Genomic DNA, 115,343 nt, shown 5'->3' on the forward strand with positions numbered 1-115,343 from the left:
GTTTTGCGATCCTGCCCAAAAGTCGGCTCGTCCAAAATCAGCACACGCGGAGCCGCAGCAAGCGACGCCGCCACAGTCAGACGACGCTTTTCACCTCCCGAAAGCGTGTACGGATTCGCCTTCGCGTAACGAGCCAGACGGAATCGCTTCAGCAACTCCTGAGCCTTCGCGCGCGCCTCATCCGCCGAAACACCCGTGCGAAGCGGCCCCAACATAACCTCATCCAACACCGAACCACACGCAAACTGATGCTCCGGATTCTGAAAAACGTACGAAATGCGCTTCGCCAAATCAGGCGACTTCCACTTCATTGGATCCGTACCATTCGCGCCTTGAGCAAGAGCATCACTCGCCACAACCTCGCCGCTTACTGCCGGCAAAAGACCAGCCAAAGTGAGCGAAAGCGTTGATTTTCCAGCACCGTTCGCGCCGACCAAAGCCGTAATCTGTCCGGCTTTAAACTCAAGATTGATGTGACGCGCAATCGGCTCGCTATTATGGCTGATTGCGAGGTCCTTCGTGAAAAGTAGCACTTCTCCGTAGCCTTCTGCTGGATCGCAGTTTTCGTAATATTTTTCAGAAGATTCTGCATTTGCGGAAGAATTACTTACGGAAGATTCATTTGCAGAAGATTTTACGTTTTTCTTGTAGCGTTCCGGAAGCCAAATACCCAGATCCTCAAAGTCCAAATCGGTGCGATTAAACACCTCGTCTGGCGTGCCGTCCGCCACAATCACTGTGCGCGAAGAAGCCACGCGCGCAATATCGTCATCGTGAACGGTTTCGTTGTTCGCAGCTTTTCCGTTCGCAGCTTCATCATTCTCAAGCCCAAGCACAACCACGCGGTCAATCATGTCAATCCACGGCTCCGCGTGATGCTCCACAAGCACCATCGTGGCGTGCGTCAAATCCAAAACCGCGCGCACAGCACCAACAATCTGCTGCGTGCCATCCGGATCCAAATTCGCAGTCGGCTCGTCCAAAAGCAGCACACTCGGCTGCATAGCGAGCGCGCCAGCAAGCGCCAAACGCTGCATCTGACCGCCGCTTAAATGCGAAGTTGAGCGATGCAATTGCAAGCCATCCAACCCAACTTCTTTAAGACTTTTGCGCACGCGATCCCAAATTTCGTTGCGCGGAACGTTCATATTTTCCGGACCAAACGCAACGTTATCCCCCAAACGCTGGAAAATCGCCTGTGCATCCGGATCTTGCAAAACCAAACCAACGCGACCGCGCGCACGTCGAACCGGCACGCCGTCAACCAAAACACAACCCTCGCTCACACCACCATCGGCATCTTCGACGAGAGTGGTTTGCTGGGATTTTGCGCTATTTTTCGCCACAAAATCATTGCCAATAAGACCTGCCGCGCCGCTTAAAATCGTGGATTTACCGATGCCTGATGCACCAAGCAGCAACACGCGCTGCCCCGCCTTAATCGTGAGGTCCAACCCGCGCACAGCAAAAGCGCGACGGGAAGCATGACGATAACCCCAATTCTCAAAACGAAGTTCAGCGTTACTTGCGTTAGAAGCGTTATCACTAGCTCTACTTGCGTCACTAGCGTTGCTGATACTCTTGCGATCACTTAAATCTGTTGGAAGGAAAGTTTCAGATTCTTGCGATTGAGTAGCATCAGGCATAGTAAATCCTTTATGGCAATGATAGATTTTAGTTATTTCTTAATACGTTATTCGCTATTTTTCGCGTATTTCGCGACCGGACGCAAACTGATCCAACGCGCCGGTCTTAGCGATTCCCACATACAAGAACCACATTAAAACACCAGCAAACACAATTCCGGAAACCACTGTGCTGGCGAAGTATGGAAGACCATACTTGCCGAATACGCTAACAGCCTGTAACTTACCGAGGAAGGTGTAACCCCAGCAACCAATGCCAGTCAATGCGCCGGAAAGAATCATTGTGTTCAAATTCCACTTCTTGTAAGCGAAAATAATGAACGCAATTTCAGCAAACAGACCCTGAACCACTGCAATAGCGAAGGTTTCAGCACCACCCCACTGATTGCCCATCAAAGCTTCGAGCACGCCAGCTACGACTTCAGCGTAAATAGCAGCACCCGGCTTACGCACGATTACTGCGGCCAAAGGAGCAGCGAAGAGCCAAAGACCGTTAATAAGACCTGCAAAACCTGGAAGAATGCTGTTTAGCGCAGTCCATGGAACCTCACTAAAAATGGCAACAACCCAATAAATAAAAGCAGAAACAACGCCAATTACGGAAGCAACTGCGATGTCTGCAACACGCCACTGCATGTTGGACTGATAATTTTCTTCTGACATAAAAATGTGCCTTTCTTGTTACGTGTTGCAATGCGTTACATTGTGCGCAATGCAATATTTTGCGTTACATGTGTACACTACGATGTTGTGCGTCAAACGCGTTACATCGTGATGCGTTACATGCAATACTTTGCGTTACAAAGAAACCTTGCAACACCTCTCCAGGCACGGGAAAAACAGACCTCCGTGCGCCGGTATTACCCGGATTCACGTTCAAGCGGTTTTCTCTCAGCTCTGAATGTTCACGCTTGCATAAGCGAGATAACACAGAGCACCCGTGTCGATTGACGATTGTACGGCACTGCGTCGACGCCAACCCTCCAAACGCGCGCGCTGTGCTGCGCTCAAGCAGGTCGTCGCATCAATAAAAATGTGCGCAAGCGACGAACAAACGCCACTTACGCACGCAACAATAAGGCTAAAACACTAAAATTTACTTAATTTACTTACCGCGCATTGCACGACGGCTGATGCGCTGAGGACGCGTTGGATCGATGCCCTTCGGAATGCCAAATCCACTCTTGCTTTGCAACGTGCGCAAACGCTCATTCAAAATCGCAAGCTCTGTCTTAGTAAGGAAGAATCGGCGGTTCGGATGAATTTTATCGAACAACGCAAACTTGTGCTTCACAGGCTGTAGCGTCTTCGAGCGCAACACCTTTCCGCGCAATTCTTTAAGCTTCACCTGATTTTCGCCATTACCAACAGCAATACGGTATACAGGTATATTAGATCCGGCAGTAACGCTTTTAATAGCGTGCTCCTGTCGATCCATAGCATGCATTAAACGCTCGTAATTACCCTCACCAACGAGGAAAATTCCGTTAAAACCAGTGCCTCGCCAAAGCGCATCCTTCGTGCGCGCGTCCACCCACACAGGCTGCTGCGGAAAAGTAAAACCGCCCTTATTAATCGCAGAAATAATGCCAGCAGCCGCACCCGGGCGACCTTCCAACTTTGCGTAACCAACTTTATCTGCGCGCTTCGTAAGTACAACAGTAAACAGCAGCAAACCAAGCATCGCCGCTGTAATAAGCATCATAATCCACATCAAAATGGACCAACGAGATACAATTCCAAGAATTACAGCAACCAAAATCGGTGCAGCAAACGCGCAAGACAACCACAAAGGCAGCTGCTTATCGTCAGAATGCGTGTACTTATAAATACGTATAATCTGCGAGAACATGCCCTGCTTTTTCTTAGGCTTCTTCATACCTTGCGTCGCGCCCTGAGACGCGCCTTGCGATTTGCTTTGTGCTTTATCTTGTGCCATGCGTTTACCCCATGATATTCGCGTTATTTTGAGTATCTCAAATAATAATAGTAGCTTGTGCAAATATTAATAAATTTGCACTTACTTGTGCACTTACTTTTACACTTACTTCGGCCAGTTACCACGCTTTGCGCTACTCGGCTTAGGCAAACGCCAGCGACGAAGCTGCATAGCGCGGCTGAATGCATACATGCCGGAACGCGATTTGCGCGACACAGCCACATCACCAAAACGACGAATCAGCTCCTTACGCAACTTACGCCACATAACAAACATGTCAATTACAGATGCAAACAAATACGCGTACAAGAACACTGCAAAAACAAAATAAACAATCACAAATTTAGATAGCGCAAACAAGCAAATCATAATCAGCACTGCAACTGGTATGAAAAACTCGCCAATATTAATTCGAGCATCCACGTAATCGCGAATATACACACGCCACGGAAGCTGCTCAATTTTTGGCATATGCGCCAAATCGCCAGTGCGCATTGCGTTGTATTGCAAATTCTCAGATTCGCGAAGACGAGCGCGTGCGCGTTTTGCACTTTCCTTGCGATCTGCCGGCACTAGTGGACGAAGCTTTTGCGCCTGAGCAGCGTTGCGCTTAGGAGTTGGCGCGTTTTTTTCGCGAGATTTCGTCGCTACGGACGATTCTGCATCCGCTACTTTCTTTTGCAACGAAGGAGTAGACGCGCCCTCATTATTGGCAGTTTTCTTTGCAAATGGATTCCATGTCATGTTTGCAGATTACTCAACAGACTAGACGCATGCAGACGCGGCGGAAACGGCAGAAAATTTACAGTAACGTAAAATTTCGGTCGAGAATCGCCACAAAAACGGCAGAAACTTTACGCGCATGTAAAGAAAAAGGGGTACATATCAAAAAACGGCAGAAACTTTACAGCGTTGCAAAGTTTATGCCGCCTTCGCGCAAAATTAGCCAGAATTACTCGCCCAATCGATCCAAAAGCAGCGCTTCCGTCACAATATTTCCGCGCAAACCAGAAAGCGAAATCGACTCGTTCGGGCTGTGTGCATTAGACTTAGGGTCTTCCGGACCCGTCACCAGCACCTGCGCCTTCGGGAAGATGCGCTGAAGCTCAGGAATAAACGGAATCGAGCCGCCCTCGCCCTTGTTTACCGGCTCCACGCCGAAAGCATCGCGCATAGAAGCGAGCGCATCCTTCGTTGCAACAGCATCCGGATCCATTGCCCAACCCATGCCGTTATCAATCGGCTCTGCAGTAACTTCCGCACCAAAAGGCGCGTGAGATACCAAGAAGTCACACAACGCTTTTTGCGCTTCTTCCGGACGCTGCGAAGGCGCGGTACGAAGCGAAAGACGCAACTTAGTTTCGTGCGCAATCACATTAAAACTGCCCTCAACAGGATGTGCGTCCATGCCGATTACCGTCAGGCTTGGCTTAGTCCACATGCGCGCGGCGAGAGAACCGGTGCCTGCAAGCTTATAAGAATCGACCACGGAAGCGTCGGCGCGCACTTGTGCTTCGTCCAAATCGCGCTGCAAACCGCCAACCGGTTCCTGTGCTTCAATTCCAGGAACTGCCAAGTCGCCAGCTTCGTTGTAAAGCGAGGCAATAAGCATGGAAGCGAGCGTGTAAGCGTCCAAAATCGGACCGCCAAACTGTCCAGAATGCACTTGATGACCAAGTACTTTAACCCTTACATCCACGTCGGTATTTCCACGCAAACTCGTTGTAAGACTTGGGATTTCGGCGGACCAATTGCCGGAGTCGGCAACGATAATTACGTCGGATTCGAACTCGTCTTTATGCGATTCAATGAACGGGATGAAGCTTGGCGAGCCCATTTCTTCTTCGCCTTCGATGAAAACCTTAATATTTACGCGCAAATCGTCGCTTAGTGCGCGCAAAGCTCCGTAGTGAATTGCGATTCCGCCGCCGTCGTCAGCTGAGCCGCGTCCGTAGAGGCGACCGTCGCGCTCTGTGCCTTCAAATGGGTTTGTGTTCCACTCGGATGGGTCCGGAACAGGCTGCACATCGTGATGCGCGTACAGCAAAACCGTTGGCGCACTTGGGTTTACGATACGAGAGCCGACCACTTCAAAAGCCCCCGGAGTGCCGTCCGGATTCGTGGACTGCTCAACGCGCGCGTCAATACCAACCTCACGCAATACCCCAGCCACGTATTGCGCGGACTTTTGCATATGCTCGCCGGCAATACCCTTAGCAGAAACCGCAGCCAGCGAAATCTTCTTATTCAACACGGAAACTACATCATTCCAGGCGTTTTGCACGCGAGCGCGCACGTCTTCGACAGCCAAACCTGCCATAAATCCTCCCAACTAAAAGTAACAGAGCGGTAATTGATACCTGTAAAACTATACCTACAAATTTAAACTATGTCCGCAAACACGAGGAAACGCTCGCACTATAAGTGCTCGCTTATAGCGCGAACGTTACCTCACATTTGGAGCGCTTACTTTAGTTAACCCTCTCAATGCGAGCAGCAACCCAATCAACTATGTAAGGCGCGCACTGCTCAACCTGATCCATCGCAACTTCGAACTCGCGAGGACCTCCGTACCACGGATCAGCCAAGTCAAGCAACATCTCGCGACCAGGCTGCGGTTTAGGGAGCGACGGATCAAACGCGCGATACATATGCACAAGTTCGCGCTTTTGCGGCGGCAACAAACGCAAAAGCGAGCGCATATGCGAAGCCGTCATAGGCAAAAACAGGTTCGTTTCCGCAATCTCATCCGCTTCAATTCGATGCGCAAAATGCGAAGCAGGAAGCCCATATCCGCGCTTAGTTAATTCCCTTTGCGCGCGACGGTCAATCGGATTTCCGTACTCTTCGTCGCTTACACCACTGGAACGCACGGCAACAACGTCACCCAATCCCCTCAATTGAAACTCGTTGCGCAACACAATTTCCGCCATTGGCGAGCGACAAATATTACCTGTGCAAACCGTCATAACAGTGTATGGGCGACGCGCGTCGACCTTGATTTTGCTTGATTCTTCAGTCATATTTCCTCGTTTATTTTGCTGTCTCGTTTACTTTGCGATTTCTCGTTTACTGAGCAGGCTCATATACCATAAACCGGTATCGTGCAGGATTGCTTTCGCTACCAACTTTCAGCGGCGCTTCCTCAAACTCGCCTTCGCGCGCAACATGCCATTTTCCTGCATCAACTAATGCATGAATATTCGGAGCAAATGTGTCCGCTGCAACTTTCGCTTCAATTTGCGTTACGTAAGCTGCGTCTGCGTGATAATTCGCAAGCATTTCGCGCAAAATCGCAGCTCCGCCAATAACCCAGATTGCTCGTCCGTCTAAAGGCGAGTCTTGAGATACGCTTTCCTGACTTTCCAGCACTTCCCTATTTTCCAGCCATTCGCGCGCATAATCTAAAGCCGCATCAATGCTAGTAAAACTACGCGCTCTATCCGCCACAAAATCAGGATTATGCGTAACAACAATATTTTCGCGCCCCGGAAGCGGACGGAATTTCGGCGGCGTCGCATCCCATGTACCGCGACCCATAATCACAGGGCAACCGATAGTCATCGCCTTAAAATAGCGCAAATCCGGCGAAAGTCGCCACGGCATGCCTCCGTTTACGCCCATCGCGCCGGGCCTGCCGTCCAAACCAAAAGCCTCGCCCCAAATCAGTCGCACAGGGAAATTATGTGACACGCTGTTTGCCATATACGCACCTCACACGCTAAATCAAGCAAAATAATTCGCAATTATCACACAGCAACCGGCGCTTTAATCGTCGGATGATGCTTGTAATCAATCACCTTAAAATCGCTGTAATCGTAGTCAAAAATCGAATCCGCCTTACGAATTTCAAGCTGCGGATACGGGTATGGCTCGCGCGAAAGCTGCTCAAGCACCTGCTCAACGTGATTGTCGTAAATATGGCAGTCGCCGCCCGTCCACACGAACTCACCCGGCTCCAAACCTGCCTGCTGAGCCATCATCATCGTCAAAAGCGAGTAGGACGCAATGTTAAACGGCACGCCGAGGAACATATCGCAAGAACGCTGGTAAAGCTGGCACGAAAGCTTGCCGTCGGCAACGTAGAACTGGAAAAGCGAGTGGCATGGTGGCAACGCCATATGCTCAACTTCCGCAGGATTCCAAGCGCTAACAATCATGCGGCGAGAATCTGGGTGATTCTTCATAAGATCCAGAACGTTTGCGATTTGGTCGATTGTGCGGTTTGGATTTTCCGCTGTCGGAGCCGGCCAACTCCTCCACTGCACGCCGTAAACAGGGCCCAAATCGCCGTTTTCGTCCGCCCACTCGTCCCAAATATGAACGCCGTTTTCTTGCAACCAACGCACATTACTCGAGCCTTTAAGGAACCAAAGCAGCTCGTACGCAAGTCCTTTGAAAAACACGGTTTTCGTGGTAATCAGCGGGAAGTATTTGCTAATATCGAAGCGAATTTGCTGACCAAAAAGTGAGATTGTGCCAGTGCCGGTGCGATCTGATTTTAAAGTGCCTTCCGTAAGGATTTTTCGCACTAAATCCTCGTAAGGAGTTGGGATGCTGGAAAGCGGTTTTTGTGGTACGCGCGCGCGAATTGCGGCAAGTTCTTCTTCTGTTAAAGCCATGCTGCCATGTTAACAAAGTGCTAATAAATTTAAAGAATCGCGCTCGTAAAACCATATGCCTACCGCGCAAAACGCTAACTTCTGCAATTGAACGCAAAGTTACAATCCTTACGATAACATGAACAAATACGACTACAGCAAAGGAGCAAAAATGTCTAGAAGATTATGGGTAGAGCGCAACGAGGACGGCACTTGGGAAGCACACAGCGACGACGGTGTGAGCTTGAAGTTTGGTCACGGCGAAGGCATGTTCAACCCGGTTGAATTAATGCAAATCGCTTTAGCCGGCTGCACCGCGCTTAGCAGCCAGTACGCGGCTGAGCAGGCGGTTGGCGAAGGTGCCGGCGCGCGAGTTGTGGTAAACGGCACGTACGACGCGGAAGAAGGCACGTACTTGCGTTTTCAAGAAGACGTCACTCTTGACGCAACTTGCGCAAAACCTGCACTCAGCCAGGAAGATGCGGCCGCGCTTAAAGAGCGCATGGAACGTCATATTTCCAGGGGTTGCACGGTTAAGCATACGCTCGAAAATGGGGCGAAAGTAAGCGTAAACGTTACGGTTCGACGCTAGGATAAGCCAAAAGTCGCGAAAAATCACACTAAACTTGCACTAAACTTGCACTAAAATTCACCACGTGTGGCACAATTGAGTACACAAGATATTTGCGCAATAATGACGCTACGCATGCATGTATGCAACCGGAGGAAACTTTGAAAATCGCTATTTTTACAGAAACGTATCCACCGTACATAAATGGCGTCGCAACACAGTCTTACATGCTCAAAAAGATGTATGAAGAGCTCGGGCATGAAGTGCTAGTAGTCACGGTCGGCTCCGAAAAACAGCGCAAAACCAAGCTTGAAGATGGAGTTGTTTACGTTCCAGGCATATTGCTTAAAAAGCTTTACAAATACCGCGTTGCCCTTCCGATTGGTCACATGCGAAAGCAGCTGCCGCTTAAATTTAAGCCGGACGTTATTCATATTCAAAACGAATTTGGTATTGGCGAAATCGGCTTGGAAGTAGCAAAAAAAGAGCATATTCCCGTTATTTATACGCTTCACACGGAATACGATAAATTCCTGTTTTACATTGGCTTAAAGCATTTTACTGAGTTCTCTCGCAATATTTCGGCGAAATATTTTATGCGATTCTCGAAAAATGCCACAATTATTACGAGCATGTCTCCTAAAGCACAGGCATATATTGACCGTCAGAAGGTTGATAAAAAAGTGATTGTGCTGAATAACGCTGTGGAATATAAAAAGTTCCTACCAACACCTGAACGACTTGCATTCCGCAAAGCTTTCCGCGAAAAATATGGCGTTTCTGACTCTACTAAGCTGTTTGTTTTCGTTGGTAGAATCGGTGCTGAAAAAAATATTTCAGAATTAATTGACAACTTTATGTATTGCGATTTTCCTCGCGAAAAAGCGCGCTTATTTGTTATTGGCGGCGGTCCTGATTTGGAATCGTTGCGCAAGCGCGTGGCAGATAATGGTTTTGACGACAGAATTTGCTTGCTTGGGCCTATTGCTCACACGGAAATTCCAAAGTATTTGCACGCAATGGACTACTACACAACCGCATCACTTTCCGAAATGCACTCACTTTCGATGTTAGAAGCAATGGCTTCCGGTCTGTTTGCGCTTGTAAAGCATGATGTACCGAATGAGAAGCAGATTATCAGCGGTCAAAACGGGTATCAGTGGGATACTAAGGAAGATTTTAAAACTGTTTTTAGTAAAGTTTTGAATATGAGCGAGACTGAGCAGGCTCAGCTTAAGGCGAACGTGCTCGAGTATTCGAAAAATAACGATTTTAAGAGCCAAGCACTTGAGCTGCTTAAGATTTACAAGCGCGCAATCGAGATGAACAAAGAGAAGCTCGCTGAAAAGAAAGCTAAGCGAGATGCCAGACGCGCGCGTTTTATGCTGAAAAAGCGCGAGAATACTGAAGCGGAGTCGCAAGAGCCGCAAAAGCCGCAAGACTAGATGACCTGCGCGCTCCAAATGTGGGATAAAATCCCCGGCAAATGTGGTCAGCTTCGGCAAAACCAACAACAAACGCCAGTAAAAACTCCGGCAAATGTTTCACTACGCCGGTCTTCAGACACGCGCGCAGCGCGACGACCTGCTTTCGCGCTGCGATTTTAGCGCGCGAAGGCAATTCGGAGCGGAAACTCGCTTAAGTTGGAAGTCCAGTGGACTTCCAACGCGAGTTTCGCGCGCGAGCGTAATCAGCGCGAGCGCAATCTGCACGAATGTCTCAAAACAAGCAAAATGAGACCCTAACGCAGTACGCAATCTGCACTAATGTCCGAAAACAACCAAACAGAGACAATAACGCAGTAACTCATCTGCACCAGTGTCTCAAAATGGGCAAAATGAGACACGCGCGCAGAAAGCAAGTCAACGCTAGTAATTCAGTGCTCAAGCAGGTCGTCAGCGCACACAAAACACAACCTAGTTTCTAAAGCATAACCACACAAATCTGTCCTGCCTTCGTCAATCGAGACGAAGGCAGACCTCGCTTGCGTTGAAAGCACACCGTGCTTTCAACCCTAAGCAAGCTCGGCGCTCCGAGTTGCTTTCGCGCGCGCTGTGCTGCGCTCAAGCAGGTCGTCGCAGCAACGCGAGCGTTATCCCAAGCAGTCGTTGCATTATCGCAGCGGATCGATTGTTTGTTCAATCTCCTTAGCAGCTTCTTTACCAGCCTTCGGCACATCAACCTCATGCACTCCGGAAATATCGTCAATAGACGCTTCAGAATGCTGCTTTTGCGCTGCCGCAACCTGAGCTGCACTAAATTCCACATACTTGCGCGGCACAACGTACACAGGCCTCGAAGAATGCTGCAACAATCCCTGGCTAATCGAGCCAAGCAGCAAACCGGTAAAGCCACCGCGACCGCGAGAACCAACAACCACAAGATCATGATTCAAACTAGCTTGAGTCAAAGCTTCAACAGCAGAACCAGGCACAACAGTTCGATGAATTTGCAAATCCGGCAAACGCTGCAAAATTGGCTTCACGCGCTCCTCAAGATCCTCCATGTACGAGCCCATAACAGCGGTATCGCCCTCAGCACCTTGCACTCTTGGCACTGCAGAAATAACATCAAGCTCAGCATGCCAGCTATCCGCCAAATCAGCCGCAATTTCAAGAGCTTTAAGCCCCCACTTCGACTCGTCAGAGCCAACAGCCACACGCGTAATCGTATTATTCAAATGAATACGCTGACCGTCATCGTCAGTGTAAGGCACAACCACAATTGGGCAATACGCATAAGCTGGAAGCGAAGAACTAGTTGTGCCGAGCAAACGCTCTGCCAAGCCACCTTTGCCGCGATTGCCAATCACAATAAGCTGATAGTTACGAGAAAGCTCCACGAAAACCGAAGAAGGATCGCCCGTAACAATTAGCGTAGTCGCGTCAACACCCTGCTCAAGAGCAACAGCTTTTGCTTTAGATAGAATTTCTTGTGCATCGTGATGAGCTGCATTATCGTCACCAATCGCAGTGTAAGTGGCATCAAAAGAAACAGCAGCATAACTCGGCAACGAATAAGCGCAAACAATTTGCAATTGCAACCCAGCATGCTTTGCGTAATTTGCAGCCCACCAAACCGCTTTATAGCTCGCGTGCGAGCCGTCAACTCCAACCAATACAGCTTTTTCTGGGATCATTGCCAACCTCCTCATACTTGCACTTGCGACAGCAGCGTCACTCGCGCACAACTTGTAAATACTATTGTAGCGTAATTTTAGATTGAGTGTTGGCCAGTTTTGCGATATATGACTACAGAAACTCTACAGAAGCTATAGAAACTACAGAACGCGACGAATAGAGTATCCGCCTGGGAACACGCAGCGGATAGGATCGTACTTAGTGCCAGCAAGCTGCGAATTAATTACCATGCCGTTACCAACATAAATAGAAGCATGCTGCGCATTCGCGATAATATCTCCAGGCTGCGCTTGAGCCAAACTTGGGATTGGGGTTCCAACAGTTGCCTGCGCTCCAGAAGTACGAGGCAAAGAAACACCAACACTAGCAAAAACATACTGCACAAAACCGGAGCAATCCCATCCAGCAGGAGTATTGCCACCACTACGATACGGAACTTTGCCTAAGAATTGAGTAGCAAAATTCAAAAGAGAGACAACAGACTTACCGTCAGGAGGAACTACAGAAGCAAGAGGAACCTGCTCAGCACCACTGCGGAAACCAGAACGGCTTGCAGCGGCATTTCCAGCAAAAGCACGGCGTGCCGTTTCAGCAGCTTGTTCGCTAGGAGTCTTAGTTTGAGGTACATTCAAGCTTTCTATACCACCCCAATGGGAATTTGCGTCGACATCAGTAGAAGTAGATTCAGTTAAAATATCGCGACGCACATTCGTCACCTTTGGAAATGCGCGCGTAGAAGTGACAGCTGAGTCGGAAAGCTCATGCGAAGATTCTGCCATGGCGAATGGCACCATAACAGTAAGCATTGAAGCTGCAGCGGCAGCTGATACAAAAACTGAGAAAATTCTACTTTGTTTTAGCATACTTTCCGTAGTGTATCATCTGGGTATTACATACGAGAAAAATAGCAACGCCAGTAATAAGCAAACTAATTTTAGCAAACCAGCTCTAGTAACGAAACTTCAGTAATGCAGCTTTAGTAATGAATAAACTGATATTGAGAAACTTCCTTAGCGTCAAACTTGCGCGAGAAAGTTCGTCCTTGGTAAGAAGCGCCACATTCAGAAGTTTCAATAGAACCGTCTGAATTAATTTTTTCAACAACTGCAACGTGCCCATAGAATGGATCAGAACCAGCCTGACCCGAGCGGAACACCATGATATCGCCAACATGACGAGCGGAATTATCTACCCAATAGCCAAGACTGCGCGCAGAATCAGCCCACATATTTCCGTTGCCAAAATGCGAGCCAACAGGCAAACCTAACTGATGGCGGCGAATATACACCCACCACGTGCACTGGCTGAACTCATACGCGTTACCGGTATCCCCAGTTGCGTGATTTGGATTAAAGCCCTTCGGCAAAACGTCAAAGTCTTTATCTATCAACAAAGCAACCTTAGGATTATTCGCAGCAGAACGCGACATTTCCGCAATATTAAAGCCTGAATCAGAACCTAAATTCCACGAATCAGACTTCGAAGATATAGTAGAAAAAGTGCCAGGTTGTACTGAATTAGCAACCTTACTGGCTAAGTTTTTATGCTTCGAATCCGAGCGGGCAGAACTATTTTCATTCGCGCTATTTGCAGCATCAGCAGAATCCGCATTATGCAATTTCTTAGCAGCATTCTCAATAGAGTCAACAGTGTTATTAATAGTCGCCATAGGATCAAGAGACTCACGCTGGCTAGAACGCGAAACTGTTGAAGATGCGTCGCCAACTGCAGTCATAGACGGCTCAAATTCGGAAGCGCGAGAAGCAAAACTATTAACCTTAGTTAAAGCCATAGTAGCTGCAACAGTACCAACCATTGCAACAAGAGAAGCCGAAAGTATTACATTGCGACGACGTTCATTAGCAAGCTTAGACAACCTAAGCGCGCGCCTGCTTTGAGGAACAAGCTCCTGTAAACGCTCAGAAACAGCTTCTGGAAGCTCTACAACAGCACCATTGCTAGTAGCAACCGCAGCCAAACGCTCACTAACACGATTAGTCTGAACAGAACGCATACCGCGCACACTATGCGCACCATGCGCACCATGCTGAGCTACAAACAGCGAAAGCGGCGAATCACCACGCCTCTTTGCTTTTGTGGCACCATGTGCAGCATGTCTCATACTAATCACTTTCTTATGTTAAACGTGGAACGCAGCGCACAAACGCTACACCCCCAACTGACTTTCCTTCAATCTTCTATGTGAAAGGTTACAACGTGGTTAGGATGTAAGAAACGCACACAACCTAAATCCGCCAATTTTCGCGCTTAAGCTGCACTTGTCACACTTAGACTTCGGTAAGTTGTATGGTTGGAAGTATGAAATTCGCACCTATAGTTAATCCTGATGCACGAAAAGCAGCGCCGAAACCGCTGCAAGTTGATTTGCGAAAGGTTTTTTCTATAGGAACGATCGCGTGGTTAGTCGCAACAATAATTGCGCTTATTGTTGCATTATTGCATATTACAACTTGGTTTCCTGTGTTGTTTTGCGCATCGGGAACAATTATTGGCGTTCTGCTATTAATTTGGGAACATTTTGACCGCTGGGATTATAGGCGTTTAGGAAAATAGTTTATTGCTGATTTGCTAACTTACCGCTAACTTTCCTACTTGCTGAATTATTTACTACTTATTTATTTACAATTGGTAGCGCAAAACTTACGGTAGTACCCTGCCCTGGCATGCTCCAAAGAGTAATATTTCCGTGGTGTGTAAGTGCCACATGCTTAGCAATTGCAAGCCCTAAACCTACGCCATCCTGGCTTTGACTATTTTGATTATTCGCACGATAGAATCGTTCAAAAATTCGCGACTGATCTTGCAAATCAATGCCAACTCCGCGATCTACAACACGAATCACAGCGTATTGACCATCTGTTGAAAGTGACACAGATAGCGAAACTGTAGAATTTTTTGGAGAATACGTAATTGCATTCTCAACTAATTTCCGCACTGCAGCTTGAATTTGCGAAATTTCACCGCGCACGCATAGGTGCGAATCGACTTTTGACACGACGCGTACGCAACAATCCTTAGCAAACGCAGCAACTTGATTTTGCACATACGACAAAACATCATTCAAAGAAAATACTTGCGCAGAATCTAAATCAATAGGATTTTGAGCGCGAACCAGCCATAACAAATCTTCAAGCATGTGCTCAAGTTTCTTGGAAGATTTACCGGCAATTTGCGCAATATCTTTAATTTTTTGCGCAGATACCTGTTCGTTTTGCAAAACTTTCGTAAGCTGAGTTAAGTTGCGAGTAGATCGCATTAACTGCTCAGAAACGTTGGAAATAAAGTCGTCGCGAGTTTGCGCAAAACGGTGAGCTGCACTCGTATCCTCAATAATTACAACTACAATACCGCCTCCAATGCTTCCAGCCGTAACAGTAAGCCAATTAGGGCGCGAAACAGTGGTTGACTCTTGAGGATTTGCGGTTATTGACACATAACGCTCAGGGGTCGAAGTAACCAAAGAGAAGCGCTCGAATCCGCCAGAAGCGCGTACGGAATTAACAGCTTGAAGAACGCGAGGCTGACATAGCGAATCATCGCTAACAACACCTAGCAAATAAGCTTCAGAACTTGCGCGAATTACGTCATTGTTGGCATCAATGACAACAGTTGGCATGTCGAGCATTGCCAAAACTTGGGACGCGTCGTCGCTGATGTCGTCGCTTGCGTTGTCGCTGATGTCGTCGGTTATGTCGTCGCTTTCGTCATACTTTGCGCCATACCTTGCGCCACGAATATAATTAAACGCTCGCTTAAAAAGACGCAAAACTGTAGAAAACCAATCAGACATCAACACACACAACGAAAGCACAACGCACAACGCAAGCACGCCGAAAGCAACAAATACAACGATCACAACCGCAGAAGAACCTTGAGGCATACTCCTATAATCTCATATTTTGCGCGCTTTTGTAACTATGCAACTAAAAAGCGGCAGAAACTTTACACGGCTGTAAAGTTTCGGTCGCTTCGTTACCAGCGTCGTCTATAATTACATAGGATGCCTGACTTATAGCGACGTGCAAACTAGGCGTTCAAATAAACTCACAGCACTGAGAAAGGACGCACCATGCGAGTAATTTTCAACGAAGAAATGAAGGCGATTGCTTCAAACATCGAACGCATGGCAGAACTTGTAGCAAAAGCTATGAACGATGCTGGAAGCGCGCTTTTAAACGCGGATTTGGAAGCTGCTCAAACTGTTATCGATAAAGACGCAAACTTAGACGCTTTAGAAGCAAACACTATTGACCAATGCTTGACTTTGCTTGCTCGTCAAAACCCTGTGGCAACGGACTTGCGCGAAGTTGTAGCTACAATGCGATTAGCTGCAACGTTTGAACGCATGGGCGATTTAACAAGTCATATCGCTCAAATTACTAGACGAACCTGGCCTGAATCTGCTATTGCACAAGAAGGACGCGAAACTATTGTTGCAATGGTTGATTTCTTGCGCGAACTGTCAGGTCACTTAACGACCATGGTTGCAAATCGCGATGTGCAAATGGCGGAAACTATTATTGCTGGCGACGATGCACTCGACAAATTGCACGAGAAGATTTTTGAGCTGGTAGAAGGCGAAAATTGGAAGGGTACACGCAGGCAGTTAATTGATGTCGTTCTACTTAGCCGCTTTATTGAGCGAATTGGAGACCATTGCGTTGCCGTCGCAAGGCAAATTGTGTTTATTGTTTCCGGATTCGATCCGTCCAAGAAACCAGAGCCAGATAAAGACACTGTTGTAGCGTAACGCGGTTACAGCAAAACACGCTACGCAATTTCAAGTTGCCCAAAGTGCGCATGAAAATAAAAGTAAACAAAAAGTAGGTTTGCAAATTAATTGCAAACCTACTTTTATTTTAAAAGCTAACTTAAGCGCTTCAAAAAGCCAGCTTAATCAGAATCTCACTTCTGACCCTGAGCAGCCACGGCAGCAGCACCAGCAGCAGCAGCTTCTGGATCCAAATACTCACCGCGAGGCTTGATTGGCTTGAAGTTTTCATCCAACTCGTAAAGCAGAGGAATAGCGGTTGGAATGTTCACCTTGGAAATCTCTTCCTCGCTCAAGTTATCGAGCATCTTAACGATTGCGCGCAAGCTATTGCCGTGAGCAGCAATCATTACAGTCTTGCCGGACTTAAGCTCTGGAATAATATCCGACTCCCAGTAAGGAGTTACGCGAGTCACGACGTTTGCCAAAGCTTCAGTTTCTGGAACTGGATCGCCTGCGTAACGAGGATCATTCGTCTGAGAATACTCATCGTTCGGATCAATCTCAGGAGGTGGAGTTGCGTAAGAACGACGCCAAATCATGAACTTCTCATCGCCATATTCCTGACGAATCTCAGACTTGTTCTTACCTTGCAAAGCACCATAATGACGCTCGTTTAAACGCCAGCTACGACGAACTGGAATCCAAAGGCGGTCGGCTGCATCAAGCGCGTAATTCGCGGTATTGATAGCACGACGAAGCAAAGAAGTGAACACGATGTCTGGAAGAACATTCTTCTCTTTAAGAAGCTCGCCACCATGCTTAGCTTCCTCAACACCCTGCTCAGTCAGCGGTACATCAACCCAACCAGTGAACTGATTGGTCTTATTCCATGCGCTCTGACCATGTCGGAGCAATACTAATTTATATGTCATAGTTACCTAGTCTATTCGTTTCGTACGACTACTTACAAAAAGTAAACAAACACGAAAAATTTAATCAAAAAAGTCGCCGAACACTAAAATAGCATTCAACGACTTTTAAGATTAATTCAACTGATTATAACTAATACAACTAGCGATAATCACAACTAGCGAAGAGGCTTCACGAGTGGGAAGGTAATCGTCTCGCGAATAGTTGCGCCCGTAAGAGCGATCAGCAAGCGATCAATACCCATTCCCATGCCGCCAGCAGGAGGCATACCGACGCCGAGAGCCTCAATGAAGTCCTCGTCAATATCCATTGCCTCAACGTCTCCAGCCAAAGCATCCTTAGCTTGAGCAACAAAACGCTCGCGCTGCACAACAGGATCGTTAAGCTCGGAGTAGCCGGTTGCAAGCTCAAATCCACGCACATACAAATCCCACTTTTCAACCATTCCTGGCTTTGTGCGGTGACCCTTAACAAGAGGGCTGGTCTCCACTGGGAAGTCGCGCACAAACGTTGGCTCGTAAAGCTTATCCTCGTAGAAGTGCTCCCACAAGTGCTCAACCAACTTGCCGTGATTTTCCACGTCATCGCGCTCAACGCCAAGCTTGTCTGCAATCGCACCCAAATGCTCAACAGAAGTTTCCGGAGTAATCTCCTCGCCCAAAGCCTCAGAAAGCGAGCCGTACATGGTAATCTGCTTCCATTCGCCACCAAAATCGTATTCTTCGCCGTTGAGCAAAGTCACCTTAGTAGATCCGAATGCGTCTAGTGCAGCCTTCTGAATCAGCTCTTTAGTAAGAGCAGCAATCGTATCGTAAGTGCCGTAAGCCTGGTAAGCCTCAAGCATCGTAAACTCTGGAGCGTGAGTTGCGTCCACGCCTTCGTTTCTAAAATCGCGGTTGATTTCAAACACGCGCTCAATGCCACCAACCAAGCAGCGCTTCAAGAAAAGCTCCGGAGCAATGCGCAAATAAAGATCAATGTCGAAAGCGTTCATGTGAGTTGTGAATGGACGAGCAGCAGCACCGCCGTGAACCGTTTGCAACATTGGAGTTTCGACTTCCAAGAAGTCATGACTGTCGAAAGTACGGCGAAGAGAAGCCACAGCGCGCGAACGCCTGCGAACCATATCGCGAATCTTCTCGTCCGCAATCATGCCAATATAAGGCTTGCGCGTACGAGTGTCGTCGCTTAATTCCTTATGCAAAGCCGGAAGCGGCTGCAAAGCCTTAGCCGCAATCGCCCACTCGGTTGCAAATACAGAAAGCTCGCCAGTCTTAGAAGAAATCACGCGACCACGAACGTACAAGTGGTCACCCAAATCCACCATCTGCTTAAAACTTTTAATGGACTCCTCACCAATTTCCTTCTTGGAAACCATCGCCTGAATCGTAGTACCGTCACCGGCAGAAAGCTTAACAAAGCACAAGCCGCCAGCGTTACGCAAGAAAAGCACGCGACCTGCAATACCAACCTCGGTATCGGTTTCTTCGCCAGCGTCAAGCTTGCCATCGAAATCAGCACGCACCTTTTCGATTGTGTCAGTAACGTTAAGATGCACAGGATAAGGCTGCACACCCTCCTTAAGCATCATTGCACGCTTAGCAACGCGCATCTGTACCTGCTCAGGATGAGCTTGTGGCCCAAATTCTTTATTGCTTGGGTCGATTGCTTCATCCAAGGTTGCGCCTTCGTTTACGCGCTTGGCGATTGCCTCGTCTTGAGCGAGTAACATTTCGGCATGTTCAACAGTGTCAATTTCATTGACGGTATCTGTTGCTTCGTTTTCTGCTGCATTTTTAGCGGCAGATTCTGCGGCACTTTGCGCGGCAGACATTGCAGTATTGGTGTCAGTCATAAACGCTAATTGTAGCCAGTAGGTAATACAGGTTTTATACGCGACTTGCAGTGATAATTTGCGATATGTTTACAAAGAAATTCCGCAGCCTGTAGCAATATGCTTACGCGGGACTTACTTTGCGTGACTTGCTTTGCGCGACTTGCACACGCTTTACAATAATTTGTATTAGCCAACCTGTAACATTACGGACGTTGTTGGAACTTTTATGCGCATATGCTTTCGCTAGTTTCAGCATCGGGCTGTAGCGCAGTTTGGTAGCGCGCTTCGTTCGGGACGAAGAGGCCGCGGGTTCAAATCCCGCCAGCCCGACTTTTGATTTCTAGAATCACCCTCCACCCACGCACACGCAATTCCGACATTTCCTATACGCGGCTGTAAAATTTCTGCCGAATTAAGGCGCGTAGGCGATATTTCCTTTACACGTGCGTAAAGTTTCTGCCGCAATTTGGCGTGAAAGCGGCAGTTTCTTTACATGGCTGTAAAATTGAAGTCGATTGATTGTGAACAAGCGCAATAGCAAGGGGGCTTTGATGGAGGACGCTGCGCAATTTTATAACGAGCTTGACGAAATGTTCGCGAATCACGCGAGCGCAGACGCGATTGAAACGTATCTTTTGCGAAAACTTACCGAAGCCAATCCCCTGCAACTGTCTATTCTCAACGAACTCATGGGCTTTTACCGTTCGCGCGGAGAGCACACAAAAAATCAGCCAATCATCAATCGCGCTCTAAATCTTGCAAACAAAATGCAGCTAGCTGGCACGGAAGCTGGCACAACTACGCTAATTAACGCCGCCACAAGCCTTCGCGCGGCAGGCAGCTACGATCGCGCCGAAAAAATTTACACTCAAGCTCTTAACGAATCCACCGAAACGCTCGGCACTAAAAACCGCAAGCTTGCCGCGCTTCACAACAATCTTTCGATGCTTTACAGCGAAACCGGTCGCACGCATGATGCAATTGAGGAGCTTAATCAGGCGCTTGAAATTTTGCAAAATACGAGCACGGATCCTGAGCGCGACATCGATATTGCCGCCACGCACACGAATCTTGCGCTTGCGATGCTGCAGGAGTGTACGAAGGAGCATACGAAGGAGTGCTCGAAGGAGTGCTCGCATCCCAACACCAGCACAAACAGCAAATCCGCAACTCTTGAATCCGCTTTTGAACACGCTTCGACCAGCGTTCGCATGTATATTGTGGGGAATAACGAAAATCAGCCGCACTACGCTTCTGCATTGGCAGGTTTTGCGCAAGTACAGTGCGCGCGCGGCGAGTACGCTCAAGCGGAGGAGAGTTACAGTAAGGCACTTGATTTGATTGCGAGATGCTACGGAAAAGATAGCGAATCTTACGCGATTACGGCAGAAAATTTGCGGCAGACGCGCGAGTTGGCAGAAAAAGTTACGAAAATATCCGAAAAAGTATCTGCAAAATTATCTACAAAAATTCAAGAATCATCAAGCCAACAAACAGAAAACCAACACGCAGCAACCCAGAACGAAGCAAACCATAACATAAAAACCGGCATGCAATTAGCGCAATCATATTGGCAAACTTACGGAAAAGCCCTACTAGCCGATCCAAAATTTGCAAAATACAAAAATCGAATTGCAGCCGGATTAGTTGGTCACGGATCGGAATGTTACGGTTTTGACGACGAGATTTCGCGAGACCACGATTTTGGACCAGGATTCTGCTTATGGCTTACCGACAAAGATTACGCGGAAATCGGCGCGGATTTGCAGACTGCTTACGACGCACTTCCGCGAAAATACGCCGGTTTTGGCTCTCGCAACGAAACACCGCGAGCAAAATCATGCGAAAGCAGCAAGCGAGTCGGAGTGTTCAGCATAAGCGAATTTTTTGAAAATATAACCGGCTTCCCCACTGCTCCAAGCCAAAACGAGCCGCACTTATGGCTATCGCTAAGCGAGTCAACGCTTGCAGCAGCGACGAATGGCAAAATTTTCGCGGACCCTCTTGGAGAGTTCTCAAAGGCGCACCAAAGTTTCAAACTCATACCGGACGACGTGCGAATCTCACTAATCTCGCGCAGACTTGGCATGATTTCACAAGCCGGCCAATACAATTTCCCACGCATGATTGCGCGCAAAGACGCATCCGCAGCATGGCTTTCTATCAACGAATTCGTGCGCGCAACTGCTTCCCTCGTTTTTCTGCTCAACAATCCCGTAACCGCAGGCTACTTGCCTTACTACAAGTGGCAGTTTGCGGCATTGCGCAAGCTCAGCAATCGCATGGCTTCTAGGCTTCCGGAAGTGTGCGGAAAACTTGAGTCAGTAATGCGACTTTCTTCCGTTGCTTGCTTTGGCGGCGACGGCTCCGGCGGCGACGGTTTTGGCGAAGGCGGCAAAGGAGCGGGAATTGCGCAAAAGCAAGTTACGCAAATAATTGACAATATTTGCGAAGATATTGTGCGAGAGTTGCAATACGAGGGCTTAAGCGATTGCGGCGAAACTTTTTTGGAATGGCAGCGGCCGTACGTTGAAGCGCATATTAATTCGCGCGCTGCGTGCTTAAGGAGCTTATGATGTGCGATTTATTAGCAAATACGGAAGTGCAAAATCAGAAAGCGCAAAATCAGAAATCAGAAAAACTTGCGGAAGAAATCACCAAACTCGAGTGGGATCAGTTCCAGCTTACAGAAAACGAAGGCGGACGCGCGAATTGCCAAGGAAACTGGCCAACTTTTCACATTATGCGCATGAGTCAGTTTTTGGCGTGGCCGCTTGATTTGCAGGAGTCTTATAAACAGGATCTTGAGCGCGTGAATAGCGATGGACGCAATTTGATTACGGAAAAGTATGCGCGAATGATGGAATCGACTGCGCCGGAAATTTTTGAGCGCACGATTAAGCCTTATATTAAGCCGATTTTGGAGCCTAGAAAAAGCGCGCAGGAGCAGATTATTTTAACTCAAGTTGAGTGGGCTGCAGATTTTCGCAATCGCTACCCGCATTTAGGTCTTGCGATGCGCGTGCTTAAAACTAGCGAAGATACGGCAGAGAATACGTCTTTTGAAACGTATTTGCGAGGCGAATTAAGCACGTATTCTGACGCAACTTTCGCTAAATACCAGCGTTTTGTACATAACTTGCGTGCGGAAAATCTCAATCTTACGCAAATGATTATTGCGAATACCGTGCACATGTATGGCTACGATTCGCTCGAAGCGGCCGAGCGCGCGCAGATTAGAAATGCAGCTTAAGAATAAAGCAGCGACACTGCAGAAGCTGCGCGAGAGTCACTTTCAAGAAAAAGCGCGGAAGCAGCGGAAAGACCGGTTTGTTGCAAAAACGTGCGGTAAAGCATTACGTCAGGTTTGCGCAAATGCGTTTCGTAAGATGCACAAACGCCGTTAAGCTCGCTGAGTATTGGGCAAGTTTTGCGCGCGAAGTTTAACCAATCGCAAGAAGCGTTACCAAGTGCCCACACGCGCACTCCGCTCGCAATCAACTCACGCGCCACAGCCGAAGCATCCGCGCGCTCGCCAGCAAAACCGAGCTCGAAACGCTCAAAATACAAGCGATATAGCCACGTAACTGCCGGACCGTGATGCTCATCAAACGAATCCAACGCGCGACTCCGACTCCACCCAGCCTCGCGCAATGACTCGTGAAACTCAAATCCCCACTCAGGCTCGAAACTAAAGAGCACTTCCCCAATAAAATCCGGATAATCTGCATCCAGAGTGCGGCGCGCATCCCAATCCACAAGCAATTGCAAGTCGAAAACAACGTCAGTTATTCTGCACAAAGCATACTCGCGGATACTATTTTCGCGCACATCACTTATTTCGCGAATATCACAGATACCGCTTGCACTAACTGCCTTTATTTCAGCGCCCATAATTCCCACTTGTGCAATACGTTGCTCTCAAAACAAAACAGCAAAACAGAAACAACACACAAACCAAATACTCACACAGTTGGCGGAATACCAGTACTCATTGACGCATCGCCAACTACGCCAGAACCGTACATTCCTGCAGCAAAATTCGCTTGCAAACTGTTGAGATTGTAGCCAAGCGCCTCAAGCTGCGCGCGACCGTCCTCATTAATGTTTTCAACGCTCCAACGCGGCTTCCACGTCCAATCAATACGAAACTCTTCCACCAAGCCTGCGAGCGCATTCGCACACTCATCCTCAATCAATTCAGTTAACGGACATGCAGGCGTAGTAAGCGTCATAGTAATAATTGCGCGCCCAAGCTCATCAATTTCAATACCATAAACCAAGCCTAAATCAACCACGTCAATGCCAAGCTCAGGATCCACAACATCGTGTAAAGCGTCTAAAATATCATCTTCTGTAACTCGGCCAATGTCATTCGCGCTTAAATTCGCAGGATGCGTTTCATACATCACCTCAGATGCCGATTGATTTTCTGCCATAATATTCCTTGCTTTTACGTTACATAAAGATTTTATAGTTCTTTCATAGCCTTTGCAATGCTGTCTTTTAAGCCTTCCCACGCCAAAAGCGCGCACTTAATTCGCATTGGGTAGCGCGATACGCCTTGCAAAACCATTGCATCTTCCAGCGCATCTTCGTCCTCTTCGCTTTGCAAACCTTCTCCGCGAGATTCCATAAGTTTGTGGAAAAGCGCGTCTAATTGTAAGGCTTCGTCAACTGATTTTCCTTCGACTAGATCAACCATCATTGAAAGGCTTGCTTGCGAAATCGAGCAGCCGTGACCATCCCACTTAATACTTGATACTATTGGTGTTTCGTCATTATTTGCGCTGCGCGAAAGCTCCACGCGCATGGTAACTTCGTCGCCGCAAGTTGGATTGAATTGGTGCGATTGACCTAAAGCAGAGTTTTCATCAGATGCAACAGCGCAACTTTCGTGAGTATTATTTAGGGTGATTTCGGCAGATTTTGTATTTTTTGCAGATTCAGTAGATTCTTGAGTTTCTTCCTGCAATTCCGCTTGTGCAAGCGCGTCCGTAGTTTCGAAATGAGTTTTGCCATGCGGATTTCGCGCAGCATCCAAAATTACTTCTTGGTACATGCTTTCTAAGCCGTCACCAGCCGCATCACCTGTACCAAAACCCATATCAAACATACGCTCTCCTTACCTACTCGCTAATTCGCTAACTCGCCAATTCGCTTTGCTAACACGCTAACTCTCCAACTCGCTCGCTAACAATATTATGCGCCAAAGTAGGCGCGAACGTGTGAGACTGCTTCAACAAACGCGCGAGCCTCGTCAACTGTGTTGTAAACGCCAACAGAAGCGCGATTCGAAGCATACACGCCAAAATGACGGTGAATCGGCTGAGCACAATGGTGTCCGACGCGAATCGCAATGCCCTGCGCGTCCAAAAACTGTCCAACATCGTGCGGATGCACACCTTCAACTTCAAAAGCAACCGTGCCAATTCGATTCTCTAAATCAGCCGGCCCCAAAATGCGAACTCCCGGAACGTCTTGCAATTTTAGCAATTCTGCAGCAATTTCCCGCTCATGCTCTGCAACTTTATTCATGCCCACCGCGCGCAACCAATCCGCTGCAACGCCAGCCGCAACCATTTGCGCAACCGGCTGAGTTCCAGCCTCAAAACGGTAAGGCGCATCCATGTATTGCGCCGGCTTGTTAAGCCACGCAAGCTCTACCATTGAGCCGCCAAAATTGGCAGGTGGAAGCGCGTTCAAAAGCTCGCGGCGACCATACAAGAATCCAACTCCTGTAGGACCATACATTTTATGCGCACTAAATGCCGCAAAATCAACGTTTAAAGTGTGAAAATCAACCGGAATATGAGGCACTGACTGGCATGCGTCGAGCACAAAAATCGCACCAACTTCGTGAGCGCGCTTGCAAATCGACGAAACATCCGTAATCGCGCCAGTAACGTTGCTAATATGCGTAACTGCAACGATTTTCGTGCGCTCGTCAATAATTGTTCGCAAATAATCCGCGTCCGTGCGCACGCGGCCGTCCTCTGTTACGTCAATCCAACGAAGCTCCGCTCCAGTGCGAAGAGCCAGCTCTTGAAATGGTAGCAAAACAGAGTGATGATCTGCGCGAGATACGACTATTACATCGCCTTCTCGAAGCACAAAATTTTGGCGGAAATCAGCAGAATCATCGCTGTCTTTTTTGCAAATTCTCGCCTTCGCACTAGCGTTACCGATAGCAGTTGCGAGAAGATTAAGCGCGCCGGTCGCGCCCGGAGTAACAATAATTTCCTCGCTGCCAGCGTCTGCGCACGCTCCAACAAGCCGCGCAACTTTCGCACGCGCTTGTTCAAACGCAACCGTCGAAAGTGCCGCCAACTCGTGTGCTCCCCTGTGCACACCAGCGTTAATTGTTTCGTAAAACTCTTTTTCGGCGTCGATTACAACTTGCGGCTTTTGCGAAGTTGCTGCAGAATCCAAGTAAATCAAGGGTTTTCCGTGCACAGTGTCGTAAAGCGAAGTGCCGTGAACCGTGCGACTTAAAATCGGAAACTGCGAGCGCAAATCGCTAAATTCTCGCATAATATTTTCTTCAGTCACTGTAGTCATATTCTAAGCCGTTAGTTAAAACTTTTATTTTATAAACCGCGCTTAAGCCAGCGCCGACTCTGTTGCACCTTCCGGCAAATACTTGTCGTAGCCTTCTTCTTCCAGCTCGTCCGCAAGTTCCGGTCCTGCCGTCTTTACAAAGTGACCTTGCGCAAAAACGTGCACAATATCCGGCTTAATATACTTGAGGATTCGCGTGTAATGCGTGACCATCATAATGCCCAAACCGGTGTTCTCTTTGGCGCGATTCACGCCTTCAGACACAATTCGAAGCGCGTCAACGTCTAGACCAGAATCAGTTTCATCCAAAATTGCAAACTTTGGTTTCAAAAGCTCTAATTGCAAAACTTCCGCACGCTTCTTTTCGCCGCCGGAGAAGCCTTCGTTTACAGAACGCGACGCAAATTTTGGATCCATTCGAAGCTTTTTCATAGCCTCGCTAAGTTCTTTCACCCAGCTTCTTAAAGATGGAGCTTTGCCTTCGACTTCAGTTTTTGCAGTACGAAGGAAGTTCGTCATAGATACGCCCGGTACCTCTACTGGATATTGCATTGCGAGGAATAATCCAGCTTTTGCGCGCTCATCAGGAGTCATTTTCAAAATATCTTCGCCGTCGAGAAGAACTTGACCCGAATCGACTTCATACTTTGGGTGTCCTGCCAAAGTGTAGGCAAGAGTAGACTTTCCAGATCCGTTAGGACCCATGATTGCGTGAGTTTCGCCAGAATTAACTGTAAGATTTACGCCTTTTAAGATTTGCTTGCGACCTTCTTTTGTTTCTACAGAAGCGTACAAATCCTTAATTTCCAAAGTTGACATGTTTTTCTCCTATTCTTCCGTTCTTGCAAGACGGCGCTCAATCGCCTTCATTAAGTGATCAACAATTTCCGGAACGCCAATTTCTTCAATAAGCTCGTTAAAGAATCCACGCACAACAAGCTTTCTGGCTTCAACCTCACTAACTCCGCGAGACTGCAGGTAGAAAAGCTCTTCGTCGTCAAATCGTCCAACTGAACTTGCATGACCCGCGCCAATAATATTGCCGTTTTCAATTTCCAAATTTGGCTCAGAATCGGCGATTGCGCCAGGAGTGAGCACCAAATTACGGTTCAACTCGTACGAATCTGTGCCAGGAGCTTCCGGCTTAATAAGCGCGTTTCCAACCCAAGTTGAATGCGCTCCCTTCCCTTCCAAGGCACCCTTGTACACTACTCTGGACTTGCATTCCGGATAATTGTGCACAACCATCGTGCGGTGCTCAACATGCTCGCCTGGATCCACAAAATACATGCCGAGCATGTTCAAATCACCCTGTTCGCCGCCAAAATCCTGATCCATGCGAATGCGCACAACATCTCCGCCAAGAGTGACCATCGTGTGGCGAAGCGAAGCTCCCTCACCAACGTGAATACGCTGATTTCCAACGTGTTTACTGCCCGAATCCCACTCTTGAATAAAGGTAGTAGAAACGTGCGCGTGCTTTCCGAGGATGATTTCCACACCTTCAGCAAGTTTTGCGCAGCCGGTATGTTCGATAATAATGTCAGCATTCGAGCGAGAATCCGCTTCGATTACTAAGTGCAATGCGTCAAGCGTATTAACATTATCACCCTGAATTTTCAGTACGATTGGCTTTTTGATTTCGCCAGATACGTGAAGCACGTATGCAGATTTCGCTGTATTCCACGCGACTGCAGCTACGCGATCAGACGGCTTCATATCGGTATGAGGAGCCTCGTTTTTCGGCTTTACTTGCAAACTTACGGAACCGTCGCTACCAACGTAAGAATCATCCAATGCAGCTCCACCAACGCCTTCAAGAGTTACTTGAATACTATTAGATGATTCAAAACGCTCGAAAAACTCGGAAATTCGCTCAACTGGAGTATATCGCCAATCTTCCTGCTTTCTAGTTGGAATCGCAAAATCTTCCACATTAAACGAGCGCACGGATTTATCTGCGCTAGAAGGCATTGCTGCAGGAACCGCATACGGATCATTAGGGTCTGCTATAGGAATATTAATTTCTTTTTCCGTCATTTTATTGCCTAAATTCTCTTTTAAATCTTCGCTCATCAGCCCACGGATCCTTCCATTTGCAACTCAACTAAGCGATTCAACTCAAGCGCGTACTCCATTGGCAGCTCGCGGCTAATCGGCTCCACGAAGCCGCGAACAATCATGCCCATAGCCTCTTTTTCTTCAAGCCCTCGACTCATCAAATAGAAAAGTTGATCCTCCGAAACCTTGGAAACAGTGGCCTCGTGAGCCATTGAAACGTCATCTTCGCGCACGTCAACATGCGGATAAGTATCGGACCTGGAAAAATCGTCAACAAGCAAAGCATCGCACACAACAGACGAACTAGAGCCCTTCGCACCCTTAATAATCTTCACAAGACCGCGGTAAGCTGAACGTCCGCCGCCGCGCGAAATCGACTTAGCAACAATCGTAGAACTCGTGTGAGGAGCTAAATGAATCATCTTCGCACCAGTATCTTGATATTGTCCGCGGCCAGCAAAGCTCAAAGACATAGTCTCTGCTTTTGCGTAAGGCTCGGCAAGAATACAAGCAGGATACTTCATAGTAGCTTTGGAGCCGATGTTTCCGTCAACCCACTCCATTGTGCCGCCCTCGCGCACGTAAGCTCGCTGAGTTACCAAGTTATACACGTTATTTGACCAGTTTTGCACTGTTGTGTAACGCACACGCGCATGCTTTTCCACAACAATTTCAACGTTTGCAGCGTGAAGCGAATCCGTGGAATAAATTGGAGCCGTGCAACCTTCAACGTAATGCACATAAGAGCCTTCGTCCGCAATAATAAGCGTTCGCTCAAACTGACCCATGTTCGGCGTATTAATTCTAAAGTAAGCTTGAAGCGGAATATCCACGTGCACGCCTTTTGGAACATACACGAACGAGCCGCCACTCCAAGCCGCGGTGTTAAGAGCTGCAAACTTGTTGTCGTCAACAGGGATCACGGTTGCGAAATACTTTTTTACAAGCTCCGGATACTTTTGCACTGCCGTATCCGTGTCAACAAAAATCACGCCTTGAGCTGCCAAGTCTTCGCGAATCGAATTGTAAATAACTTCCGACTCGTACTGTGCTGCAACGCCTGAAACTAAGCGCTTTTTCTCCGCTTCCGGAATGCCTAAGCGATCGTAAGTTTTGCGAATATCTTCCGGCAAATCGTCCCAAGTTTTTGCTTGATCGTGAACCGGGCGCACGTAGTATTTAAAATCGTCAGCGTCAAAACCGCTTAAATCCACGCCCCAATCCGGCATTGGCTTTTGCAAAAACGCGCGGTAGCCTTGCAAGCGAAGATCTAGCATCCACTCCGGCTCGTTTTTATCGGCAGAAATTGCGCGAACAACCGACTCGTCAATACCTTTTTTTGCAGCCTCGCCTGCAGCGTCCGAATCGTGCCAGCCGTAATTGTAATCACCAAATTCAGCAACAATTTGCTCGTCTTGGCGGATTTTCTCTTCGTTTACGCGAGCGCGATCTGCCACATACTGGCTCATTTCAACGTCTGCAGCTTTATTTTTTGCTAGATTACCATCGCTTGCTGCAACGCTTGTATCGCCAGTAACGCCAGTATCATTCATATTGCCAGTATCGTTCATAAAGCCTGTAACACCTCCATACTTAACGCACACCTGCGCGCGGTACGTATCAATTGGCAAAAGCTGCTCCCCAAGCGCTACTTTTGCACTCTCCCCACTCAATTATCACCTATCTAAGGTTACCTCGTAATGCGATTTCTTGGTATAGCCGTGTTACGCGCAAAACGTAATGTTTATCACAATCTAATAAAACAAAAACGGCAGAAACTTTACGCGCGTGTAAAGAAAAGATCGGTTGCGAATGAAAAAGCGGCAAAACTTAGGAAAACCCAGTCTTACCGCTTATTTCTATTTACTTAATTCTTACTTAATTCTTACTTAAGCCTTACTTATCAGCTTTACTACTAGCAACAGCTTCCTGATGTTCCAGTGCTGCCGCAACCAATCCAGCAAACAGTGGATGAGGCTTAGTTGGACGAGACTTAAACTCTGGATGAGCTTGAGTTGCTACGTAGAATGGGTGAACTTCCTTTGGAAGCTCCACAAACTCAGTCAAGTTACCATCTGGGCTTTGGCCGCTAATACGCAAGCCAGCTTCGCGCAAACGATCCTTATATGCCACGTTCACTTCGTAACGGTGACGGTGACGCTCAGTAACATGCGTAGTGCCGTAAAGCTCAGCAACAATAGAGCCTTCTTCAAGCGTTGCAGGGTAAGAGCCAAGTCGCATTGTGTGACCCATATCTCCCTTACCAGCCACGATATCCTTCTGCTCTTCCATAGTCGCAATTACTGGATCGCCACAATCCTTCTCGAACTCAGTGGAATTAGCATCCTCAAGCCCAAGCACGTGACGAGCGTACTCAATAACCATAGATTGCAAGCCAAGGCAAAGACCAAGCGTTGGCAAACCATGCTCGCGAGCGTAACGAAGTGCGCCAATCTTACCTTCAATACCGCGAATGCCGAAGCCGCCTGGAATAACCATGCCGTCCATTTGGTCAAGAGCCGCAGCTGCACCTTCTTGAGTTTCGCACTTGTCGGCAGCAACCCAGCGCACGTTAACTTTAGCCCAGTTTGCAAAACCGCCAGCTTTAATAGCCTCGGTAACAGAAAGGTAAGCATCCGGCAAATCAATATACTTTCCAACGATTGCAATGTTTAGCTCATGCTTTGGATGATGCACGCGCTCAAGCAAATCTTCCCACTCGTTCCAATCAACATCGTGGAATGGAAGCTCAAGCTCGCGAACAACGTAAGCGTCCAAGCCCTCGTTGAACAAAATCTTCGGCACATCGTAAATGCTTGGAGCGTCAACGCAGTTCACAACGCCTTCAGCATCGACATCGCACATAAGCGAAATCTTGTCTTTAATAGCCTGATTAAGCGGACGATCGGAGCGCAAAACAAGCGCGTCTGGAGAAATACCAAGCTGACGCAGCATCATCACAGAATGCTGAGTTGGCTTAGTCTTCAACTCGTGCGCTGCAGCAATATAAGGTACCAAAGAAACGTGCACAAACATGCAGTTTTCAGGACCTAAATCGCGACGAACTTCGCGAGCAGCCTCCAAGAATGGCTGGGATTCAATATCGCCAACTGTGCCGCCGATTTCCGTAATAATCACGTCTACATCGTCGGAAGCTTGCGCGCGCATACGCGACTTAATCTCGCCAGTAATATGCGGAATAACTTGCACGCACTGACCCAAATATTCGCCAGCGCGCTCCTTACGAAGCACAGATTGATAAATCTGACCTGTAGTTACATTCGCTTTCTGGCTTAAGAAAACATCGAGGAATCGCTCGTAATGACCAATATCGAGATCTGTTTCTGCACCATCTTCCGTAACATAGACTTCGCCATGCTGGAATGGGTTCATTGTACCCGGGTCAACATTGATATAAGGGTCGAGTTTTTGTTGTAATACATGCAATCCGCGACTGCGTAAAAGTCGGCCTAAAGATGATGCTGTAAGGCCTTTTCCGAGGGACGAAACTACGCCACCAGTGACAAAAATATGCTTTGTAATATGCTCCTGAGAGTTACCATGTTGTCTTCTAACCATGGAACTCCATGGTATCTTCGAGCCTCGACGCTGGGTGTTGATTCGCAAAAAATCGAACAAAATCAAACAAGATGCGCAACGGCTTCTAAAGCGAGCTTATAGCCGTACAATCCCATGCCTGTAATAGTGCCGGTTGCAACAGGACTAATTATGCTAATTTTACGAAAAGCATCGCGCGCAGCAGGATTAGAAATATGCACTTCCATGAGCGGAACTCCAGCATCCAAAACCATGTGAGCAGCGTCCGCGAGCGCGTAACTGTAGTGTGTAAAAGCGGCAGGATTCATAACAACAGGCGTATGAGTATCGGCAGCTTCGTGCATCCAGTGAACCATTTGAGCTTCGTCGTCACTTTGGCGCACTTCTACTTCAAACCCAAGTTCCGCACCCCACTTTTCGCATTTCTCGCGTAAAGTTTCAAAGTTCTCACTACCGTACACGTCCGGCTGACGCACACCTAAACGACCTAAATTCGGTCCGTTTACAACAAGCACTTTTTTTGTATGCTGATTTTCCATTTTTACCTCGCAAGATTAATTATTTTTGCTTATAAACGCACTCAAAAGCTTCACGAACAGCTTCAATAGGCGGATTGTCTAAATGCATAGGATTAGAAATACCATCCAAAATTACGAAACGTAGCATGTTACCGCGCGCTTTTTTGTCGCGATGCATAAGGTTAAGCACGCACTCAAAAGCAGCATCCGCATCTTTTGCACACTGCCACGAAGTTGGCAATCCAAGCGAATCCAAAAGCGAACGATGATACGCAACGTCTCCCGCATCCAAATATCCTAAAATTTGCGCAAGCTCCGCCGCAAAAACCATACCAACAGCTACAGCGTTTCCATGACGCCAGCGGAAATGCTCAATCTGCTCAATCGAGTGGCCAAGCGTATGCCCGTAGTTCAAAAACTCGCGCAAACCCTGCTCTTTTAAATCGCTCGATACGTGATACGCCTTTACTTTAACTGTGCGTTCAATAAGCTCCACGAGCAGTTCATGAAGTTCGTTATTATTTTCTAAATCATCCCCATTAAATTCACGCAAAAGCCTTGCGTTATTGGCATCGCTAAGAATCTTCAAAATTTCGCCATCGCGAATAAAACCAGATTTTGCAACCTCGCCCAAGCCTTCAATAAGAATATCGTTTGGAAGAGTTGCAAGCGTAGAAGTATCTGCTAAAACGCCAGCTGGAGTGTAAAAGCTGCCGACTAGATTCTTTCCAGCATCCGTATTAATACCAGTTTTACCGCCCGTAGACGCGTCAACCATCGCAAGAAGCGAAGTAGGGCAGTTTACATAGCGAATTCCACGCATCCAAGTTGCAGCAACAAAGCCAGCGACATCCGTTGCTGCTCCTCCGCCTAAACCAACAATTGCATCCGAACGAGTAAAACCAGCTTCTGCCAGGTTAGCCCACAATCCACTTGCAACTTTAATAGTTTTTCCAGCTTCTGCATCCGGAATTAACATGTCGAAAACTTCGTAACCAGATTGGCGCAAAATAGTTCGAGCTTTGTCGCTATGACGCTGAACAGGTTGCGTGTGAACTAACGCCACTTTAACTGGCTTAGTTCCAAGCATTTGCGGCAGAAGTTGCATTGCACCGTCACCAATTCGCACATCGTATGGTTCAATTCCTTCACCTGTTACGTGCACAATACGTTGCATAATCATGCTCCTTAATTTTTCTGCAGCCATATACGGAGTCGAACCTTTTGTTTGCATGTGGATATTCGATACCGCTCTAAAAACAGGGTCTCTCTGCTCAAATAATTCCATCCAACGCTTTTGCGCATCTTCTCCAGAAAACATAGGACGATTATTATTCCAGCTTGCGCGCTCAATAGCCTCTTTAGCATTGGCTTGCAAATACACAACGCGACCGCCACTACGCATATACTCACGCAAAACTTTTTGAGTTTCTTCACGCATAGGCGCACCGCCACCAAGCGAAACTATTCCCTTTGTAGAATCTTCTATAGGTGTATCTCCCAAAATTGCCTCTCGCACTATGCGAGCTTCTATTTTACGAAAAGCATCCTGGCCATATTCCTCGAAATATTGCGGTATTGACATATCAATATCGCACTCGATCATGTCATCTGTATCATAAAAGGGCAGATTCATAAGATGCGCAACTTCGCGGCCAACGCGCGTTTTTCCAGCAGCAGGCATGCCAATAATAACAGCTAGCGGAAGTTTAGTGTTGCTCATTTCATATTCTCCGGCCAGGAAGCTACGTAAGACTCCACATTTCGGCGCGTTTCTTGCAAAGAATCTCCGCCGAATTTTTCCAAAGCATACTTTGCTAAAGTAAGCCTTACCATCGCTTCTGCAACTACAGAAGCAGCTGGCACAGCAGTGAAATCGGAGCGCTGATTAATAGCTTGAGCAGCTTCGCCAGTAAGCACATCCACTGTGTGCAAAGCGCGTGGAATAGACGGAATTGGCTTCATCGCAGCGCGCACGCGAATAATTTCGCCGTTCGACATTCCGCCTTCAATTCCTCCAGCTCGATTAGTAAGACGCTTAATTTTCCCGTTTTCGTCTGTTACCATTTCGTCGTGCGCGGCCGATCCGGGGCGATCTGCTTCTGCAAAACCGTCGCCAATTTCCACGCCTTTAATAGCCTGAATTCCCATAATCGCGCTCGCGAGAGCCGCATCCAAGCGACGATCCGACTCAACGTATGTACCAACTCCTGCAGGCATGCCATAAGCAAGCACTTCCACTACTCCACCGAGCGTATCTGCATTTGCTTTTGCTTCGTCGATGCGAGCCATCATTCGCGCTTGCGCATCTTTGTCGAGAGTACGAACTGGAGAAGCATCCAAAGCAGCAACATCATCTGGTGTTGGTAAAGCTAAACTTTTGTTAGTGTATTCGCCGCCGATGCCGATAACATGCGCAACAGTGCGCACACCCAAAGCCTGCTGTAAAAACGCATCAGCAATAGCACCCAAAGCAACGCGCGAAGCCGTTTCCCTAGCGCTCGAACGCTCTAAAACTTCGCGAGCATCATTAAAACCATACTTGCGCATACCAGTTAAATCCGCATGCCCTGGACGAGGGCGGCTCAAAGGAGCATTTCTGCCAACTTGCTCAACCTCGTGATCCAAAGGATCTGCACTCATTACTTCGGTCCACTTTGGCCACTCTGTATTCGCGATTTCTACAGCAATCGGAGAACCAAGCGTTACTCCGTGACGAACTCCAGTTAAAAGACGCACTTTGTCTTGCTCAAACTTCATACGCGCGCCACGACCATAACCAAGGCGACGGCGAGCAAGTGCAGAAACTACATCATTGCTAGTAATGTGCACGCCAGCCGGCAAACCTTCAATCATGGCTACTAATGCTTCACCGTGCGACTCCCCTGCCGTTTGCCATCTAAGCATGCCATTTCTCCATTCTCAAGTAATTTACGCGTCTAAATACTTTACTCTACTAACTACCAAGTATTGAGCAGGTTGTTATTGACAGCAATGCTGCGAGTATTGCAGATATTGCTTCTACTGGTACGAATGGTATTGATACGTTAGTTGGCGAACAGATTTTGCAGTAAATTTTCCATAGCAAAAGCCAAAGTAAGCCAACTGCTCCAATTAAAGCGAACCAATAAATTAAGCAGTCAAAGCCGAATAATATCAAGGCTTGCGCAATCATCGACGCGCTCGTAACATCTCCGAAACCAATAGCATTTTTTGCGGAAATTTTTCGCATACCCCAGTAAATTACAAAAATAATTACGCAAGAAATCCAGCCGAAAATAAGCACGCTAATATTTCTAAATAAAATAATCGAATATATGAGATTCGCAAAAGATTGAAAAATTCCTGCAATAACAACCCAAAGTCTTGGCACTACGCGACTTTTTATGTCAGTTGCGCAAACTGAAATTAAACATGTGAGCGTTGGCAGCACCGATAGTATCGTAATAATTAATTGCTTCATTAAAGCAGATTACGAAAACTTGCGAAACTGTTACAACCTCAAAACATATATGTGGTTAAAAGCTATATTTTTATTTAACAGTTTAGTTGCCTTCGGGATTGTTGCGCTTGTACTCGTCGCGGAACTTCAAAAAGTCGTCTTTATTATCCGCAAACTTCGTTTCGCCAGTTTTCAAATTCGTGGTGACAAAGTAAAGCCACGGACCGTCTTGAGGCTTAATAGTGGCAAGAAGAGCGTTGTCTCCAGCAATACCAATAGGCGTAGGAGTCAAACCCTTGTGAATGCGAGTATTGTAAGGATTATTTGGATTATCTAGCATTGATTGTGTAAGCTTTATAGGTTTTACTCCTGCGCCGTAACCAACAGTAGAATCCATTCCTAACGACATATCTTTTGCCAAACGGTTCAGTATTACGCGAATAACTTTGCCATAATATTCGCGATTATTCACTTCAGCTTCGGCAATAGACGCCATAATTAAGGCTTTTTCTCTATCTTTACCTTTAGGAATTCCAAGAGAATCAAGTTTTTCAATACGCTTTTTTACCATTGCGGAAAGAATAGCATCCGCACTTTTCATAGCTTTTACGTTATAAACTCCAGGCTCTAGCCAGCCTTCAACGCTACCGTTTGCTTCAGCAGGCAGAATTCCTGCGGTGCCATCAGCTAACGCAGCCTTGAATTTATCTAAACTTATTCCAGATAATGTTGAAGCTTTTTGCAAAACGTCTGCTGCGTGATCCCCTGCACGAACTTCAAGGAATCCGCCTGCTTTTGTTTGATCTGAAAGAATATCAACTACATCAATAGCAGCCATATGTTTTTTCAGTGAGTAAACGCCAGGATACAAAATTTTATTATTTGCAGAAACAGCTGAAGTAAAAGCTGATTGAGATTTAACAACATTTGCCTTAACTAATTTGTTGGCAACGCTAATAGCACCCTCGCCGGTGTCAATAGTAAACTCAACCGTTCCAAAGCCTGGGCCTGGCCAATCTGCAACAGACTCGCTATTTTGAGATAATTTCCACGCGCGAACCGCACTGTATCCAAAATATCCAACAACAGCTAATACGAATACGAGCAGAATAGATAAAACGACTTTTGCTCTACGCCTGCGTTTTTTTGCTTCAAGACGAGCTTTAGCACGTTTTCTGAAGCTAACAGTCGAAGACTTGTATTTAGAAGAATTAGATGATTCTGACGACGGCTCGCCATCATGCTCAGTCCACTTTGCATGTTTGTCAAAAAATTCATCAAAATTGTCAGACACGCTATTCTCCTCTTCGCTATTTCTGCTTTTACTCGATTTTCAAAACTACTCTGCATTATTTGCGTCAAGCGCAGACTGCAAAATCAACACTGCCGACTGCTGATCTACCATTGGACGATGCTTTTTAGTAGAAAGATCCGCTTGCAAAAGCTGACGATGAGCACTTACTGTTGTCAAACGCTCATCTTTCCAAACTACTTCTGGCATATAATCCAACGCCCAATCTTTTTCGTCATGCAATATTTGCATGCGTTTTATTAGATTCTTCCCCCAGCGCAGAGCTTTTTTAGCAGATTTTCCTTCAGTGCCATCGAGTTGCAAAGGCAAGCCTATAACAACTTTTTCCACATTGTTATCTTCAATAACTTCAAGCACTTCATCTATAGCACGGAAGGAATCTCCAAACACTTGCACATTACCAATAGGATGTGCAAAGGTGAGACCAGGGTCGGAAAGTGCAAGTCCGACCCTTGCGTCACCTAAATCAATACCTAACCACACCATATTTCGTGTTGCTTTTGGTATAGATTCGTAAATTTTTTTAAGCTGTAAGACACGCACTAGGCGAGCTTAGCTACTTCTGATTTCGCAGCTTCGAGAGCTTCATCAATCTTAGAAGCGTCTGTACCGCCGCCCTGAGCGAAGTCTGGCTTGCCGCCACCGCCACCACCAAGCACCTTGGAAGCAGTACGAACCAAGTCGCCAGCCTTAGCACCAAGACCGCGAGCAGCTTCGTTTGTAGCAACTGCGATCATTGGTCGATCGTCTTCATTAACACCAGCAAGTGCAACAACCACTGGAGCATCTTCACCTAAACGAGCACGAATATCTAGGACTGTCTTGCGCAAAGCATCGAATGAGCCAAAGTTGCCAACATTCTTAAGAGCCAACTTAACTTTTTCGTTACTATTCTTTGCTTCATCAACTAATGTTGGTACAGCTTCATTTAATTGAGCTTCGTAAACAGATGCAAGCTTACGATCAGAATCCTTCATCTTGTTAAGCAAAGATTCCAAACGTTCAGCTAACTCGTCTGGACGCGCGTTAACCATATCTGCTAATTGCGCAACCAAAGTGTGTTCACGAGCGCCATACTCGTACGCAGCTTCACCACAAAGAGCGTCAATACGGCGAACGCCAGAGCCAATAGAAGACTCGGAAAGGATTGTAACCATACCAATCTTTCCGGTGCTCTTAGCGTGAGTGCCACCGCAAAGCTCGCGGCTCCAACCGTCGCCGATTTCAACAACGCGCACAACATCGCCGTACTTTTCGCCGAACAAGTGCATTGCTCCAAGCTTAAAAGCGTCGTCGATTGGCATTTCCTTAGGAACAACCTGCAAATCGTCGCGAATACGCTCGTTTACGCGAGCTTCAACGCGAGAAAGCGCATCCTTATCAACAGCCTTTGGCCACTGGAAGTCGAAGCGCAAGCGGTCTGGATCAACCACGGAACCGCGCTGAGTTGCCTGTGGACCAAGCTCTTCGCGCAAAGCCTTGTGAAGGGTATGCGTAGCAGTGTGGCTTCGAGCCAAAGCAGCTCTACGAACCTGGTCAATATTGGTGTTTACAGGAGCACCAACGCTAAGAGTTCCTTCGGTAAGTCGGCAGCTGTGAACAATCAAATCCTTGATTGGTCGCTGAACATCGTCAACTTCCAAAATCGCGCCGTCATCGGAAATAATCTCGCCCTGGTCAGCAATCTGGCCGCCGCGCTCAGCGTAGAATGGCGTGCGGTCGAGAATAATCTCAACGTTTGCAGGAGCAGTAACGCTTTTAACAGAGCCCTTACCTGCTTCAACAATTGCCAAAACGTTAGAACGGCTGGAGAAGTCAGTGTAGCCAAGGAAGTCAATTGGCTTTTCAAGAGCCTTCTTAATATCGTCGTAAACGCTAACATCCACGTTGTGGCGCTTCTTCAAAGCATCAGCGCGAGCGCGACCCTTCTGCTCGCTCATAAGCTCGCGGAACTTAGCTTCATCAACCTTAACACCCTGCTCAGCTGCCATCTCAAGAGTAAGCTCAATTGGGAAGCCGTAAGTATCGTGCAAAGTAAATGCGTCGGAGCCGCCAACTATAGGGTCATCCTTATGCTCTTTCTTAGCTTTTTCAACAGCAAAATCGAGAATAGTCGTGCCCTTTTCAAGAGTGCGACGGAAAGCATCCTCTTCACCGTAAGCAGCTTCGCTAACCTCGTGGAAAGTATCGTTAAGCTCCGGATAGCTTGGCTCCATAGCAGACTTAGAAACTGGGAACAAGGTTGGCAAAACTGGATCTTGAACGCCGAGCATACGCATTGCGCGAACAGTTCTGCGAAGAAGACGACGAAGCACGTAGCCGCGGCCAACATTGCTTGGACGCACGCCATCGCTCATAATCATCAAAGCGGAACGCACATGATCTGCTACAACGCGGAAACGAACATCCGCATCAGCGTTGCTGCCATACTTTACGCCACTAAGCTTTTCTGCAGCTTCAATAACTGGGTAAACTTCGTCAGTTTCGTAAATATTTTCCTTACCTTGCATAAGGTAAGCCAAGCGCTCCAAACCAGCGCCAGTATCAATATTCTTTTGATCGAGTTCGCCAGCAATATGCAAATCAGTCTTAGATTTGACGTTATCTACCTGGTAATTTTCGAAAACCAAATCCCAAATCTCAATAAAGCGAGATTCGTCAGCAGCCGGACCTCCATCGCGACCATATTTAGAACCGCGATCCACGTAGATTTCGGAGCATGGGCCGCCAGGACCAGGGCCGCCTGTAGTCCAGAAGTTATCTTCCATACCGAAAACTTGCATATGCTCTGGGTCGAAGCCTTCGTTCTTCCAAATTGCGCGAGCTTCATCGTCATCAGTATAAGTAGTAACCCAAAGCTTTTCAGGGTCAAAACCGTAGCCGCCCTTATCTTGAGGACTAGTTAAAAGCTCCCAAGCATAGTGAATAGCTTCCTCTTTAAAATAATCGCCGAACGAGAAGTTACCAACCATCTGGAAGAAGGTGCCGTGACGAGTAGTCTTACCAACTTCGTCAATATCTAGAGTGCGAACGCACTTCTGATTCGAAGCCATACGACGCGAAGGAGGCGTCTGCTCACCAAGCAAGTAAGGAATAAACGGCACCATGCCGGCAATAGTAAACAATGTTGTTGGGTTCGGCGAAATAAGAGAAGCCGAAGGAACAACCATATGACCATTCTTAGCAAAATAGTCAAGATAACGCTTTGCAATTTCTGCTGTGCGCATACGTACGAACTCCTTGTGTAATTTTTAGCAAGACCCACGCAAACCGTCACAAATAACCGTCACAAACAAAAGCCACATGCAACGCTCACACGAAATCGTGCCGCATGACGCACGACGCAATCATGCAAACATTCAATATAGTACTTCAATACTTAACTTAACTAAACTTAGCAAAGTAACGAAATTATGAAAAACTCGTTTTTTATTTAAAATTCCCTATTCTTACGATTAGCATAACGAGAATTAAGCTCAGCTTCATGCTCTTTACGGCTAGTATTGAAATCTTTAAACAATCCCATTACTGTGCGCAATGTGATATTTTTCGGTTCCTTATCAAATATAAAATGACTAGCAGAAGACGGCATTTTTGCTTTAACATATGCACGAGCCTTCGTAACTGTAAGAACACCAATTACAATGCCAACAAACATCCAAAATAAACGCTTGAACATTACTCCCCCCTGCTTGCATTCTTAGTTGCATTCTTATCAGAGGATTCTTTTGAAGCGTTACTATTGGCACTATTCTTGTCTGTTGGCACAGTCGGCTTATTGAAGAAAGAAGAAACAGTATCTTTTAGAGCGTAACCGGCAGCTGCAATTTTTACGAGCGGTTTTCCAAGGAAAGCACCATACAAATCAGTAAGAGCACCAATATTCGTAACAGTTGTGCGCGTAGCTCCTGAAACAGCGTTTACATCGTCAAGAGTCTTATTAACTTGCTTAATCGTCGTCACAGACTCGTCAATTGCAGGCATCGCATGCTCACCCGACTCTTTGACAGTTTTCGCAATCTGATCGAACAACTTGCCCAATCTAATTAGCGGATAAATCAAAAAACCCGAAAGCACAGTAAACGCAATCGCGGCAATAAGAGCAGCTATGTCTCCAACGCTCATCGTAACCTCTTTCTGTACCATTTTTGCTTAAGACTTCACCGCGCTGAAAGCTAATACAACAGCAAATCAGACTACAGTTAAAACCATTCGCAATGACTTAAGACTAACGAACGGTAACGACGCATATAACAAAGTTAAAAAGTAGAATCTACTCGTTATAGCCTCGAATAGTAATGGCATTATCAATAGGTTTGGTAGTATCAAAATCAAGTCTGGTTACGCTTCCGTTTTGAGGGCGTTCGCTTAAATCGTAGCCTGCAGGCGCAAAACGGTGCATAAGACTTAGCAAAGTGTTGCCATGCGAAATTTGCAAAACATTATCTCCATCGTTAAGCAAAGAATTTGAAGCGATTAACGCAAAACCTTCTTCTACGCGAGTCCAATATTCGATATCTGACTCGGCATCGTGGAAAGGATCCGCTTCTTTAAGCATGTCACGAGTGGCTGCAAGCCCAAATTTTTCAACGATTTCGTTATAAGTGTGCGCTCCGTGAGGCGCTCCTGCAGCCCACCAAGCCATTTGCATATCTTGACCTTCAAAATAGCCGTAGCATTGCTCGCGAAAATGCATATCGCTTATAAGCGTCGGGCGCACGTTACCGGCAGCTTCATTTACGTCGAGAATACACTGAGCCGTGATTTGCGCACGAGTAGTATCCGAACAGTAAGCTGCAGCAAAAGCAATATTTTCTAGCTTTTTTGCAGCCGTGTCCGCATCTTTCAACCCCTTTTCAGTAAGCGGAGAATTTGACCAGCCTTGCAGTCGATTATAGCGATTAAATAGCGTCTGTCCGTGACGCACTAAATAAAGATGCAGCAACATAGCTCCATTATTGCACTAAGCGGTACATAACTGTCAAAAACACCAAACAAACCGATGAAATCGACAAAAACGCATTGACCCCTGCCACGCAATCGCATAGCAGGGGTCAAGCGGTATGTCCTTAAGAATTAAATCGGCGAATTAACGAGCGTAGTATTCGACGACGTACTGAATGTTGACTTCAACTGGAATCTGATCGACTTCCGGCTTACGAGTCAAAGTAGCCTTCAAAGAGGCAAGATTCACATCGAGGTAACCAGGAACTGCTGGCAAAACGTCGCGATGAACGCCTTCTGCAGCCATCTGGAATGGAACCATGGTCTGGCTCTTGGCACGAACCTGAATGGTCTGACCTGGCTTCACACGGTAAGATGGGCGATCGACAAGATTGCCATCAACCAAAATATGACGATGTACAACAAACTGACGAGCCTGGGCGGTGGTGCGAGCAAAGCCTGCACGCAAAACCAAAGCATCAAGACGAGTTTCCAAATCGGTGAGCATTGCGTCACCGGTCTGGCCTGCAGTGTGCGTACCCTTCTCGTAAGCAGCACGAAGCTGCTTCTCGGAGATGCCGTACTGAGCGCGAAGACGCTGCTTCTCGCGAAGACGTACTGCGTAATCGGACTCGGTGCGACGACGAGTGCGACCGTGCTCACCTGGAGCATATGGACGCTTCTCGAAGATACGCTGAGCCTTTGGGGTTAAAGCGATGCCGAGGGCGCGAGAAAGACGCACCTGACGGCGAGAACGCTGAATATTAGTCATAGCTAATCCTTTAATTCTGTCGTTATCTGAACGGAACGTGAACCAAGTTTTTAATCGATCGCAAAATCGCTTAAAATTATTCACGCTGAGCCGGCCTCTCCAGTGCTTCTTCGTGCTAACACACGAACGCGCAAGTATTAAAACGTTGAAATAACGCCATAACTACCGCGCGCCGACCCACTGATGGGCTAAGGCTCCAGATGATGCTTACACAAAATAGGCATCGTTTCTGATTCTACACACCCGTAAGAATAATTGTTGATATTTTTCGTACTGAGCGCGAAACTCACGTTGTAAGTTCCCCGGCAAATGTTCCACAAACCAGCCAAAACGCTCGCGCGAGTAACGCGCTCACTACGAAACTCGCGTTGGAAGTCCACTGGACTTCCAACTTAAGCGAGTTTCCGGATTGAAGTGCCTACGCGCGCTACGCTTCAAGCGCTCCGGCAAATCAATCCGCAATCCATTGTGTATGTGCGATCCGCACAACGAGCAGCCTCAACATCGTGAGTTACCATGAGCACTGCCACACCATTTTTTGCAGCCTCGCGCAATATTTTCACCACTATGCGAGTATGCTCTACATCCAAATCGCCAGTAGGCTCGTCAAGAATAAGAAGCTTTGGATTGTTTATTAGCGCGCGCACAATCATTACGCGACGCATTTCACCACCCGAAAGCTCACTTGGGTAGCACCACAGTAAATCTTCAATATGCAATTGCTTGCAAAGTTCTAACGCGCGAGTCTCGTTTAAATCTTCGCTTATTTCAGACTTACTTTCAGCAGACTTACTTACCTTAGACTTACTTTCAACAGACTTGCTTACTTCACAAGTACTAGCTGCAATTTGCACAGGTAAAAGTATGTTGTCATGCACAGTAAGATTTTGTAAAAGCGTCTGCGATTGCGTCACAAAACCTATATCACATGCGCGCAAACGAGACATTTTTGCATCACTAAAAGTGCGTTCAGAAATCTCTTCGCCGCAAACTTTTACACTTCCATGCGTTGGCTTCAATAACCCAGCAATCAAATTTAGTAAAGTAGATTTTCCGTTACCTGACTTTCCAACGATTGCCACAAAATCGCCGCTATTTAGCGCAAAACTCACGTTATTTACTGCAAAAAATTTGTGTTTTCTGCGCATAAATTCGCGAGTTACACGAGTAAGCTCAACAACAGGTAAAATATCAAACTCATTACTTGGCAGTTTTTGACTCTTATCTTCCATACTTACTCACCTGACCTAAGTGTCAAATACGTTTCGCGCATAGCAATACGCAATGTGGTAAGTGCTGAAGCTACAACAACTGCAACAAGCGCAAGTAGCACAGACGCTAACATAAGCACTGCTACTGATAGCGCAGTCACTTCCAAATACGGAAGCTGCAATTGTTCAGAAATAAGAGAACTGTAAGGGAACAATATAAGACTTGCAGACGCAACCCCCAATACTCCACCAACTAAGCCAAGTATCGTAGATTCTCTAACTACAACACCTAAAAGCATATTTCTTGTTGTGCCAAGTATGCGAAGAGAAGCAAACTCTTTTTTGCGCTCGTTTACAGATGTTGAAAACACTGCAACTAAAACTAGCAATCCAACTAGCCAGCACGCAGCAATTATAAAAGTCAACGTGCGAGTAAAAACACCAAGATTAGCTTGCGTAGTTGCTGTAATTCCGCCCGGAAAAACTATGCCAATGCTTGAAAGACCAGTTGTTTTGCGAATATTTTTTGCAACTTCTTGCGCGCTGTAACCCTTTTGTACTTTTACGAGAACTGCAGAAACTGCTTTTTTAGCATATTCCTTTGGAATAGCGGTATGCCCTACTTTCGTTGAATACTCAACTACTTGCGGCACACTTTCGCGTCGCACAAACACTGAATTATCAATGCTTGTGCCGGTTTTTGCAAGCTGCGCAGCTACAGGCCATTGGTGTCCAAAAAGACGAACAGTATTCATATAAGACACGATTACATTTGCGCCAGCAATCATCTCACCTTTTTGTAACTTCTGCTTATGTTGAGAATAAATCCAAGGACCTATAACAAAATCAGAATCGGGATCAAAACCAATAATTTGCAATTTTTCAGCGCAACATCCTGCAGAAAGCGAAGAAATATACGTTTGTGCACTCGCCTTTTGCACACCCGGAGAGCGTCTTACTAAATTCTCAATATCGTTAGTGAAATAAAAAGTGCTTGAACCACTGTTTGTAAGCAACGCTTCTGCCTTAGTGTGCGTACCTTGAGGGATAACCATAATATCGGCTCCCATGCGTTCTCGCATACTGTTCAAGCCGCGTTCAAGATTCATAGAAATCAGCGAGCCGCCGAAAAATATTGCAGACAAGCACGCAGATACAACAATAAGTGCAGCAGTGCGCAATGGCTTGCGTTTAAGATTTTCCAGCGGCAATCGCTTTAGCGTAATAGTGCGCATAATCTTGCTTTAGTAAGCTTTTCGAACTATTTGAACTATTAATCTTCTTTATTATCCAAATACACGGAAACAGCTGCGAACACCAATGCGAGCACAGACAGAACAATCAACGTTGGGCGCATAACGGATGCACAATGCATCATTGGGCTCTTGCACACGCCAATAAGGAATGTTGTAACAGCAAGCATAAGCAAAGCATTCACAACTACAGCAATATTTAAACCAATGCGAACATTTTCTTTAACAAATAACGCAATAATTCCAAGTACTGCAATAACTAAGCCAATTCCAACAGCTGCACGACCTGTGTAGTAGCATGCCATAGGTTGCATCATCATATGCATTTTGTGCATGCCTCCGGTTGAGCATGGCTTTGCAAACGTCAATGGTGCAATGGCAATAAGCAAGCCGAAAATAATTGCAGGAATTGATGCGAATAATTTGTTTTTCATAATTTATACCTCATTAAATGTATGTTTTTATTTTTTAGTGTCACATTTTCGTTAATGCAACACGCTTCTCGGCACCCACACCCGCGAATGCCACGTCCTTGTTAAAAATTTATCTTACATTAAAGTGCATAAATAGAAGATTTTACAATTTCTCGATTGGTGCAACTCTAAGCATTAGTCGCTTTACTCCATCGGAGCCGAAATCGACTGTAATAATTGAGTTTCTGCCCTTATCTTGCGTTGCTAGCACAGTTCCTAAGCCGTAAGTATCGTGAGTAATTTTGTCGCCAACTTGGAAGTCTTGAATATTTAGATGATTGTCTTTATTCATAACTGCGGAAGTTGAACCAACTTTTGTTGCGCTTGTTGAAGCCACAGTTTTTGCGGTAACTTTGCGCGTTTTTACTGCACTTGACTTAGACCAATTCGATTTAGAATAAGAAGAGCCGTAAGACGAGCCGTAAGAAGAGCCATAAGACTTGCTATAAGACTTTCCGTAAGAAGATCCGTAAGAACTCGAGCCATACGATTTATTTCTTCCGTAAGAACTCGAGCCATACGATTTATTTCTTCCGTAAGACTTAGAGCCATGCGATTTTTCAGAACTGTAACTGCTTCCACCATAAGTTGTTTTTTCACTAAACGCATCGCTATAATCGTCATCCCAGCCGCCGAAGTCGCTATCAAAATCGCCGCCAAAATCACTATCAAAATCGCTATCGAAATCATCGCCGCGTCTAGACGAAGCACCCCAACGCTCAACATCAGACTCTCTGCGCTTCCAATCAATCAAATTATCTGGAATCTCATCCAAAAACTGGCTTGGAAGCATATCTTGAGCCTGCCCCCATTGCGCACGAACAGCAGCACGCGTAACATACAAACGCTGCTTAGCTCGCGTAATACCAACATAAGCAAGACGACGCTCCTCGCAAAGCTCGCCATCGTCTTCCAAAGCGCGAGAATGCGGAAAAGTTCCCTGCTCCATGCCAGTTAGGAACACAACCGGATACTCCAAACCCTTAGCCGTGTGAAGCGTCATCAACGTAACTTTACCAGTGTCCTCATTTTCATCCGGCAATTGATCCGAATCAGCCACAAGCGCCGTCGTTTCAAGGAAACCAGCAACACTAGCATCCGGCGTATTCTGCTCATACTCAGCTGCAACCGACTGCAATTGTGACAAATTATCCACGCGAGCGGCATCTTGAGGATCTTCAGAACGTTGCAAATCCTCCAGCAAACCACTGTCGTTCAGTATGCTGTCAATAACTTTAGAAGGTTTCGAGTCATTGTTTTGCATACACGTAATTAAGTTGTGCATAAGCTCGCGGAACTCTTTAAGCTTGGTTGCAGTGCGAGTTGGCATGCCTTCGATTGACTCCAAATGCTCCAAGGCTTGCCAGAAGCTAACTCCTTGTGTTTGAGCATAAAGCGTCAGCAAAGCCTCCGCACGCGCCCCAAGCCCACGCTTAGGCACATTCAAAATTCGGCGCATATTCACATCGTCATCCGGGTTTGCCATAGATTGCAAGTATGCGAGCGCATCTTTTACTTCGCGACGCTCGTAAAACTTCGTGCCACCAACAAGCTGATACGGAAGACCTGCTTTAACGAGCGCATCTTCTAGCGAACGAGACTGTGCATTAGCGCGATACATAATCGCCATATCCGAATAAGCAACGCCCTCTTCACCTGCTAATCGCGCTATTTCTTGCGCAACCCAAGCTGCTTCCTGTTGAGCACTGTCTGCTGCATAACCAGTAATTGGAGCGCCCTTACCTAATGCCGTCCACAATTTTTTAGGCTTTCGTCCTTGATTATGCGAAACAACTGCATTTGCAGCATCCAAAATAGTTTGCGTAGAGCGATAATTTTGCTCAAGCATAATAGTTGTAGCGTTTGGAAAATCTTTTTCAAAGTCTTGAATATTGCGAATATCTGCTCCGCGAAAAGCGTAAATCGACTGGTCGGAGTCACCTACAACTGTGATTGATGCAGGAGTGTTATTTTGCTGAGATGGATTTGCACTATTTTGCTTTACATCCACTCCAGCAAGCTCGCGAATAAGCTCGTATTGAGCGTGATTCGTATCCTGGTACTCGTCTACAAGAATATAGCGGAACTTATGGCGGTAATATTGCGCAGCTTCTGGTACTTCGCGCATGAGTTGCACAGTTCGCATAATTAAATCGTCAAAATCAACCGCATTTGCTTGAGATAAACGATGCTGATATTCCGCATAAATAGTTGCGTAAACAGCTTCAGAATTGCCAGCGTGCGCAATTTGTTGACCTGCAACACCAGGCTTGTAATCGTTAGCATACATGTCTAGTTGCTCACGCCAAGTGATTAAACTATTTTTGCAATCCGAAATCTTGCCCAAAATGCTGCGTGGCGTAAAACGCTTAATATCAACGTTAAGCTCTGTTGCAATAATTTTTACTAATCGCTCGCAATCGGAAGTATCGTAAATAGAAAAGCCTGATTTTAAGCCAATATACTGTCCTGATCTGCGAAGTATTTTCACACATGCAGAGTGGAACGTCGAAACCCACATAGTATTTGCTTCGCTACCAATAAGTTTGCTTAAACGTTCACGCATTTCGGCAGCTGCTTTGTTTGTAAAAGTGATGGCAAGAATTTGGCTTGGCCAGGCACCTTTTTGGCTTAATATCCAAGCTATTCTTCGCGTAAGAACTCGCGTTTTGCCGCTTCCAGCTCCTGCTCCAATAAGCAGTGCCGGTCCGTCGTACTGGACTGCTTGAGATTGTTGCGGATTTAAGCCGTCGAGTAGTTTTTGCGCGTCAACTGCAACTCTAGAATGTGCGAAATTTTGGGAATATTCTTGAGATTCTTGAGGAAGCAGTTCTTGTTGGGCAAGAGCTTCTTGTTGGGAAGGCACTGATTCTTGATCAGACGCATATTCTTGCTGCGTAAAATCAGGCTCTTTAGCGTAAGCGTCAGCATACTCGTCGTAACTGTAGTTGGCATAATCATTCGCATCCGCAACATTCTCGTAAAAACGATCGTCAGAATCGAACGAATCAACTGGATTCCCCAACAAATCACTTACATATCCGTAATCGCTATCCTTTGCACTCATATTTGCATTCATACTTGCGCCCATACTTACGCTCATACTTGTACTCCATTAATGCTGCCAATTACCTACGTTTTAGCTTCAGCAATAAAACGCCCCCACGTTTTAATTGCGCACGTATTTAATCAGGTTTACCACATGCTGCAGTCGTTTTTACTCGTATTGTGTCACGAACTTGGGTATGCTTGAGCGTACTGCAATGTAATTGTTCGTAAGAAGGGGCGCATCGTGCAAGAACTGGAAGAACGCATTCTCCAAGATGGTATCGTAAAACCAGGCAATGTATTAAAAGTAGACGCTTTTTTGAACCACCAGTGCGATGTGAATTTATTTGATCATATGGGAGCCGCTTGGGCTGAGCATTTCCGCGACGCAAATATTACTAAGATTCTTACGATTGAAGCTTCTGGTATTGGAATTGCATGTGTTGCAGCACGTCATTTTGGCGGAGTTCCTGTAGTTTTTGCAAAGAAAGCTCAGTCAATTAATCTCGATGGCGACCAATACGTATCTACGGTATTTTCTTTTACAAAGCAGCGCGAGTTTCCGGTGATTGTGTCACGTAAGTATTTAAGTGCGGAAGATCGCGTGCTTATTTTGGATGATTTTTTGGCGAACGGCAAAGCTTTGCAAGGATTAATCGACATTTGCAATCATGCTGGAGCTAGCGTTGCCGGCATTGGAATCGCTATCGAAAAGGGCTTCCAAGGTGGTGGAGATGCGCTTCGTGAAGCCGGATATGACTTGGATTCGCTGGCGATTGTTGACGCGATGGATCCTGTTGACGGCTCGATTTCGTTCCGTAAGTAGCGCTCCGACCTGCTTTCGCGCTTAGAGCGTAGCGCGCGAAAGTAACTCGGAGCGGAAACTCGCGTTGGAAGTCCAGTGGACTTCCAACGCGAGTTTCGTAGCGAGCTTATTCCTCACGGCTATTGGTAGCCGTTCGGCTGATTTGGCTCAATTGTGAAGTACACCGTGCTTCACAATTGAGCCAAATCACGCTTTGAAGGAGCTTGAAATCCCAATGATTTCAAGCTCGGTCAAAGCGCTGCGCGAGCGTCCTTCGCTCAGTGCGAAAAATCTCAAATCTCTACCACACTGGTATTCGTGCAACTAAAGTCACGAAATTAAGCTGCGGTGGGGTGTGTGGTATTTGTGCCCGGTGTGACGTGTGCAGCAGCACGGATGTTAGCGTTCTTTGGACAGTAATAAATCAACGTTTGCAGAGCATTACTGCAAAGCTTCAGAAGGTTTGGGAGAAATACGACTCTTAATTTACGCGGCTGTAAAGTTTATGCCGGATTCAGGAGCGCAAACTCACTGAAGTAAGTCTAATTGTGAAGGAAACGAGAAAAATTTTTCGCAAATGGTAATTTTGTCGAAAAATACGATAAAGTAGTCCGGTTGGTATACTTCAACACGTATTGCAACAAACAATTGATTAGGTGGCTAAACATATGACTGAAGTGGTGATTGCAAGCGCTGTACGTACGCCTATTGGCAAATTCGGCGGCAGCTTATCTTCGCTTTCCTCAGTTGATTTAGGAACAATCGCAGCAAAAGCAGCAATAGAACGCGCTAGAATTAGCTCACACGACGTGGATCAAGCTATTTTTGGAAACGTATTACAAGCAGGCAGCGGACAAAACGTTGCTCGCCAAATTGCGTTAAAAGCAGGATTAGATACTTCTAGCAGCGCAATGACAATTAACGAAGTATGCGGATCCGGCTTAAAAGCAGTGCGCTTAGCACAATCCGCAATCGTTATGGGAGATGCGCAAGTTGTTGTTGCAGGCGGCACTGAAAGCATGAGCAACGTACCGTTTTACGCAACTAATTCGCGATTTAGCGGACACAAATACGGGAATTTTGCCCTTATTGACGGTTTGCAACGAGACGGCTTAAACGACGCTTTTACTGGCGACGCAATGGGCGTTACTGCAGAAAATGTTGCAGCAAAATTTGGTATTACTCGCGAAGCACAAGATATTTTTGCACTCAAATCTCACCAAAAAGCTGTTGCCGCTATTAAAAGAGGCGATTTTGCTTCTGAAATTGTGCCAGTAACGCTTGCAAACGGAACTGTTATAACTCGCGACGAGCATCCTCGCGAAGATACGTCTTTAGAGCAGTTGTCGAAATTGCGCACGCTTTTTAAAGCATCGGAAGAAACTGCGGACGCAACTTGCGAAGTTGGCGAGAACGAAGTTTGCAAGCACGAATCGACTGTAACTGCAGGAAACGCAAGCGGAATTAACGACGGAGCTGTAGCTCTAGTGCTTATGAGCAAAGATTACGCGCAAGCGCACGGAATTGAATATCTTGCGCAAATTGTAGGATTCGCAGAAGGCGGAATCGACCCAGATTTAATGGGATACGCTCCAAAACATGTAATGGAACGCATGCTAAATGCGACCGGCAGCAACGTTGATAACATTGACTTATTTGAAATAAACGAAGCGTTTGCAGCGCAAAGCATTGCCGTTTCGGAGCAACTTCATATTGACGAGTCAAAACTCAACGTACGCGGTGGAGCAATTGCACTCGGACATCCGCTTGGCGCTAGCGGAGCGAGGATTTTGACGACGCTTATATACGCTTTGCGAGATAGCAATAAGTTAAATGGAGTTGCTGCGCTGTGCGTCGGCGGCGGAATCGGCGTTTCTATGCAAATTAAAATGCGAAATAATCAAGCCAAAATGTAAAACAATAAAGTCAGAATGCAAAACAACTAAGTCAGAATGCGAAGCAACTAAGTCAGAATGCGAAGCGATCAGAAGCATTCGTAGTCTACAAATCATGAGGTGATTTCGATGACCGCTTTTCGTGAATTAAGCGTGGAAAATCGCATAAAAACCTTGCAAAATGAGGGCGCAATTAACGAGGCTGAGGCAGCATTTTTGCTTAAACAGTTTGCAGAAAGTTCTGATACTACAATTTCTGCAGACGTTGCAAATCATATGATTGAGCATCAAATTGGAAAGTATACGCTGCCGGTTGGCGTTGTGCGTGGGCTGATTGTGAACGGCGAAGTGCGTGACGTGCTGGTTGCAACTGAGGAGCCATCCGTGATTGCAGCTGCGTGCAATGGGGCGCGAATTGCTGCAGCGACTGACGTTGGATACGGAATTATTGCGCGCTCCCCACAATACGTGACTACAGCACAAATAGCTTTTGAGGACGCTGACGGGAGCGTGGCGGCGCGCTTGAGCAGAATCGTTGGAAATAAAGAAAAGGTTGCAGAACTGTTGCGCATTGCAAACGAGTCACACCCATCAATGAGTAAAAGGGGTGGCGGCGCGCGAAAATGCCGCGCTTCAGCTTTGCACGGCTTCGCAAAGCTCGAGATTGACGTAGACACATGCGACGCAATGGGCGCAAACACAGTGAACACTATGGGCGAAGCCGTCAAAGCCCAGCTGGAAAGCTGGCTCGGCGTGCAGGCGCTAGTTGCAATACTCACGAACACCAGCCGCGTTGCCACCACAGCAGAAGTGCATATACCGGTTGAAGCACTAGCATCCAGGCGGCTGGAAGACTCTGAACGAGAGCGCGAGGGAAAGCGCCTTGCGCGCCGAATCGCGGCATTGAGCGCGCTTGCCGCCAGCGACCCTGCACGCGCCGCCACGCACAACAAAGGAATCCTAAACGGAATCGCAGGAGCCGCGCTCGCGTCCGGGAATGATACGCGAGCGCTAGAATCGGCAGCACACGCGTGGGCGGCGCGCTCCGGTCGCTACCTACCACTGTCAAAGTGGAACACCGAAACTTTAAACGGAAAAACCATACTCCACGGCAGTATTGAAATTCCGCTACAGATCGGCATTGTCGGCGGCTCAATCTCATCGCTTCCAATGGCAAAACTCGCGATCAAAATCGGCAAATACAAAAACGCAAACGACTTTAGAAATACGCTTGCCGCGCTCGGTTTGGTGCAAAATCTTGCGGCTCTTCGCGCACTAGCAGGCCCTGGAATTCAAGCAGGTCACATGGCATTGCAGTCTTCAAACCTGGCAATTGCAGCAGGTGCCAAAGGTGCGGAAATCGCAGAAATCACGCATAATATTTTGCAATTTAGCCCTGCAGAAAGAACTACAGAAAAAGTTACGCAATTACTTCAAAAGTTACGAGAATCAAGTAAAAATTAAGAAAATTTAGGGGTTTTAGGACAAATGAGCACACAAAATATCAAAATATCAGCAACCGCAGCAGCCAACACAACCACAACCTCCGCAACCACTCCCCTTGCCGTCGGCATTGACCGCATCTCCTTCGCAACGCCGCACTATTACCTAAACCTCGAAGAATTGGCGGAACACCGCGGAATCGACCCTAACAAATTCACAATCGGAATCGGTCAAAGCGAACAATCCGTGCCACCAAATCACCAAGACATCGTCACTCTCGCTGCGCAAGCCGCACTCCCACTGCTACCATACATCGATAGCAATCGCCTCAAAATGCTCATCGTCGGCACAGAAAGCGGAGTCGACGCAAGTAAATCCAGCGCGCTATACGTTCAAAATCTGCTAAAACTCACGCCGTGGGTGCGCTCTATTGAAGTAAAAGAGGCTTGCTACGGCGGAACGGCAGCTTTGATGATGGCATGCGATTATGTGCGCGCGCACGCAGAAAAAAATCCGCAAGTGCTTGTTATTGCAGCCGATATTGCGCGCTACGGGCTTGCTACCCCTGGCGAAGTTACGCAAGGCGCTGGGGCTGTGGCAATGCTTGTGAGCGCGAATCCGCACGTGCTTAAAATTAACGACGACAGCGTTGTAAAATCCGCGGATATTCAGGACTTTTGGCGACCTGTTTACCAAGACACCGCTCTTGCTCACGGCAAGTTTTCAACCGAGCAATACATACAATTTTTCTGCGAAGTTTGGCAAAAGTATTGCGCGCAAAACGATTGCAATTTCAACGATTTCGCCGGATTGTGCTTCCATTTGCCATATACGAAAATGGGTTTGAAAGCACTTAAGGCTGCGATGGATTCTTGCGCAAATTCTTGCTCTGATTCTTGCGATAATAGCAACCTAAGCGAGTCGTCGCGCAATCGCTTACTTTCGCGCTACGAAACCAGCACGAAGTACAGCCGTCGTGTAGGCAACATCTATACAGGTTCCCTGTATTTGGGATTGCTGTCTTTACTTGAGTTAGACGAATTTACTTGCGAAAATAGTGATCTTACTGCACTTAAAAGCGGCGATAAGATTGGACTATTTTCTTATGGTTCCGGCGCTGTTGGTGAATTTTTCAGCGGCACGATTGCGCCAGGATTTAGAGATGCGCTGTTTGCGCGCGAGCATGCGGATATGCTTGATTCGCGCGTGCATTTAAGCGTTGCTGATTACGAGGAGATGTTTGAAAGCGTTGCGCCTTACGCTCCGGAAGATTTCGAAAGCAGCACGTCTTGCCGCGAAGGTGCAAGCTTCTTCCTGGACGACATCACATCGCAAGAGCGTCACTACTCCGCGCGCTAAAATCGAGCGAGCGCACGTTTCAATCGGATTCTCGCGCGTAGCCGACTTTCCCTTTACACGCACGTAAAGTTTCTGCCTCCATCCAGTCATTTCGCGACCCTTCCTTTACACCGCAGTAAACTTTCTGCCGTTATTTCGTGCGCAACCGACCCTTCCTTTACACGACTGCAAACTTTCTGCTGCCTTCACGCCCTTTCCCGTCAATCGAGACGAAGACAGACCGAGCTTTCACTGAAAGTGCAGTGCACTTTCAGTCCTGAGAAAGCTCGGCAGAATAAAAAAGCTTCAAGCGCGAAATGCAGCAACACAAACCTGACACACTGCGTTAAACACACTAGCCCACACTTTCTGCGTCTTTATTGACGCAGAAAGACCTCGCTTGCGTTGGAAGCACACTGTGCTTCCAACCTGAACAAGCTCAGCGAATTAAAAAAGCCTAAAGCAATTTCACATGCTTTAGGCTTAGTTAATTCGCGGATGAGGCGAGATTCGAACTCGCGGTAGGTTTCCCTACAACGGTTTTCAAGACCGTCTCCTTAGACCGCTCGGACACCCATCCATTTGCGCACGAAAGCAATCAAATTGCCGCTTTCAACGCACAAGTGGTAAGCATATCATCACGTATAGAACACAACACACAACACCCAGATTCAAAAAGCTTATCAACTAAAAAATAAAGCCCAGGCAATTTCCCGGGCTTTGTAGCTAATTAAACGGTTTTTTGAAACAAACGCCGTGTTTGTGCACGAGTAAACTCACGCTTCCCACTTCGTCGGCTCAATCACTTCCTTGCCACCCATATAAGCCTGCATTGCCTTTGGAATATCAATCGAACCATCTTCATGCTGATGATTTTCCAAAATAGCCACAAGCCAGCGAGTAGTAGCCAAAGTGCCGTTAAGCGTACTAACTGGGCGAGTTCCGCCATCTTCCATACGTTCGCGCACATTCAATCGGCGAGCCTGATACTCAGTGCAGTTAGAAGTAGAAGTAAGCTCACGGTAACGTCCTTGCGTTGGAACCCAAGCTTCACAATCAAACTTACGAGCGGCAGAAGAACCAAGGTCACCTGCAGCAGTATCAATAATGCGGTAAGGCACTTCCACCTTAGCAAGCATTTCCTGCTCCATACCGAGCAACTTTTGATGCTCAGCGCGAGAATCTTCCTGCTTGCAATAAACGAACATCTCAACCTTATCGAACTGATGCACACGAATAATACCAGAAGTATCCTTTCCAGCAGCACCAGCTTCACGACGGTAGCAGCTCGACCAACCGCAATAACGCAAAGCACCATTGCTTAAGTCAAGAATCTCATCCTCATGCATGCCAGCCAAAGCAACCTCGGAAGTACCGACCAAATACTGATCATCTGGTTCGCGCAAACGGTAAATCTCGTCCGCATGAGAATTCAAAAAGCCAGTTCCGCGCATTACTTCTGGGCGAACAAGCGTTGGCGTAATCGCAAGCGTAAAACCGTGCTCTTCGGCTTGATCAACAGCCATAGTAAGCATTGCGATTTGCAAGCGAGCCACAGCACCGCGCAAGAAGTAGAAGCGAGAGCCTGCAACCTTCACGCCACGACGCATATCAATTCCAGCAACACCAGTTCCAAGAGTCAAATGATCCTTTGGCTCAAAACCTTCAGCTGCAAAATCGCGAGGCGTACCAACCTTCTTAACTACAACATAGTCGTCTTCTCCGCCTTCTGGAGCTTCATCTTCAACGATGTTAGAAAGCTTCCACATTGCCGTAGTGTAGTCGGCAGTAGCTTTTTCGGATTCAGCTTTGTATTCCGCAACTTTCGAAGCTAATTCTTTAGTTTCGGCAATAAGCGCAGCCTTTTCCTCCGCGCTAACTGTTGCAACCTTCTTACCAATAGCTTTTTGCTCGGCGCGAGCTTCTTCAAAAGCCTTAAGAGCAGTTCGGCGCAAATCATCGCTGCGCAATACTTCATCGACGAGCTCAACGGATTCACCGCGCTTGCGCTGCGATTCCTTAACTACGTCGGCATGTTCACGAATAAATTGGATATCAAGCATGACTCCTAGCCTAGTGCCGCAAGACGACAGATAAGCGCACTATCGGCAACTTTATGCAAGGCGGCACGTACAATAAAGCAAATACGCAAAATATTGAGGGGGTAATATGGCAGCAATACATGCTACTACAGAAAATTTTGAGAAGATTGCTTCGACAAATGAAATAGTTGTTGTTGATTTTTGGGCAACATGGTGCGGTCCATGCAGATCTTTTGGTCCTATTTTTGAGAAGGTCAGTGAAAAATATCCCGAAATTCCTTTCGTAAAAGTTGATATTGACAAAAGCAACGAGATTGCTGCAGCTGCTCAAATCCAAGCTGTTCCAACAGTAATGGTTATTAAGCGCGGCGAAGTTATTTATAGACAAGCGGGAGCATTACTAGCTTCTGATTTGGAAGATTTGGTTGAACAAGCTAAATCTTACGAATCTAATGATTCTGAATCCTGATTTATAGACTATGCCATGAGATATAATACGTGAGGTTTTGCATATACGTTTTGCACATACACTTTAACGCATGTTTCTCATGTTTTATTAGTCTACGTTGCGAGCGTTTGCAAGTATCAATAGAGTAATTGCAGAAATAAGGAGGGTTATGACCAGTCACCGTAAGCATACTGTTACGCTTGGTTCACTCAGTTTACGACAGTGGGCTAGAGTTAGTGCGGTTATTTTGGGCTTCGTTGCTTTGGTGATACTTGGTTTTGCCTCGCGAGATTTTTACGCTTCGTCTAAAGGTCACGCTGTTCAGGTTACTTCTTATTCAGCAACCGATTCTTCGCAAGTTTCTCGTAGTGCTAGCCGTAGTATGTTGCATAATGGCGCGACTTCATATATTAACGTTGTTATAAATGGTCATCATCGTACTATTTTGGGCACTGATTTCACTGATGTAAAATCCGTTCTTGATGCTGGAGATATCACTCTTGAGCCACACGATGTTGTTACTCCATCTCTTACAACTAAAGTTAGCGAATCAACTGTTATTACTATTAATCGTGCAGGCGCAAAATTAGAGAATTCCGACGACCCAATCGCGTTTAACGTCGTTAAAAAGGAAACTGCTGCACTTCCAAAAGGTACTGAGAAGGTGCAAAGTGAAGGCGCTAACGGCGTAATGGAAACAGCAAAAATAGTTACTCGAGCTAAGGGAAAAATAGTTTCCTCTAATATTTTTGCTTCTTATGTTAAAAAAGCTCCAAAAGATAAGGTTATTCTTGTTGGAACTGGCGGCTCTTCTGCCGGAATTGGCTTAACTGCTTCTATCGGTACGACTGTTCCTGCTGGCGAGATGCAACAATGGGCTCACGACTGGCTTATCTCTAACGGTTATAGTGAAGCTGATTTTACTGCAACAGTATTTATTATTTCTCATGAGTCCGGTTGGCGCGTAAACGCAATGAATCCTTCTGGGGCCTACGGTTTACCTCAAGCTTTGCCAGGCGGAAAAATGGCTTCTGCTGGCGCTGATTGGGCAACTAACTATCAAACGCAGCTCCGCTGGTTCTGGAATTATTGCAATGGTCGTTATGGCTCCATTCAAGGCGCTTACAATCATTGGCTTTCCTACCACAGCTACTGATTAGAATCAGTCTAAATATCATTGTTTTGCGCAAAATAAATTTTTAAATAACTTTTGTTTTGCGTAAATTAAGTTTTGCAATTTTTGTTGTAATAGATAAGAGAATAGACTTAAGTCGATTGACTTTTGCCACCTATGCTTAAAAATACGCTTAAGAAAAACTATGTTTAAGAACAAAAAAGGATGTTTTATTTTGACGCACTCAACATGGCTGTCTAATAAAAGCCAAGATCTCAGTCATGCATTAACAGGCGAAGAAGCATACAATAACAATCGTCTTACACGTCCTGCTTTAATTTCTCTCGCTATTCTTACGTTTATTACATTTATCGGCAATTTCGCACAATTACAACTTACTGCAGCATTGCCAACAATAGTTCAAGAATTTGGTATAAGCGTCACAACTGGTCAGTGGCTTACTTCTATTTTCCAGCTGATTATGGCAATTATGGTTCCACTTACAGCATTTTTAACAAGACGCTTTTCTACTCGCCAAATTGTTATTACTTCCATGTCGCTTTTTACTTTTGGATCCGTACTTGCATGGCTTAGTAACGACTTTATGATGGCACTGGTTGGTCGAACTCTTGAAGCTATTGGCACTGGCGTAATGTGGCCTGTTTTACAAATTACCGTATTCTCCGTCTACCCTGTTACTCGCAGAGGTATGGCAATGGGAAGCGTTGGCATGGCTATGAGTATTGCTCCAGCAATCGGTCCTACTATTGGCGGTTTGCAAACTGATATTAATGGATGGCGTTCTATTTTCTGCTCTCTTACTATTATCGGAGCAATATCCGTCGTTTTGGCAGTATTTTTCTTGCATAATTTTGGAGAACACGATCTTAACGCGCATGCTGATTTCTTCTCGGTTGGCCTTTCGGTTATTGGCTTCGGCGGGCTCATGTTTGGATTCACTAATATTGAAGGATGCGGAATTTCACACCCATTATCTTGGGCTCCTATGATTATTGGCACTTTTGGAATTGCTTGGTTTGTTATAAGGCAGTTGCGAGCGCAAAAACGCGGTCACACTCCTCTTCTTGGTCTTAATGTGCTTAAAAACCGCTACTTTATGGTAGGTACTATTTGCGCTTGCCTTACATTTTTTGCTTTCAGCTCAATTATGGTGCTTATTCCGCTTTATATTCAGTCTGATCGTGGTTTTTCAGCAACTATGAGCGGCTTAATTCTGCTTCCTGGAGCGTTCGGCATGGCTATTTCGCAGTATTTTGGTGGTCGTATGCTAGATCGCTTTGGAGTGCGCCCAGTTGCTATGGCAGGCTCTATTATTCTGTTTTTTGGCACTGTAATGATGAGTCTTATTGACATGGATACGTGGATTTGGTGGATTTCCATTTGGCAGTTTACTCGCCAAATTGGCATGGGATTCTTGCTTATGCCAATAACTACGTGGTCGCTTAATTGTTTGCATAAGGAAGAACTTGGCGATGGTTCGGCTGTAACTAATACTATGCGTCAGCTTTGGGGAGCTATTGGAGCACCTGTTTTAGTAGTTACAATGACAGTATTGACAACTCTTCACCATTCTGGCACAGGTCACGCTGCCGATGTTGCTGCTAGTATTTTCGGAGTTCAATGGACTTTGCGCATTAGTGCTATTATTACAGGAATTATGGCTCTTATCGTTATTTTTGGAGTCAAGGGCGAAGGCACGGGTTCTGCTCACAATCTTGCGCGTAGAGCTATTGATCGCATGCGCGTGTTGCATATTCCTCATTCAGCAGAGCATCACGACGTAATGCACGATCACACTCATAATCATTACTAAACGCTTATTAAACGCTCACTAAGTCGCTTTACGAATACCAAACTGAGAAATCCTTACTTTGGTAATTTTTGTGCAGAACAGTTATGCAATACGCTTTCCATACTCTGCTTTTCTTCGCGAGTTACAGTTAAACCATATTTATACTTAACAGCTATTTGCCTAGCAACATATTCGCACCTGAAGGTTTTGTTTGAAGGAAGCCAGTAAGCTGCGGACGCGGAACCTTTTTCTTGATTAGCAGCTCCCTCAACCGCGAGTAGGTTCATCATATCGTTGCCAAATTTTAATCGTTTTGCACGATTCCATTTCCACGCTCCAGATTCCCACGCATTTTGTAATGCAACAACATGATCTATTTGAACTAATGCACTGGTTTTTCGCCCACGCACGAAGTGAATATCTTTGCCAGTATACGGATCATGCAACAAGCCGAAACGCACTTGGCAGGATCCTGCGTACTTATATTTCACATTTTGTAAATCACGCGCTAAAACGTCTTCCCTAACGTCACATCCGTTACCGTCATCGTCAGTAGTACGATATCCAAATACTTGACGCTCGTACCCGTAACGATAAGGCTTAGATATACGCAATTTTCCCAATGCTTGTGCAGCTTCTCCGCTTGCTTCATATTCTCCTGTAATCTTCCCAACGCTACTGTTTATTTTAGGAAGCAACAAGCCAATAACAATCCCACATAAAACAGCAAACAGCAGCATCCAGAACAGCGCAAGAAACTGCCTCTTGTTACAACGATTACGCATGCTCAGTCCCCCAACTCAACTTATGCATATTCAATATTTTTTAAATTAAAGTTAGTTACTGCTCTTAACTCTCATAACAGACGGTATTCTTTGTAAAACAACATCTACAACTTGCTGAATCATAATTACAAGCAAAACCATTGCCATAACAGCATAAACCGTACTCCATGCTGGAATATTAGCTGGCACCGGATGAATGGTGTGAGAAACCACTAGTGCGGCTACAGAAATGCTAATTAACGATATAGCAAGAACAAGTGCCGACATGCCTCCACTTTTACGAGCCAGACGCATTCTTTGTTGAGAAACTTTATGCATTGAAGTAACCATTCGATTAACGCAATGCTCACCTTGCCTAAATGCAAGTACTTCATCGATACCAAGCTCAATATCACTTACTTCATTCTCAACTTCATGTTGTTCAATGCGCACTTTATTTGCAATATGCTTGGAGCGTATAAGTAAGTATCGAGGAACAATAAACATAATAAACACGCATGAAACAATAGCTACATAAGACAAATTCGCATCGAAATAGTACAAAACAACCATAAGAGGTACAACTGCAAATATCATTCCAACATTCATGCTGATATGAGCTTTATGCCAATGTTCGTGATGCATATCTACACCTGCAAATGTTGTAACAAGAGTTAATGCACGAACTGCCATACAAGCAACAGCAACAAGCACGCACTGTTGCATTACAAAACCAAATATTGGACGTCCTGCAACAGCAAACATCGCTGAAACAATAGCAACAGGAATACATACTGCAGAAACAAGATTGAGAGCAGTACTAAACATTGATATAAAAGCAAAAATAGCACGTTTGAACTTTGAGATTGTTCTCACTTCATAAGTATAAGCAATACTTGCAATAGAAGAAATATGCTTGTTTTTATTAGGATCTTGCTGAGCTTGCTCAACATTATGCGAGTTTTGCGAGTTTTGAGATTCGTTTAATTGATTTAGTTGCGTAATATTTTTAGAACTATCATTAGCAACATGACGATACGATTCTACAGTTGCTATTTCGTCCGTTGAGCTAATGCCATCATCATTTGGCATTAATACTATTACATTTGCATAACGCGCTATGCGACGCAATATTTTAACAATTTCTTCAGCCTCATGATTGCTAATATCACATTGGGAATAATCAAAAACGTACACTTTAGTGTGTCTTAAAATTGCTCTAGCAAGAATAACGCGACGCTTTAAATCTTCAGAATTATAGGATGCTTCAGGATTATTAAAAAGTCTATCTATTGGCATATCTAGACCGTCGTAATCGGCATAAACAACACCATCTATTCGCACAGCTCGCAATGCATCCCACATCGCAGTAGTCGTAGCTGTTGGAGCAGCCAAAAGTAAGTTTTCTCGCAATGTTGTGGAAAATAGATGACTTCGCTCGCTAACTATAGTAACAATATCTGCTAAAGCTGCAGAACTTGCATCGTTCAACGACAAGTAAGATGCACTATCGTTTGCGTCAAATACTTCAGAAACTACAAATGGAGAAACGTCGTCTTCATGAATATCATAACGGTCGCTATAAGAAAGCAATATGTCAGCAGATTTATTAAAACCTGTTCCAGAAAGTATTTTCTCACGCATAACATGATGATATTTACTTGGAATAACTTGCAATTCACCAGATTTTGCAATTATCGATAAACGTTGAGCTTCATTAGTATTCGCATTATTTTCCGAAATATTGCATCGCATACGCAAAGCAATATTGGTTGAGCCATCAGGCAAAGATAATGTTGAACCGTCGTCACTAAATGCTATTGGAGCAGGAGAATCAGTAACCATTTGCAACAATGCTTCAACATGATTCAAACCATTAACAGCATGTTTAACTACATGCATATTCTTACCAACAATTCTCAGTGGCTGGACGCTTAACATTAACAAAGGCATTGTCAACAGAGCTGCAGCAAGACCTACACCTTTAACGGAAGATAACCAAACAGTTGCAACAATTGCGAGTCCAGCAATAACATAGGCAAATAATGCACTTACACAACGCCACGATACTGGGCTTAGTGCCAACGAGAATATAAGAGAAGCAACATTAAACAACGCAGCTAATGCGCAAATCCCAGCTATAGCAGGGTTAACTGTAAATAGTGCTGCAGAAACGACTACAGGAACAGGAATAGATGCAATAATTTGTGGAACTAAAGAAGCAACAAAACTTTGTATTGCAAAAATATCTTCATTTACGCGCAAAGAAGTAATGTCATGAGAATCTTCAATATCTACAGAGCGTAGAGATAACATTGCGCGCAACATTTTAGGGCGCAAACGCATAGCTATTCGCGACTCAATTTCTGCACAAACAGTACACGACCAGTAAAAAACTGCATATTTCAGCAAAATAATAGCAGCTAAAACAATAATGTAAGACGTAAATTCAACAGAACTCATTAAAGAAGTTCCAGTAGAACGAACAGGTCTTAATACTGGAGACAACATCCCAACGCAAACGTAGACAAAAGCTATGTTTACAAGATAAGAAATCGCAAGACACGCCGACCTTAAAACAACTAGATGCTTAATTCCTGGCACGAACGCAAAGCAGCGATTTATCATCTCCTGATCCTTTTCTTTATTCCATATTTATTCAAAAACCACACACTCCCAACAGATGTTAAGATTACGCTTCACACACACCATCAACACGCCGACAGCCGCGTAATTATGCTGATTTTAAGCCATTTTGCCAGATATTAGCATTAAGAAAATAAAGTTGTTTCACAACTGTTTCACGCAATATTTAAATAATCAAAAAAATAATTAAAAATACCATTCTTAATTCTATTCTCAATAATTTTTTCATACAATTTTTCACGATCGCAAAATTATCTCAATACTGCACCAATAGAAGAACGCAATTTTAAGCTAGCAGGTATTTGTCCAACTCCATGAGACATATCTGGGAATGCTGGTTCAGGCCCATGATTCATTAATCTCAAAGCTTCACGCACTGCCAACGATCCTAATTGCTGCATATCGAGACTCACAGTTGTAAGAGGTGGGAAAAAATCACTTATTGCCGGAATATCGCCGAAACCAACAACACTAATATCACTCGGAATTTTCAAACCGTGCTCATACAAGGAACGCACAACTCCTACTGCCTGCTCATCGCTTGAAGCAACAATAACAGTCGGCAATGCAATGCCATCTATACCAAATTTCTCAATCATATGATTCATTCGCGCGTAACTTTCAGAAGACTTCCACGAAGTACATTGCACAATATGCGAATGAATACCTTGAGCAGTTGAAAGTGAACGCCATGCAATGAGTCGCGTTGCAGCACCTCTCCATTGTGAAGGACCTGCTATATAAATGGCATTTCGATGTCCATAATGCGCAATAAGTGACACAATATCGTTCATTGCGCGAGATTGATTAATCCCAATCATTGAATACTCAACGTTGCTACGAGAACGCAACATATTCATGCCTTCATGCGCGCTTATTGCACCATGAGTAGCAGTAACACATACGCACGGCTTAAGAATACGCGTACGACACAGTGACGTAAATATTGCGTCTGTTGGAGCGTCAATTATTAATCCGTCGACATTTTGCTCTTCAAAACTCTCGCATAAATCTTGAATATCACTTTGTTCACATAATGTTTCGTTGACCATGCTAATAGAAAGAAAAAGACCACGAGATTTTGCTTGCGCTTCTATAGGAGCAATAATGTTTCGAGATGTTCTATTTTCTGCACCAACGATAAGCCCTAAAGTACGCGACCTCTTAGTCGCTAATGCGCGCGCTGAATTACTTGGATAATACCCAAGTTGCTCAATAACTCGCAGAACTTTAATTCGCGTGTTAGCAGAAACATCAGGAGAATTATTAATAACGCGAGAAACAGTTTGATGACTTACGCCAGCAGCATGCGCAACATCGATCATTGACACGCGTTTTGCTTCATTTTCTGCCATATATACCCCTCGCTTATAGATGCCAAGACAGTCTATGCAAATCGCTAGGTCCTACTTTTTTAATGGCATTGCGATGAGCTAAAGAGCCGTAACCCTTATTACTTGCCCAATCGTAGGCTGCATATTTCGGATTTTTAGCAAGAGATACCATAAGATTATCCCTAGTAACTTTTGCCAAAACTGCAGCTGCAGCTACGCTCGCACACTGTCTGTCTGCTTTTACTAAAGTATGGACTTTTACAGGCTCAGGAATGTAAGGAGCGTCAAAAGTATTTGCGACTTTGTCAATATAATCGCAAGGTCCATCCAATATTGCTGCAATACGAAAGTTTGAATTCTCACGCGTATTCTCACGCGTATTCGCATTTACGCTAAAACTTAGCTTTTTAATATCTTCCTCAACTTTAGAAATTGCTTTTAATGCAGCAACACCAAGAGCATAGCTAATACCCCACTCATCAATTTCTGTGTTAGTGCAAGACCCGACTGCCCAAGTTGTACACCATTTTTGCAACGGTTCATAAAGCTCTTCTCGACGCTTTTCACTCAGCAATTTAGAATCAGCTAAGCCTTCAGGCATATAGTTTTCTTTTACTTGTTTAATTCCAATAACTGCAGCTCCTACCATCACAGGACCTGCAAGAGAGCCTCTTCCTACTTCATCAAGACCAATAACCCAATCATAGCCTTCGCAAAGCAGATCTTGCTCATATTTAAATGATGGAACAAGCGGTATATTGGATGATTTATTTGACATAATTAAAATCAGTAGATACAAGTCGCGCTAACACAATTTCGTTAATACTCATTGCGTTAATACTTTTTATTTTGCAGGACGATCAGGCACATCTTTAAAATCATCATGGTGTTCGTCTAAAAGACCAATTCGATCAAGCGGCCACGATCTAAACACAGCAACGCCCTCGATTTTGGAAATCGGAACTAAGCCATCATCGCCATCATTGCGATGATATCGTGAATCCGCAGAATTAGAACGATTATCGCCCAAAACAAACACGTGACCAGCTTTAACTTTTACTTTAAACGGAAAAGCACTCGGGTCAACACCAGGACGAATATAGGAAGATTCTCGTATTGGAACACCGTTTACAACAATAGGCTGCCCAGCGCCTTTACACTCAACAGTATCCCCAGGCAAACCAATAAGACGCTTAATTAAATCCTTGCCAACAACACCGGAAGAATTTTCACCACTCAACCAATGTGCAGGATCCTCAAAAACAACAATATCTCCACGCTTTAATGGGAATAAGCGCGGAGTTAGCTTAGTCGTAATAACATAATCGCCAATATGAATAGTATCTAGCATAGAGCCAGAAGGAATTGTGTAAGCTCCAAATAGGAACACACGAATAAGTATCACTACTAATACTGGAATACCGAACCATGTTATAGCATCGCGCAAAGTTAGGCGGTCATTTTTAGCACGCTTAGAATGTGCAAAATGCTTACCTTTTCTATTTTTGCGCTTAAACATGCGAGAGCCGGAAGGTAAATCTCCTTCCGGCTCTGGTGGAACCGGTGAAGGATCTATACCATGACCCGCTACTGAAACGATATGAGTATCGCTAATTTGCGTGTCATCAGTCATAACAAATACCCTTCACATAAGTTCTATTTTACTTAGCAGAGTTATCGCGACGCTCAGCAATACGAGCAGCCTTACCACGCAAAGCGCGCAAGTAGTACAGCTTAGCGCGACGAACGCGACCGCTACGAACCAGCTTAATCGAATCGATAGCTGGAGAATGAAGTGGGAAACGACGCTCAACACCAGTGCCGAAGCTCACCTTACGAACAACGAAAGTTTCACGCACGCCAGCACCCTTACGAGCAATCACAACGCCGGTGAAAGTCTGAATACGAGTGTTGTTGCCTTCCTGAATCTTAACGTTGACGTCAACGGTATCGCCAGGACGGAAAGCTGGAATTTCTTCAGCAGCCTTAAGATGCTTAGCATCAAATGCTTCTACAGCATTTACCATAATATTCCTCCATCGCCGCCGCATATCGACGCATAGTAAGCGTTAGCAACAAATGTGCTACGCAAATCTTTCCCCAAAAAGTTCGCTTTTTAGGGGACTTCCGATCCGCGCAATCTTAAATAAGAAGCGACTAGACCTAAAAGATAAAAGAACTATGCGGCATCCCTTTATCGAAAGCATACAAGTACCAAATTTATGCTCAATAATGGACATTATTGAGCATAATTCCGCACTATTCCGCACTATTTCAGCGCACAACTCCATCGAGAGGAGCAGTTTCAACTGTACGAGTCAACTCGTCATCATCAGCGTCATAATCAAACAACTCGCCGTAACGACCCCAGCTAATTGCAATATCAAACTGCTGACGCGCCAAAGCATCCGTGTGCTTACTGCGCAACAAATCCAAAATCAGCTCGCCACGAAGCTTTCCGTTACGATTCCTACTCAAAGCTTGATCAATTGCGTGCACAAGAGGCGCATGTTCAATCGCAAGACGAGCAAAAACTTGCTTACTGTGCAAAATATCGGCATTATGCCACTCTTCACCCTCAGAAGTGATAGTAATATGACCATTTTCTGCAGTAAGCAAATTAAGCATCGTGCCAGCATCAACAAGTGGGAACAAATCATCAATCTCAAACGACAAATCAGCTGCCAAATCAGCCAAATCAATGCCATCTGGGCTTTCAGAAATCACGTCAAGCAAACCAGCCATACCACCTGGTGTAGCGTTTGGAAGCAAACGAACAGCCACAGGCTCTGCCTTTGTCTCACCTGCTTCAGCTTCATCCTCACTTTGCTTATCTTCATCTTCATCGTCATGGTGGCGCTGAATAAGCATATCTGCAATTGCTGCAGCTTCGTTATCTTCAGCATCTTCATTAGTTGCATTATTTGCTTGATCTTGAGAATCAGCATCTTCGGAAGCGTCTTGCTCTGCAGTGCTTTCTGGAGCAGAACCAGTCAAAATAGCATACAAATTATCAACCATCGCTTCAAATTCAGCACTGTGCTTATCTCGAGGACGAGGCAAATCAACATTCACATCAGCAATTAAGTGACCTGGATGAGATCCAAGAACCACAACGCGATCAGCCATCTGCACAGCTTCTTCAATATTGTGCGTCACAATAAGCACAGACTTAATATCTCGCTCCTCGCTAGACCACAACTTAAGAACTTCCTGTCGCAAGTTTTCAGCAGTAAGCACATCGAGAGCAGAGAACGGCTCGTCCATAAACAATGCATCCGGTCTCAGCACCAACGCGCGCGCAATACCAACTCGCTGACGCATACCGCCGGAAAGTTCCTTAGGATACGCTGTTTCAAAGCCGTCCAAACCGATTGCGTCAATTGCAGCTAAAGCAAGCTCAGTACGCTTTTCTTTACTAACACCTCTAGCACGCAAGCCAAGTTCCACATTGTCTTGTACTGTAAGCCACGGCATAAGAGCGAAGGTTTGAAATACGATTGCAACCCCTGGGTTTGGACCTGTCAGCTCGCGTCCGCGATACGTTACTGTGCCTTCTGTTGGCTGCACAAGACCAGCCATTGTGCGTAGGAAAGTTGATTTTCCAGCACCAGAGCGTCCCAATATTGCCACGATTTCACCTTCGCGAAGAGTGAAAGAAATATCGTGCAAAACGTGCTGAGTAGTGCCACTGTCAGAAGTGAAGCTTTGACTGATGTGCTTTGCATCGATAATATCGCTTGTAATTGAGGATTGCACTTTTTTTGCATTGCTCTTTAAAGTATTCATAATTTTGCCAATCTTTTTCATAAAATTTTGTTATTTTAAGCGATTTATTAGTAAATTTATTAGTCGATTTGTTAGTCGATCTAATTCAATACGTAACGTTTTTCGGAAATACGTTGCATTGGCGACCAGAATAATCGGTTGCTTAAAACGACAATCAAGCTCATAACAGTTACGCCAACTAAAGTGCGCGCAGAATCTCCTAAAGTGGTTGCATTAGTAATATATGCGCCCAAACCCTGAGTTTCCATGTGGTTCTTTCCATATTCCACAATCTCAGACACAATCGAAGCATTCCAAGCACCGCCTGCAGCTGTAATACCGCCAGTGCACCATGAACCGAAAATAGACGGCAAAATAAGCGTCTTCCATCGCAAAGTACGATCCAAGCGGAAGCTGCGCGTCATTTCACGCAAATCATCAGGAATAGCACTAGCACCTGCAATAACATTGAACAAAATGTACCATTGCGTACCAAGAGCCATCAAAATAATACTTCCCCAACCAAGATCAATATGCCAGGCCATAAACCAAGCCATAGCAAACGGGAAGATGAAGTTTGCTGGGAAGCTAGCAAGAATTTGCACTATAGGCTGCATAATACGCGAAATCTTAGGATTCATGCCGATTACAACACCAACAGGAACCCAAATAAGCGAGCTTATTAAAATCAACGCAGCAACGCGCATAAAAGTGATGCCACCAAGCATGCCTGCAGTAATAAACTCATGCAAACCCGCAGTTGTATACACAAAGTAAAGCATATGGGCGGCGCCAGCAGCCACAATAATTATCATAATAACGTTAAATACCCAATCACCAAGCTTATGCTGAGCAGCCTTATGAGGCCACTTGGAGCCTGTGCGACCGAATGGGCGCGTTATTTTTTCAAGCCACTCGCGAATTGGCAAAAACAGTTTACTAATAACTTCATCTGCATGAGAGTGACGAATAAGAGTCAAAATAGCACTGTGACGCTCATTATCAGATGCGCTTTGCGTAATGCGGAAACGCTCAGCCCAAGCTGTAAGCGGTTTCCACAAGAAGAAGTCAAGTGCCAAAACAACAATCACCATCGACAAAATAGCCCACCAAATAAGACCAAGCTTATTTTCAGCAGCAGCTTGTGCCACAAAACTACCGATGCCAGGAAGAGCATAAGTGTGATTATTTACGGAAATCATTTCCGAAGCTGTAAGGAAGAACCATCCGCCTCCAACAGACATCATACAATTCCAAAGCAGCGGAATCATTGCGTTAGGCATGTCTAGCACCCAGAAACGTTGCCAATGCGTGAGTTGCAAACTACGAACTGCCTCATCCAGTTCCTTTGGCTCGCTGAGCAGCGAACGGTGGAACGAAAAAGTCATATTCCATGCTTGACTCGTAAAAATAGCAAAAATCGAAGCGGCTTCAACACCAAGCATTGATCCAGGGAAAATTACCAACCAAATAGTGACAGTTGCCGAAAGGAAGCCAAGAATTGGAACTGATTGCAAAATATCTAGAAGAGGAATAAGCACCTTGCCAAGCCTACGACTGCGAGCTGCAAGAGAGCCATAAACAATAGTAAATATAAGAGATGCAACTAATGCGATCAGCATGCGAAATACTGAGCGCAAAGTGTAGTAAGGCAGATTGATTAAGTCCGTGGATACCTTAGATGGTATGCCACTTGGACCAATCGGCTGATTTATGCGCTGAATAAGGAAGGCAGTTACGCCAAAAACGGCAATAATGCCAACGCACACAATAATATCCGACCAGAAACGAGTGTTCTCGTCGACTTGCGCACCTGCGCTTTCTTTGCGCGAAGTTGTAAATACGGTCATAATAAAGTCCTCGAATAGGCAATAAGTGGGTTCACCTTCGTGTATTTTTTATTTCTATTCATTTATTACGCAGATATCTATTGAGATTTCTATGCGGATTTCTATTTAGATTTTCGTAAATTCTTGCGTAAAGATCTGCGTAACTTTTCTTGTGTAAATTCTTGCGTAGCCGTATCACCATTGATTACGTTACAGGCGCAAATAACTAGAACTCACGTTTTAACTTCGTAAATTATATTTCGCAAGTTGTATTCGTAAGTTATATATTTCGCAAGTTTTGCAACCTAAATTCGGTGATTGCCGGCTTCATATATTCAGGAGGAACATCCGAACTACTACTGCCAATAGTGTCGGAGCCTTCATCAGTACGAGTACTAGAATTATGGCTTTTACTGTCATGTTTCACGGCAAATCACCTCCTTAAGTTAGTGCGCTGCCGGCGCAAATCTTCATCATTGAATCGGAGGTTTACAAGAGAACAGAGACGCACCAAAACACACAAATGCATGTTAAGCGTGCCACGTCGTTCAAGCTTCAGCTTCGCAGGGCGGTGGCGTTGCATTAGTCGAAGCCTTAAATTCGACAACGACTGTTAACCAGCGTGCAGTGTCTCCACTGTGTTGCGGCAGCAACCCTTATCCCCGTGGTAGCCTTACCTACCGACCGTGCTCATTATAAATTATTGTTGCAGTTGTGTCAACATGCAGCAAAACACATTGCAATGCACTTGAGACCTATAAAACTCAGCGACAGATGCTAAACAAAAAGTCTCTTGACGAATTAACGCCAAGAGACTTATAAACCAACAATCACTAAAAACGATTGCCTATATGACTACTATCTTACTTGCGATGAGCGCGATAGAAGCGAATCAAGCTCTGCGTAGAAGCATCCTGAGCTGCCAAAGCTTCATCATCCTTAGAAATTGCAGGAGTAATCTGCTTTGCAAGCTGCTTTCCAAGCTCCACACCCCACTGATCGTAGGAATCCAAGCCCCACACGGTACCTTCAACGAAGGTGATGTGCTCGTAGAGAGCAATCAACTCACCCAAGCTAAATGGAGTCAAAGCATCGCCGAAAATGGACGTGGTTGGACGGTTGCCCTTGAACACGCGAGCTGGCACAATCTCCTCTGAAGTGCCTTCAGCGCGAACTTCATCAGCAGTCTTGCCGAAAGCAAGAGCCTTAGTCTGCGCAAGATAGTTGCCCAAGAAGAGCTCGTGCACATCCTGATCGCCATCCTTAGTAGGATTTGGCGTGTTCACGAAAGCAATGAAATCAGCTGGAATAAGCTGAGTGCCCTGGTGAATCAACTGGTAGAAAGCGTGCTGACCGTTGGTGCCTGGCTCGCCCCAGAAGATTTCGCCGGTTTCGCTTGTTACAGGAGTGCCGTCCCAGCGCACAGACTTACCGTTAGATTCCATGGTGAGCTGCTGCAAATAAGCTGGGAAGCGGTGCAAGTACTGATCGTATGGAAGCACAGCGTGAGAAGCAACCTTGTAGAAATTGCGGTACCAAACGTTGAGCATACCAAGAAGCACAACAACGTTCTTCTCGAATGGAGTCTCAGCGAAGTAGGTATCGATTGCGTGGAAGCCCTTCAAGAACTCTTCGAAACGCTCTGGACCGAGGACAACAGCCAAAGAAGTGCCGACAGCGGAATCCACAGAGTAGCGGCCGCCAACCCAGCTCCAGAAGCCAAAAGCGTTGGTTGGGTTGATGCCGAACTCTTCAACCTTCTCAAGGTTGGTGGAAACAGCCACGAAGTGCTTAGCAACAGCTTCAGCCTTCTTTGCGTCGCTTCCGTCAATAGCACCGCACTCCTGAAGCTTGTTCAGCAACCAAGTGCGAGCGGTACGAGCATTGGTCAAAGTCTCCAAAGTGGTGAAGGTCTTGGAAACAATGATGAACAAAGTGGTTTCTGGATCCAAATCCTTGGTCTTTTCTGCCATATCGTTTGGATCAATGTTAGAAACGTAGCGAGCGCTGATGCCGGCGTCAGCGTATGGCTTCAAGGCTTCGTAAACCATGACTGGACCCAAATCGGAACCGCCAATACCAATGTTTACAACAGTCTTGATGTTCTTGCCGGTAACGCCCTTCCAAGCGCCAGAACGAACTTCGTTAGCAAAATCGTAAATGCGACCCAACACTTCACGCACGTCTGCAACGGTATCTTGACCGTCAACAATGAACTTGCCAGCATCCTCTGCAGGACGACGCAAAGCAGTGTGCAAAACTGCACGATCTTCAGTATTGTTAATGTGCACGCCGGTGTACATTGCCTTAGTGCGCTCGTCAAGCTTGACTGCCTTTGCAAGGTTTGCGAAAAGCTTAAGAGTTTCAGGCTTAATTAAATTCTTAGAAAGATCGAAGTGGAGATCTCCAGCTTCGAAGCTCAACTTATCCACGCGATTTGCGTCCTCGGCAAACCACTTCTTCAGGCAAACGCCTTCTGATTGCAACTCGTCGTAATGCTTCTGCAATGCAGCCCACTCTGGGGTTTTTACGGCGTCAACTGGCGGATTGATGGCCATTGTAAGGTCCTTTCATTTCTTCAACTGACGTGACAGCAACCGTCACTATAGTCCAATTCACAAGATACTCACAAAAGCAGACAGAAACACGCGAAGCTTAACACAAAAATGAACACAATCACACTGATAATTTACACATAAAAATTTGTAGTTTGAGGATGTGCAGTGCCCCAAACGCGCGCAACCTACCCTGCATTTGGAGGGTTATCTGTGGTTTATCACTCCAAACGCGAGGAAATTATCTCACATTTGGAGCATTATCTATTGCACGACGCGCCAAATTGGACAAATTCAAAAATATGATATATAGTGTTTGATTTGTGCGCGAGTCGCGAATGCGTCTCGGGCAACATGCCACTTTAGCTCAGTCGGTAGAGCGTCTCCCTCGTAATGAGAAGGTCGACAGTTCGATTCTGTCAAGTGGCTCTCTGACTCACTCGAGTGTATTAATACTTTTGATTTGTTTTTATTCGCTCGATTGTTTATATGAGTCTATGCGCGAGTGGCGGAATGGTAGACGCGCAGGATTTAGGTTCCTGTGTCTTACGACGTGTGGGTTCAAGTCCCATCTCGCGCACGAAATTTTTCGCTTATTCAGTAATAAATAATGCCTGCAACTCCGGTAAAAGTGCGCGCAAAGCATTACCTCTGTGCGAAATAGCATTCTTTTCTTCTTGAGTCAGCTCTGCACTAGTCAAACCTTTCATTTGCACACCATCGCGAATAGGCTGAAGATCTGGCACAAACAGCGGATCGTAGCCGAAACCATTAATTCCGCGCGCCTCGCGCAACAAGTGACCAACCATTTCTCCGACTCGAACAGTCTCAAAGCCGTGAGAATGCGACATAACACTGCCTTCAGGAACCTCACTGCACCCATCCGGAATAGCAAGAGCTGCAGCACAACGAAAACGAGCAGTACGACATTGATCTGGGATATCAGAAAGTTGGCGCAAAAGAAGCTCATTATTAGCTTTATCATCTCCATGCACACCACTCCACCTAGCAGAAAGAATACCAGGGGCAGCACCAAGCACATCAACGATAAGACCCGAATCGTCTGCAATAGCGGGATAACCTGTTCTTGCAGCAACATCACGCGCTTTGAGCAAAGCATTCTGTTCAAAAGTCACGCCAGTTTCCACAGGATCAGGCAAGCCAAGAGAACCTGCAGTTACTAACTCGAAACTGTCTGCAAGTTTCGACAATTGCTCCTCTAAAATTTGCTTGATTTCAACGAGTTTTCCCTCATTATGTGTTGCCACAATAAGCTTCACGCCCGTTCTCCTTCAATCTCTTCTATTTTGCTAAAGCGGCTTTTTGAGCAGCTTGCAATTCGCGATTACCTTTAGTTGCCAAATCAAGTAACGTATTTAATTCGTCGCGATTAAATGGACGATGTTCTGCAGTGCCCTGAATTTCAATGAAAGTACCGGAACCTGTCATAGCTACATTCATATCTGTCATAGCTTGACTGTCCTCAACATAAGGCAAATCCAGCATAGGAGTGCCGTTAATAACGCCTACAGAAACAGCGGAAATAGAATCCTTAATAACATTTGCAGCAGAGCGAATATGACCATTCTTTTCTGCCCAATGAAGCGCATCTACCAAAGCTACATAAGCTCCAGTTACGGAAGCAGTACGAGTTCCACCATCCGCTTGCAACACGTCGCAATCAATTTGAATCTGGCACTCACCCATCGCTTTCATATCGACTACACCGCGCAAGCAGCGACCAATAAGACGACTAATTTCGTGAGTGCGACCACCAATTTTTCCACGCACAGATTCGCGATCAGTTCGCTCAGCTGTTGCTCTAGGAAGCATAGAATATTCGGCAGTTACCCAACCCAAACCGGAATCTCTACGCCAACGAGGCACACCAACCGTAAAAGTTGCGGTGCACATTACGCGCGTATTGCCACACTCAATAAGCACAGAGCCTTCAGGAACATCAGTAAATTTACGTGTTATGTGCACAGGTCGGAGCTCGTCAACATCACGACCGTCAACGCGAATTGGTTTTACAGATTCCAACATATCCTTGATTTGAGTCATACCTCACAAATTTAGCACGTGGCTGTTATCTTCTATTTCATCTTCTTAGCACGCAGCAATTTTGTACTAAAGCTGCTCAGAAAGCTCCATCCACTCATCCTCAAGAGCACTTGCTTCTTGCTCGTTTTTTTGGAGATCTTCGTTAAGAGATTGAAGTCCAACAAAGTCACTTGGGTTATGCGCAGCCATTTGCGCTTCAATTTGCGACTTTTCTTCTTCAAGCTTTGTAAGTTTTCGCTCGATTGCTGAAACTCGCCTTGCAGCATCGTGATAGGCTTTGCCGGTAAGTTTGGGCTCAATTACTGTACTTTCTGAACTTTCTTTAGTTGTAGAATTTGCAGCACTCGAAGCATTCGCAGTACTTGAAGCGCCAACAGTACCAGTAGTACCACTACTATTTTCGTGATCGCGTTGCAGCTTTTCTACAATTTGCAAATACTCATCTACACCGCCTGGAAGGTGACGAATTTTGCCGTCAATAAGCGCAAATTGCTGATCTGTTACGCGCTCAAGCAAGTAGCGATCGTGCGAAACAACAATCAAAGTGCCAGGCCAAGTATCGAGCAAATCTTCCATAACTGCAAGCATGTCAGTATCGAGATCGTTTCCAGGCTCATCCATAATCAGCACGTTTGGTTCGTTTAGCAAAATCAGCAGCAGCTGCATACGTCGCTTTTGACCGCCCGAAAGATCCGCAATTGGTGTCATAAGCTGCTCGGGCTTAAAACCAAGTCTTTCCATAAGCTGACCTGGGGTCACTTCTTTGCCATCAATAATATAGCTAGGCTTATAGCGACTTAAAACTTCTTTTACTTTATATTTTCCAAGCTTTTCAAGCTCTTCTAGCCGCTGCGAAAGCACGGCAAATTTTACAGTCTTGCCAATATTTACGTGTCCAAGCGTAGGCTTTAGAGATCCGTCAATAATGTTTAATAATGTTGATTTTCCTGCTCCATTCGCACCCACAATTCCAAAACGATCGCCTGGACCTATAAGCCAAGTTGCATCGTCTAAAATCATGCGTCCAGTAATAGTTTTGCGCGATGCAGCTGAAGTTTCTGCAATGTTTTCTACGCTCGTAGCAGTATTTTCCGAAGTATTTTCCGCAGAATTTTCAAGAGAATTTTCTTGATTTTCGTCAACGGCAATAGTAACGCTTCCCACGTGAGTTGGTTGCGCAAAAGCAGATTCTACGATATCGACTTTATTTGATTTTTCTGCATTATCTTCACCTAAAGATGCGTTTTCTGCAATATCCGGATCGATATTTTTTAACTGCTGAGCGTTATCGAAAATTTGCGTAACGTCAATTAAATCAACAACTTGCTTACCAAGACGCGAAGTTGCCATTTTCTTCAATTCAAGAGTGTCTCTTAGCGGCGGCACATCTGCAATAAGCTCGCGCGCTTGCTTTACGTGGAACTTTTGCTTAGTAGAACGCGCACGAGCACCCCTGGAAAGCCAAGCTAACTCTTTTCTCGCCAAATTCCTGCGACGCTCTTCGCGCACATCCGCTTGGCGTTCGCGCTCCACACGTTGCATCATATAAGCGCTGTAACCACCCTCGAAAGGATCAATTACGCCGTCGTGCACTTCCCACATCGAAGTGCAAACCTCGTCCAAGAACCAGCGGTCGTGCGTCACAATCAAAAGCGCACCTTGACCGTCCTGCCAACGGTGAAGAAGATGCTCTGCAAGCCAATGAATCGTCACAACGTCCAAATGATTCGTAGGCTCATCCAAAGCCAAAATATCCCAGTCGTGCAACAATAATCTTGCTAAATCTGCGCGCCTGCGCTGACCTCCAGAAAGCGTTCCAACTTTCGCTTCCAAATTTATGCCGCCAAGAAGCGCTTCTACAATTTCGCGCGAACGCTGATCTGCAGCCCACTCGTAATCTTCGCGATTTTCAAGAGCAGCCTCGCGCACAGTTGCGTTATCGTCCAATGGATCGCGCTGGTCCAACATGCCAAAAGTAAGCCCTCCGCGCTTCGTAACGCGACCAGAATCAGGCTGCATTTTACCGGCAAGTAGTCGAAGTAGCGTTGACTTTCCGTCGCCATTTTTTCCAACAATACCGATTCTGTCACCTTCAAAAACTCCAATAGTAACGTCTTTAAAAATCGTTTTTGTAGCAAATTCTAGCGAAACTCGTTCTAATCCCAAATCATACGTAGGCATAATCCACAAATATAGCTGAACACTTATACGAAAGGATATAGAAGGAATATGGAAAAATGCGATCGCAAATGCGAACGCGAAGCTTAAAAGCGCTTGTGTTGGTAGTAGGACTATAATAATACGTGCTATGAAAACTCAGAACAATCAACAGAATCAACAGAATATGCAGAGCAAACACAATCAAAATAATCAAAACAACTCGCATGTACAACACAACGAAGATGGAGTTTTGAGATTAGATGGCGGTGAAACACGTCCTGGAGACCCAACACAGGAACTTTTAAACGCTTTAGGCACAACTATTTCGCCGGATCTTTTGGTAGAAGCACTCACCCACCGCTCGTTCTCGCACGAGCATCCTGGCACACGAAATTATGAGCGACTTGAGTTTTTGGGCGATGCTGTGCTTGAGTTAGTTTCTACAGAAACGCTGTTTTCTGCACACCCAGACATGACTGAAGGTCAGCTTGCGAAGATGCGAGCGAAAGCTGTGTCTGAATGGGCGCTTTCTGCTGTTGCGCGCGAAAAGCTGCATGTTGGCGCGTATATTCTTCTCGGTCGCGGAGAAATGGAGCAGGGCGGAAATAATAAAGATTCAATTTTGTGCGATATTGTTGAAGCACTTATTGGTGCAACTTTTGTTGAACATGGAATTGATGAAGCTCGCAGAGTTGTGCATCGTTTGATTGACGACACTTTGGCGGAAGTGCTAACTGAAGGACCAGCTCTCGATTGGAAGACTTCGCTTACTGTCAAAGCTCACGATATGGGTTTGGAAGATCCAGAGTATCGAATGGCTGTTTCTGGGCCAGAATACGCTCCAGTATTTGAAGCTCGCGCGGTTTTGGCACATAAGGATGGCGACGAAGTGTTGGGAGTCGGAAGTGGCTCTAGCAAACGAAAAGCGCAACTCGCAGCCGCCGAAATCGCTTGGCACGCACTCGACGCGCGTAAATAAAAAGAAAAACCCTGCCACCCGTCGATGGCAGGGTTTCTATTAATAAAACCTACTTGGTGTGCTCGGAGCGAATAGCTTCACGATAAACACGACCACGGAAGGTTCCGCAAGATGGGCAAGCCATGTGTGGGAATGCCTGAGAACCGCAGTTCGGGCAAGTCACAGTCTGCACGGCAGACGCCTTCCAATTAGCGCGACGCGAATGCGTATTAGCACGCGAGGTCTTATACTTAGGCAGTGCCATAATTCTTTCCTCTATTTCGTTCAATCGATTGAGCTTAAGCGTTCTGTATATTACAGCAAGCGCCGTACAAATTGCTAATTTACGTGAACTTGAGTGAGATTTAAGCGAAATCTGTTTTGCGCAAAAGCTCGCGCTCTAAGCGCTCGCTACGAAACTCGCGTTGGAAGTCCACTGGACTTCCAACCTAAGCGAGTTTCCGCTCCGAGTTGCTTTCGCGCGCTAAATCGCAGCGCTCAGGCAGGTCGTCGCGCTTTTCATTCTGCTCAAGCTGAGCTTTCAAATCCTCTAAAGCAGCAAAACGAATATCCGTAACGTCATGATGATGATCTGGATGCTCGTTTAAGTTTTCGCCACACTGAGAGCAAAGTCCGCGACAATCCGGCTCGCACAACGGTTGCAACGGCAGCTCACTTACCATCGTGTCGCGAATAAGAGCCTCAATATCCGCAAAATCACCACCCGCAACTAGCGGATACACATTGCCCGACTCGTCATTTTCATCCCAAATTTGCGATTCAGCTTCATCCGCATCGCCACGAGTATTGCGATTATCCGAACGATTAGAACGCGAGTCAGCATATGGAAAGAATACGCACACATCCACTTTCCAATCGCGACGAAGCGGCATCAAGCATCGAGTACATTCTGCATGCACCGGAGCAGTAATACTGCCCTGAAACATTAAGCCGTCAACCACAGCATCAAAATCGCCATCAACCATAACATCACTGCCTGGCTTTACGCCAATAACGTAATCTCCAATACCTTCCGGCGCCGGAAATACGCGATGCAACGACATGCTACTACCAGCGCGCGCAGCCATTTGCGCTACTGGAACAGCCCATGCTGATTGGGATGGATGCGAAGCCATTACTAATTCCTTTCCTCTTCATCATCGTCATACAATGATGAGCTAATGTCATTTTGTACGTGCGCTGCAGCTCGACGACGATCTTCCAACACTCGCTGACCCGCTTGCACATCTTGTTCTAATTTATCTAGCTGCTGCTTTAAGCCTTCCATAACAGTCGCGCAATACTGATCCGCACCTTGCGTAAGCTTGTCTGATTTTGCTTGCGCAGTAGCGAGAATATCGCGAGCTTTCTGTTTTGCTAAAGCCGTTACGTTTTCTTGACCTGCTAAAAATTGAGCACGCTCTTGCGCTTCTTCAATTATTTCTGCAGATTGAGATTGCGCTGAAGAAACAATAGAGCTTGCTTGTGCTTGCGCTGTACGCAAACGTCGCTCTGCTTCTCGCATTAACGCAGAAGCTCGCTCCAATTGCACAGGAAGCATATCTTTCAAACGCGCTAACTGGTCAACGAACTCATCGCGATCAATTTTTACCATTCCTGCAGCAAACAAAACATTCTTGGCTTCCGAAAGAGTTGCTTCCATTGCGTCAATAATGTCGTAAACTGTAGTAAATTCAGCGCGGCTCTTTGAACGCGCTTCATCGCTTATTGTTTCTGCAGCTACTTTTGAAGTTTCAGATTCATTTTCCTCAAAGTCGATAACGCCACCATCTTCTCGCTCTCGTAAATCTGGAAGAGGGAAAGGAGAAAATGATGCTGGCGAAGAAGCTGCTTTGCTATTTTTCTTGTTCTTATTTGTACTATCAGCACCATTATCCTGCACATCTTCCGCAGCAGAAACACTTCCAACTGCCGCAACAGATGACGTTTCTGTGTTGTCAGCATCTGTATCAACTAATAGGTCGCCTTCATGCGCACTTCGTACGTCGGATTGCGTTTTATTTACAACGCCATCTTGAGCATCTTCTTCATCTGCGAGAACCGGATGCAATGGCAGCTTTTGATTGCGATCAACTTGCACTTCGCGCTCCATCGTGTCGTCTCCTTCACTAGATAATCCAGAAGTTGCGTCAGTAAGTTCATTTTTATTTGTCATCTTCTACTCTCCTGTTCAATTGTTCAGCATAGATGAATTATTATCTACGCCTAATGATTGCTCACTAAAAAGCTTTTTTAATAAGGGTATTACGTTATCTGGAACCATGCCAGTAACATTTCCCCCATGACGAGCAACATCTTTAACCACAGAGCTTGAAACATGCTCAAGCACAGGATCAGCAGGCAGGAAAAGCGTTTCGATACCTGCTAATTTGCGGTTCACTAGTGCCATTCCAAGTTCTGCCTCATAATCACCGTTTTGACGTAAGCCTTTTACGATTACTGTAGCACCAACTTTTGTACAGTAGTCAGTAATCAAACCAGCTGTTGAAGTTACTACTATTTTGCAATCGCGATTGAAGCTATTTTGAGATTGCGGCAAATTATTTATTGCTTCTTGAATAATTTTTACGCGCTCAGATTCAGAAAATAACGGAGTCTTTGCAGCATTTACCGCAACTAGCACATGTACTTCATCAAATAGATGCGTACAACGTTGTATTACGTCTAAATGGCCGGCAGTGACTGGATCATACGAGCCGGGGCACACAGCTATAGTCATGCTTTTAGATTATCACCCATTGCGCTCAGAACAAAAATATATTAAAAAATAGCGTTACTTTTATCGTTAAAGATAGAAGTAACGCTAATACGCAATATAAACTACTTAAATACGCAACATACTTACTTAAAAATTAAACTTTCCTAATTCCTCGTATATGCGCTTACATTCAGGGCAAACTGGGTAGTCATTTGCTTCGTGTCGAGGAATCCACACTTTACCGCATAAAGCTACTACTGGTCGACCAGTTAAGCGCGACTCATCAATTTTGTCTTTTGACACATAGTGCGCAAAACGATCTGCATTACCACCATCATCTAGACGAGCATCTTCGTCAACTTCTGGACGTTCTAGAACAGAAGTGCTTGTGCCGGAACCAGAATCTGGATTTGCGGATTGCGAACCAGATTCCATAACAGCATCTAACGCATTATCTGCTTCTAAAGATGAAAACATATCGCATCCTTTCGTAACGCATTGTGTAACGAATTTCGTAGCGCACTAAAATTTAATTGAATTTTATTAGCAAAATCAAGCATAAAGCATTATCGCAACAAACGCTCAAAAAAGCTGTCAGAAACGCTAGTCTTTACGCATGAATTATTCGCTAATTATTCGCGAAAATTATTTGCGAATCTTATTTAGTTATTTAGTAAAGTTTAGTTTTAAAAAGATTAATTTATAGTACTTTTATAGTACTTGAATTTCTGTTGGTATTGCAGGGTCTCCGCGCATCAAACTTTGCGCAGCCAAAGGCAGTCGACGCAAAGCAGAAGCGCAATAATCCTGGGCACGTATAATCGCATCGTGACCCATAAACTGTTCGTCAGCTTCACCATCGACCATGTAATCAACTAGCAGATTTTCCCACGAATCCTTAGGCTTAAACTGAGCGAGCGCAACTTCCGAACCGGAAATCACGCGTTCGCAATCAGCTACACCGCAAGAATCGTTGCTGTAATCGTATGAACGATACGCCAACTTACGTCCAGGCACAGTCGCTTTATTCTTAGAACGCTTAGCAACAGGCTGCATTACACCATCTGCACCCTCACGCTCAGTAAGCTTATAAACCATTGCACAAGTTGGAGCACCGGAGCCGGTTACAAGCATTGTGCCGATGCCGTAAGAATCCACAGGCGCATTTTGTAAGGAAGCAAGAGCATACTCGTCCAAATCGTTAGTAACTGTAATCTTTGTGTTTTTAGCACCCAACTCGTCGAGCTGATTCCTAACGCGACGAGCCAGAGCGCACAAATCTCCAGAATCAATACGAATTCCGCCAAGATCTGGACCTGCAACTTCCACGGCTGTCTTTACAGCTTCCTCAATATTATAAGTGTCAACAAGAAGCGTAGTGCCTTTGCCAAGAGCTGCAATTTGAGAAGTGAAAGCGTCACGCTCGGTGTCGTGAACAAGAGTGAAGCAGTGAGCTGCGGTTCCGATTGCCTTCAATCCGTAAAGTTTTGCAGCCAACAGATTTGCAGTACCTTTAAAACCGCCAATAACCGCTGCGCGAGATGCAGCAACTGCAGAATATTCGTTTGTGCGACGGCCGCCCATATCCATGCAAGGACGACCTGCGGAGGCTGAAACCATACGTGCTGCGGCAGAGGCAACCGCGCAATCGTAATTAAGCACAGAAAGAAGCACAGTTTCAAGCAAAGTGCACTCACCAAAAGTGCCTTCTACCTGCAAAATTGGCGAATTCGGGAAGAACATCTCCCCCTCGCGATAACCGGAAATTTTACCGTGGAATCGGAAATTTTCCAGCCATTCAATGGTTTCTGCGCTAACAATTTTACGATCACTTAAGAAACACAAATCATCTTCCGAAAGATGGAATTTTTGCAGCTCTTCCAAAATGCGGCCCATGCCAGCAACAACTCCGTAACGACGACCTTGAGGCAAGTGGCGCGTAAAAATTTCAAAAACGCACTTGCGATTTGCAGTGCCGTCTTTAAGAGCAGCGTCGAGCATAGTGTATTCATACATGTCCGTCATAAGAGCAGATGAAATCTCAGCCATGATATTCCTTTCGTAACGAACAAAATAAAAACTAGTTACTAATTACCAATTCTTTGGGAGTGGCGTAGTACGCGCGAGTAGTTAATAAGTATTCACAACGTAACACTGGAATCATATTAGCTCTATCTACTGAGCTTGTTACTTGGCTGATACTTGGGCTGTGTGGGAAACAGCGAGCGCGACGATATACCTGAGCACTGCGCAACGGATAACGCTCCAAACGCGAGATAAGTTCCCCACATTTGGAGCGTATAACGACGATAAACGCTCCAAATGCGAGATAAGTTCCCCACATTTGGAGTGCCAAACCACAAGCTCGCACTATAAGCGCTCGCTTACGAAACTCGCGTTGGAAGTCCACTGGACTTCCAACCTAAGCGAGTTTCCGCTCCGAGTTGCTTTCGCGCGCGCTGTGCTACGCTCAAGCAGGCCGTCGCGCCAACGCGAGAAAAGTTGCGCACGTTTGGAGTAATAGACAAAGCAATGCCAAATCGCAGTATAAAGAAGCATTTATAATAGCAATTATGCTTAATAAGAGTTTGAACGAAGAGACTGCAAAAGTTACTAAAGCCGCAGAAAACCTGCACTTATACAACACGGCTTCACATTCAACGAACACTTTCGTACCTAAAAAGCATGGTCAAGTAGGCATGTACGTGTGCGGCGCAACAGTGCAAAGTTCTCCGCATATTGGTCATATTCGCGCAGCAATCGCATTCGATATAATCCGTCGCTGGATGCTGCGTTTAGGATACAAAGTCACGTTTGTTAGAAACGTCACAGATATTGACGACAAAATTATGAAAAAAGCCAACGAATCAGGGCAAAATTGGTGGGAACGAGCATATATTTACGAGCGCGAATTTACAAAATCCTACAATACTTTAGGAGTGCTTGCGCCAACAGTTGAGCCGCGCGCAACAGGTCATATTACAGACATGGTTGAGCTGATTGAACGCTTAATCGAACGCGGTCACGCATATGTTATTAAAGACAATGACGGAAATCCTACTGGAAATGTTTATTTTGACGTGCCAAGTTGGGAGCATTACGGCGAATTAACTCACCAAAATCAGAACCAAAATGAAACTTGCGCAGACGAAGCAGCAGCTATTGCAGACGCAAAGGGTCCAAGCGTAGACGCTGCTGAAAACGATATTTACAATCCAACAGATCCTGCAGACACTTCACCAGACAAACACGATCCTAGGGATTTCGCACTTTGGAAAGCACCTTGCGATTTCGATCAGCCGGATGCACGCTGGAAAACTCCTTTTGGCGAGGGACGCCCTGGTTGGCATATTGAATGCTCTGCTATGAGCCATCGTTATCTTGGAAATGATTTCGATATTCACGGAGGCGGCCTGGATTTGCGTTTCCCTCACCACGAAAACGAAATGGCACAAACGCGTGCTGCTGGATGGGAAAGCGCCAATGTGTGGATGCATTCAGCATGGGTTACCGCCAAAGGTGAAAAAATGTCAAAATCGTTGGGAAATGGTCTTTCCGTACCAGTAGTTTTGGCAAATAATTCGGCTTGGGTTGTGCGATATGCTTTGGGAGCAGTGCAATATCGCGCAATGTTGGAGTGGTCTGACCAAGCTTTGGTGGAGTCAAAATCGGCTTATGATCGCATTATGAACTTCCTCGAGAGAGCTGACAGATTGCTTGACAAGAAGCCAACTTGCGAAGAAGTGCGCTCTGTTAACGCAGACGAGCTTCCGGAAGATTTCACTCGCGCTATGAATGATGACATTAACGTTTCTGGCGCAATCGCAGAAATATTTACTACAATTCGTCAAGGAAATACTCTTATTGACGACTGCAGCAAAGATTCTTCACAAGCACAAAGCGAAAGCGTACAAAAGCTCATATATTTCGCTGTTTTGCAAGTGCGAGCTATGTTAGATACTTTGGGCTTGGATCCTTACGCAAAAACGTGGGCTTCGAACGATAATCAATCGCCTGCAGAAGGCTCAAACGGCAAGGAAAGCAAAGAACACTCAGCTTTGGACTCTTTAATTACTTTGCAACTTAAAGCTAGAGCAGATGCTAGAAAAGCAAAGGATTTTGCTACTGCAGATGCTATTCGCGACGCGTTAAATAACGCAGGAATTGTAATTGTCGATACTTCGCAAGAATCATCTTGGCATTTGCAATAAACGAAAGTAACGCAAAAGCAAAAGAAAACGCGAAAGTATTAATTAGCAAATCAAGTTAGCAATTGCACTAAAGTTACGTTAGCAACAACAGGTAGAATGGAAAACTATGGCAGCATTTAGTTCGTTAACAGACCGCCTTTCCAATGCTTTTAAGCATTTGCGCAGCAAAGGCAAGCTATCAGAATCCGATATTGACGGCACAATTCGCGAGATTCGCCGCGCACTTCTCGACGCAGACGTTGCGTTGGAAGTAGTCCGCTCATTCACTGCTCGAATTCGCGAGCGCGCTCTTGGTGAGGAAGTTTCGCACGCTTTAAACCCAGCTCAGCAAGTTGTGAAAATTGTAAACGACGAGCTTACGCAAGTATTGGGCGCAGGTGTAGATAGGCAGCTTAATTTTGCAAAGTATCCTCCAACTGTAATTATGCTTGCAGGTTTGCAAGGTGCGGGTAAAACTACGCTTGCTGGAAAGCTAGGCTACTGGCTGAAGGATGCAGGCCATACTCCTTTGCTTGTAGCAGCAGATTTGCAACGACCTAATGCAGTCACGCAGCTGCAAGTTGTTGGCGAGCGCGCAGGAGTTCCTGTATTTGCTCCAGAAAAGGGCGTACAAACAGGCGGAAGTGCGATTTCTTTGCCATGGTTCACTAAAGGCGACCCGGTTAAGGTTGCGCGCGATTCTATTAATTATGCGCGCGAAAAAATGTATGACACTGTGATTATTGATACCGCAGGTCGTTTGGGTGTCGACGAAGAGCTCATGAAGCAGGCACGCAATATTCGCGATGCCGTGCAACCGCAAGAAGTGCTGTTTGTTATTGACGCAATGATTGGTCAAGATGCTGTTCGCACTGCTCAAGCTTTTAACGATGGCGTGAACTTTACTGGCGTTGTGCTTTCTAAGCTTGATGGCGACGCTCGAGGCGGTGCTGCACTTTCGGTTGCAAGCGTTACTGGAAAACCGATTTTGTTTGCCTCTACAGGTGAAGGTTTGAAGGATTTTGAAATCTTCCATCCTGATCGAATGGCTTCACGCATACTCGATATGGGCGATATTTTGACGCTTATTGAGCACGCACAGAAGCAGTTCGACGAAGAAGAATCACGCAAGGCTGCTGCAAAAATAGCTGAAGGCAGCTTTGGTTTGGATGATTTTTTGGAGCAGCTTCAGCAAGTTCGTAAGCTTGGCTCAATGAAGAAGCTTTTGGGTATGATGCCTGGAATGGCTGCCCACCGTCAAGAGCTTGAGCAGTTTGACGATAAGGAAATTGACCGCACTGAGGCGATTATTCGCTCTATGACTCCTCAAGAGCGTAGAAATACAAAGATTATTGACGGATCTCGCCGCGCGAGAATTGCTGCCGGATCAGGTGTGAGCGTTTCGCAAGTTAATGCACTTTTGCAACGTTTCGAACAGGCTGCAAAAATGATGAAGCGAATGAGCGGTGGAGCTGGAATGCCTGGCATGGGCGGCATTCCTGGATTCGGTGGAGCCGGCAGTAAGTCGAAGCGCAAAGACAAGAAAGGCAAGAAGAAGGTCGGAAAGTCCGGAAATCCAATGCGCAGGGAAGCTGAAGAGCGCGCGTTGCGTGAGCGTCTTTCTGGCGAATCTACTAGCGACGATGTTGCAGGTTCTGCTTTTGCAAAGCCACAGCAACCAAATCTTCAGAATCTTCCTGAAGGACTTAAGGAACTCATGAATTCCGAAGATGCAAATCAAGATAATCAACTGCCACCTAACTTTGGCGGCGGATTAGCTGGCTTATTCGGTCGATGATTTTAGTATTGGCGTTTTTGTGGGTCATATTTGTGCCGCTTCTTTTGTGGCAGCTGATGCGTTGGCTGCCAGCAGGTGCGGATAAATATAACCCACTTCCGTATGTTATTGCGTTGCTTCCACTTGCAACTTACGTTGTGGGAGCACTGTTTTTGTGTAATTTTGGCGCTTTTTTGCTGTATACATGCTGCGCAGAGAAAGTAACGAAATCGCTTAATTTAGCACAATCTTACGCGAAATCTTACGGATATTTATGCGTTGCTTACGCTGCGCTATTTTTGATTTCGCTTAAGTCGCATACGCCGTACTGGTTTGAAAGATTGCGTAGGTTGCACGAAAGCAAATCGTCGCGCAAAAGCTGCAAGGAACGGCATCAAGAAATACGCGTGATGACTCTTAACTGCAGATACGGAAAAGCGAGTGCATCCGAAATAATAGAAATAACGAAAAAATATCACGTAAATACGTTACTTTTACAAGAATTACGCGAGTCTTTAGTAAAAAATCTTGAAAAACTTAGAATATACGAAATTTTTCCAACTTCGTGCGTAGGTGCGCAAAATGAGCATAATAACGGCGGATTCAACGCTATTTTTACGCAATATTCCGCGATTTCTACTTGCACTAATTCCGTAAAAATTGAAGCTGCAAGCGTACCAAGCGTTACAACTTGCTTAGATTTTGGTGCAAATGAAAAAGTTTTGGTGAAATTTGCTTCTGCACATCCAAAGTCACCGATGCGTGGGTGTGCTGCTTGGAGTAATGGAATTCGCGCACTTGCGACTATTGATTCTACTACTGATTCTTTCGCCGATTGCACTAACGAATGCGCTGACGAATCTACTTCGAAAACTTGCGATTTAGCAACTCTTACTATTGTTACTGGCGATCTTAATTCCACAGTCGACCACCCAAGCTTTCGCTCGCTTTTGAAATACGGATTTACAGACGTTGCGCTTTCGCTTGGAAAGCGTCTACGCACATGGCCTACATGGCTTAAGTGGCCAAATCTTACACTTGACCATGTGCTATTTTGCGCAAAAAACTGTAAATCTAACGCACTATGGCAAAAGAATATAGTTGTCGACGGCACTGATCACTTAGCATACATCGCAGCAATCGACCTACAATCACTAGATAAAAACGTCCAAGCGCGCAGGCATAATAGATAAGTTATTCGCGTGAATCGGCGCCCTCTTCCCGACCACGTGAGGAACATGTGGAAGCTCGCAAGGAGTGCCCCACACCCGAACGAAATTCCACGACTCTAGTTATAAGGAGAGCCATTTTGGCAACCAAGATTCGTCTTAAGCGATTGGGCAAGAAGTTCTATGCCTTCTACCGTGTAGTCATTTCTGATTCACGCAACAAGCGCAACGGTCAGTCCATCGAAGAGATCGGCGTTTACGATCCAAACAAGCAGCCATCTATGATTCAGATTGATTCTGAGCGCGCACAGTACTGGCTTGGCGTTGGCGCACAGCCAACCGAACCAGTGTTGAAACTCTTGAAGATCACTGGTGACTGGCAGAAGTTCAAGGGTCTCGACGGTGCCGAAGGCACGTTGAAGACTTCTGAAGCTGGTCCAGACGCACAGGCTCGCGTTGAAGCTGTTGAAGCTGAAGCTCAGAAGCTGAAGGCCGCTAAGTCTGAAGCCGCTGCTAAGGCTCAGGCTGCAGCTGAAGCCGCTGCAAACGAAGCCGAAGAAGCCCCAGCTGAAGCTGCGGAAGCTGCTGAAGCCGAGGAAAAGGCTGAGTAATCATGCTGGCTCAAGCTGTTGAACATCTCATTAAGAACATCGTGGATTTTCCAGATGACGTGTCGGTACGTTCTCACGAAAATGCTCGCGGCGAATTGCTTCGAGTACGCGTGAATCCTGAAGATATTGGTCGCGTTATTGGACGCAACGGTCGTACCGCTAATGCAATTCGCATTGTTGTGCAAGCTTTGAGCAACCACAATGTGCGCGTTGACATTATGGACGTACGTAAGTGAGATGAACGTGGCATTAGACCAACAATCTTTTGACAACCCTCAGCAAAGTCATAATGACCTGCTGAGGGTTTGTCGTATCGGTAAAGCCCAAGGTTTAAAAGGTGAAGTTACTGTACAAATTTTTACAGATGAGCCTTATGAACGTTTTGAGCCAGGAAATGTATTGTGCACTGCAGACGGCGAGCGCGAGTTCGTTATTGAGAACGCAAGAACATTCAAAAATCGTTGGATTTTACTATTCAAAGAATCACAAAATCGCAACGATGCGGAAGCACTTAATGGCACTGAATTGTATGTGCATGCGGAAGATGCGCAAGAACTTGCTGCTGAAAATGCTTGGTATATTAAGGATTTGGTCGGTTTACAAGCCCGCTTGTGCGAAGAAAATCAGCTTGGGCTGCCGGCTTGCACTATTGGAAAAGTTGTGGATGTGCTCGACGGTGCGCAATCTTTGCTAAAAATCCGCTTGAATAATCCGATTGACGACGATAATAAGACTGCGCTTGTGCCATTTGTTGAGGCACTTGTGCCGGAAGTTGACGTTGCAAACGGGTATTTGACTATTGATCCTCCGGGCGGTCTAATTCCGGGGCTTTCGTAGTTTTCATAGTTTTATCAGTTTTCGTAGTAGAGTGCCTTATGATGAACATCGATATTATTTCCGTATTCCCAGAATATTTTCGCATGCTAGACCTAAGTTTGTTAGGCAAAGCGCAAAATAATGGTTTATTGCAAATTCGCGCATACAATTTACGCAAATGGACTCACGATGTGCATCAATCTGTTGATGACACGCCGGTTGGCGGTGGTGCTGGCATGGTTATGAAGCCTGAGGTTTGGGCGGAATGCTTAGACGAGCTGCTTAGCTTGCCAAAATCTGAAGTAAAAAATACGTGCGATACGTGCGATAGTTGCGAAGAAGCAAAAATCGTGACTAATAAAATAGACTCAACTAAACCAATTCTTATATTCCCGAACCCTTCTGCCCCACTATTTACGCAAAAAGACGCAACGGAATTAAGCAACGCAAATCATTTGGTATTTGGATGCGGCAGATACGAAGGCTACGACGCTAGGATTCCAGAATATTACCGCGCGCAAGGAATTGACGTACGCGAGTATTCAATTGGCGATTACGTGCTAAATGGCGGAGAAGTTGCAGTAAGCGTTATGCTTGAGGCAATTACACGCTTAATCCCTGGGTTTATGGGAAATCCTGAGTCGATTGTTGAAGAGTCGTACACAGGATCGGACGCACTCTTGGAACACCATCAATACACGCGTCCAACTACTTGGCGAGGTATAAGCGTTCCGGAAATACTCACTTCCGGAAATCACGCCAAAGTTGATCGTTTTCGTCGAGATGAAGCTATATCTCGCACAAGCGAAATTCGACCTGATTTGATTGAAAAATTGGACTGCCACAAGATAGATAAAGCGGATCGAAAAACGCTTATGTCGCTCAGATGGGAAGTTTCTGGCGATCATCCGCGCAAAAACTCGCGCTAGCAGCAAAAGCCGGAAATACTCCGGCAACAGTATTGCTATGCTAGCGTTAATTACTTGTTGATTAGAGAACACTAACATTATTGCTGCCGCACGCACAACACAAAATCTCTCCACCATAACACCACCACCTGTTTAGTACGCTAACTTCAATGTACTAATATTCGTGTGGTAGAGATTTGAGATTTTTCGCACTGAGCGCGGCGAACGTCAGAGCCGCAGGCTGCTGATTCGCCAAGCGAAGAAGAAAAATCGAAAAATCTCTGCGATAGACACGGTTATTAACGATTAAACACGCAAAGTTTGGGGGATTTCTTTACGAGCACTAAAAGAGGACTGGGCGCATTGACTTGCCGGAGCGCTTAAAGCGTAGCGCGCGGAGGCACTTCAATGCGGAAACTCGCTAAAGTTGGAAGTCCAGTGGACTTCCAACGCGAGTTTCATAAGCGAGCGTAATAAAACGCGAGCTTATCGTTAAAAAAGTTTAAGAATAGAGCGACGAAGGAACGCTCACGCGCAAAGCGCGCTCGCTACTGAGCTTGCGTTGAAAGCACACCGTGCTTTCAACTTGAGCAAGCTCACGCTCCGAGTTGCTTTCACGCGCGCAATGCTGTGTGAAAGCAGGTCGTCGCGCATGCGAGGAAAGAAATCCCCCGAAACTCGCGCCACATCCTGAGTACAAAAACAGATTGTAACGAAGCCGAATCAGATCAATCGCGCTTAGGCTGAATGAACAGCACGGAAGTTTCTCCGTAATTACGCGTATCAAACAGCTCCCAGCCCTCAGGCATAGTTGGCAAAACACTTCGCGCGCTACGCTCCAACACAATCAACGTATCCGCAGAAACGCTCGCAACTCCGCTCGCAATCATCGAAGTCAATAAACTTTCGCAATCCGCAGTTTCGTAAGCATAAGGCGGATCAATAAAAATCAAGTCAAACGCTTCCCCACTATAATCCGCAACGAACTGCTCCGCGCGCTTTCGAAGAACCCTCATAGAAAGCGCAGAATCCCAAACCTTTGAACTCTGCAACGCTTTCGACGTACGAAGTATCAGCGCAGCCGCTTGCGAATTTGCTTCAACAGAAACAAGCTCACGCGCGCCACGAGATAGCGCCTCAACTCCTAACGCACCTGTGCCGGCGAATAAATCAAGAACGCGAGCATTGTGCATAACATCCCACGAATCGAGCCTAGAAAATATCGCTTCTTTCGTGCGATCTGTAGTAGGTCTTGTACACGACTGCGCTGAAGTAAGCGGCAAAGATTTAAAACGTCCAGCAATAATGTGCATTCTTCTAGCTTATCCTCCCCCTCCCGACAGTCATTGTTACTCAATGCGATTTTGTGATTATTTAGTATTGTCTATGAGTTTTAAACACATTTGTTGGAGAATTTACTGGCATTTGTTTTCGGTTTCGATACTCGCTTTACAGCTGTGTAAAGCGAGTGTCGCACGCAGAAAGCAAAAAGCGGCAAAGCATAGGAAATCCTAGCTTTACCGCTTAATTTTATTCACTTAAGATTACGCAAACTCACGCGTCAATCTTACTTATTTACTTCTTCAGGATTCGGGATTAAGAAGGAGCAAGCAAACGCAAGCGCAAGCAACACAATGCCCGCAACCATCGAAGCCATGTATCCGCCTGTTGCACCATTAGTTCCTGCAACATTCGTCATCACAGCGTACAGGATTGCGAAGCTTAAGCCAGCACCCAAGTTAAAAGCACCAGCGTTCATGCCTGGCAAGTATCCTGGATTATCCTTTGGAGAAAGCACAATACCAAGTCCGTTAAGCATAATGTTTGCAACACCTGCGTAGCTTACGCCCAAAGCCAGCGAAAGCGCAACCAAAGACCACACCGATGGATTATTAGCAACATACATACCAAACACAACGCCAATCACACTGACAATAATGCCAGCACGAAGTACCAAACGGTAACCAAACTTGGCAGCCAGCATACCAGCCACAGGCCCAAACAAGAAGCCAATAATTGCGTAAGGCGTCAACGTTGCAAAGCTCACCACGTCAGCACCCAAGCCAGCACCAAACTTAGCATCCTGAGCAAGCTGCGGCACTACACCATTCATCAAAGCAAAAACGCCAGTCATGGTAAGCAGCGTGCAAGAAAGCAAGCCCCACGTGCGACGCTGCTTCATGTAATGCGTCGAAACCAAAGGAGCAGCAATCTTTCCTTCAATTCTCCAGAAAATCGCGAAGAAGATTACAGCCACTACCACAAGGCCTGCAACCATAGTCAAGTTAGCATTTGCAAGCTTATCAATTTCATTAATAGCAAGATATGCTGCAAGGAACGCAATACCAAGCGTCACAACGCCCAACCAATCCATCTTTGAAGTTTCCTCCGCATAAGATTCTTCAGCAGCAACAATCACCATAATCACTGCCGCTACAGCAATACCTGCCATAGTCCAGAACACCGAACGGAAACCAAACTTTCCAGCAAGCCAACCGCCAAGCAACGCATCAACGCCAGCAATACCACCGTTTACAGATGTCAAAATTGCCATTAGCTTTGCGTAACGCTTTTCTTCAGTTACGCGCACGCGAAGCATAATCAAGCACATCGGCACTACAGGACCAGAAGCACCCTGCAAAATACGTCCAAGCATCAAAATATTCACATCTGGAGCAAGCGCAGACACTACGCAGCCCGCAATCGTTGAAATCAAAATGCCAATAAGCACCTTCTTACGACCGACTAAATCAGATAAACGCGGCAAAAACAGTGAGAATAAAGCAGCAGCAGTAAAGAACACTGTTTGAGTTAAGCCGATTTGCGTATCGGTTGCGTGAAGCTCTTTTGTCATTGTTGCTAATGCTGGAGAAAGCATTGAAGCGTTGAGCTGGAAAGCAAAAATAGCAACGAGTAGCGCCGTCATTAGCGCAACAATTGATCGCCCACCCTTGTCTAGCATGGAAGGCGTTGGAGATGAAACTTCAGTCATAATAGCCTCATATCAAATTTCGTATAAATTTTATTTTTGCGCAACTTTACCGCTTTATTTTCTTTCGGTAAATTTGCAGTATTGTTGCGCAAAATATCGTGAATAATTCTAGTACAAATCAGCCGATACGCTTCAGCGCGTCAATAATCAAATCCCAGAATTTATCGAAATCAAGTTTGGTTGCAACTTGCGTATGGCATTCTTCTGCGGATGGTTCTGGTCCGCGCAAATCTGCAACGGTCATACCAACTGTTAATTCGCCCTTAATTTCAACGTCTACAGGGCAGCGACGAGTAGCCACCACACTGTGGTCAATCAAATAAGCAATCGTGCAAGGATCATGAACTGGCGGATCAATAAAGTCTTGATTATCCTTATACGCTTTACGGAAGAAGTCCATCAAACCGCTAGCAAACGCAGAAAGAGGCGTGCCAATAGCATTAATCTTTGCTTGCACTTCAGGAGTGCAAAGTGCCTGATGCGTCAAATCAAGGCCGACCATAGTAATAGGCCAATCCTCATTAAACACAACATGCGCAGATTCTGGATCAACCTTAATATTAAACTCAGCAACCGCGCTCCAATTACCAACGTGATATCCGCCGCCCATGAGCACAACTTCCTTCACACGTCTCACGATTCGTGGCTCAAGGCGCACTGCCATAGCAATATTGGTGAGCGGACCAGTTGGTACAAGCGTAATCGTGCCAGGTTCGTTGCTCATAATCGTATCAATAATCCAATTTACAGCGTGGCCTTCGTCCAATGGTCGCGTTGGTTCTGGAAGCGTTACGCCGTCTAAGCCACTTTCGCCGTGCACGGAAGCCGCAACTTCCAGAGGGCGGACCATTGGTCGGTCGCAGCCTGCGTGAACTGGAATGTGAGTTGCACGAGCCATTTCGAGAGTTGCACGCGCATTATACGTGACTTTTTCGAGACTTTGGTTGCCGCCAACTGTAGTTACGCCGAGCAACTCAATATTTGGGTTACCAAGTGCCAACAGAATAGCCATGGCGTCATCATGGCCAGGATCGCAATCTAGGATGATTGAAGTCATCATTACTCCTTCGTAGATAACTAACTTCTTGTTAATAACTTACGTAAATAGTTTTCAGTTATTTTTGCTATCACGTTTGCTACTAACTGCTGTTAATTTATGCGTAAATTGCTCTATGATCCATGCTCGTACGCCACTACGCATTTCGCTGCACATACGCTCCATTGCATCATACAACACTAATTACCTAACATTTGTTTATATAACTAAACAAATGACTAATAACAAGTATAGCAGACCTACTATTGTATGCAAGAAAAATTTACAAGATTAATTCGTAAATTAAATAAAAGAAATAAAATCAGCGCAAAAAGCACTAATTAAATGCGCTCATGAATATTCGTCATGCGTTGAGAAATAAGTTCTGGATTAAACAACTCATGTACAGGCTGCATAGATTCAGTATTCAAAGCTGCAGCAGCAACCGCAAATCTGCCAGTTTTTGAAGAATCAAATTCGTTATATCGCGCGTAAATAAGCGCCGCAGTAGCAGCATCGCTAGAGCCGTTGTCGTTGCCGACTGCTTCAACACCAACATTGCTATTTCCGCGAGTTAGCATCATTCTCTGGACGCGCTTAACTGGGACAGGATAGAACGACACTCCCTCATCTGCAACACCATAAGCAACTCCTGCGCGACCGGCATTTACAAATACACGTTTTACTCCACGCTTGAGAAGCACATTCGCACAGCGAATTGCAGAACGCTCGTCAACAGCATTAACGCCAGTTAAAGCCTGCGATTCAGCAGTATCTAAAATAAGAGTGTCAATACGAGACAATCTAGAAAGCACTCGAGGAGCTTTTGCATCCGTAATTGCACGAACAACAATAGGACGGCGATAACGGTCACATAGCCACTCAATTGACTTTTGCGGAATATTAGTATCCAACACCAAAATATCAGCATTTTCAATAATGGACATGCGCTCACGCAAAAAATCAGGAGTCATATGGTCGTAAATACTCATATCGTCTAAAGCAAGCAAACGCTGACCAGAAGCGTCACCAACATACATATACGAAGCAGTCATCGACTCAGGAAGTTGCTTCGCATAACCAATATCTAAGCCGTTTGCAGCAGCATCAATGCGGAAAAGCTCTCCGTTGTGATCGCCACCGTAGACAGAAACCATGCTTGTGCGAATATTAAGACGTTCCAACGCGACTGCAATATTCCTTCCAACACCGCCTAGCATATAGCGCACACGGGAAGCATTAGACGTGTAATCCATCAAATCTCCGCAAGCAATGCCAAGAACATCCATGCTAATTCCGCCAACAACAGTCACATAACTTGGAGGAGTAACAATATATCCCTTACCTCGTAAATATCCTTTGCGAATTAAATTGGAAATATGAGCAGCCACACCTGAACGAGTAATTCCTGCGAGATTTGCAAGTTCCTGTTGGCTAATCATCGGGTTTTGTTGAATCCAAGTCAAGATTTGTTGTTCGCGTTCGGTCATTGTCGCCTCATCTCTATTGTGATTACAAATGATGCCTACTATCTAGGATATTCACAATTCTCATAATATGCACGTAAATTTATGTAATTTTGTTGTTTTTTTATATTATATCCAACAAAAGTTGATATTAATTATCAATTAAAAATAGTTTCTTACCGTATTTTTTACTAAATTAAGTGCATAAATATGCAATAATTTTTTCTTTATACTTTTTTTATAGGATAATTTATTCATACAATATTGTAATCTTTATAAGATATTTTGCGCGCAAATTCAGAACTTTAGAATTTTAATTGCTTACGATTTGCGCACTTCCACCTCTCGTAAAATCAAGCACTGCACCTGCAAGATACGGCAACGAAACAAGATGAGTGTCTTTTTGCAAAGTCTCCAACGCATCTTCACGAGCCATAGCGATAATCTTTGCATCCTTAACAACTCGCAAAATCTTCAAACTCGAGCGACCACCCGACTGCTTATCGCCAAGAACATCGCCAACATTGCGCAATTCCAAATCTTTCTTAGCAATTACGGCACCATCTAGCGAATTTTCAACAACTTGCAAACGTTCTTGAGCAAGACTTCCATCCTCAGTTTGCGCAACCAAAAATGCCCAAGAATTCGTGCCACCACGCCCAACACGTCCACGCAACTGATGCAATTGCGCAAGACCAAAACGATCCGCGTCAAAAATCACAATGCAACTCGCTTGAGGCACATCAACACCGACCTCAATAACCGTTGTAGCTACGAGAACTTGCACATCTCCGCGCGCAAAACGTTCCATCGTTTCGCGTTTCGTAGCATCATCGTCGCGACCAGTAAGCTTAGCAAAAGTAACGCCTTTAAATTGCGGCAAAGCTGAAAGCCGCTTCAAAATGCCGTTAACTGTATGAAGTTTGCGCAAAGAATCTGCGTTATTTTCTTCAGATTGATTAGATTGCACAGATTGCGAAACATCTTCAAAACCTTCAGATTCATCGCTATCAAAATCCCTACCAAAATTACTAACAGAAGCACTACCAGAATCCCTACCAGAATCCTCATTAAAATCATCATCAATATGCGCGCAAACAACATACGCACGCTCACCTGCATCAATGCGAGCACGAATATGCGCAAACATTCTCGCCATAGTATTCGCATCCGATTCTTGCACAACAAAAGTGCGAATAGGTTTTCTACCTCCAGGCAGTTCAGTTAAATACGAAGCATCCAAATCACCGAACCACGTCATAGCAGCAGAGCGCGGAATAGGCGTTGCAGTCATTACTAAAAGATGCGGTGTAAAAGACTTTTCAGCACTATTATGCGAATCTACGCTCATTTTGCGCAACAAAACATCGCGCTGCTCAACACCAAAACGATGTTGCTCGTCAATAATTACCAAAGCTAAATTAGTCGGCTTAAAAGTCGACGAGAACGCTGCATGAGTTGCAACAATAAGCGAAGGCTCTCCACTTGCCACACTCGCTAGCGCACGTCTGCGATCCGCAAGTCTCATGCCTCCAGTTACGACGATTACAGGCACTTTTAGATTCGCGCGCGCAATCATTTGGCGCAAATTTTCGGCATGTTGAGACGCCAGAACTTGAGTAGGAGCCACAAGCACAGCCTGATAGCCTGATCCAACTGCCTCGAGCATTGCAGCGAGCGCAACAACTGTTTTTCCGGAACCAACTTCACCTTGAAGCAAGCGACGCATCGGATGGTGCTCACGCATGTCACGTACAATCTCATCAATTACATCTTTTTGACCTGCAGTAAGCTCAAACGGCAAACTTTCCACAAATTCATTTCTTATAAGAGAATTATTACAAGATTTTGCTTGATTATCTTTAGAATCTTCACGAGATCGCAATACAGCTACTTGGGAAATAAAAGCTTCTTCATAGCGCAACGAGTCAACAGCTTTATAAAATTCGTCAACTGATTGCGGATTATGAATTGAGTATATTGCTGACGCTCTAGTCATGAGGTTACGTTTTTTTAGCACTGATTCAGGCGTAATATCTGGGATTTGCAGGAATTCACTAGTGCAAGCTGCGGAATTTTTAGAAGCTGCGGAATCTTCAGAATCTTTAGAAAGTGCAGAAAGTATAGAAAGTATAGTTTCGTGAATATGCTCGCTGGAAATCCTAGAATTTGCATGATACACGGGCATAGGCGCGCTCATACGCGCCAAACCATCTTCCACACTTCTTACAGTATCGCGAGATTGATGCAAGCTATCGCTTTCTTCTACAGCAGATACAGTAAGAATTTGAGGATGCGTAAATTGCAATTTACCATTAAAAGCGCTAGACGTACCGCCAACAACAACCATTTCACCAACATGCATCTTTGCGGAAAGCCACTGAGCGTATTGACGATTTTTAGAAAAATAAATAAGTTGAGCTACCGCTTGCATATCTTGCAAAACGTTAATTTCGATTCTAAAACCGCGACGAGCGTTCATAGGCACAACGTTAATTGACTGAACTTGCGCATAGAAAGCCACTTCTTCGCCAATTTTTATATCTTTTAAGTTCGCAATTCTCAATGGACTTGTGACTCTAAACGGGTAGTAAGTCAATGCGTCTTCGACTGTGACTATGCCCAAAGATTTTAATGCAGAAACGCGTCGCTTATTGCTGATTATTGCACAAAGCGAAGTATGCATTTTGGCTGAGTTCGTGGGCGTATTTAGCATATTTCGATTATAAATCATTCGCAATCAGGAATATAACGTGCGCACGAAAAAATACGCAAATACAAAAAAGCCCCGAGCAACACTCAGGGCCTTACAATTTAAACGCAATACAATGCGCGAATCACGCCTCAACGCGCTGAACCTTGCCAGCCTTAATGCATTTCACGCACACACGAAGGCGAACGTTCTCGCCATCAATGGTGGTGCGAACCGGCTGAAGGTTCGGGCGGAAGGTGCGCTTATTGCGGATATGCGAATGTGAAACAGTGAAACCAGTCTGAGGTCCCTTGCCACATACTGCGCAACGAGCTGCCATAATTGGACTCCTATTTTCTTTGACTTGCAAGTCTTGCGTCATTCAAACACACGAACTACTTACGCAAATTACTTACGCACATTGCATAAACAAATAAGCACGCTTGAACGCACAACTACACAAGTATATCACTTACCAAGACAATCCGCGCGCACAAACTCAGTCTTTTCTTGTAAATCCTTGACTGTCTTGCATCCAAGAAGAGCCATAATCACCCTAATTTGCTTCTTCCAGTTATCAATTTGCAAAGAAAGCGCATCCTCACCTTCATGCATAAGCGTATGCAAAAACTCGCCAGCGACACCAACTGCAGAAGCACCCAAAGCCAACGCACGCACAACATCCAAAGGCGTGCGAACTCCTCCACTTGCGAAAACTTCCATATTTTTTAACGAATCACACTTGCGTATGTCAACCAGCGACTCAACAGTAGTAAGACCCCAATCAGCCAAATAATCACAGTCGCCTAAGTTCCTGCGAGCATTCTCTATTGTTACAAAATTAGTTCCGCCACGACCAGAAACATCTACAGTGCGCACTCCAACATCTTTAAGACGATGAACATCTTTAGCAGAAATTCCGCATCCAGTTTCCTTCACAATCACAGGCACGCTTAGTGCTTCGCACGCACTGACAATAGACTCAATATTGCACAACCAATTTCGAAAATCGCGATCGCCTTCTTGCATAACCAACTCTTGTGCAGCATTTAAATGCACTTGTAACGCATTCGCATGAATCATGTTTACAGCACGCAATGCATCAGACACACTAGTTCCAGCGCTAACATTTGCCATCACAAATCCATGTGGATTTTCGCTTCTTATGACACTGAAAGTGCTGAGTAAAGTTTCGTCTCGAAGAGCAGCACTCAAAGATCCACTCGCCATAGCAACAGAATTTTTTGCAGCAACTCTAGCAAGACTTGCATTCACTTTTTTAGCAGCATCACTTCCGCCGGTCATTGCGTTAATATATATCGGCGAGCACCAATGCACAGAATCACATACTTCGCTTCCTAGCACGTTCACGCTAGCGTCAATTTCTTCAAGCGCAACTTGCGGCAAAGCATTCGGCACAAAACGCACTTTGTCAAAATCTGAATCTGCACGAGTTTTATACTGCTTGTCCGCAAGCGCAATATGCGCGTCTTTGCGGTTTTGTATTGTGCAAGATTGAGCAGATTGTGCATTAGGTTCGCAACTCTTAGCAAACGTGTCTAATACAATATTTTCAGAAGGCTTACCAGTTCCAAAAATTTCCGTAACATCAATATTCAATGGCTTTATTCCATTGGCTTCCCAAGTAGATTTCATAGTTTCAATTACATTATTGTCATAAATTGTCGACAGCGCAATTGCACAATCTCCCCCGCCTGCGCCGCTAGTTTTTGCAGGAATACCGGCACAAGTCGCAATTTCAATAAATTTTGTAAGTTCATGCGTTTCGATAACAGTTCCAGTAAGAGCACTTAATTTTTGTAACAACGCACGATTTTGAGCAAAACCGCTAGAAATTTCGCTTATTTCAAACTTTTCAATTGCGCGCGCAAGTTTTTGCACGCAAATCTCACTTTGTTTGCAAAAATCTTCGTAAGTAAAAAGTTGATTTTTATTGTCAAAAGCACTAGTTTCGACGCTACTTTCCGTACTACCTTCAGCACTAGTTTTAACGCTACTTTCTACGCTACTTACTAGCTTTGCGCTAGACGCAGGAGAACCAGTCCACCCGACTAAAAGTTTTAGCGACTTATCTACATTTAAACGCTTAACTTCCAGTCGTGGCCACTTTTTGTACAACAACTCACCGAAATCAGAGCATCCGGATTTTACTAGCGTCAGCTCAGCTTCAAGCCACTCTCGGTTATACGCGCGATACATAATCCAACCGCCATAAGAGCTGGCAGCAACATCTCCACCGCTTCCGGATTTTTTAACACTCGACGACGCAATCAACGCTAGCTTGCAAATTTCTGGAGTCGAAAGATTCAAACCATACCATTTGCACAACGCGCGAATAACTGCAACAGTTACTGCAGCAGAAGATCCAAGACCGTATTTTCTACCAGTTTTTGCATCATCAAGTTCGCTAGAAATATGCACATTGTAACTTTTGCGGTTAATATTTGGCGCACATTTCTCACTAGCATAAGCGTCGACTACGCACATTGCAGCGAGCACATAAGCATATTTTCCGTCGTTTTGTATTTCAATACTTCCGTCGGATGTACGCGCCCAAAGAAGCGGTTCATATTTTTCACCATCTGAGGTAATTACACCACAATAATTTCTGTTGCTAGGCGCATTTTTCTGCAAATTTTCGCGTAACTCTTCGTTTAAGGTTTCATCACTTATGCTAACTGTTACATAACGATTAACAGCAGCAACAATTGCAGCACAGCCGTCAACAACAGCATACTCGCCAGCAATATAAAGCTTTCCTGGGGCACTAGAGCGCACTTGAGTCATATTATCCGCCTATTTTAAACTCGTACTCACCGTCACAGCGTCACCTGGCAGCGCAATCGCAAATTTCGGCTCGCAATATTCTGTATTACAAAAAACGCTAGAATTACGTAAACCATCCTCAACTCGCGAGCGCAACTGACACATCGCACGATAAGCATCATCTCCAGAAGTAAGCACCTTCACATTTGGACCAGCATCCATCGTAGACCACACCAGCCAACCATCTTTTCGCATATTTTTAACCGCTTCAAGCACAATATGCGTGCTGCTAGTTAAATAATTCACCGACGGAACAGCATTATGCATAGTTTCGTGCATTCCAAAAGCATTGCGTTCAACAACCTCACCCAATTGCTCAATATCTGCTTGCTTAATTGCGTTTTTAGCAATTTCAAGATCGTCTTTCGACTGCTCAACCCATTGCATATACGTTGGCGAAGTTTCAACCGTTCTGCGCATCGCTTCTCGGCTAGAAATCGGCTTTTTACTATCGTCCAAAGTAACAACAATCATAGCAAGGTTTAAATTTTTAAGCGTAACTTGTGCGTTTTCAATAGGCTCTGCGTAAGACGTTTCGTCGTCGCAGCCTGCATGCCAAATTGAAAGTCCTCCAAAAATCGAACGACAAGCTGAACCAGAACCACGTCTTGCAAGTCTAGAAAGTTCTCGTGGAGTTAGGTTTAATCCAGCAGCGTACGAGGCAGCAGACGCAAGAGCTGCAAAACCAGACGCGCTCGATGCAAGACCGGCAGCAGTTGGCACAATATTATGCGAAATAACGCTTGCTTTCGTTGAAATTCCTGCAATTTCACGCACCAAATCGAGCATAGCGACTACGCGACGAAAAGTTTTTGCAGACGGCGAAATCTTTTCATTATCTAAAGTAAAAGTATCTTGTTCAAGATTATTCGCAAAACTTACGCTTGTAGTTGTAAACAAATCAGAAAGGGTGAGCGAAAGCGAGGAAGTATAAGGCAAAATCAGCTTTTCATCGCGCTTACCCCAATACTTAATCAGCGCAATATTCGCGTTTGCTTTAGCAAAAGCTGAGTTGGGTGAAAGACTAGCGTCAAACGTTATTTTTGGCTGAATTTCAACATTTTGCATACTGTTCCTTTTGCGGCAGATACGTAATTCTCGTTTGTTAATGTGCTAGTCAATGTTTTAGCAAAACAGTGCGCACAAGCTTCTTTTCTTTAAATAACTGTAAAGTTTATGCTACATTTCAAGTAAAAATAAGATTCAATTTATTGCAGAATCACCTATATTCACAATCCAAGTATCGCAAGCTCCTGCATTTTTAAAAGCTTCACTCACTCGCTTAGCAGCATCCTCACTATCAGCCAGCGCAATGACACATCCTCCACCACCTCCGCCAGTAAGTTTTGCACCCAACGCGCCATGTTTGCAAGCAGCATCTACCAAAGTGTCAAGTTTCGCAGTACTTACGCCCAAATCCGCCAAAATACGGTGTGCGAAAGTCATTTGCTTACCCATATTTTCAATACGACCAAACGCCAAATCATCTTCTGCAACAGCCGCAATCTCCCCCAATTTATTGAGCTGCGCTCCAACTTCAACAGGATTCGATTCTAAACGAGAACGCAAAGCTTCAACTGTTTCGCGAGTCATTCCTTTGCATCCAGAATCCGCCAAAACAAGCCACGCACGCATGTTAATTTCCATGCGATCAAAACAGCCACGACTAAAACGCACAGGCCAGGAAGCAGCGGTTGCAGTGGCATCCAAGCCTGAAGAACGTCCGTGAGCCACGCACTCAGCAGTCTGCGTCAACTTAAAAATCTCATCATCGCTAGCTGAAACGCCATAATAGTCAAGAATCGCACGAATTATAGCACCAGCAGCCGCCGCAGACGAGCCAAGACCTCGTTCTGCTGGAAAATCAGACTCGGTAAAAATGTGCAAATTCTCACCGCTCCACCCTGCAAACTCCAGCGACGCGCGAATTGCTGTTCGTATGCTATTAAAGCGCGTAGGAATTTCGGAAAGTTTGCCAGTAAAGTCAAGGCACGAAAGAGTTATATGTGAATCGAGATTCGTCGTAGATGCTAAAGATTCGCATGATGCAGATGCTAAAGATTCACACGAAGCAGAAGATAAAGATTTACACGATACAGGTACTAAAGATTCATTGCAATTAGTTACGACAGCGCGCATACGCAAGTTTTTAAGCGGCAAAGCTATTGCAGAATGACCATAAACCACGGAATGTTCGCCAAAAAGAATAACCTTCGCGCAAGTTTCGCCGTATCCTTTGTGATTGCTGTATTTTATTGCGTTTTCAAGATTTGCGCTTACGGAAGGTACGCTTGCAAGATTTTCGTTTTCAAGATTTGCGCTTACGGAATTTTTACAAGCATACTCTTCGTCATTGCGAATAGCAGATATGCTGGCATCTTGCGCTTTTGCGTTCATACTAAACTCGTCAGCCAGTTCATATTTGCCTTTCAGCACAGTTTGCATCTCCTTTATAATTTCGCAATTTTCCAACTGTTCTAATTTAGTCGAGTAAAACTTAAAAAACTACGTTATGCACGTGACACTTACAACACATTCACATTTTCAAAATATTGCAGCATAAAAAAACTCTGCGCAGCATCGCAATGAGAAAACTCAATGCAACACAAACGCAGAGCTAATGCTTAAGTTCAATCCACATGTATTACAAGCAGAAAACCACTAAAAGAAAAAACCACTAAAAGCAAGAATCTGCTCGCTGCAACATGTTTTGTAAAATTCACAAAGCTACTTACTCAGCCACAACCTTAACAGTGAAGGAAGCGGTGATTTCCGGATGCAACGTTACTGTTGCTGGGAACTCACCAGTGGTCTTAATAGTAGCAACCTTAATTGCGCGAGCCTCAACTTGAGCCTTGGAAGCCAAAGCGGCAGCAATCTTCTCAGCAGAAACGCCACCGAAAAGCTTGCCGGATTCGGAAACCTTAGCAGAAAGCTCCACAACGGTGCCTTCAATCTGAGCCTTAGCGGCAACTGCCTCTTCACGAGTGGCAACAGCCTTGGCAAGACGAGCGCGACGCATTGCTTCAATCTGGGAAGCAGCACCCTTGTTCCATGCAAAAGCAAGACCCTGAGGAATCAGGTAGTTGCGAGCATAGCCAGCCTTAACTTCAACAACGTCACCAGAGTGACCGAGGTTGGCAACAGTCTTGGTAAGAATAACCTTGGTTTCAGCCATATTCCTATCCTCTCAATCAGCGACCGGTAGTGGCGTAAGGAAGCAAAGCCATTTCGCGAGCATTCTTCACTGCCTTCGCGATCTTGCGCTGTTCCTGCACGGTTACGCCGGTGATACGACGGGAACGAATCTTGCCGCGGTCAGAAACAAACTTGCGCAGCAAAGCAACGTCTTTATAATCAATTTCAGTAATCTTGGCAGCCTTCAAAGGATTTGGCTTCTTTTTGAAAGGCTTGACCGGTGGTTGCGGCCTTTTGCGTGACATAAGATGTCCTCTCTCAAATCCGTTATGCTTTTTGTTCGCATAACATATAACTGATGATGTATTTATAAGGATTAAGTAAGCGCGTAAATAAACAAATAAATACGCTATCTATAGCTCAACTAAAACGCTAGAACTCAGGTTCTTCAGAATCGCCACCAAAATCAGAATTGGCGCCGAAAGTTGAAAAACTATCGTTTGTTGGCGCAGCAGCACTCCACGGATCAGCCGCTGAAGAACTTGCAGCATGCTGAGAAGCAGCCTGGCTAGCAGCATAATTTGCTCCGCCAGCATAACCTGCACCAGCAGCATTTGATGCGCGCGAGCCACCAGCAAAACCTGTTGAAGAGCTTTGGCGGTTAACTTGCGCAGTTGCATAACGCAAAGATGGACCAATTTCGTCAACCGTAAGTTCAACAACTGTGCGATTCGAGCCGTCTTGCGCTTGATACGAACGCTGCGACAACCTGCCTTGAGCAATCACGCGCGTGCCTTTAGAAAGGCTGTTTGCACAATGTTCTGCCAAGTCTCTCCACGCTGAGCAACGCATAAATAATGCAGGCCCATCCTCGAACTGATTCGTATTACGATTAAACGTTCTAGGTGTGGATGCAATGGTAAAGCTCGCAACAGAAGCACCGTTGGAAAGTGCCCTTAATTCAGGATCCGAAGTGAGATTTCCCACGACGGTAATAATTGTTTCACCTGCCATATCGTGCCTTTTCTTTCTCGCTTTACTCGTAATCACATATCAGTGATTACTGGCAATTTTGTGCGCAACTTATGCGCGGTTGTTTACGTATTTATTTAGCTTAACTAGTTTTTATTTAATTCACTAGAGCTTACTTAGTTTTGCTAGTTTTTACTTAGCGTCCTTGCGAAGAATCTTCGTGCGGATTACAGATTCATTAAGGTTCAAAACACGGTCAAGTTCGTCACTTACAGATGGCTCGGCAGTGTAGTTCACCACAACGTAGTTACCTTCGGTTTTGCCTTCAATTTCGTAGGCAAACTTGCGGCGACCCCAGTAATCGGTGCCGTCAACGGAACCGCCCTCGTTGGTGACAAGCTCAAGATACTGCTCGGTCAACTTCTTAAGACCGTGCTCATCCAGCTCAGGATTTGCAATGAACATCAGTTCATACTTATGTGCAGACATCACCCACCTCCTTCGGACTATCGGCTGTGGACCTTCCACAGCAGGAGTGTGTTTGCAAAATATGCGCGATATGTTTGATGATAAGCACCAAAACCGCACACAACTTTGCTATTTTACAGCACGCTCGTGACGACGAGAGTTACGCGCTTAAACGATGGTGTCAGGCGGCAGAAACTTTACAGCAGCGTAAAGAAAAAGCCGCGAAACCAGCAAATAACGACAGAAACTTTACAGTTGCGTAAAAAGAGGACGAAGACGTGAACACGAGCGTACAGAGCACAAAATTGTCATAAAAAAACTTAGTCTAGCGCACCTTTCAGCACACTAGACTAAGTAATTCACAGAAAAACCGACTCAACAATCAACCAATAAGCTAAAGCCCAAATGATTCATCACTGAATCAGATTTCAGCTTAGTGACGGATCTTGCGAAGAGCAGCACCCATGCCAGCAAGCACAGAAGCAGCAACAGCAGCCAAAGCTACAGCAGCACCGGTCTTAGCCAATGGAGCAGCCTTCTTATCAGACTTCTTGTCAGACTTCTTGTCGTTAGCCTTGTCATCAACCTTCTGACCATGACGCTTGAGGTAGTCAGCGACAGCTTTGCACTCGAGAGAATCTTCACCGTAAAGCTTCACACACTTCTTGTAATCCGTGTCCATATTGCCAAATGGAGTATGCTCAGACTTATCTTTCTCATCCTCAGCCTTAGCCTTAGCTTCCTTATCAGCCTTCTCCTTATTCAAACGATCAGCAAGAGCTTGAGAATCCTCAGTCTTATAGAGCCAATTATCATCCTTCTCATCCTGAGCAGCAGGCTTATTCTCTGCAGGAGGGTTCTGTACACCAGCACCTGGTTCTTCTGCCATTGCTGGGGCGGCGAAAGCCAAGCCGGAAACGAGGGTGGCGCCAGCAGCGAGTGCGGCGATAGCCTTCTTATTCAACATAATATTTTCCTTTCTTCTTCTCCTTCGCACTAGGGTATGCGAAGAAAAATTTGCCATTTGCGGTTTCCCGCTCGTACCAGTGAACTAGGGATTCAACCGGTAACTGAGTTAAAACTTACCGCAAGCTCTCAGAAAACTCAACACTAAAATTCAGGTTTCTCAGCATCAAAAATACAAAAAATCTTGATAAATATTCGTTATATTCATTAAAAAGCAGAAATATTTACGGCATTTTTCTGTATTTTTTGATAAAAATTACGCGACACGCCATATACTGGATTTTTTTAACATTTTTTCAGCTTTCTTTAAGGTTTGAGTTTTGTGATTTCTCTAACTGCCTTATAAAACAACAAAAAACGCAATATTTAACCATCGGCACGCTTTATTTAAACATAGCAAAATTTGTTTAAACATCGACACACTTGAAGCAAAACCAAACAGAAAAAACCAAAAATGCCCGCGTAAACAACTCACTCGGGCATTAAAATCATCAGCGCGCAAAATTAAACTTTGCAAAAATATTTGCAAAAATACTAATCAAGCAAATCGTCAGAATCTCCAGAACTCACTAAATCGTCAGCATTAGACGCATCAAGAACATCTCGCTCATCAATAACAGGTGCCAAAACCAAATCCTTTACAAGCTCACGAGTGCGAAGCTGAGAATCAGCATCCAAACCATCGTCGGTAATAACAGTATCAACCTGATCAAAACGAGCAAATAGCGAAAGCGACGTACAACTCCATTTAGTATGATCCGTCAAAATAATCGTGCGATCCGCAATATCCATTAACGCCATATCAGTAGCAGCTTCCAAAGAATTTGGCATAAGGAATCCGCGAGGAAGAGACACAGAATGCGTGCCAAGAAAAACGGTATTCACACGAAGAGAAGCAACAACTTTATCTGCAATAGGCCCAACAAGCGAATTGGAACGCGTAATCACGCCGCCGGTAACAATAACCTCGACATCCTTCGACTCTAAAGCTTGCACAAGCTCCGCAACAGGAATCGAATTAGTCAAAATCGTAATGCCAGAAGCCCTGCGAGACTCGAGCAAATGCTGCGCAAACACATAAGCAGTGGTACCGCCGCCAATAGCAATCACATCCCCAGGAGAAACATAGTCCACAGCCAAACGCGCAATCGCATCCTTCAAACCAATGTCCATTTGCGACTTTACAGAAAACAGCGGCTCCGAAAGCAGAGTATTAGTCGTTACAGCACCGCCGTGAACGCGCTTTAAAAGCCCACGATCCGAAAGCTCTGCGATATCCCTGCGAACCGTCATAGCAGAAACGTTCAGTTCTTTAGAAAGCGCAGTAATGCGAACAGCACCGCGCGTACGGAGACGACTTAAAATCAAATGTTGACGCTGTGAAGAAATCATACGAACATTATCGCACACGTAAACGCAAAAAACAAACGTAATTGAGCGTTTCAGGGCATTAAAACGAAAAGAACGCACATTTTGTTGTCAAGTAAAGCAGGTTTTGTGAAAAATCGCACAAAAACGAACGCGTACTAAGGAAGAAAACGCACAAAATACACTAAGGAATGGCATATATAACAATAATGCCCTACTATATAAATATGTATTACGTTTCTGAACACTCATTGCACAATGTCGTCAATAAAACAACGACAGACCTTTTTACATTCTCATACAAACACATTATTAAACCGCATTTCGTTTTTAACATTCCTCCAGACGAAGCGCATGATCGCATGATTAATTTTTGCAAATTTAGCGAGCGCACTCCTGGGTTAATGTGGCTTCTTCGCGAAATGCTTAACTACACAGACCCGGTGCTAGAAACTAACGTTATGGGTGTGAATTTTGCAAACCCGTTTGGCTTAAGTGCAGGACTAGATAAAAATTGCCAAATGGCAACCGTGCTAGACAACGCCGGCTTTGGATTTGAAACAGTTGGCTCTACCACAAGCCGACCATGCGAAGGAAATCAAAAACCTTGGTATCATCGCCTTCCAGAATATGACTCTATTCTTGTACACGCAGGACTAGCAAACGATGGCAGCGAAGCCGTTGTTGCACGAGCCGAGAAAGCTTGGACGCACGCAAAATCTATGAATATGTCTATTTCTATTGCGCGCACAAACGACGACTTAGTTGGCGACTTGGAAGAAGGAATTGAAGACTACCATATTTCTATGGAACGTGCAGCCGGAAAAAGCTCAATAATTGAAGTAAATATTTCATGCCCGAACACGCGTGTGGGTGAACCATTTAGTCAGCCGGAAGCACTTGACAAATTATTCACTGATCTTGACACTATTAAGCGACCTCAGCCAACGTTAGTTAAGATGCCGCTTAATTTACACGGCGGTTGGGAACAGTTCAAGTCTTTGCTTGACGTTCTTGCAGAACATAAAGTTGACGGAGTAAGTATTGCGAACTTGCAAAAGAATCGCGCAGGACTTGATGTTCCGGAAGATTGGCAAGGAGCACTTTCTGGAGGTCCTACCTACAGCGCAAGCAACGAGCTTATTCGACGCACGCGCAAAGCTTTTGGTGAACGTTTTGCTATTGCAGGCATTGGCGGAGTATTTACGCCAGAGCAAGCATATGAGAAGATTCGCTCAGGTGCTGACTTGGTTATGTTTATTACGTCACTTATGTACAGAGGACCGCAACAAATTACGACGCTGAAACGCGGGCTTGCGGATCTTTTGAAACGCGACGGCTTTGAGCATGTTGCAGACGCAGTTGGTGCGGATTTGAACTAGCACAGTGCGTATTTGCGCTAAAAATGACCCTTACTTTGCTCACAATCAAGTAGCATAAGTAAGGGTTTATTTGTATTATAAGGAACAGCACAAAACAACTTAGTATTTAGTAAGTTAACTAGCAATTACGAGTTAACAAATACCATTTAGTAATTATCAGTTTCTGAATCACCATAGTCGTCGCGGCGAGCAGTGCCGTACTGATCTTGCGTGTTCTTTTGCGTCTTAGCTTCTTCCTGCTGTTCTTGTGCTGCCTGCTTTCTGGCGTCTTCATCTCGCTTCTGCTGATCAGTTTTAACAGTATTTTTAGGCGTGCCGGGCAGAGTTCCACCGGCAGTATACTTTGGATCAGGCTTGCCATAATCGTTGTCAACAGGAATGTTAGCAGCTTTCAAATAGTCGTTCATAAACTGTTTCCACGCTGGGGTTGCAATATACATACCGTACCAAGCTGCCATTGTGCGACCGTTAATAGTCATGCCATTAAAGCTTTTCTGTGATTCAGCGTTACCAACTGCCACAAACGAAGCAACTTGATACGGCACAAAACCAGCTGTAGTCATGTAGTACTGCTCGTTAGTACCAGTTTTTGCGAAAGTCTTGCGACCGCCATCAAGTTGTGTAGTTGAAGCCTCGCCGCCAGGTTGCACAACACCCTGATTCAGCGCATAAGCAGCAGTTTGAGCGATTCCCTTTGGAATTGCTTGATGGCAATGCGCACTAGGAACTTTCAAACGCTTACCGTTTTTGTCAACAACTCGCTTAATAGCAATAGGATCACACGCCACGCCATCAGCACCAATAGTTGCATACACATTCGCCACAGTTAAAGGCGAAGCTTGCACAGAACCAATCGTCATAGGCGGATTAAGCGAGTTAGCAGAATACACGCTTTCCTGACCAAGAGGCGAATTGTGGTAGCCAAGTATGCGAGCAGCATCCGCGATTGAACACAGCTTAATTTGCTGAGCCATAGAAGCCTGAGTGGTGTTATGCGAGCGCACAAGACCTTGCAAAGGAGTTTCCGGATTAGTTGTGCCACCACCAGAGTTTTGAACTGACCAACTACCAACTCCGCGGAATTTGCTGCAATTAAAATCAGCATTATTATAAAGCATAGAAGTGCGAAGAGGCTGATTAATTGACTTTCCAGCAAGCATCCACGCAACCATATTAATTGGCTTCCAAGTAGAACCAATTTGCCAACCGAGACCGCCACCATCTCGTTCATCGACAGCGTAGTTCAAAGCCGTATGCGTAGGATCTGATTTTGCAGCATCCGTAGCATCATAAATACGATTGCTACCAAACGCCAAAACTTCACCAGTTCCAGGCTTAATTGCCGCAATTGAAACCTCAAAACCGCTCTTATCATTTACAGGAATCGTATCCCTAGCAGCTTTCATAGCAGCCTTACTAGCACGCAAATCCATAGTTGTGTAAATATCAAGACCACCCTCAGTAAGCAACTTTTCGCGCATGGCAGCAGTTTTACCAAACTCGCGAGAGTGCAAAATTTTCTTCGTCACATAATCGCAGAAGAATGCTGCGTCGCCTGCAGCTTGACATCCAATTTTAGAAACTTCCCTCTGTATGTTAAGAGTGCTTTTAAGAGGAATAGCAACAGCGGAATCATGCTCGCTCTTAGTAATAAAACCTTGACGAAGCATTAAATCAAGTACAATATTGCGCTGCTTTTGCGCTTCAGGCTGATTTGTTTCAATAGAAGGATCATAACGCGAAGGATTCTTTGTAATTGCAGCAATAGTTGCTGATTGCACAAGATTAAGTTTTGCAGCGCTCGTATTGAAGTAGCGATGAGCTGCAGTTTCTACGCCGTAAATATTATTGCTACCGAACTGCGCAATATTTAAATATCCCTGCAAAATCTCAAGTTTAGAGTATTTTTTCTCCATTTGAATTGCAATAAGCATTTCGCGTAATTTACGTGCAATAGTGCCTTCAGAAGCGTGATACTCAGCTAAAGAATCGTTATTTTCGCGAGCCTTAATCATAAGCACATTTTTTACATATTGCTGAGTTAGGGAAGAGCCACCTTGCATATCTCCCTTTTTAACGAATGTTTGCACGAATGCGCGAATAACACCTTGCATATCTACGCCGGAATGCTCAAAGAATCGACGGTCTTCACGAGCAACCATTGCTCGCTGCATATATTGCGATATGCGTCGAAGCGGCACTACAGTGCGATTTTGAGCATAAAAAGTTGCAATAATAGTTTTGCCATCAGAAGCGTAAAGTCGCGATTTTTGCGGCAACGCGGTAACATCAAAATCGATGCCGTCAACGCGAAGTGAAGGCACTACTGTTTTCACTACACTATTCACGCTCATTACGCCAGGAACAAACATAATACTTGCTGCAATACCTCCTGCAACACACAAAGTGATGTAGGTAAGGAACAGCGCTAACACACGGCGAACAGTCAGTGAATTCTTTTTCGGCATGCGTACTATTTTAAAGGTTTGCCTCTACTTGAAAACTAGCATCATAAACATTCGCATTTTAACGTTCAGCTCGACGAATAAGCATGCCAGGCTTATAGATAATAATTGACCTGCCTTGGCGCATAATCCAACCCCTGTTTGCAAAATCCATAAGCGCTTTGTTAACTGTTTCGCGTGACGAGCCAACAAGTTGCGCAAGCTCTTCTTGCGTTAAATCATGCGGCACAAGCAAGCCATCGCTCATAGGCTCACCAAATCTTGAAGCTAAATTCAGCAAAGTCTTTGCTAAACGAGCAGGAACATCCATAAAAACTAAATCGGAAATTCGCTCATTATTTGCTCGCATGCGCGCTGCAAGCACTTGAAGCATATCTACTGCAACACTAGGGTGATTGTTTAACCAATGGAATAACACGTCATTTTCTAGCCATAAAACTCTAGTATTGTTGGTAATAGATATTGCTGAAGCTGTACGAGGACCGCCGCTAGGGTCAAAAACGGGAATTTCGCCTAGAATTTCGCCAGGAGTGTGAATACTTAACAATTGCACACGATTGTCGTTTGAATGACGAACTAATTTTACTCTTCCACGCTCAAGCAAGTACATTCGATGGTCAGTATCGCCTTCATTAAAAATTGCAGAACCTTTTTTAAATGTTGATTCTTGTAAATACTGCATCAATTCTTTTACTTGATCAGCTGGAACTTGCTTAAACAATGCGGTATGTTGCAGTGAAAATTCATCGCTGTCAACGTTGAGTGTTGCCATTGCTGCTCTACCCCTTCATTAAGCAATAAGTAGATATCTCCATTGAACTACCTGTATGTAAATGAGCGCAAACGCAAGCGAAAAACGCACATCACTTGACCCATGATATCACGAAAGGCGTGGAAACGACATTTACTTTACAACGCAGTAAAGTTTCTGCCGCTTCCAACTAACTGTTTATACCCATAACATGCAGGCACCATGCGTTTTCATAAGCTAACTCCTGCCATTGCCTGTACCTGCCAGAAGTGCCACCGTGACCACCGTCAGTTTCAATACGAGCAATTGCGTCAACTCCAGAAGCTTGCAATTTAGCGAGCCATTTTAAAGGTTCCGTAACAAGCACGCGCGTGTCGTGAATAGAGGACGTGATTAAGATTTTCGGAAAATCAGCTAACTTTTTGCGACCATCTTCCATTTTTACGCAAGGCACATTTTCGTAAGGAGTATACGATTTCATATAAGCATAAGCTTCAGGATCATCGAGTGGATTGCCCCACTCATCCCACTCTGTTACAGTAAGCGGCAAAGAAGAGTCGAGCATAGACGTAAGGGCATCTACAAAAGGCACGTCTGCTTCAATTCCTGCATAACATTCCGGAGCCATATTTGCTATAGCACCCATAAGCAAGCCTCCTGCTGAACCACCGTTTGCAACAGTATGACAAGCGGAAGCAAAACCAGCATTTTGCAAAGCACGCGTGGCATCAGCAAAATCTTCAAAAGTATGCTTTTTATTGACGCGCCTACCCTGTTCATACCACGCACGACCCATTTCGCCGCCGCCTCGCACATGCACTTGCGCATATAACACGCCGCGATCCAGCAAACTCAAGCGACCGACAGAAAAAGTAGGGTCTGAACTAACTTCATACGCTCCATAACCAGTAATAAACATTGAGTCAGTTTGAGAAATTTTATCCGGACGCCACACAAGAGACACTGGCACACGCTCACCATCTCGAGCAGTAATCCAAACGCGCTTTTCAGCATAATTGCGCTCATTAAATTCACCTAAAATTTTACCTTGCTTGAGCAACACATCTTCGCCTGTTAAAGGATCCAACTCGCGAAGTTGACCTAAAGTCGCATAACTACCAAAAGCGTAACGCATACGCGGAGCTTCGTACGAAGGATTTCCAGTCATAGAAATACTCAATAGGCGATTATTGTTGATTTCTTCTTGTGAAATATTTGCGAGCGCAGCACGTGATTCGGCTTGCGCTTGATCCACAAGTTGAGAAGAAAGTTGATCCGTAAATTGATTCGCAAGCTGGGAAGAAAGCGGTCGCACTTCGCAAAAACGCCACGGTTTTGCTTGCAAAAAATCTTCAACAGCGCGCTTCTTGCTCATTACAGCCAAATGCGGCAAACCTTGAGAACGATAAGCTAGTGCCACATAATTTTTGTACATTGACAATCCGCTTATGCTCAATCCAACTGCATTTTGCAATATTTCAGGATTTTGAGGCGAATTATAAGGCTTTGTAATAGGCTCACTTCCAGCACCTTGTTGCCAAGCATCTCCCTGCTCGCAACCATAAGGAGAACCCGACGCAACACATACTCCATCCGAAAGCTTATACGTTATATGCTCATCAAACTTGCCGGAATTTCCTCTCATATCAATAATGTCAATTTCAAAATTAGGATTTTTAGCGTTATGGCACACAATCGCAATTGGAATATCTTCACCATTTTCGCCAGCATTCTCAAAGCAAGCGAAAGAAATATCGTATTCCACCCCCTCAACCGGCTCAATAACCATACGGAATTCGCCTTCAGGATTGCTCAAAGGAAGCATAAGCACGCGCGACGTAGTCTTTGAACTACTGCTGATCATCATGTATCGTTCGTCAAAACTTTCATACACGTCAACAAAAAATCGCTCGTCAGTTTCTTCAAAAACTTTTACATCATTAGAAACGCTAGTGCCAACCTTATGCCTCCAAACTTGATAAGGACGCCAAGCATCATCAAGCTTTACATAAAACACCCATTTTCCATCTGGAGAAAGTGAAGCAGAAGCAAGATTTTCCCACGATTCTTCTAACTGCAACCAAGAACATGTTTTTGTAGAAAAGTCACGAATAAAATAGTTAAAGCGTTCATCGCCTTGAGTGTCGACACCGTACAGCATTCTCAAACCGTCGGTACTCAAATCCATTCCACCGACTCTAAAGAACTTGCCACCAGAGTGCTCAGATTCAAGGTTTGCATCAAATAAAATTTCTTCACCATCAGTTGTGCCAGGTTTTGCAGAATTGTCGATAGTTGGCGGATTCCAATCGTCACTATTTTTGACTTTCATACGGCATTGCACAGCGTATTGTTTGCCTTTTTCAGTGCGCACGTAATACCAGTAATTATTCATGCGCACAGGAACAGACATGTCTGTTTCTTGAACTCTTGAGCGCAACTCGTCAAATAATGTAGAACGCAAGTTTTCTAAGTGCTTTACACGCTGTTCAGTATAAGCATTTTGACTATTGATGTATTCCATAAGCTTAGGATTATTGCGATCTTTCATCCAAGCATATTCGTCTATATAAGTGTCGCCATGGAATTCACGCGTCGACGGTATGCGTTCTGCCGCTTTTGGCTTTGCAAAATCTTGATTATTCATAGCTACACCTCTTTTAATTTTCATTAAGTATTTTCTTCAGCTTTTATATATTAGTAACGAAATATTTTCTGCAATTCTTTAATATTACAAAATTATTTTGCAATTATTTTATACTATTTCGCAATCGCTTCCTCTATAAACGGAAGCATTGCTTTAGCTAAATCTTTGCCTTGAGGAGCTGCAAAAAATGGCACGCCTTGCAAAGTACCAACAGCACCTTCTGCTTCAATTATGCGCATTTGAGCATCATCAAAATCATCAATATCACCAGAAAACTCGTTAGCATTATGTAATTTTTCGATCGCCATAGTAGGAATTTCTTGCGCAGCTTCACACGTAGTATCAAGAGCATCCGAAAAAACATATGCACGCTTAGACGCACTTAAAGCAACCGCAAAATCACGAGATAATTTACGACGAAAATCCTCAACAGTA

Annotated in this window: 99 protein-coding genes, 4 tRNA genes and 1 riboswitch (2 of these 104 cut by a window edge); of the genes, 26 read left to right on the forward strand and 77 right to left on the reverse strand. The window is 45.3% G+C overall.

Annotated elements, in window-relative coordinates; translation table 11 throughout:
- The 8 genes from HXT40_RS05540 to HXT40_RS05575 all read right to left on the reverse strand — a co-directional run.
- On the reverse strand, positions 1-1,646 hold the 5' portion of the coding sequence (locus tag HXT40_RS05540; protein ID WP_102703394.1) for an ATP-binding cassette domain-containing protein. 1,042 nt of this gene lie to the left of the window's left edge; only the first 1,646 of its 2,688 coding nucleotides appear in the window; its start codon is at positions 1,644-1,646; the stop codon falls past the left edge of the window.
- 54 nt (positions 1,647-1,700) lie between these two features.
- Positions 1,701-2,309 carry an ECF transporter S component gene (locus tag HXT40_RS05545; RefSeq protein WP_004105192.1) on the reverse strand — a complete coding sequence of 203 codons (609 nt, stop codon included), beginning with the start codon at positions 2,307-2,309 and terminating at the stop codon, positions 1,701-1,703.
- Positions 2,310-2,751: 442 nt separating this feature from the next.
- A complete protein-coding gene (locus tag HXT40_RS05550; protein WP_076003139.1) occupies positions 2,752-3,525 on the reverse strand; it encodes a DUF4191 domain-containing protein in 774 nt (257 codons plus the stop codon).
- Between the two features lie 165 nt (positions 3,526-3,690).
- A complete protein-coding gene (locus HXT40_RS05555; RefSeq protein ID WP_004105197.1) occupies positions 3,691-4,329 on the reverse strand; it encodes a DUF3043 domain-containing protein in 639 nt (212 codons plus the stop codon).
- A gap of 208 nt (positions 4,330-4,537) precedes the next feature.
- The gene (locus HXT40_RS05560) at positions 4,538-5,905 is read right to left on the reverse strand and encodes a dipeptidase (protein WP_076002670.1); all 1,368 of its coding nucleotides are present in this window, start codon (positions 5,903-5,905) and stop codon (positions 4,538-4,540) included.
- Between the two features lie 151 nt (positions 5,906-6,056).
- A complete protein-coding gene (locus HXT40_RS05565; protein ID WP_102703393.1) occupies positions 6,057-6,608 on the reverse strand; it encodes a low molecular weight protein-tyrosine-phosphatase in 552 nt (183 codons plus the stop codon).
- Between the two features lie 46 nt (positions 6,609-6,654).
- Complete coding sequence (locus HXT40_RS05570) at positions 6,655-7,290, reverse strand: dihydrofolate reductase (protein WP_116431884.1); 636 nt, start codon at positions 7,288-7,290, stop codon at positions 6,655-6,657.
- A gap of 44 nt (positions 7,291-7,334) precedes the next feature.
- Positions 7,335-8,207 carry a thymidylate synthase gene (locus HXT40_RS05575; RefSeq protein ID WP_102155384.1) on the reverse strand — a complete coding sequence of 291 codons (873 nt, stop codon included), beginning with the start codon at positions 8,205-8,207 and terminating at the stop codon, positions 7,335-7,337.
- Positions 8,208-8,358: 151 nt separating this feature from the next.
- On the opposite strand from HXT40_RS05575, the gene HXT40_RS05580 reads away from it, so the two are divergent.
- A complete protein-coding gene (locus HXT40_RS05580; RefSeq protein WP_103013930.1) occupies positions 8,359-8,778 on the forward strand; it encodes an OsmC family protein in 420 nt (139 codons plus the stop codon).
- Positions 8,779-8,900: 122 nt separating this feature from the next.
- The gene (locus tag HXT40_RS05585) at positions 8,901-10,202 is read left to right on the forward strand and encodes a glycosyltransferase (RefSeq protein WP_041160472.1); all 1,302 of its coding nucleotides are present in this window, start codon (positions 8,901-8,903) and stop codon (positions 10,200-10,202) included.
- Positions 10,203-10,870: 668 nt separating this feature from the next.
- Here the strand turns inward: HXT40_RS05585 and HXT40_RS05590 are convergent.
- The 3 genes from HXT40_RS05590 to HXT40_RS05600 all read right to left on the reverse strand — a co-directional run bounded on the left by HXT40_RS05590 (position 10,871) and on the right by HXT40_RS05600 (position 14,019).
- Positions 10,871-11,896: a universal stress protein gene (locus HXT40_RS05590; RefSeq protein ID WP_004105206.1), complete on the reverse strand. Its 1,026-nt coding sequence runs from the start codon at positions 11,894-11,896 to the stop codon at positions 10,871-10,873.
- A gap of 141 nt (positions 11,897-12,037) precedes the next feature.
- Positions 12,038-12,760 (reverse strand): C40 family peptidase, encoded by a 723-nt coding sequence (locus tag HXT40_RS05595; protein ID WP_288231077.1) that lies wholly within the window; start codon positions 12,758-12,760, stop codon positions 12,038-12,040.
- A gap of 113 nt (positions 12,761-12,873) precedes the next feature.
- Entirely contained in the window at positions 12,874-14,019 is a 1,146-nt protein-coding gene (locus tag HXT40_RS05600; RefSeq protein WP_288231078.1) for a CHAP domain-containing protein, read from the reverse strand.
- Positions 14,020-14,204: 185 nt separating this feature from the next.
- Here HXT40_RS05600 and HXT40_RS05605 point away from each other — a divergent pair, with 185 nt between their 5' ends.
- On the forward strand, positions 14,205-14,471 hold the full coding sequence (locus tag HXT40_RS05605; protein WP_012913907.1) for a DUF2530 domain-containing protein: 267 nt from the start codon (positions 14,205-14,207) through the stop codon (positions 14,469-14,471).
- Positions 14,472-14,529: 58 nt separating this feature from the next.
- Here HXT40_RS05605 and HXT40_RS05610 read toward each other — a convergent pair whose 3' ends face one another.
- Complete coding sequence (locus HXT40_RS05610; RefSeq protein ID WP_012913906.1) at positions 14,530-15,798, reverse strand: sensor histidine kinase; 1,269 nt, start codon at positions 15,796-15,798, stop codon at positions 14,530-14,532.
- Between the two features lie 189 nt (positions 15,799-15,987).
- Between HXT40_RS05610 and phoU the strand changes: the two genes are divergently transcribed.
- On the forward strand, positions 15,988-16,668 hold the full coding sequence (phoU, locus tag HXT40_RS05615; protein ID WP_410310196.1) for a phosphate signaling complex protein PhoU: 681 nt from the start codon (positions 15,988-15,990) through the stop codon (positions 16,666-16,668).
- Positions 16,669-16,823: 155 nt separating this feature from the next.
- On the opposite strand, the gene HXT40_RS05620 is transcribed toward phoU, so the two are convergent.
- Both HXT40_RS05620 and lysS read right to left on the reverse strand, forming a co-directional pair.
- On the reverse strand, positions 16,824-17,564 hold the full coding sequence (locus HXT40_RS05620) for a phosphoglyceromutase (protein WP_004112459.1): 741 nt from the start codon (positions 17,562-17,564) through the stop codon (positions 16,824-16,826).
- A 155-nt stretch (positions 17,565-17,719) separates the two neighbouring features.
- Positions 17,720-19,417, reverse strand: a complete 1,698-nt coding sequence (gene lysS, locus HXT40_RS05625) for a lysine--tRNA ligase (RefSeq protein WP_421777213.1) — start codon at positions 19,415-19,417, stop codon at positions 17,720-17,722.
- A gap of 238 nt (positions 19,418-19,655) precedes the next feature.
- Here lysS and HXT40_RS05630 point away from each other — a divergent pair.
- From HXT40_RS05630 to HXT40_RS05640, 3 genes are all read left to right on the forward strand, one after another.
- A tRNA-Pro gene (locus tag HXT40_RS05630) sits at positions 19,656-19,729 on the forward strand.
- Between the two features lie 221 nt (positions 19,730-19,950).
- Complete coding sequence (locus HXT40_RS05635; protein WP_421777214.1) at positions 19,951-21,975, forward strand: DUF4037 domain-containing protein; 2,025 nt, start codon at positions 19,951-19,953, stop codon at positions 21,973-21,975.
- Positions 21,975-22,652: a DUF4125 family protein gene (locus tag HXT40_RS05640; protein ID WP_421777215.1), complete on the forward strand. Its 678-nt coding sequence runs from the start codon at positions 21,975-21,977 to the stop codon at positions 22,650-22,652. Before HXT40_RS05635 ends, HXT40_RS05640 begins: the two co-directional genes overlap by 1 nt.
- Here the strand turns inward: HXT40_RS05640 and HXT40_RS05645 are convergent.
- From HXT40_RS05645 to HXT40_RS05755, 23 genes are all read right to left on the reverse strand, one after another.
- On the reverse strand, positions 22,649-23,293 hold the full coding sequence (locus tag HXT40_RS05645; RefSeq protein ID WP_421777216.1) for an alpha/beta hydrolase: 645 nt from the start codon (positions 23,291-23,293) through the stop codon (positions 22,649-22,651). The genes HXT40_RS05640 and HXT40_RS05645 overlap by 4 nt on opposite strands.
- Positions 23,294-23,364: 71 nt before the next feature.
- Complete coding sequence (locus HXT40_RS05650) at positions 23,365-23,838, reverse strand: metal-sulfur cluster assembly factor (RefSeq protein WP_421777217.1); 474 nt, start codon at positions 23,836-23,838, stop codon at positions 23,365-23,367.
- A 32-nt stretch (positions 23,839-23,870) separates the two neighbouring features.
- Positions 23,871-24,515, reverse strand: a complete 645-nt coding sequence (gene sufU / locus HXT40_RS05655) for a Fe-S cluster assembly sulfur transfer protein SufU (protein ID WP_421777218.1) — start codon at positions 24,513-24,515, stop codon at positions 23,871-23,873.
- Positions 24,516-24,601: 86 nt separating this feature from the next.
- A complete protein-coding gene (locus HXT40_RS05660) occupies positions 24,602-25,933 on the reverse strand; it encodes a SufS family cysteine desulfurase (RefSeq protein ID WP_421777343.1) in 1,332 nt (443 codons plus the stop codon).
- A 69-nt stretch (positions 25,934-26,002) separates the two neighbouring features.
- Positions 26,003-26,779: a Fe-S cluster assembly ATPase SufC gene (gene sufC, locus HXT40_RS05665; RefSeq protein WP_004110671.1), complete on the reverse strand. Its 777-nt coding sequence runs from the start codon at positions 26,777-26,779 to the stop codon at positions 26,003-26,005.
- 9 nt (positions 26,780-26,788) lie between these two features.
- Positions 26,789-28,036: a Fe-S cluster assembly protein SufD gene (gene sufD, locus HXT40_RS05670; RefSeq protein ID WP_174182647.1), complete on the reverse strand. Its 1,248-nt coding sequence runs from the start codon at positions 28,034-28,036 to the stop codon at positions 26,789-26,791.
- Entirely contained in the window at positions 28,036-29,574 is a 1,539-nt protein-coding gene (sufB, locus tag HXT40_RS05675; RefSeq protein ID WP_049762345.1) for a Fe-S cluster assembly protein SufB, read from the reverse strand. The genes sufD and sufB overlap by 1 nt, the downstream gene beginning before the upstream one ends.
- Before the next feature lie 343 nt (positions 29,575-29,917).
- Positions 29,918-31,600, reverse strand: coding sequence for a CTP synthase (locus tag HXT40_RS05680; RefSeq protein WP_285089454.1), 1,683 nt, complete (start codon positions 31,598-31,600; stop codon positions 29,918-29,920).
- 62 nt (positions 31,601-31,662) lie between these two features.
- On the reverse strand, positions 31,663-32,118 hold the full coding sequence (aroQ, locus tag HXT40_RS05685) for a type II 3-dehydroquinate dehydratase (RefSeq protein WP_421777219.1): 456 nt from the start codon (positions 32,116-32,118) through the stop codon (positions 31,663-31,665).
- Between the two features lie 19 nt (positions 32,119-32,137).
- Complete coding sequence (locus tag HXT40_RS05690) at positions 32,138-33,820, reverse strand: bifunctional shikimate kinase/3-dehydroquinate synthase (RefSeq protein WP_421777220.1); 1,683 nt, start codon at positions 33,818-33,820, stop codon at positions 32,138-32,140.
- Complete coding sequence (gene aroC, locus HXT40_RS05695) at positions 33,817-35,004, reverse strand: chorismate synthase (RefSeq protein WP_174182650.1); 1,188 nt, start codon at positions 35,002-35,004, stop codon at positions 33,817-33,819. The genes HXT40_RS05690 and aroC overlap by 4 nt, the downstream gene beginning before the upstream one ends.
- Before the next feature lie 49 nt (positions 35,005-35,053).
- Positions 35,054-35,560 carry a peptidase A24 gene (locus HXT40_RS05700; protein WP_162861118.1) on the reverse strand — a complete coding sequence of 169 codons (507 nt, stop codon included), beginning with the start codon at positions 35,558-35,560 and terminating at the stop codon, positions 35,054-35,056.
- Positions 35,561-35,642: 82 nt separating this feature from the next.
- Positions 35,643-36,833 carry an endolytic transglycosylase MltG gene (gene mltG, locus HXT40_RS05705; RefSeq protein ID WP_415693568.1) on the reverse strand — a complete coding sequence of 397 codons (1,191 nt, stop codon included), beginning with the start codon at positions 36,831-36,833 and terminating at the stop codon, positions 35,643-35,645.
- A 45-nt stretch (positions 36,834-36,878) separates the two neighbouring features.
- Positions 36,879-37,337 carry a Holliday junction resolvase RuvX gene (ruvX, locus tag HXT40_RS05710; RefSeq protein WP_076003136.1) on the reverse strand — a complete coding sequence of 153 codons (459 nt, stop codon included), beginning with the start codon at positions 37,335-37,337 and terminating at the stop codon, positions 36,879-36,881.
- A 56-nt stretch (positions 37,338-37,393) separates the two neighbouring features.
- Positions 37,394-40,078, reverse strand: a complete 2,685-nt coding sequence (gene alaS, locus HXT40_RS05715) for an alanine--tRNA ligase (RefSeq protein ID WP_421777221.1) — start codon at positions 40,076-40,078, stop codon at positions 37,394-37,396.
- A gap of 206 nt (positions 40,079-40,284) precedes the next feature.
- On the reverse strand, positions 40,285-40,530 hold the full coding sequence (locus HXT40_RS05720) for a hypothetical protein (RefSeq protein WP_076002651.1): 246 nt from the start codon (positions 40,528-40,530) through the stop codon (positions 40,285-40,287).
- Positions 40,530-40,976: a DUF948 domain-containing protein gene (locus HXT40_RS05725; RefSeq protein ID WP_004110334.1), complete on the reverse strand. Its 447-nt coding sequence runs from the start codon at positions 40,974-40,976 to the stop codon at positions 40,530-40,532. The genes HXT40_RS05720 and HXT40_RS05725 overlap by 1 nt, the downstream gene beginning before the upstream one ends.
- Positions 40,977-41,124: 148 nt before the next feature.
- Positions 41,125-41,799 (reverse strand): histidine phosphatase family protein, encoded by a 675-nt coding sequence (locus tag HXT40_RS05730; protein ID WP_416090994.1) that lies wholly within the window; start codon positions 41,797-41,799, stop codon positions 41,125-41,127.
- Positions 41,800-41,940: 141 nt separating this feature from the next.
- Entirely contained in the window at positions 41,941-42,567 is a 627-nt protein-coding gene (gene rpsD / locus HXT40_RS05735) for a 30S ribosomal protein S4 (RefSeq protein WP_004105277.1), read from the reverse strand.
- A 434-nt stretch (positions 42,568-43,001) separates the two neighbouring features.
- A complete protein-coding gene (locus HXT40_RS05740; RefSeq protein WP_416090992.1) occupies positions 43,002-43,799 on the reverse strand; it encodes an ABC transporter ATP-binding protein in 798 nt (265 codons plus the stop codon).
- 2 nt (positions 43,800-43,801) lie between these two features.
- Complete coding sequence (locus HXT40_RS05745; RefSeq protein WP_416090990.1) at positions 43,802-45,013, reverse strand: FtsX-like permease family protein; 1,212 nt, start codon at positions 45,011-45,013, stop codon at positions 43,802-43,804.
- A gap of 38 nt (positions 45,014-45,051) precedes the next feature.
- The gene (locus tag HXT40_RS05750; protein ID WP_004110325.1) at positions 45,052-45,465 is read right to left on the reverse strand and encodes a DUF4418 family protein; all 414 of its coding nucleotides are present in this window, start codon (positions 45,463-45,465) and stop codon (positions 45,052-45,054) included.
- Positions 45,466-45,607: 142 nt separating this feature from the next.
- A complete protein-coding gene (locus tag HXT40_RS05755; RefSeq protein WP_421777222.1) occupies positions 45,608-48,607 on the reverse strand; it encodes an ATP-dependent helicase in 3,000 nt (999 codons plus the stop codon).
- Between the two features lie 189 nt (positions 48,608-48,796).
- On the opposite strand from HXT40_RS05755, the gene HXT40_RS05760 reads away from it, so the two are divergent.
- The 4 genes from HXT40_RS05760 (at position 48,797) to HXT40_RS05775 (ending at position 54,054) form a co-directional block, all read left to right on the forward strand.
- Complete coding sequence (locus tag HXT40_RS05760) at positions 48,797-49,378, forward strand: xanthine phosphoribosyltransferase (RefSeq protein ID WP_004110321.1); 582 nt, start codon at positions 48,797-48,799, stop codon at positions 49,376-49,378.
- 647 nt (positions 49,379-50,025) lie between these two features.
- Positions 50,026-51,273, forward strand: coding sequence for an acetyl-CoA C-acyltransferase (locus HXT40_RS05765; protein WP_421777223.1), 1,248 nt, complete (start codon positions 50,026-50,028; stop codon positions 51,271-51,273).
- Positions 51,274-51,381: 108 nt separating this feature from the next.
- Positions 51,382-52,716 carry a hydroxymethylglutaryl-CoA reductase, degradative gene (locus tag HXT40_RS05770; RefSeq protein ID WP_421777224.1) on the forward strand — a complete coding sequence of 445 codons (1,335 nt, stop codon included), beginning with the start codon at positions 51,382-51,384 and terminating at the stop codon, positions 52,714-52,716.
- Positions 52,717-52,740: 24 nt separating this feature from the next.
- Positions 52,741-54,054 (forward strand): hydroxymethylglutaryl-CoA synthase, encoded by a 1,314-nt coding sequence (locus HXT40_RS05775; protein ID WP_103013915.1) that lies wholly within the window; start codon positions 52,741-52,743, stop codon positions 54,052-54,054.
- 474 nt (positions 54,055-54,528) lie between these two features.
- On the opposite strand, the gene HXT40_RS05780 is transcribed toward HXT40_RS05775, so the two are convergent.
- A tRNA-Ser gene (locus tag HXT40_RS05780) sits at positions 54,529-54,613 on the reverse strand.
- Positions 54,614-54,809: 196 nt separating this feature from the next.
- Positions 54,810-56,096 carry a serine--tRNA ligase gene (gene serS, locus HXT40_RS05785; protein ID WP_103013914.1) on the reverse strand — a complete coding sequence of 429 codons (1,287 nt, stop codon included), beginning with the start codon at positions 56,094-56,096 and terminating at the stop codon, positions 54,810-54,812.
- A gap of 106 nt (positions 56,097-56,202) precedes the next feature.
- On the opposite strand from serS, the gene trxA reads away from it, so the two are divergent.
- The 3 genes from trxA to HXT40_RS05800 all read left to right on the forward strand — a co-directional run bounded on the left by trxA (position 56,203) and on the right by HXT40_RS05800 (position 59,471).
- Positions 56,203-56,544: a thioredoxin gene (gene trxA, locus HXT40_RS05790; RefSeq protein WP_004110313.1), complete on the forward strand. Its 342-nt coding sequence runs from the start codon at positions 56,203-56,205 to the stop codon at positions 56,542-56,544.
- A gap of 148 nt (positions 56,545-56,692) precedes the next feature.
- The gene (locus tag HXT40_RS05795; protein ID WP_033888583.1) at positions 56,693-57,679 is read left to right on the forward strand and encodes a G5 domain-containing protein; all 987 of its coding nucleotides are present in this window, start codon (positions 56,693-56,695) and stop codon (positions 57,677-57,679) included.
- Between the two features lie 163 nt (positions 57,680-57,842).
- Positions 57,843-59,471 carry an MDR family MFS transporter gene (locus HXT40_RS05800; RefSeq protein WP_410310209.1) on the forward strand — a complete coding sequence of 543 codons (1,629 nt, stop codon included), beginning with the start codon at positions 57,843-57,845 and terminating at the stop codon, positions 59,469-59,471.
- Positions 59,472-59,524: 53 nt separating this feature from the next.
- Here HXT40_RS05800 and HXT40_RS05805 read toward each other — a convergent pair whose 3' ends face one another.
- The 10 genes from HXT40_RS05805 to pgi form a co-directional block, all read right to left on the reverse strand.
- Positions 59,525-60,235 (reverse strand): HNH endonuclease family protein, encoded by a 711-nt coding sequence (locus tag HXT40_RS05805; RefSeq protein WP_116431905.1) that lies wholly within the window; start codon positions 60,233-60,235, stop codon positions 59,525-59,527.
- 51 nt (positions 60,236-60,286) lie between these two features.
- The gene (locus HXT40_RS05810) at positions 60,287-62,842 is read right to left on the reverse strand and encodes an ABC transporter (protein ID WP_103013913.1); all 2,556 of its coding nucleotides are present in this window, start codon (positions 62,840-62,842) and stop codon (positions 60,287-60,289) included.
- A gap of 269 nt (positions 62,843-63,111) precedes the next feature.
- Positions 63,112-64,215 (reverse strand): LacI family DNA-binding transcriptional regulator, encoded by a 1,104-nt coding sequence (locus HXT40_RS05815; RefSeq protein ID WP_410310210.1) that lies wholly within the window; start codon positions 64,213-64,215, stop codon positions 63,112-63,114.
- A 13-nt stretch (positions 64,216-64,228) separates the two neighbouring features.
- Positions 64,229-64,972 carry a ribonuclease HII gene (locus tag HXT40_RS05820; protein WP_004110301.1) on the reverse strand — a complete coding sequence of 248 codons (744 nt, stop codon included), beginning with the start codon at positions 64,970-64,972 and terminating at the stop codon, positions 64,229-64,231.
- A gap of 66 nt (positions 64,973-65,038) precedes the next feature.
- Entirely contained in the window at positions 65,039-65,827 is a 789-nt protein-coding gene (gene lepB / locus HXT40_RS05825; protein WP_004110299.1) for a signal peptidase I, read from the reverse strand.
- A 28-nt stretch (positions 65,828-65,855) separates the two neighbouring features.
- Positions 65,856-66,221 (reverse strand): 50S ribosomal protein L19, encoded by a 366-nt coding sequence (gene rplS, locus HXT40_RS05830; protein ID WP_004105329.1) that lies wholly within the window; start codon positions 66,219-66,221, stop codon positions 65,856-65,858.
- Positions 66,222-66,468: 247 nt separating this feature from the next.
- Positions 66,469-67,983 (reverse strand): nitrate/sulfonate/bicarbonate ABC transporter ATP-binding protein, encoded by a 1,515-nt coding sequence (locus tag HXT40_RS05835; RefSeq protein WP_410310426.1) that lies wholly within the window; start codon positions 67,981-67,983, stop codon positions 66,469-66,471.
- An 80-nt stretch (positions 67,984-68,063) separates the two neighbouring features.
- A complete protein-coding gene (locus HXT40_RS05840) occupies positions 68,064-69,812 on the reverse strand; it encodes an ABC transporter permease (RefSeq protein ID WP_410309397.1) in 1,749 nt (582 codons plus the stop codon).
- 259 nt (positions 69,813-70,071) lie between these two features.
- Entirely contained in the window at positions 70,072-70,218 is a 147-nt protein-coding gene (locus tag HXT40_RS05845) for a hypothetical protein (protein WP_004574037.1), read from the reverse strand.
- A gap of 104 nt (positions 70,219-70,322) precedes the next feature.
- Positions 70,323-70,483, reverse strand: a riboswitch (M-box (ykoK) riboswitch).
- Between the two features lie 171 nt (positions 70,484-70,654).
- Positions 70,655-72,349, reverse strand: coding sequence for a glucose-6-phosphate isomerase (gene pgi / locus HXT40_RS05850; RefSeq protein ID WP_410310211.1), 1,695 nt, complete (start codon positions 72,347-72,349; stop codon positions 70,655-70,657).
- Between the two features lie 353 nt (positions 72,350-72,702).
- Between pgi and HXT40_RS05855 the strand changes: the two genes are divergently transcribed.
- A tRNA-Thr gene (locus tag HXT40_RS05855) sits at positions 72,703-72,775 on the forward strand.
- Positions 72,776-72,845: 70 nt separating this feature from the next.
- Positions 72,846-72,926 (forward strand) — tRNA-Leu (locus tag HXT40_RS05860).
- Between the two features lie 13 nt (positions 72,927-72,939).
- Here the strand turns inward: HXT40_RS05860 and HXT40_RS05865 are convergent.
- The 3 genes from HXT40_RS05865 to HXT40_RS05875 form a co-directional block, all read right to left on the reverse strand.
- Positions 72,940-73,626, reverse strand: coding sequence for a non-canonical purine NTP pyrophosphatase (locus HXT40_RS05865; protein ID WP_004110290.1), 687 nt, complete (start codon positions 73,624-73,626; stop codon positions 72,940-72,942).
- Positions 73,627-73,648: 22 nt separating this feature from the next.
- Positions 73,649-74,410 carry a ribonuclease PH gene (gene rph, locus HXT40_RS05870; RefSeq protein WP_012913873.1) on the reverse strand — a complete coding sequence of 254 codons (762 nt, stop codon included), beginning with the start codon at positions 74,408-74,410 and terminating at the stop codon, positions 73,649-73,651.
- A gap of 66 nt (positions 74,411-74,476) precedes the next feature.
- On the reverse strand, positions 74,477-76,591 hold the full coding sequence (locus HXT40_RS05875; protein ID WP_410310212.1) for an ABC-F family ATP-binding cassette domain-containing protein: 2,115 nt from the start codon (positions 76,589-76,591) through the stop codon (positions 74,477-74,479).
- A gap of 127 nt (positions 76,592-76,718) precedes the next feature.
- On the opposite strand from HXT40_RS05875, the gene rnc reads away from it, so the two are divergent.
- A complete protein-coding gene (gene rnc, locus HXT40_RS05880; protein ID WP_285089465.1) occupies positions 76,719-77,549 on the forward strand; it encodes a ribonuclease III in 831 nt (276 codons plus the stop codon).
- 49 nt (positions 77,550-77,598) lie between these two features.
- On the opposite strand, the gene rpmF is transcribed toward rnc, so the two are convergent.
- From rpmF to HXT40_RS05910, 6 genes are all read right to left on the reverse strand, one after another.
- On the reverse strand, positions 77,599-77,793 hold the full coding sequence (gene rpmF, locus HXT40_RS05885) for a 50S ribosomal protein L32 (protein ID WP_004574042.1): 195 nt from the start codon (positions 77,791-77,793) through the stop codon (positions 77,599-77,601).
- 184 nt (positions 77,794-77,977) lie between these two features.
- Positions 77,978-78,664 carry a YceD family protein gene (locus HXT40_RS05890; RefSeq protein ID WP_410310213.1) on the reverse strand — a complete coding sequence of 229 codons (687 nt, stop codon included), beginning with the start codon at positions 78,662-78,664 and terminating at the stop codon, positions 77,978-77,980.
- Between the two features lie 2 nt (positions 78,665-78,666).
- Positions 78,667-79,704, reverse strand: coding sequence for a hypothetical protein (locus HXT40_RS05895; protein ID WP_102703370.1), 1,038 nt, complete (start codon positions 79,702-79,704; stop codon positions 78,667-78,669).
- Positions 79,705-79,719: 15 nt separating this feature from the next.
- Positions 79,720-80,268 (reverse strand): pantetheine-phosphate adenylyltransferase, encoded by a 549-nt coding sequence (gene coaD, locus HXT40_RS05900; RefSeq protein ID WP_012913867.1) that lies wholly within the window; start codon positions 80,266-80,268, stop codon positions 79,720-79,722.
- A gap of 126 nt (positions 80,269-80,394) precedes the next feature.
- Positions 80,395-80,724, reverse strand: coding sequence for a DUF3039 domain-containing protein (locus tag HXT40_RS05905; RefSeq protein WP_012913866.1), 330 nt, complete (start codon positions 80,722-80,724; stop codon positions 80,395-80,397).
- 234 nt (positions 80,725-80,958) lie between these two features.
- Positions 80,959-82,296, reverse strand: a complete 1,338-nt coding sequence (locus HXT40_RS05910) for a nicotinate phosphoribosyltransferase (RefSeq protein WP_012913865.1) — start codon at positions 82,294-82,296, stop codon at positions 80,959-80,961.
- A 524-nt stretch (positions 82,297-82,820) separates the two neighbouring features.
- Between HXT40_RS05910 and cysS the strand changes: the two genes are divergently transcribed.
- The 7 genes from cysS to trmD all read left to right on the forward strand — a co-directional run bounded on the left by cysS (position 82,821) and on the right by trmD (position 89,739).
- Positions 82,821-84,458, forward strand: coding sequence for a cysteine--tRNA ligase (gene cysS / locus HXT40_RS05915; RefSeq protein WP_421777225.1), 1,638 nt, complete (start codon positions 82,821-82,823; stop codon positions 84,456-84,458).
- 106 nt (positions 84,459-84,564) lie between these two features.
- On the forward strand, positions 84,565-86,235 hold the full coding sequence (ffh, locus tag HXT40_RS05920; RefSeq protein ID WP_004110266.1) for a signal recognition particle protein: 1,671 nt from the start codon (positions 84,565-84,567) through the stop codon (positions 86,233-86,235).
- Positions 86,232-87,407 (forward strand): endonuclease/exonuclease/phosphatase family protein, encoded by a 1,176-nt coding sequence (locus HXT40_RS05925; RefSeq protein ID WP_421777226.1) that lies wholly within the window; start codon positions 86,232-86,234, stop codon positions 87,405-87,407. The genes ffh and HXT40_RS05925 overlap by 4 nt, the downstream gene beginning before the upstream one ends.
- Before the next feature lie 116 nt (positions 87,408-87,523).
- Positions 87,524-87,994, forward strand: coding sequence for a 30S ribosomal protein S16 (gene rpsP / locus HXT40_RS05930; protein ID WP_033888579.1), 471 nt, complete (start codon positions 87,524-87,526; stop codon positions 87,992-87,994).
- Between the two features lie 2 nt (positions 87,995-87,996).
- The gene (locus tag HXT40_RS05935) at positions 87,997-88,230 is read left to right on the forward strand and encodes an RNA-binding protein (RefSeq protein WP_004105376.1); all 234 of its coding nucleotides are present in this window, start codon (positions 87,997-87,999) and stop codon (positions 88,228-88,230) included.
- A gap of 1 nt (position 88,231) precedes the next feature.
- On the forward strand, positions 88,232-88,831 hold the full coding sequence (gene rimM / locus HXT40_RS05940; protein WP_410310427.1) for a ribosome maturation factor RimM: 600 nt from the start codon (positions 88,232-88,234) through the stop codon (positions 88,829-88,831).
- A 41-nt stretch (positions 88,832-88,872) separates the two neighbouring features.
- The gene (gene trmD, locus HXT40_RS05945) at positions 88,873-89,739 is read left to right on the forward strand and encodes a tRNA (guanosine(37)-N1)-methyltransferase TrmD (RefSeq protein WP_180963736.1); all 867 of its coding nucleotides are present in this window, start codon (positions 88,873-88,875) and stop codon (positions 89,737-89,739) included.
- 707 nt (positions 89,740-90,446) lie between these two features.
- Here the strand turns inward: trmD and rsmD are convergent.
- The 13 genes from rsmD to rpsF form a co-directional block, all read right to left on the reverse strand.
- On the reverse strand, positions 90,447-91,031 hold the full coding sequence (rsmD, locus tag HXT40_RS05950; RefSeq protein ID WP_012913858.1) for a 16S rRNA (guanine(966)-N(2))-methyltransferase RsmD: 585 nt from the start codon (positions 91,029-91,031) through the stop codon (positions 90,447-90,449).
- Between the two features lie 254 nt (positions 91,032-91,285).
- A complete protein-coding gene (locus HXT40_RS05955; protein WP_004110247.1) occupies positions 91,286-92,710 on the reverse strand; it encodes an MFS transporter in 1,425 nt (474 codons plus the stop codon).
- A gap of 118 nt (positions 92,711-92,828) precedes the next feature.
- Complete coding sequence (locus HXT40_RS05960; protein WP_033888576.1) at positions 92,829-93,767, reverse strand: nucleoside hydrolase; 939 nt, start codon at positions 93,765-93,767, stop codon at positions 92,829-92,831.
- A gap of 320 nt (positions 93,768-94,087) precedes the next feature.
- Positions 94,088-95,236, reverse strand: a complete 1,149-nt coding sequence (locus HXT40_RS05965) for a PfkB family carbohydrate kinase (protein ID WP_033888575.1) — start codon at positions 95,234-95,236, stop codon at positions 94,088-94,090.
- A gap of 289 nt (positions 95,237-95,525) precedes the next feature.
- A complete protein-coding gene (locus tag HXT40_RS05970) occupies positions 95,526-97,946 on the reverse strand; it encodes an ATP-dependent DNA helicase RecG (protein ID WP_116440356.1) in 2,421 nt (806 codons plus the stop codon).
- 103 nt (positions 97,947-98,049) lie between these two features.
- Entirely contained in the window at positions 98,050-98,244 is a 195-nt protein-coding gene (rpmB, locus tag HXT40_RS05975; protein ID WP_012913853.1) for a 50S ribosomal protein L28, read from the reverse strand.
- Positions 98,245-98,372: 128 nt separating this feature from the next.
- On the reverse strand, positions 98,373-100,712 hold the full coding sequence (fni, locus tag HXT40_RS05980) for a type 2 isopentenyl-diphosphate Delta-isomerase (protein ID WP_421777227.1): 2,340 nt from the start codon (positions 100,710-100,712) through the stop codon (positions 98,373-98,375).
- A 9-nt stretch (positions 100,713-100,721) separates the two neighbouring features.
- Positions 100,722-101,819: a diphosphomevalonate decarboxylase gene (mvaD, locus tag HXT40_RS05985; protein ID WP_119522406.1), complete on the reverse strand. Its 1,098-nt coding sequence runs from the start codon at positions 101,817-101,819 to the stop codon at positions 100,722-100,724.
- A 135-nt stretch (positions 101,820-101,954) separates the two neighbouring features.
- Positions 101,955-103,187: a mevalonate kinase gene (gene mvk / locus HXT40_RS05990; protein ID WP_421777228.1), complete on the reverse strand. Its 1,233-nt coding sequence runs from the start codon at positions 103,185-103,187 to the stop codon at positions 101,955-101,957.
- Positions 103,188-103,482: 295 nt separating this feature from the next.
- A complete protein-coding gene (rplI, locus tag HXT40_RS05995; RefSeq protein WP_102703364.1) occupies positions 103,483-103,929 on the reverse strand; it encodes a 50S ribosomal protein L9 in 447 nt (148 codons plus the stop codon).
- Between the two features lie 16 nt (positions 103,930-103,945).
- Positions 103,946-104,194: a 30S ribosomal protein S18 gene (gene rpsR / locus HXT40_RS06000; protein ID WP_004105399.1), complete on the reverse strand. Its 249-nt coding sequence runs from the start codon at positions 104,192-104,194 to the stop codon at positions 103,946-103,948.
- 127 nt (positions 104,195-104,321) lie between these two features.
- Positions 104,322-104,903, reverse strand: a complete 582-nt coding sequence (locus HXT40_RS06005; protein WP_119504582.1) for a single-stranded DNA-binding protein — start codon at positions 104,901-104,903, stop codon at positions 104,322-104,324.
- Between the two features lie 150 nt (positions 104,904-105,053).
- Positions 105,054-105,350 carry a 30S ribosomal protein S6 gene (rpsF, locus tag HXT40_RS06010; protein WP_004574062.1) on the reverse strand — a complete coding sequence of 99 codons (297 nt, stop codon included), beginning with the start codon at positions 105,348-105,350 and terminating at the stop codon, positions 105,054-105,056.
- A gap of 77 nt (positions 105,351-105,427) precedes the next feature.
- Here rpsF and HXT40_RS06015 point away from each other — a divergent pair, with 77 nt between their 5' ends.
- The gene (locus HXT40_RS06015) at positions 105,428-105,592 is read left to right on the forward strand and encodes a hypothetical protein (RefSeq protein ID WP_155760793.1); all 165 of its coding nucleotides are present in this window, start codon (positions 105,428-105,430) and stop codon (positions 105,590-105,592) included.
- A 170-nt stretch (positions 105,593-105,762) separates the two neighbouring features.
- Here HXT40_RS06015 and HXT40_RS06020 read toward each other — a convergent pair whose 3' ends face one another.
- Both HXT40_RS06020 and HXT40_RS06025 read right to left on the reverse strand, forming a co-directional pair.
- The gene (locus HXT40_RS06020; RefSeq protein WP_421777229.1) at positions 105,763-106,296 is read right to left on the reverse strand and encodes a peptidase; all 534 of its coding nucleotides are present in this window, start codon (positions 106,294-106,296) and stop codon (positions 105,763-105,765) included.
- A gap of 533 nt (positions 106,297-106,829) precedes the next feature.
- A complete protein-coding gene (locus HXT40_RS06025; RefSeq protein ID WP_004105415.1) occupies positions 106,830-107,687 on the reverse strand; it encodes a DeoR/GlpR family DNA-binding transcription regulator in 858 nt (285 codons plus the stop codon).
- Between the two features lie 203 nt (positions 107,688-107,890).
- On the opposite strand from HXT40_RS06025, the gene HXT40_RS06030 reads away from it, so the two are divergent.
- Entirely contained in the window at positions 107,891-109,045 is a 1,155-nt protein-coding gene (locus HXT40_RS06030) for a quinone-dependent dihydroorotate dehydrogenase (protein WP_421777230.1), read from the forward strand.
- Positions 109,046-109,191: 146 nt separating this feature from the next.
- On the opposite strand, the gene HXT40_RS06035 is transcribed toward HXT40_RS06030, so the two are convergent.
- From HXT40_RS06035 to HXT40_RS06050, 4 genes are all read right to left on the reverse strand, one after another.
- A complete protein-coding gene (locus HXT40_RS06035; RefSeq protein WP_421777231.1) occupies positions 109,192-111,513 on the reverse strand; it encodes a transglycosylase domain-containing protein in 2,322 nt (773 codons plus the stop codon).
- A 58-nt stretch (positions 111,514-111,571) separates the two neighbouring features.
- The gene (locus HXT40_RS06040) at positions 111,572-112,282 is read right to left on the reverse strand and encodes a Crp/Fnr family transcriptional regulator (RefSeq protein WP_004110206.1); all 711 of its coding nucleotides are present in this window, start codon (positions 112,280-112,282) and stop codon (positions 111,572-111,574) included.
- A gap of 169 nt (positions 112,283-112,451) precedes the next feature.
- Entirely contained in the window at positions 112,452-114,932 is a 2,481-nt protein-coding gene (locus HXT40_RS06045) for a S9 family peptidase (RefSeq protein ID WP_116431918.1), read from the reverse strand.
- Positions 114,933-115,021: 89 nt separating this feature from the next.
- Positions 115,022-115,343: the 3' end of an App1 family protein gene (locus HXT40_RS06050; protein WP_064622129.1), read on the reverse strand. It continues 1,163 nt past the right edge of the window; 322 of the gene's 1,485 nt are visible here — the last part of the coding sequence; the start codon falls outside the window, past its right edge — the gene reads right to left on this strand; its stop codon occupies positions 115,022-115,024.

This window comes from Gardnerella sp. DNF01180P (assembly GCF_049244205.1).
In the GTDB taxonomy this organism is placed as follows: domain Bacteria; phylum Actinomycetota; class Actinomycetes; order Actinomycetales; family Bifidobacteriaceae; genus Bifidobacterium; species Bifidobacterium swidsinskii.

What these genes read in the sequence shown, in the direction of transcription:
- HXT40_RS05545 (WP_004105192.1), bottom strand. Translation starts at nt 2,309, where the DNA reads ATGTCAGAAGAAAATTATCAGTCCAACATGCAGTGGCGTGTTGCAGAC.
- HXT40_RS05550 (WP_076003139.1), bottom strand. Translation starts at nt 3,525, where the DNA reads ATGAAGAAGCCTAAGAAAAAGCAGGGCATGTTCTCGCAGATTATACGT.
- HXT40_RS05555 (WP_004105197.1), bottom strand. Translation starts at nt 4,329, where the DNA reads ATGACATGGAATCCATTTGCAAAGAAAACTGCCAATAATGAGGGCGCG.
- HXT40_RS05560 (WP_076002670.1), bottom strand. Translation starts at nt 5,905, where the DNA reads ATGGCAGGTTTGGCTGTCGAAGACGTGCGCGCTCGCGTGCAAAACGCC.
- HXT40_RS05565 (WP_102703393.1), bottom strand. Translation starts at nt 6,608, where the DNA reads ATGACTGAAGAATCAAGCAAAATCAAGGTCGACGCGCGTCGCCCATAC.
- HXT40_RS05570 (WP_116431884.1), bottom strand. Translation starts at nt 7,290, where the DNA reads ATGGCAAACAGCGTGTCACATAATTTCCCTGTGCGACTGATTTGGGGC.
- HXT40_RS05575 (WP_102155384.1), bottom strand. Translation starts at nt 8,207, where the DNA reads ATGGCTTTAACAGAAGAAGAACTTGCCGCAATTCGCGCGCGCGTACCA.
- HXT40_RS05580 (WP_103013930.1), top strand. Translation starts at nt 8,359, where the DNA reads ATGTCTAGAAGATTATGGGTAGAGCGCAACGAGGACGGCACTTGGGAA.
- HXT40_RS05585 (WP_041160472.1), top strand. Translation starts at nt 8,901, where the DNA reads ATGCAACCGGAGGAAACTTTGAAAATCGCTATTTTTACAGAAACGTAT.
- HXT40_RS05590 (WP_004105206.1), bottom strand. Translation starts at nt 11,896, where the DNA reads ATGATCCCAGAAAAAGCTGTATTGGTTGGAGTTGACGGCTCGCACGCG.
- HXT40_RS05595 (WP_288231077.1), bottom strand. Translation starts at nt 12,760, where the DNA reads ATGCTAAAACAAAGTAGAATTTTCTCAGTTTTTGTATCAGCTGCCGCT.
- HXT40_RS05600 (WP_288231078.1), bottom strand. Translation starts at nt 14,019, where the DNA reads ATGAGACATGCTGCACATGGTGCCACAAAAGCAAAGAGGCGTGGTGAT.
- HXT40_RS05605 (WP_012913907.1), top strand. Translation starts at nt 14,205, where the DNA reads ATGGTTGGAAGTATGAAATTCGCACCTATAGTTAATCCTGATGCACGA.
- HXT40_RS05610 (WP_012913906.1), bottom strand. Translation starts at nt 15,798, where the DNA reads ATGCCTCAAGGTTCTTCTGCGGTTGTGATCGTTGTATTTGTTGCTTTC.
- phoU (WP_410310196.1), top strand. Translation starts at nt 15,988, where the DNA reads ATGCGAGTAATTTTCAACGAAGAAATGAAGGCGATTGCTTCAAACATC.
- HXT40_RS05620 (WP_004112459.1), bottom strand. Translation starts at nt 17,564, where the DNA reads ATGACATATAAATTAGTATTGCTCCGACATGGTCAGAGCGCATGGAAT.
- lysS (WP_421777213.1), bottom strand. Translation starts at nt 19,417, where the DNA reads ATGACTGACACCAATACTGCAATGTCTGCCGCGCAAAGTGCCGCAGAA.
- HXT40_RS05635 (WP_421777214.1), top strand. Translation starts at nt 19,951, where the DNA reads ATGGAGGACGCTGCGCAATTTTATAACGAGCTTGACGAAATGTTCGCG.
- HXT40_RS05640 (WP_421777215.1), top strand. Translation starts at nt 21,975, where the DNA reads ATGTGCGATTTATTAGCAAATACGGAAGTGCAAAATCAGAAAGCGCAA.
- HXT40_RS05645 (WP_421777216.1), bottom strand. Translation starts at nt 23,293, where the DNA reads ATGGGCGCTGAAATAAAGGCAGTTAGTGCAAGCGGTATCTGTGATATT.
- HXT40_RS05650 (WP_421777217.1), bottom strand. Translation starts at nt 23,838, where the DNA reads ATGGCAGAAAATCAATCGGCATCTGAGGTGATGTATGAAACGCATCCT.
- sufU (WP_421777218.1), bottom strand. Translation starts at nt 24,515, where the DNA reads ATGTTTGATATGGGTTTTGGTACAGGTGATGCGGCTGGTGACGGCTTA.
- HXT40_RS05660 (WP_421777343.1), bottom strand. Translation starts at nt 25,933, where the DNA reads ATGCGAGAATTTAGCGATTTGCGCTCGCAGTTTCCGATTTTAAGTCGC.
- sufC (WP_004110671.1), bottom strand. Translation starts at nt 26,779, where the DNA reads ATGTCAACTTTGGAAATTAAGGATTTGTACGCTTCTGTAGAAACAAAA.
- sufD (WP_174182647.1), bottom strand. Translation starts at nt 28,036, where the DNA reads ATGAGCGAAGATTTAAAAGAGAATTTAGGCAATAAAATGACGGAAAAA.
- sufB (WP_049762345.1), bottom strand. Translation starts at nt 29,574, where the DNA reads ATGAATGATACTGGCGTTACTGGCGATACAAGCGTTGCAGCAAGCGAT.
- HXT40_RS05680 (WP_285089454.1), bottom strand. Translation starts at nt 31,600, where the DNA reads ATGGTTAGAAGACAACATGGTAACTCTCAGGAGCATATTACAAAGCAT.
- aroQ (WP_421777219.1), bottom strand. Translation starts at nt 32,118, where the DNA reads ATGGAAAATCAGCATACAAAAAAAGTGCTTGTTGTAAACGGACCGAAT.
- HXT40_RS05690 (WP_421777220.1), bottom strand. Translation starts at nt 33,820, where the DNA reads ATGAGCAACACTAAACTTCCGCTAGCTGTTATTATTGGCATGCCTGCT.
- aroC (WP_174182650.1), bottom strand. Translation starts at nt 35,004, where the DNA reads ATGCTTAGATGGCAAACGGCAGGGGAGTCGCACGGTGAAGCATTAGTA.
- HXT40_RS05700 (WP_162861118.1), bottom strand. Translation starts at nt 35,560, where the DNA reads ATGAAGCAATTAATTATTACGATACTATCGGTGCTGCCAACGCTCACA.
- ruvX (WP_076003136.1), bottom strand. Translation starts at nt 37,337, where the DNA reads ATGGTGTGGTTAGGTATTGATTTAGGTGACGCAAGGGTCGGACTTGCA.
- alaS (WP_421777221.1), bottom strand. Translation starts at nt 40,078, where the DNA reads ATGCGCACAGCAGAAATTGCAAAGCGTTATCTTGACTATTTTGCTAAG.
- HXT40_RS05720 (WP_076002651.1), bottom strand. Translation starts at nt 40,530, where the DNA reads ATGTTCAAGCGTTTATTTTGGATGTTTGTTGGCATTGTAATTGGTGTT.
- HXT40_RS05725 (WP_004110334.1), bottom strand. Translation starts at nt 40,976, where the DNA reads ATGAGCGTTGGAGACATAGCTGCTCTTATTGCCGCGATTGCGTTTACT.
- HXT40_RS05730 (WP_416090994.1), bottom strand. Translation starts at nt 41,799, where the DNA reads ATGTTGCTGCATCTTTATTTAGTGCGTCACGGACAGACGCTATTTAAT.
- rpsD (WP_004105277.1), bottom strand. Translation starts at nt 42,567, where the DNA reads ATGACTAATATTCAGCGTTCTCGCCGTCAGGTGCGTCTTTCTCGCGCC.
- HXT40_RS05740 (WP_416090992.1), bottom strand. Translation starts at nt 43,799, where the DNA reads ATGGAAGATAAGAGTCAAAAACTGCCAAGTAATGAGTTTGATATTTTA.
- HXT40_RS05745 (WP_416090990.1), bottom strand. Translation starts at nt 45,013, where the DNA reads ATGCGCACTATTACGCTAAAGCGATTGCCGCTGGAAAATCTTAAACGC.
- HXT40_RS05750 (WP_004110325.1), bottom strand. Translation starts at nt 45,465, where the DNA reads ATGAAAAACAAATTATTCGCATCAATTCCTGCAATTATTTTCGGCTTG.
- HXT40_RS05755 (WP_421777222.1), bottom strand. Translation starts at nt 48,607, where the DNA reads ATGAGCGTAAGTATGGGCGCAAGTATGAATGCAAATATGAGTGCAAAG.
- HXT40_RS05765 (WP_421777223.1), top strand. Translation starts at nt 50,026, where the DNA reads ATGACTGAAGTGGTGATTGCAAGCGCTGTACGTACGCCTATTGGCAAA.
- HXT40_RS05770 (WP_421777224.1), top strand. Translation starts at nt 51,382, where the DNA reads ATGACCGCTTTTCGTGAATTAAGCGTGGAAAATCGCATAAAAACCTTG.
- HXT40_RS05775 (WP_103013915.1), top strand. Translation starts at nt 52,741, where the DNA reads ATGAGCACACAAAATATCAAAATATCAGCAACCGCAGCAGCCAACACA.
- serS (WP_103013914.1), bottom strand. Translation starts at nt 56,096, where the DNA reads ATGCTTGATATCCAATTTATTCGTGAACATGCCGACGTAGTTAAGGAA.
- trxA (WP_004110313.1), top strand. Translation starts at nt 56,203, where the DNA reads ATGGCAGCAATACATGCTACTACAGAAAATTTTGAGAAGATTGCTTCG.
- HXT40_RS05795 (WP_033888583.1), top strand. Translation starts at nt 56,693, where the DNA reads ATGACCAGTCACCGTAAGCATACTGTTACGCTTGGTTCACTCAGTTTA.
- HXT40_RS05800 (WP_410310209.1), top strand. Translation starts at nt 57,843, where the DNA reads ATGTTTAAGAACAAAAAAGGATGTTTTATTTTGACGCACTCAACATGG.
- HXT40_RS05805 (WP_116431905.1), bottom strand. Translation starts at nt 60,235, where the DNA reads ATGCGTAATCGTTGTAACAAGAGGCAGTTTCTTGCGCTGTTCTGGATG.
- HXT40_RS05810 (WP_103013913.1), bottom strand. Translation starts at nt 62,842, where the DNA reads ATGATAAATCGCTGCTTTGCGTTCGTGCCAGGAATTAAGCATCTAGTT.
- HXT40_RS05815 (WP_410310210.1), bottom strand. Translation starts at nt 64,215, where the DNA reads ATGGCAGAAAATGAAGCAAAACGCGTGTCAATGATCGATGTTGCGCAT.
- HXT40_RS05820 (WP_004110301.1), bottom strand. Translation starts at nt 64,972, where the DNA reads ATGTCAAATAAATCATCCAATATACCGCTTGTTCCATCATTTAAATAT.
- lepB (WP_004110299.1), bottom strand. Translation starts at nt 65,827, where the DNA reads ATGACTGATGACACGCAAATTAGCGATACTCATATCGTTTCAGTAGCG.
- rplS (WP_004105329.1), bottom strand. Translation starts at nt 66,221, where the DNA reads ATGGTAAATGCTGTAGAAGCATTTGATGCTAAGCATCTTAAGGCTGCT.
- HXT40_RS05835 (WP_410310426.1), bottom strand. Translation starts at nt 67,983, where the DNA reads ATGAATACTTTAAAGAGCAATGCAAAAAAAGTGCAATCCTCAATTACA.
- HXT40_RS05840 (WP_410309397.1), bottom strand. Translation starts at nt 69,812, where the DNA reads ATGACCGTATTTACAACTTCGCGCAAAGAAAGCGCAGGTGCGCAAGTC.
- pgi (WP_410310211.1), bottom strand. Translation starts at nt 72,349, where the DNA reads ATGGCCATCAATCCGCCAGTTGACGCCGTAAAAACCCCAGAGTGGGCT.
- rph (WP_012913873.1), bottom strand. Translation starts at nt 74,410, where the DNA reads ATGACTCAAATCAAGGATATGTTGGAATCTGTAAAACCAATTCGCGTT.
- HXT40_RS05875 (WP_410310212.1), bottom strand. Translation starts at nt 76,591, where the DNA reads ATGCCTACGTATGATTTGGGATTAGAACGAGTTTCGCTAGAATTTGCT.
- rnc (WP_285089465.1), top strand. Translation starts at nt 76,719, where the DNA reads ATGAAAACTCAGAACAATCAACAGAATCAACAGAATATGCAGAGCAAA.
- rpmF (WP_004574042.1), bottom strand. Translation starts at nt 77,793, where the DNA reads ATGGCACTGCCTAAGTATAAGACCTCGCGTGCTAATACGCATTCGCGT.
- HXT40_RS05890 (WP_410310213.1), bottom strand. Translation starts at nt 78,664, where the DNA reads ATGGCTTCGCATCCATCCCAATCAGCATGGGCTGTTCCAGTAGCGCAA.
- HXT40_RS05895 (WP_102703370.1), bottom strand. Translation starts at nt 79,704, where the DNA reads ATGACAAATAAAAATGAACTTACTGACGCAACTTCTGGATTATCTAGT.
- coaD (WP_012913867.1), bottom strand. Translation starts at nt 80,268, where the DNA reads ATGACTATAGCTGTGTGCCCCGGCTCGTATGATCCAGTCACTGCCGGC.
- HXT40_RS05905 (WP_012913866.1), bottom strand. Translation starts at nt 80,724, where the DNA reads ATGTTTTCATCTTTAGAAGCAGATAATGCGTTAGATGCTGTTATGGAA.
- HXT40_RS05910 (WP_012913865.1), bottom strand. Translation starts at nt 82,296, where the DNA reads ATGGCTGAGATTTCATCTGCTCTTATGACGGACATGTATGAATACACT.
- cysS (WP_421777225.1), top strand. Translation starts at nt 82,821, where the DNA reads ATGCTTAATAAGAGTTTGAACGAAGAGACTGCAAAAGTTACTAAAGCC.
- ffh (WP_004110266.1), top strand. Translation starts at nt 84,565, where the DNA reads ATGGCAGCATTTAGTTCGTTAACAGACCGCCTTTCCAATGCTTTTAAG.
- HXT40_RS05925 (WP_421777226.1), top strand. Translation starts at nt 86,232, where the DNA reads ATGATTTTAGTATTGGCGTTTTTGTGGGTCATATTTGTGCCGCTTCTT.
- HXT40_RS05935 (WP_004105376.1), top strand. Translation starts at nt 87,997, where the DNA reads ATGCTGGCTCAAGCTGTTGAACATCTCATTAAGAACATCGTGGATTTT.
- rimM (WP_410310427.1), top strand. Translation starts at nt 88,232, where the DNA reads ATGAACGTGGCATTAGACCAACAATCTTTTGACAACCCTCAGCAAAGT.
- trmD (WP_180963736.1), top strand. Translation starts at nt 88,873, where the DNA reads ATGAACATCGATATTATTTCCGTATTCCCAGAATATTTTCGCATGCTA.
- rsmD (WP_012913858.1), bottom strand. Translation starts at nt 91,031, where the DNA reads ATGCACATTATTGCTGGACGTTTTAAATCTTTGCCGCTTACTTCAGCG.
- HXT40_RS05955 (WP_004110247.1), bottom strand. Translation starts at nt 92,710, where the DNA reads ATGACTGAAGTTTCATCTCCAACGCCTTCCATGCTAGACAAGGGTGGG.
- HXT40_RS05960 (WP_033888576.1), bottom strand. Translation starts at nt 93,767, where the DNA reads ATGACTTCAATCATCCTAGATTGCGATCCTGGCCATGATGACGCCATG.
- HXT40_RS05965 (WP_033888575.1), bottom strand. Translation starts at nt 95,236, where the DNA reads ATGACCGAACGCGAACAACAAATCTTGACTTGGATTCAACAAAACCCG.
- HXT40_RS05970 (WP_116440356.1), bottom strand. Translation starts at nt 97,946, where the DNA reads ATGATTTATAATCGAAATATGCTAAATACGCCCACGAACTCAGCCAAA.
- rpmB (WP_012913853.1), bottom strand. Translation starts at nt 98,244, where the DNA reads ATGGCAGCTCGTTGCGCAGTATGTGGCAAGGGACCTCAGACTGGTTTC.
- fni (WP_421777227.1), bottom strand. Translation starts at nt 100,712, where the DNA reads ATGACTCAAGTGCGCTCTAGTGCCCCAGGAAAGCTTTATATTGCTGGC.
- mvaD (WP_119522406.1), bottom strand. Translation starts at nt 101,819, where the DNA reads ATGCAAAATGTTGAAATTCAGCCAAAAATAACGTTTGACGCTAGTCTT.
- rplI (WP_102703364.1), bottom strand. Translation starts at nt 103,929, where the DNA reads ATGGCTGAAACCAAGGTTATTCTTACCAAGACTGTTGCCAACCTCGGT.
- rpsR (WP_004105399.1), bottom strand. Translation starts at nt 104,194, where the DNA reads ATGTCACGCAAAAGGCCGCAACCACCGGTCAAGCCTTTCAAAAAGAAG.
- HXT40_RS06005 (WP_119504582.1), bottom strand. Translation starts at nt 104,903, where the DNA reads ATGGCAGGTGAAACAATTATTACCGTCGTGGGAAATCTCACTTCGGAT.
- rpsF (WP_004574062.1), bottom strand. Translation starts at nt 105,350, where the DNA reads ATGTCTGCACATAAGTATGAACTGATGTTCATTGCAAATCCTGAGCTG.
- HXT40_RS06015 (WP_155760793.1), top strand. Translation starts at nt 105,428, where the DNA reads ATGATAAGCACCAAAACCGCACACAACTTTGCTATTTTACAGCACGCT.
- HXT40_RS06020 (WP_421777229.1), bottom strand. Translation starts at nt 106,296, where the DNA reads ATGTTGAATAAGAAGGCTATCGCCGCACTCGCTGCTGGCGCCACCCTC.
- HXT40_RS06025 (WP_004105415.1), bottom strand. Translation starts at nt 107,687, where the DNA reads ATGATTTCTTCACAGCGTCAACATTTGATTTTAAGTCGTCTCCGTACG.
- HXT40_RS06030 (WP_421777230.1), top strand. Translation starts at nt 107,891, where the DNA reads ATGTATTACGTTTCTGAACACTCATTGCACAATGTCGTCAATAAAACA.
- HXT40_RS06035 (WP_421777231.1), bottom strand. Translation starts at nt 111,513, where the DNA reads ATGCCGAAAAAGAATTCACTGACTGTTCGCCGTGTGTTAGCGCTGTTC.
- HXT40_RS06040 (WP_004110206.1), bottom strand. Translation starts at nt 112,282, where the DNA reads ATGGCAACACTCAACGTTGACAGCGATGAATTTTCACTGCAACATACC.
- HXT40_RS06045 (WP_116431918.1), bottom strand. Translation starts at nt 114,932, where the DNA reads ATGAAAATTAAAAGAGGTGTAGCTATGAATAATCAAGATTTTGCAAAG.